Annotated in this window: 87 protein-coding genes and 2 pseudogenes; 46 read left to right on the plus strand and 43 right to left on the minus strand. The window is 72.1% G+C overall.

Annotated features, from left to right (window positions below; translation table 11 throughout):
- The 6 genes from treS to ACIBAF_RS38040 all read left to right on the plus strand — a co-directional run.
- Positions 1 to 1287, plus strand: a 1287-nt coding sequence (treS, locus tag ACIBAF_RS38015) for a maltose alpha-D-glucosyltransferase (RefSeq protein ID WP_399469389.1), incomplete at its 5' end; no start/stop codon positions are given.
- Between the two features lie 28 nt (positions 1288 to 1315).
- The gene (locus ACIBAF_RS38020; RefSeq protein WP_399469391.1) at positions 1316 to 2677 is read left to right on the plus strand and encodes a maltokinase; all 1362 of its coding nucleotides are present in this window, start codon (positions 1316 to 1318) and stop codon (positions 2675 to 2677) included.
- 5 nt (positions 2678 to 2682) lie between these two features.
- The gene (gene glgB / locus ACIBAF_RS38025) at positions 2683 to 4887 is read left to right on the plus strand and encodes a 1,4-alpha-glucan branching enzyme (protein WP_399469393.1); all 2205 of its coding nucleotides are present in this window, start codon (positions 2683 to 2685) and stop codon (positions 4885 to 4887) included.
- 69 nt (positions 4888 to 4956) lie between these two features.
- Positions 4957 to 6051: a glutamate--cysteine ligase gene (locus tag ACIBAF_RS38030; RefSeq protein ID WP_399469395.1), complete on the plus strand. Its 1095-nt coding sequence runs from the start codon at positions 4957 to 4959 to the stop codon at positions 6049 to 6051.
- A 144-nt stretch (positions 6052 to 6195) separates the two neighbouring features.
- The gene (locus ACIBAF_RS38035) at positions 6196 to 8100 is read left to right on the plus strand and encodes an AMP-dependent synthetase/ligase (RefSeq protein ID WP_399469397.1); all 1905 of its coding nucleotides are present in this window, start codon (positions 6196 to 6198) and stop codon (positions 8098 to 8100) included.
- Between the two features lie 168 nt (positions 8101 to 8268).
- Positions 8269 to 8715 carry an ATP-binding protein gene (locus tag ACIBAF_RS38040; RefSeq protein ID WP_399469399.1) on the plus strand — a complete coding sequence of 149 codons (447 nt, stop codon included), beginning with the start codon at positions 8269 to 8271 and terminating at the stop codon, positions 8713 to 8715.
- 47 nt (positions 8716 to 8762) lie between these two features.
- On the opposite strand, the gene ACIBAF_RS38045 is transcribed toward ACIBAF_RS38040, so the two are convergent.
- On the minus strand, positions 8763 to 9212 hold the full coding sequence (locus ACIBAF_RS38045; RefSeq protein WP_399469401.1) for an ATP-binding protein: 450 nt from the start codon (positions 9210 to 9212) through the stop codon (positions 8763 to 8765).
- Positions 9209 to 9581: pseudogene (locus tag ACIBAF_RS38050) on the minus strand (PRC-barrel domain containing protein). The gene ACIBAF_RS38045 and the pseudogene ACIBAF_RS38050 overlap by 4 nt, the downstream one beginning before the upstream one ends.
- Positions 9582 to 9717: 136 nt before the next feature.
- On the opposite strand from ACIBAF_RS38050, the gene ACIBAF_RS38055 reads away from it, so the two are divergent.
- The 4 genes from ACIBAF_RS38055 to ACIBAF_RS38070 all read left to right on the plus strand — a co-directional run bounded on the left by ACIBAF_RS38055 (position 9718) and on the right by ACIBAF_RS38070 (position 15120).
- A complete protein-coding gene (locus tag ACIBAF_RS38055; RefSeq protein ID WP_399469403.1) occupies positions 9718 to 10599 on the plus strand; it encodes an RNA polymerase sigma factor SigF in 882 nt (293 codons plus the stop codon).
- A 66-nt stretch (positions 10600 to 10665) separates the two neighbouring features.
- On the plus strand, positions 10666 to 11055 hold the full coding sequence (locus ACIBAF_RS38060) for an STAS domain-containing protein (protein WP_399469405.1): 390 nt from the start codon (positions 10666 to 10668) through the stop codon (positions 11053 to 11055).
- Between the two features lie 304 nt (positions 11056 to 11359).
- Positions 11360 to 12736, plus strand: coding sequence for an NAD(P)/FAD-dependent oxidoreductase (locus tag ACIBAF_RS38065; RefSeq protein WP_399469407.1), 1377 nt, complete (start codon positions 11360 to 11362; stop codon positions 12734 to 12736).
- A 98-nt stretch (positions 12737 to 12834) separates the two neighbouring features.
- Positions 12835 to 15120: an FUSC family protein gene (locus ACIBAF_RS38070; protein ID WP_399469409.1), complete on the plus strand. Its 2286-nt coding sequence runs from the start codon at positions 12835 to 12837 to the stop codon at positions 15118 to 15120.
- A 64-nt stretch (positions 15121 to 15184) separates the two neighbouring features.
- Here ACIBAF_RS38070 and ACIBAF_RS38075 read toward each other — a convergent pair whose 3' ends face one another.
- From ACIBAF_RS38075 to ACIBAF_RS38095, 5 genes are all read right to left on the minus strand, one after another.
- A complete protein-coding gene (locus ACIBAF_RS38075) occupies positions 15185 to 15616 on the minus strand; it encodes a hypothetical protein (protein WP_399469411.1) in 432 nt (143 codons plus the stop codon).
- Between the two features lie 28 nt (positions 15617 to 15644).
- Positions 15645 to 16550 (minus strand): DUF1206 domain-containing protein, encoded by a 906-nt coding sequence (locus ACIBAF_RS38080; RefSeq protein ID WP_399469413.1) that lies wholly within the window; start codon positions 16548 to 16550, stop codon positions 15645 to 15647.
- Positions 16551 to 16636: 86 nt separating this feature from the next.
- Positions 16637 to 17530: an ANTAR domain-containing protein gene (locus tag ACIBAF_RS38085; RefSeq protein WP_399469415.1), complete on the minus strand. Its 894-nt coding sequence runs from the start codon at positions 17528 to 17530 to the stop codon at positions 16637 to 16639.
- A 60-nt stretch (positions 17531 to 17590) separates the two neighbouring features.
- Complete coding sequence (locus ACIBAF_RS38090; protein ID WP_399469417.1) at positions 17591 to 18511, minus strand: SigB/SigF/SigG family RNA polymerase sigma factor; 921 nt, start codon at positions 18509 to 18511, stop codon at positions 17591 to 17593.
- Positions 18512 to 18738: 227 nt separating this feature from the next.
- Positions 18739 to 19155 carry an ATP-binding protein gene (locus ACIBAF_RS38095; protein WP_399469551.1) on the minus strand — a complete coding sequence of 139 codons (417 nt, stop codon included), beginning with the start codon at positions 19153 to 19155 and terminating at the stop codon, positions 18739 to 18741.
- A 152-nt stretch (positions 19156 to 19307) separates the two neighbouring features.
- Here ACIBAF_RS38095 and ACIBAF_RS38100 point away from each other — a divergent pair, with 152 nt between their 5' ends.
- The gene (locus ACIBAF_RS38100) at positions 19308 to 19517 is read left to right on the plus strand and encodes a hypothetical protein (protein ID WP_399469419.1); all 210 of its coding nucleotides are present in this window, start codon (positions 19308 to 19310) and stop codon (positions 19515 to 19517) included.
- 263 nt (positions 19518 to 19780) lie between these two features.
- Positions 19781 to 20236: a cyclic nucleotide-binding domain-containing protein gene (locus ACIBAF_RS38105; protein WP_399469421.1), complete on the plus strand. Its 456-nt coding sequence runs from the start codon at positions 19781 to 19783 to the stop codon at positions 20234 to 20236.
- 56 nt (positions 20237 to 20292) lie between these two features.
- Here the strand turns inward: ACIBAF_RS38105 and ACIBAF_RS38110 are convergent, their stop codons facing one another.
- Positions 20293 to 21603: an MFS transporter gene (locus ACIBAF_RS38110; protein ID WP_399469423.1), complete on the minus strand. Its 1311-nt coding sequence runs from the start codon at positions 21601 to 21603 to the stop codon at positions 20293 to 20295.
- Between the two features lie 128 nt (positions 21604 to 21731).
- Positions 21732 to 22346: a LysE/ArgO family amino acid transporter gene (locus tag ACIBAF_RS38115; RefSeq protein ID WP_399469425.1), complete on the minus strand. Its 615-nt coding sequence runs from the start codon at positions 22344 to 22346 to the stop codon at positions 21732 to 21734.
- A 77-nt stretch (positions 22347 to 22423) separates the two neighbouring features.
- Between ACIBAF_RS38115 and ACIBAF_RS38120 the strand changes: the two genes are divergently transcribed.
- Positions 22424 to 23326 (plus strand): LysR family transcriptional regulator ArgP, encoded by a 903-nt coding sequence (locus tag ACIBAF_RS38120; RefSeq protein ID WP_399469427.1) that lies wholly within the window; start codon positions 22424 to 22426, stop codon positions 23324 to 23326.
- Here ACIBAF_RS38120 and ACIBAF_RS38125 read toward each other — a convergent pair.
- A complete protein-coding gene (locus ACIBAF_RS38125; protein ID WP_399469429.1) occupies positions 23316 to 24023 on the minus strand; it encodes a TetR/AcrR family transcriptional regulator in 708 nt (235 codons plus the stop codon). The genes ACIBAF_RS38120 and ACIBAF_RS38125 overlap by 11 nt on opposite strands.
- Positions 24024 to 24144: 121 nt before the next feature.
- Here ACIBAF_RS38125 and ACIBAF_RS38130 point away from each other — a divergent pair, with 121 nt between their 5' ends.
- Positions 24145 to 25362, plus strand: coding sequence for a saccharopine dehydrogenase family protein (locus ACIBAF_RS38130; protein ID WP_399469431.1), 1218 nt, complete (start codon positions 24145 to 24147; stop codon positions 25360 to 25362).
- Positions 25363 to 25464: 102 nt separating this feature from the next.
- Positions 25465 to 25716, plus strand: a complete 252-nt coding sequence (locus tag ACIBAF_RS38135; RefSeq protein ID WP_399469433.1) for a WhiB family transcriptional regulator — start codon at positions 25465 to 25467, stop codon at positions 25714 to 25716.
- A 39-nt stretch (positions 25717 to 25755) separates the two neighbouring features.
- Here the strand turns inward: ACIBAF_RS38135 and ACIBAF_RS38140 are convergent, their stop codons facing one another.
- Together ACIBAF_RS38140 and ACIBAF_RS38145 are read right to left on the minus strand one after the other, a co-directional pair.
- A complete protein-coding gene (locus ACIBAF_RS38140; protein ID WP_399469435.1) occupies positions 25756 to 26493 on the minus strand; it encodes a L,D-transpeptidase family protein in 738 nt (245 codons plus the stop codon).
- A gap of 59 nt (positions 26494 to 26552) precedes the next feature.
- Complete coding sequence (locus ACIBAF_RS38145) at positions 26553 to 27956, minus strand: M1 family metallopeptidase (protein ID WP_399469437.1); 1404 nt, start codon at positions 27954 to 27956, stop codon at positions 26553 to 26555.
- A 155-nt stretch (positions 27957 to 28111) separates the two neighbouring features.
- On the opposite strand from ACIBAF_RS38145, the gene ACIBAF_RS38150 reads away from it, so the two are divergent.
- Positions 28112 to 28471 (plus strand): DUF488 domain-containing protein, encoded by a 360-nt coding sequence (locus ACIBAF_RS38150; protein ID WP_399469439.1) that lies wholly within the window; start codon positions 28112 to 28114, stop codon positions 28469 to 28471.
- 4 nt (positions 28472 to 28475) lie between these two features.
- Here the strand turns inward: ACIBAF_RS38150 and ACIBAF_RS38155 are convergent, their stop codons facing one another.
- A complete protein-coding gene (locus ACIBAF_RS38155) occupies positions 28476 to 30149 on the minus strand; it encodes an FAD-binding dehydrogenase (RefSeq protein WP_399469441.1) in 1674 nt (557 codons plus the stop codon).
- A gap of 28 nt (positions 30150 to 30177) precedes the next feature.
- Complete coding sequence (locus tag ACIBAF_RS38160; RefSeq protein ID WP_399469443.1) at positions 30178 to 30813, minus strand: TetR/AcrR family transcriptional regulator; 636 nt, start codon at positions 30811 to 30813, stop codon at positions 30178 to 30180.
- A gap of 156 nt (positions 30814 to 30969) precedes the next feature.
- On the opposite strand from ACIBAF_RS38160, the gene ACIBAF_RS38165 reads away from it, so the two are divergent.
- The 4 genes from ACIBAF_RS38165 (at position 30970) to ACIBAF_RS38180 (ending at position 34374) form a co-directional block, all read left to right on the plus strand.
- Positions 30970 to 31599: an alpha-ketoglutarate-dependent dioxygenase AlkB gene (locus ACIBAF_RS38165; protein ID WP_399469445.1), complete on the plus strand. Its 630-nt coding sequence runs from the start codon at positions 30970 to 30972 to the stop codon at positions 31597 to 31599.
- Between the two features lie 55 nt (positions 31600 to 31654).
- The gene (locus ACIBAF_RS38170) at positions 31655 to 32236 is read left to right on the plus strand and encodes a hypothetical protein (protein ID WP_399469447.1); all 582 of its coding nucleotides are present in this window, start codon (positions 31655 to 31657) and stop codon (positions 32234 to 32236) included.
- 143 nt (positions 32237 to 32379) lie between these two features.
- A complete protein-coding gene (locus ACIBAF_RS38175; protein WP_399469449.1) occupies positions 32380 to 33129 on the plus strand; it encodes an MBL fold metallo-hydrolase in 750 nt (249 codons plus the stop codon).
- A 9-nt stretch (positions 33130 to 33138) separates the two neighbouring features.
- Positions 33139 to 34374, plus strand: a complete 1236-nt coding sequence (locus ACIBAF_RS38180) for a DUF4032 domain-containing protein (protein ID WP_399469451.1) — start codon at positions 33139 to 33141, stop codon at positions 34372 to 34374.
- A gap of 23 nt (positions 34375 to 34397) precedes the next feature.
- On the opposite strand, the gene ACIBAF_RS38185 is transcribed toward ACIBAF_RS38180, so the two are convergent.
- On the minus strand, positions 34398 to 35270 hold the full coding sequence (locus ACIBAF_RS38185) for a universal stress protein (RefSeq protein WP_399469453.1): 873 nt from the start codon (positions 35268 to 35270) through the stop codon (positions 34398 to 34400).
- Positions 35271 to 35492: 222 nt separating this feature from the next.
- Here ACIBAF_RS38185 and ACIBAF_RS38190 point away from each other — a divergent pair, with 222 nt between their 5' ends.
- From ACIBAF_RS38190 to ACIBAF_RS38205, 4 genes are all read left to right on the plus strand, one after another.
- Positions 35493 to 37169 carry an FAD-dependent oxidoreductase gene (locus tag ACIBAF_RS38190; RefSeq protein ID WP_399469455.1) on the plus strand — a complete coding sequence of 559 codons (1677 nt, stop codon included), beginning with the start codon at positions 35493 to 35495 and terminating at the stop codon, positions 37167 to 37169.
- 11 nt (positions 37170 to 37180) lie between these two features.
- Complete coding sequence (locus ACIBAF_RS38195; protein WP_399469553.1) at positions 37181 to 38638, plus strand: ATP-binding protein; 1458 nt, start codon at positions 37181 to 37183, stop codon at positions 38636 to 38638.
- Positions 38635 to 38988 (plus strand): UBP-type zinc finger domain-containing protein, encoded by a 354-nt coding sequence (locus tag ACIBAF_RS38200; protein WP_399469457.1) that lies wholly within the window; start codon positions 38635 to 38637, stop codon positions 38986 to 38988. Before ACIBAF_RS38195 ends, ACIBAF_RS38200 begins: the two co-directional genes overlap by 4 nt.
- Positions 38989 to 39057: 69 nt before the next feature.
- Positions 39058 to 42075, plus strand: a complete 3018-nt coding sequence (locus ACIBAF_RS38205; protein ID WP_399469459.1) for a helix-turn-helix transcriptional regulator — start codon at positions 39058 to 39060, stop codon at positions 42073 to 42075.
- Between the two features lie 63 nt (positions 42076 to 42138).
- On the opposite strand, the gene ACIBAF_RS38210 is transcribed toward ACIBAF_RS38205, so the two are convergent.
- Positions 42139 to 43947 (minus strand): M4 family metallopeptidase, encoded by a 1809-nt coding sequence (locus ACIBAF_RS38210; RefSeq protein ID WP_399469461.1) that lies wholly within the window; start codon positions 43945 to 43947, stop codon positions 42139 to 42141.
- A gap of 351 nt (positions 43948 to 44298) precedes the next feature.
- Here ACIBAF_RS38210 and ACIBAF_RS38215 point away from each other — a divergent pair, with 351 nt between their 5' ends.
- Both ACIBAF_RS38215 and ACIBAF_RS38220 read left to right on the plus strand, forming a co-directional pair.
- Complete coding sequence (locus ACIBAF_RS38215; protein WP_399469463.1) at positions 44299 to 45258, plus strand: threonine/serine dehydratase; 960 nt, start codon at positions 44299 to 44301, stop codon at positions 45256 to 45258.
- A gap of 305 nt (positions 45259 to 45563) precedes the next feature.
- Entirely contained in the window at positions 45564 to 47225 is a 1662-nt protein-coding gene (locus tag ACIBAF_RS38220) for a serine/threonine protein kinase (protein ID WP_399469465.1), read from the plus strand.
- Here the strand turns inward: ACIBAF_RS38220 and ACIBAF_RS38225 are convergent.
- Positions 47214 to 48680 carry a serine hydrolase domain-containing protein gene (locus ACIBAF_RS38225; protein ID WP_399469467.1) on the minus strand — a complete coding sequence of 489 codons (1467 nt, stop codon included), beginning with the start codon at positions 48678 to 48680 and terminating at the stop codon, positions 47214 to 47216. The genes ACIBAF_RS38220 and ACIBAF_RS38225 overlap by 12 nt on opposite strands.
- Positions 48681 to 48775: 95 nt before the next feature.
- Here ACIBAF_RS38225 and ACIBAF_RS38230 point away from each other — a divergent pair, with 95 nt between their 5' ends.
- Both ACIBAF_RS38230 and ACIBAF_RS38235 read left to right on the plus strand, forming a co-directional pair.
- Positions 48776 to 49747: an LLM class F420-dependent oxidoreductase gene (locus ACIBAF_RS38230; protein ID WP_399469469.1), complete on the plus strand. Its 972-nt coding sequence runs from the start codon at positions 48776 to 48778 to the stop codon at positions 49745 to 49747.
- A 119-nt stretch (positions 49748 to 49866) separates the two neighbouring features.
- Positions 49867 to 50958: a hypothetical protein gene (locus tag ACIBAF_RS38235; RefSeq protein ID WP_399469471.1), complete on the plus strand. Its 1092-nt coding sequence runs from the start codon at positions 49867 to 49869 to the stop codon at positions 50956 to 50958.
- Positions 50959 to 51006: 48 nt separating this feature from the next.
- Here ACIBAF_RS38235 and ACIBAF_RS38240 read toward each other — a convergent pair whose 3' ends face one another.
- Entirely contained in the window at positions 51007 to 51432 is a 426-nt protein-coding gene (locus tag ACIBAF_RS38240) for a DUF6328 family protein (protein WP_399469555.1), read from the minus strand.
- A 165-nt stretch (positions 51433 to 51597) separates the two neighbouring features.
- Entirely contained in the window at positions 51598 to 52581 is a 984-nt protein-coding gene (locus ACIBAF_RS38245) for an aldo/keto reductase (protein WP_399469473.1), read from the minus strand.
- A gap of 136 nt (positions 52582 to 52717) precedes the next feature.
- Here ACIBAF_RS38245 and ACIBAF_RS38250 point away from each other — a divergent pair, with 136 nt between their 5' ends.
- A complete protein-coding gene (locus tag ACIBAF_RS38250) occupies positions 52718 to 54442 on the plus strand; it encodes a cholesterol oxidase substrate-binding domain-containing protein (protein ID WP_399469475.1) in 1725 nt (574 codons plus the stop codon).
- A 15-nt stretch (positions 54443 to 54457) separates the two neighbouring features.
- On the opposite strand, the gene ACIBAF_RS38255 is transcribed toward ACIBAF_RS38250, so the two are convergent.
- Entirely contained in the window at positions 54458 to 55669 is a 1212-nt protein-coding gene (locus tag ACIBAF_RS38255; protein WP_399469477.1) for an FAD-dependent monooxygenase, read from the minus strand.
- 356 nt (positions 55670 to 56025) lie between these two features.
- On the opposite strand from ACIBAF_RS38255, the gene ACIBAF_RS38260 reads away from it, so the two are divergent.
- Both ACIBAF_RS38260 and ACIBAF_RS38265 read left to right on the plus strand, forming a co-directional pair.
- A complete protein-coding gene (locus tag ACIBAF_RS38260; RefSeq protein ID WP_399469479.1) occupies positions 56026 to 56406 on the plus strand; it encodes a tyrosinase cofactor in 381 nt (126 codons plus the stop codon).
- 44 nt (positions 56407 to 56450) lie between these two features.
- Positions 56451 to 57272: a tyrosinase family protein gene (locus ACIBAF_RS38265; protein ID WP_399469481.1), complete on the plus strand. Its 822-nt coding sequence runs from the start codon at positions 56451 to 56453 to the stop codon at positions 57270 to 57272.
- On the opposite strand, the gene ACIBAF_RS38270 is transcribed toward ACIBAF_RS38265, so the two are convergent.
- Together ACIBAF_RS38270 and ACIBAF_RS38275 are read right to left on the minus strand one after the other, a co-directional pair.
- The gene (locus tag ACIBAF_RS38270; RefSeq protein WP_399469483.1) at positions 57273 to 57971 is read right to left on the minus strand and encodes a ribonuclease H; all 699 of its coding nucleotides are present in this window, start codon (positions 57969 to 57971) and stop codon (positions 57273 to 57275) included.
- 45 nt (positions 57972 to 58016) lie between these two features.
- On the minus strand, positions 58017 to 58817 hold the full coding sequence (locus tag ACIBAF_RS38275; RefSeq protein WP_399469485.1) for a VOC family protein: 801 nt from the start codon (positions 58815 to 58817) through the stop codon (positions 58017 to 58019).
- Between the two features lie 296 nt (positions 58818 to 59113).
- Here ACIBAF_RS38275 and ACIBAF_RS38280 point away from each other — a divergent pair, with 296 nt between their 5' ends.
- From ACIBAF_RS38280 to ACIBAF_RS38295, 4 genes are all read left to right on the plus strand, one after another.
- Positions 59114 to 60556 carry a family 2B encapsulin nanocompartment shell protein gene (locus tag ACIBAF_RS38280; protein WP_399469487.1) on the plus strand — a complete coding sequence of 481 codons (1443 nt, stop codon included), beginning with the start codon at positions 59114 to 59116 and terminating at the stop codon, positions 60554 to 60556.
- On the plus strand, positions 60553 to 61593 hold the full coding sequence (locus tag ACIBAF_RS38285) for a family 2 encapsulin nanocompartment cargo protein terpene cyclase (RefSeq protein ID WP_399469489.1): 1041 nt from the start codon (positions 60553 to 60555) through the stop codon (positions 61591 to 61593). Before ACIBAF_RS38280 ends, ACIBAF_RS38285 begins: the two co-directional genes overlap by 4 nt.
- An 85-nt stretch (positions 61594 to 61678) precedes the next feature.
- Positions 61679 to 62551: a geranyl diphosphate 2-C-methyltransferase gene (locus tag ACIBAF_RS38290; RefSeq protein ID WP_399469557.1), complete on the plus strand. Its 873-nt coding sequence runs from the start codon at positions 61679 to 61681 to the stop codon at positions 62549 to 62551.
- Positions 62552 to 62595: 44 nt separating this feature from the next.
- Complete coding sequence (locus tag ACIBAF_RS38295; RefSeq protein WP_399469491.1) at positions 62596 to 63525, plus strand: aminoglycoside phosphotransferase family protein; 930 nt, start codon at positions 62596 to 62598, stop codon at positions 63523 to 63525.
- Here the strand turns inward: ACIBAF_RS38295 and ACIBAF_RS38300 are convergent.
- Complete coding sequence (locus ACIBAF_RS38300) at positions 63510 to 63992, minus strand: VOC family protein (protein ID WP_399469493.1); 483 nt, start codon at positions 63990 to 63992, stop codon at positions 63510 to 63512. The genes ACIBAF_RS38295 and ACIBAF_RS38300 overlap by 16 nt on opposite strands.
- Before the next feature lie 241 nt (positions 63993 to 64233).
- On the opposite strand from ACIBAF_RS38300, the gene ACIBAF_RS38305 reads away from it, so the two are divergent.
- Positions 64234 to 64872, plus strand: coding sequence for an ATP-dependent Clp protease proteolytic subunit (locus ACIBAF_RS38305; RefSeq protein ID WP_399469495.1), 639 nt, complete (start codon positions 64234 to 64236; stop codon positions 64870 to 64872).
- Position 64873: 1 nt separating this feature from the next.
- The gene (locus ACIBAF_RS38310; protein WP_399469497.1) at positions 64874 to 65476 is read left to right on the plus strand and encodes a ClpP family protease; all 603 of its coding nucleotides are present in this window, start codon (positions 64874 to 64876) and stop codon (positions 65474 to 65476) included.
- Between the two features lie 21 nt (positions 65477 to 65497).
- Here the strand turns inward: ACIBAF_RS38310 and ACIBAF_RS38315 are convergent, their stop codons facing one another.
- Entirely contained in the window at positions 65498 to 65911 is a 414-nt protein-coding gene (locus ACIBAF_RS38315; protein WP_399469499.1) for a helix-turn-helix domain-containing protein, read from the minus strand.
- A 206-nt stretch (positions 65912 to 66117) separates the two neighbouring features.
- On the opposite strand from ACIBAF_RS38315, the gene ACIBAF_RS38320 reads away from it, so the two are divergent.
- On the plus strand, positions 66118 to 67005 hold the full coding sequence (locus tag ACIBAF_RS38320; RefSeq protein ID WP_399469501.1) for an RNA polymerase sigma factor SigF: 888 nt from the start codon (positions 66118 to 66120) through the stop codon (positions 67003 to 67005).
- A gap of 26 nt (positions 67006 to 67031) precedes the next feature.
- Here the strand turns inward: ACIBAF_RS38320 and ACIBAF_RS38325 are convergent, their stop codons facing one another.
- Both ACIBAF_RS38325 and ACIBAF_RS38330 read right to left on the minus strand, forming a co-directional pair.
- Complete coding sequence (locus ACIBAF_RS38325) at positions 67032 to 67484, minus strand: ATP-binding protein (RefSeq protein WP_399469503.1); 453 nt, start codon at positions 67482 to 67484, stop codon at positions 67032 to 67034.
- A 264-nt stretch (positions 67485 to 67748) separates the two neighbouring features.
- Positions 67749 to 69035, minus strand: a pseudogene (locus ACIBAF_RS38330) (DUF6777 domain-containing protein); the annotation flags it as partial.
- Between the two features lie 193 nt (positions 69036 to 69228).
- Here ACIBAF_RS38330 and ACIBAF_RS38335 point away from each other — a divergent pair.
- Positions 69229 to 70497: a streptophobe family protein gene (locus ACIBAF_RS38335; RefSeq protein WP_399469505.1), complete on the plus strand. Its 1269-nt coding sequence runs from the start codon at positions 69229 to 69231 to the stop codon at positions 70495 to 70497.
- A 29-nt stretch (positions 70498 to 70526) separates the two neighbouring features.
- On the opposite strand, the gene ACIBAF_RS38340 is transcribed toward ACIBAF_RS38335, so the two are convergent.
- The 4 genes from ACIBAF_RS38340 to ACIBAF_RS38355 all read right to left on the minus strand — a co-directional run bounded on the left by ACIBAF_RS38340 (position 70527) and on the right by ACIBAF_RS38355 (position 74956).
- Complete coding sequence (locus tag ACIBAF_RS38340; protein WP_399469507.1) at positions 70527 to 71507, minus strand: serine/threonine-protein kinase; 981 nt, start codon at positions 71505 to 71507, stop codon at positions 70527 to 70529.
- Entirely contained in the window at positions 71507 to 72061 is a 555-nt protein-coding gene (locus tag ACIBAF_RS38345; protein WP_399469509.1) for a hypothetical protein, read from the minus strand. The genes ACIBAF_RS38340 and ACIBAF_RS38345 overlap by 1 nt, the downstream gene beginning before the upstream one ends.
- A 9-nt stretch (positions 72062 to 72070) precedes the next feature.
- Complete coding sequence (locus tag ACIBAF_RS38350; protein ID WP_399469511.1) at positions 72071 to 74410, minus strand: FHA domain-containing protein; 2340 nt, start codon at positions 74408 to 74410, stop codon at positions 72071 to 72073.
- Positions 74411 to 74545: 135 nt separating this feature from the next.
- Complete coding sequence (locus ACIBAF_RS38355) at positions 74546 to 74956, minus strand: hypothetical protein (RefSeq protein ID WP_399469513.1); 411 nt, start codon at positions 74954 to 74956, stop codon at positions 74546 to 74548.
- Between the two features lie 307 nt (positions 74957 to 75263).
- Here ACIBAF_RS38355 and ACIBAF_RS38360 point away from each other — a divergent pair, with 307 nt between their 5' ends.
- Positions 75264 to 75647 (plus strand): nuclear transport factor 2 family protein, encoded by a 384-nt coding sequence (locus ACIBAF_RS38360; protein WP_399469515.1) that lies wholly within the window; start codon positions 75264 to 75266, stop codon positions 75645 to 75647.
- A 194-nt stretch (positions 75648 to 75841) separates the two neighbouring features.
- Here the strand turns inward: ACIBAF_RS38360 and mgrA are convergent, their stop codons facing one another.
- Positions 75842 to 76834: an L-glyceraldehyde 3-phosphate reductase gene (gene mgrA / locus ACIBAF_RS38365; RefSeq protein ID WP_399469517.1), complete on the minus strand. Its 993-nt coding sequence runs from the start codon at positions 76832 to 76834 to the stop codon at positions 75842 to 75844.
- 110 nt (positions 76835 to 76944) lie between these two features.
- On the opposite strand from mgrA, the gene ACIBAF_RS38370 reads away from it, so the two are divergent.
- Both ACIBAF_RS38370 and ACIBAF_RS38375 read left to right on the plus strand, forming a co-directional pair.
- Positions 76945 to 77829: a LysR family transcriptional regulator gene (locus ACIBAF_RS38370; protein ID WP_399469519.1), complete on the plus strand. Its 885-nt coding sequence runs from the start codon at positions 76945 to 76947 to the stop codon at positions 77827 to 77829.
- A gap of 25 nt (positions 77830 to 77854) precedes the next feature.
- On the plus strand, positions 77855 to 78370 hold the full coding sequence (locus ACIBAF_RS38375) for a DinB family protein (protein ID WP_399469521.1): 516 nt from the start codon (positions 77855 to 77857) through the stop codon (positions 78368 to 78370).
- Here ACIBAF_RS38375 and ACIBAF_RS38380 read toward each other — a convergent pair.
- On the minus strand, positions 78352 to 79422 hold the full coding sequence (locus tag ACIBAF_RS38380) for an adenosine deaminase (RefSeq protein ID WP_399469523.1): 1071 nt from the start codon (positions 79420 to 79422) through the stop codon (positions 78352 to 78354). The two genes, ACIBAF_RS38375 and ACIBAF_RS38380, sit on opposite strands and share 19 nt — an antisense overlap.
- Before the next feature lie 25 nt (positions 79423 to 79447).
- Positions 79448 to 79846, minus strand: a complete 399-nt coding sequence (locus ACIBAF_RS38385) for a VOC family protein (RefSeq protein ID WP_399469525.1) — start codon at positions 79844 to 79846, stop codon at positions 79448 to 79450.
- Between the two features lie 236 nt (positions 79847 to 80082).
- Here ACIBAF_RS38385 and ACIBAF_RS38390 point away from each other — a divergent pair, with 236 nt between their 5' ends.
- Positions 80083 to 80541 (plus strand): pyridoxamine 5'-phosphate oxidase family protein, encoded by a 459-nt coding sequence (locus ACIBAF_RS38390; protein WP_399469527.1) that lies wholly within the window; start codon positions 80083 to 80085, stop codon positions 80539 to 80541.
- 98 nt (positions 80542 to 80639) lie between these two features.
- Positions 80640 to 81269: a hypothetical protein gene (locus ACIBAF_RS38395; RefSeq protein ID WP_399469529.1), complete on the plus strand. Its 630-nt coding sequence runs from the start codon at positions 80640 to 80642 to the stop codon at positions 81267 to 81269.
- Here ACIBAF_RS38395 and ACIBAF_RS38400 read toward each other — a convergent pair.
- The 7 genes from ACIBAF_RS38400 to ACIBAF_RS38430 all read right to left on the minus strand — a co-directional run bounded on the left by ACIBAF_RS38400 (position 81217) and on the right by ACIBAF_RS38430 (position 87066).
- On the minus strand, positions 81217 to 82122 hold the full coding sequence (locus ACIBAF_RS38400) for an aldo/keto reductase (RefSeq protein ID WP_399469531.1): 906 nt from the start codon (positions 82120 to 82122) through the stop codon (positions 81217 to 81219). The genes ACIBAF_RS38395 and ACIBAF_RS38400 overlap by 53 nt on opposite strands.
- A gap of 52 nt (positions 82123 to 82174) precedes the next feature.
- Positions 82175 to 83041, minus strand: coding sequence for a hypothetical protein (locus tag ACIBAF_RS38405; protein ID WP_399469533.1), 867 nt, complete (start codon positions 83039 to 83041; stop codon positions 82175 to 82177).
- A complete protein-coding gene (locus tag ACIBAF_RS38410) occupies positions 83038 to 83604 on the minus strand; it encodes an RNA polymerase sigma factor (protein WP_399469535.1) in 567 nt (188 codons plus the stop codon). Before ACIBAF_RS38410 ends, ACIBAF_RS38405 begins: the two co-directional genes overlap by 4 nt.
- Positions 83601 to 83765, minus strand: coding sequence for a hypothetical protein (locus ACIBAF_RS38415; protein WP_399469537.1), 165 nt, complete (start codon positions 83763 to 83765; stop codon positions 83601 to 83603). The genes ACIBAF_RS38410 and ACIBAF_RS38415 overlap by 4 nt, the downstream gene beginning before the upstream one ends.
- A gap of 268 nt (positions 83766 to 84033) precedes the next feature.
- The gene (locus tag ACIBAF_RS38420; RefSeq protein ID WP_399469539.1) at positions 84034 to 85359 is read right to left on the minus strand and encodes an aldehyde dehydrogenase family protein; all 1326 of its coding nucleotides are present in this window, start codon (positions 85357 to 85359) and stop codon (positions 84034 to 84036) included.
- Positions 85360 to 85490: 131 nt separating this feature from the next.
- Positions 85491 to 86699 carry an RNA polymerase sigma factor gene (locus ACIBAF_RS38425; RefSeq protein ID WP_399469541.1) on the minus strand — a complete coding sequence of 403 codons (1209 nt, stop codon included), beginning with the start codon at positions 86697 to 86699 and terminating at the stop codon, positions 85491 to 85493.
- 16 nt (positions 86700 to 86715) lie between these two features.
- Positions 86716 to 87066, minus strand: a complete 351-nt coding sequence (locus ACIBAF_RS38430) for a YciI family protein (protein ID WP_399469543.1) — start codon at positions 87064 to 87066, stop codon at positions 86716 to 86718.
- A gap of 99 nt (positions 87067 to 87165) precedes the next feature.
- Between ACIBAF_RS38430 and ACIBAF_RS38435 the strand changes: the two genes are divergently transcribed.
- A complete protein-coding gene (locus ACIBAF_RS38435; RefSeq protein ID WP_399469545.1) occupies positions 87166 to 88200 on the plus strand; it encodes an acyl-CoA dehydrogenase family protein in 1035 nt (344 codons plus the stop codon).
- Here ACIBAF_RS38435 and ACIBAF_RS38440 read toward each other — a convergent pair.
- From ACIBAF_RS38440 to ACIBAF_RS38450, 3 genes are all read right to left on the minus strand, one after another.
- On the minus strand, positions 88197 to 89303 hold the full coding sequence (locus ACIBAF_RS38440; protein WP_399469547.1) for an LLM class flavin-dependent oxidoreductase: 1107 nt from the start codon (positions 89301 to 89303) through the stop codon (positions 88197 to 88199). The genes ACIBAF_RS38435 and ACIBAF_RS38440 overlap by 4 nt on opposite strands.
- 195 nt (positions 89304 to 89498) lie before the next feature.
- Entirely contained in the window at positions 89499 to 89582 is an 84-nt protein-coding gene (locus tag ACIBAF_RS38445) for a putative leader peptide (protein WP_350710819.1), read from the minus strand.
- A gap of 138 nt (positions 89583 to 89720) precedes the next feature.
- Complete coding sequence (locus ACIBAF_RS38450; RefSeq protein WP_231976239.1) at positions 89721 to 89888, minus strand: hypothetical protein; 168 nt, start codon at positions 89886 to 89888, stop codon at positions 89721 to 89723.
- Between the two features lie 255 nt (positions 89889 to 90143).
- Here ACIBAF_RS38450 and ACIBAF_RS38455 point away from each other — a divergent pair.
- A partial coding sequence (locus ACIBAF_RS38455) for a type 1 glutamine amidotransferase domain-containing protein (protein WP_399469549.1) occupies positions 90144 to 90776 on the plus strand: 633 nt, incomplete at its 3' end.

The raw sequence follows: 90776 nt of genomic DNA on the forward strand, positions 1-90776 counted from the left end.
ATGTGGGCCGACGACGACAAGCAGTACGCCGACGCCCGCATCATCTTCGTCGACACCGAGGTCTCCAACTGGACCTTCGACCCCGTCCGCAAGCAGTACTTCTTCCACCGCTTCTTCTCCCACCAACCGGACCTCAACTACGAGAACCCGGCCGTGCAGGAGGAGATCCTGGCCGCCCTCCGGTTCTGGCTGGACCTGGGCATCGACGGCTTCCGCCTCGACGCCGTGCCCTATCTCTACGCGGCCGAGGGCACCAACTGCGAGAACCTTCCCGCCACGCACGAGTTCCTCAAGCGGGTGCGTCGCGACATCGACACGCATTACCCGGACACGGTGATCCTCGCCGAGGCCAACCAGTGGCCCGAGGACGTCGTCGACTACTTCGGCGACTACTCCTCCGGCGGCGACGAATGCCATATGGCGTTCCACTTCCCCGTCATGCCCCGCATCTTCATGGCGGTGCGCCGGGAATCCCGCTACCCCGTCTCGGAAATCCTCGCCAAGACCCCGGCGATCCCGTCGAGTTGTCAATGGGGCATCTTCCTGCGGAACCACGACGAGCTGACCCTCGAAATGGTCACCGACGAAGAGCGCGACTACATGTACGCGGAATACGCGAAAGACCCGCGGATGCGCGCCAACATCGGCATCCGGCGCCGGCTCGCACCGCTGCTGGACAACGACCGCAACCAGATCGAGCTGTTCACCGCGCTGCTCCTGTCCCTGCCCGGCTCGCCGATCCTCTACTACGGCGACGAGATCGGCATGGGCGACAACATCTGGCTCGGCGACCGCGACGCCGTCCGCACCCCCATGCAGTGGACACCGGATCGCAACGCAGGTTTCTCCTCCTGCGACCCGGGCAGGCTGTCCCTCCCCGCGATCATGGACCCCGTCTACGGGTACCAGGTCACCAACGTCGAGGCGTCGATGTCGTCGCCCTCGTCGCTGCTGCACTGGACCCGGCGGATGATCGAGATCCGGAAGCAGAACCCCGCCTTCGGCCTCGGGACCTACACCGAACTGCAGTCCTCCAATCCGGCCGTCCTCGCCTTCCTGCGCGAATACGAGGACGACCTGGTGCTGTGCGTGCACAACTTCTCGCGCTTCGCACAGCCCACGGAGCTCGACCTGCGCCGCTTCGACGGCCGCCATCCCGTCGAGCTGTTCGGCGGAGTCCGTTTCCCCGCCATCGGTGAACTGCCCTACCTGCTCACCCTCGCGGGGCACGGCTTCTACTGGTTCCGGCTCACCAGAGCCGCGTCCCGGATCGGCCGCCGCCCGTGAGCGTGCGCCGAGGAAAGGATGGGTCACCGTGACGAAGACCGCACCCCTGCGCCCGAACAGCGCGAGCGGCGTCCGCTCCGGCGGGCCGCTCGCCGCGCTGCTGTGCGAGTGGCTGCCGCGCCAGCGCTGGTTCGCCGGCAAGGACCGGCCCCTCACCGACCTGCGCATGCTGTCGATGACCGAGCTGTATCCGGGATGTCTGCATCTGCTCGTGCACGCCGATCAGTCGGGCGTCCCGACGCCCGGCGGCACTCCCCCGGCCGGTGACTGCTATCAGCTGCTCCTCGGCATCCAGGAGCATCTGTCGCCTCGGCTGGGCCGTGCGCTGATCGGCAGGGTGGAGGAGGGGCCGATGGCGGGGCTGACGGTCCATGACGCGTTGCAGGACCCCCGGTCGGCACAACTGCTCCTGGAGCGGATGCGGCATCCCGGCACGCTGGGCCCGCTGTGCTTCGAGTCGGACCCGTTCGTGTCGCTGCCTCCGGGGCTCGCGCCGCGGCTGCTGGAGGCCGAGCAGTCCAACACCTCGCTGGTGTACGGGGACGCGTTCATCCTGAAGATCTTCCGGCGGATCCAGCCCGGGGTGAACCCCGATCTGGAGGTGCCGGTCGCGCTGGCCGGGCAGGGGTGCGGGCGGGTGCCCGCGCCCGTGGCCTGGTTCCGGACGACGCATCCGCAGGAGGCGACGCTCGGCGTGCTCCAGCCGTTCCTGCCCGACGCCTCCGACGGTTGGACGCTCGCGCTGCGAGCCCTCGCCCGCGGGGAGGCCTTCACGGCGGAGGCCGAGGAACTGGGGCGGGCCACGGCGGACGTCCACCTCGCGCTGGCCGCGGCCCTGCCGGCCGGTCCGCACGCGGAGGACGGGCGGACGGCGGCGGCGATGACCGAGCGGCTGGAGGCGGCCGCGCACCATGTGCCGGCGCTGCGCCCGTTCGTCCCGGGCCTGACCACCGCCTTCGGTGCGCTCTCCGTGTGCGATGCGGGTCCGCCCGCTCAGCGCATCCACGGCGACCTGCACCTCGGGCAGGTCCTGCGCGCCGGACGGGACTGGTTCGTCATCGACTTCGAGGGCGAGCCGTCCCGTCCGCTGGCCGAGCGGCGCAGCGCCCACTCCCCGGTCCGGGACATCGCCGGGATGCTGCGCTCGTTCGACTACGCCGCCCGCCAGCGCCGCCCGTGGCGGCCGGAGTGGGCGCGCCGTTGCCGGGAGGCCTACTGCGCGGGCTATGCGGCCCGCGCGGGCTGGGACCCCCGTAAGAAACATGCCCTGTTGCGTGCCTACGAGACGGACCGAGCCGTGTACGAAGTGCTGTACGAGGCCCGTAACCGTCCCGACTGGCTGCCCGTACCCATGGCGGCGATCGAGCGACTCGCCGTCCGAGGAGGCTGACCCCTGTGGCCCTGCGTGACATCTCTCCGCCCGAGTCGGCCGGCCCCCGCCCGCGCACGGCGCCCGCACTCGACGCCGGCGACCGTGGGCGACTGCTCTCGGGCGCCCACCACGATCCGCACGCGCTGCTGGGCGCGCACCCGGTGCCGGGCGGGATCCTCTTCCGGGCCCTGCGGCCCTTCGCGGACGCCGTGAGCGTCGTGATCGACGGCGACCCCACCCCCCTGGCCTCCGAGGGCGACGGTCTGTTCGCCGTCGTCCTGCCGCTCGACGCGGTGCCCGCGTACACGCTGCTGGTGTCGTACGGGGGCGTCGAGCACAAGGTGGACGACCCGTACCGCTTCCTGCCGGCCCTCGGCGATCTCGATCTGCATCTCATCCGTGAAGGGCGGCACGAGGAGTTGTGGAAGGCGCTCGGCGCGGAGCCGATGGCGCACCAGGGGGTGATCGGCACCCGGTTCACGGTGTGGGCGCCGAACGCCCAGGGGGTGCGGGTCGCCGGGGACTTCTGCTGCTGGGACGGGACCGCGTTCCCGATGCGGTCCCTCGGCTCGTCCGGTGTGTGGGAGCTCTTCCTGCCCGGGATCGGCGAGGGCGCCACGTACAAGTTCGAGATCACCTCCCGTTACGGCCACCGCTTCCTCAAGGCCGACCCGATGGCCCGGTGCGCGCAGGCGCCGCCGGACACCGCGTCGATCGTGCACGCCTCGCACTACGAGTGGGCGGACCAGGAGTGGATGGCGCACCGGGGCGACGTGCCCGTGCATGTGGCGCCGTTCTCCGTGTACGAGGTCCATCTCCCCTCCTGGCGACCCGGGCTGACGTATCGTCAACTGGCTGAGGAGCTGCCGTCGTACGTCAACGACCTCGGCTTCACCCACGTGGAGTTCATGCCGGTCGCCCAGCATCCGTTCTCGGGTTCCTGGGGGTACCAGGTCACCGGTTTCTACGCGCCGACCTCGCGGCTCGGCACGCCGGACGACTTCAAGTTCCTGGTGGACGCCCTGCACCGGGCCGGGATCGGCGTGATCGTGGACTGGGTGCCGGCGCACTTCCCCAAGGACGACTGGGCGCTGGCGCGGTTCGACGGGGATCCGCTCTACGAGCCCGGGGACTCGCGGCGGGCCGAGCATCCCGACTGGGGGACGTTCGAGTTCGACTTCGGGCGCATCGAGGTGCGCAACTTCCTCGTGGCGAACGCCAGTTACTGGTGCGAGGAGTTCCATGTCGACGGGCTGCGGGTGGACGCCGTCGCCTCCATGCTCTATCTCGACTACTCGCGGGACTCCGGGCAGTGGTCGCCGAACGTGTTCGGCGGCCGGGAGGACCTGGACGCGATGGCGTTCCTGCAGGAGATGAACGCGACGGTGTACCGGCGCAATCCGGGGGTCGTGACGATCGCGGAGGAGTCCACCGCCTGGGGCGGGGTGACCCGGCCGACCGACAGCGGCGGTCTGGGGTTCGGGCTGAAGTGGAACATGGGCTGGATGCACGACTCGCTGCAGTACATCGCCAAGGAGCCGGTGCACCGCAAGTACCACCACAACGAGATGACCTTCTCGATGGTGTACGCCTACAGCGAGAACTACGTCCTGCCGATCTCGCACGACGAGGTCGTCCACGGCAAGCAGTCGCTGGTGTCGAAGATGCCCGGCGACTGGTGGCAGCGGCGGGCCAACCACCGCGCCTACCTGGGCTTCATGTGGGCCCATCCGGGCAAGCAACTGCTCTTCATGGGACAGGAGTTCGCCCAGGGCGCGGAGTGGTCGCAGGAGCACGGCCCCGAGTGGTGGCTGCTGGATCCGGGGTACGCCTCCGCGGGCGATCACCGGGGGGTGCAGGACCTGGTGCGTGATCTCAACGCGGTCTACCGGGCCACGCCGGCCCTGTGGGAGCGCGACACCGACCCGGCCGGGTTCCGGTGGGTGGTCGGCGACGCCGCGGACGACAACGTGTTCGCGTTCCTGCGCCACGACGCCCAGGGCGCGCCGCTCCTCGCCGTCAGCAACTTCTCCCCCGTGGTACGCCACGACTACCCGCTCGCCGTCCCCGGCGACGTCCCGGCCTGGCGGGAGCTGCTCAACACCGACGCCGAGCGCTACGGCGGCAGCGGTGTCGTCGGCCCCGCCCCGGTCGCACCCGAGCGGGGGGAGCTCCGGCTGACGCTGCCGCCCCTGGCCACGGTGTGGCTGACGCCGTCGTCCGTGTGAACAGGACCGGACGGGGCAGTCGGGTGCGTACCACCCGCCGAAGAAGGCCGCAGAGAAAGGCCGCATCCCGTGCGCACCGTCGGAGTGGAGGAGGAACTCCTCCTGGTCGACCCGGAGACCGGGGAGCCGCAGGCCCTGTCCGCCGCCGTCCTCGCCCGCGCCTCGCGGTGCGAGGAGGCGGAGCAGCCTCCGGTCTTCCAGAAGGAACTGCACAACCAGATGCTCGAGTTCGCCACCCACCCGCAGTCGGGCATGGGCGAACTCGGCGCGGAGATCGTGCGGATCCGCGGAGCGGCGGCGCGCCACGCCCGTGAGACGGGGTGCGCGGTCGCCGCGCTCGCCACGTCGCCGCTGGCGGTGCGCCCCTCCGTCAGCAGAGGGCGGCGCTACCAGTGGATGGCGGACCAATACGGCATCGCGACCCGTGAGCAGATCGTGTGCGGGTGTCACGTCCATGTCTCCGTCGGCTCCGACGAGGAAGGGGTCGCGGTCATCGACCGGATCCGGCCCTGGCTGTCGGTGCTGGCGGCACTGAGTGCCAACTCGCCGTTCTGGCAGGGCAAGGAGACGGACTACAGCAGCTATCGCAGCCGGGTGTGGCAGCGCTGGCCTTCGGCGGGTCCGACCGAGCTGTTCGGTTCGGCGGAGCGCTATCACGGGCGGGTGGCGGACATGGTGGCCACGGGCACGATCCTCGACGAGGCCATGGTCTACTTCGACGCCCGGCTGTCGGCGCGCTATCCGACGGTGGAGGTGCGGGTCTCGGACGTCTGTCTGCACGCGGACACCGCCGTGCTGATCGCCACGCTGGTGCGCGGGCTCGTCGAGACGGCCGCCCGGGAGTGGGAGGCCGGCCTCGATCCGGTGGACCACAGTGTGAGCCTGCTGCGGCTGGCCGGCTGGCGCGCCGCCCGCTCGGGGCTGACCGCGGATCTGCTGCACCCGGCGACCATGCGGCGCACCCGCGCCGAGACGGTCGTACGGGCCCTGCTGGCGCATGTCGAGGATGCGCTGGCGGACAGCGGGGACCTGGAGCGGGCCCGGGCGTCGTGTGCCGAACTGCTGAAGGTCGGCAACGGCTCGCGGATCCAGCGGGAGGTGTGGCAGCGCACGGGGAGTCTGCGCGAGGTCGTCACGACGTGCGTGCGACACACCCAGGCCTGAGGCGATCCGACCCGTCGGGATCGTCAAGGCGGATTACTTATTCGTTCCAGGCCACAACCGGTCTCGCCTGGGCTAGATTCGACCACCGTCGATAACGGTTCCCGTCGGCGGAGTCACAGCCCGTACACGTCACAGGAGCAGCGCATGCGCGACTTCGCCCTCGCTCCCCCCACCGTCTCGCCCCTGACCGGTGGGCTCGCCGACAGCGTTTTCGAGACAGCCGCCCGTACCCCCACCCTCGCGGTGCTCTCCCGTCGTCCGGACGCCGCCTCGGCCGGCTGGGAGGAGGTGACGGCCGTCGAACTGCGGGACGAGGTGGTCGACCTCGCCAAGGGGTTCGTGGCGTCCGGGATCAAGCCCGGTCACCGCGTGGCGATCATGGCCCGCACCCGGTACGAGTGGACGGTGCTGTGCCATGCGCTGTGGGCGGTGGGGGCCGAGGTCGTCCCCGTCTATCCGACGTCCTCGCGCGAGCAGGTCGAGTGGATCCTGCGGGACGCCGCATGTGTGGGCGTGGTCGTCGAGGACGAACAGAGCGTCATGACCGTGGGATCGGTGTGCGCGGCCCTGCCCGCACTGCGGCACGTCTGGCAGTTGGACGCGGGTGCGCTCGAAGAACTCGGGCGGCGCGGCGAGTTGGTGCCGGGGACCACGGTGGACTCGCTGCGCCGGATCGTGCTGCCCGACTCCACCGCGGTGATCGCCTACACCTCCGGCACCTCGGGCCGGCCCCTGGGCTGCGCGCTGAGCCACCGCAGTCTGGCGAGCCCCTGCGACACGCTGCTGGCCGGCTGGGGGCACACGGCCGCCCCCGCGGGAGAGCAGCCGAGCGTCCTCGCCTTCCTGCCGTTCTCCCACGTGTACGGGCTGATGATCCAGGGCCTCTGTCTGCGCGGCGGCATCCTGATGGGTCACGAGCCCGATCTCAGCGCGGACGCGCTCTCGGCGTCGCTGCGCACGTTCCGTCCGACGTATCTGTACGCGGTCCCGTCGGTGTTCGAGAAGATCTACAAGAACTTCCTGCGGGCGGCCCGGGAATCGGGCCGCGGAGCGCTGTTCGAGCGGGCGGCGGAGACGGCCCGGGACTTCGCGGCCGCCGTGGAACGGCAGCGGCTGGGCCGCGGCTCGGGGCCCGGCTTCGACCTGCGGTTCCAGCACGCCCTCTTCGAGAGGACGGTGTACCGCAGACTCCGGGCCGCGCTGGGCGGTCGCGTCCACCGCGCCACGTCGGGCGGCTCCCCGCTCCACCGCGACCTGTCCCTGTTCTACGAGGGCATCGGCATCTATGTGCACGACGGATACGGCCTGACCGAGACCGGCGGCGGGATCACCATGCAGCCGCTGGGCCGGGAGAAGTCTGGCACCGTCGGCCAGGCCCTGCCGGGCACGGACATCCGGGTGGCGGACGACGGGGAGATCCTCGTGCGCGGCCCGTCGGTGTTCCAGGGCTACGTGGGCGACGACACCGCGACGCGGGCGGCGCTGTGGGGCGGCTGGCTGGCCACGGGCGACCTCGGGTTCCTGGACTCCGACGGCTATCTCACGATCACCGGGCGCAAGAAGGACGTCATCATCACCAGCAGCGGCAAGAGCGTGGCGCCGACCGCGCTGGAGCAGCGGCTGCGGATGCATCCGCTCGTGCACCAGGCGGTGGTCGTGGGGGACAACCGGCCCTGCGTGGGCGCGCTGATCACCCTGGACCCCGATTTCCTGGCGCACTGGCGCGGCAGCCTCACGCTGCACGGCGACACGCAGAGCCGGGAGGCCCGTGAGGAGAACGCCCTGCGGGAGGAGATCGGGCGGGCGGTGGCCGCGGCGAACAGCGCGGTGTCCCGGTCGGAGTCGATCCGGGCCTTCCGTATCCTGCCGCAGCCGTTCGACCAGACCAACGGTCTGCTGACGCCCTCGATGAAGCTGCGCCGGGACTCGATCGTGGCGCACTACGCGGCGGAGATCGAGGCGATGTACCAGGCGCGGGCGCGCCTGCCCCGGCTAAGCGCACCGGAGGAGGTGCTGAGCTGGGACGACGCGGACGACGTGTTCCGCTGAGTCACGGCTCGGGGGCGGCGGGCGGCCCCGGGCGGGCCACCGCGCTCGTAGGCCGGCAGGGGGCGGACGCGTAGCCTGTGCGGGCTCGGGAACCCTGAAGGGGGCGAAGCCTGAGAGCCGTACGAGAAAGGACGACGGTCCCGGCAGCAGCGGGGCCGCACTGACGACATGGCAACCGAGCCGCGTGGTAACGACGCATTGTCCTCCTGGGCGATTCCGAGCCGTACGGCACGTTTCGCGGGTGAACCGCAGGATGTGACGGGTGCGCGGCTGGCCGCGGAGGAGTTCCTCCGTGAGCTGGCGCGGGCCTCGCCGCCCATGGCGCCGGAGTGCTGGCACGACATCGTCCTGATCGTCGCGGAGCTGGCCGCCAACGCGGTCCAGTACGCTCCGGGCCCCTTCGAACTGCACCTCCGTCGCACGTTCGACGGCGTGCACGTCACGGTCCACGACACCAACAGCACCCCGCCCGCGCCGCGGCCGTTCCACCCCGACAGCGGGGGCGGCGGCATCGGCTGGTATCTGGTGCACACGCTGTGCAGCCAGGTCAGCGTGGTGCCGAACGAGGCGGGTCAGGCGGAGGGAAAGGACGTCCACGTGTTCCTGCCCTGGTGACGGCAGTGACGGCGGTGACGGCGCGCCCGTCGGTCCGTTCGGTCAGGTCAGTCCCCTCGGCCGGTGGGCCGGATCGGCACGAACACGCTGATCGTCTTGCCTCCCGCAGGCCGTTTCTCGATGGCGACGTCCCGGGCCAGCCGGACGACCAGGGGCCAGCCGTAGCCGCCCGCGCGGTGTCCGGCCGGCGCGAGGTCCGCTCCGCACGCCGCGGCGGGCAGGTCGTCGCTGTGGTCGTGCACGGCCAGCCGGATCCCGTCGCCCACGGGCGTCATCTCGAACCCGGCGAGTCCGCCGCCGTGCCGCAGCGCGTTGGCCACCAGTTCCGAGACGACCAGCAGCAGGTCGATGACGTCCGCCTCCCGGGCCGGCCGCACCGACGGGTCCCAGCGGGCGGCCACCACCGCCCGGGCGTGGGCCCGGGCGGACGCGGCGGTCGTCACCGGCGCCGCCGGACCGGTCGCCGGCCCGGCGGACGCGAGTTCCTCCTCTCTCACGCCGGCGTCGTCCCGCGCGGGGTCAGCCGGCGGTAGTGGTCGCCGACGGCGGCGAGGTACGCCGGATCCGTCGTCTCGCTGTCGGTGCGGAAGCGGGGGTGCTTCCTTGACCTCGTCCCCGGTGCAGGCCAGGGAGACCTTGCGGCCCGCGTGGTCGACGCGCGTCACGACGCCCACCGGGACGACGGCGCTCCTGCCGAACAGCCAGACGCCCGTGTCGACGACCAGGTGCCGCATGCCGTGCGGGCCGGCCTCGCGTTCCACATGTCCGAGGGTGCCGTCGGTGGTCACGACGGCGTAGCCGGTCAGGTCCTGCCCCTCGACAGAGCCGCTGCCCGGCGCGTACGACCAGATTCCGTCGATGGTCACACTGCTCCCTTCTCGCGCCCCACAGCACCAATTACCCTGCCGCGGCAGCCGCATTCGGAATGTGTTCGGCATGAGACGCGGATGCAGGGGCAGACGGACTGCGTCATCGACCGGCTCGACGAACGGAGTGAGCGGCATGGATGCCGTGACGGCACAGGCAACGACGGCCACGGCACAGCAGGCGGGGATAGGGGACCCGCGCGGAGGGGTTCCGCTCATCGAGACACCCACCGAGGTGAGCCCGAAGGACGCGCGGGAGCTGTCGCGCCGCTTCTTCGACCGGCTGGCCGTCGTGGAGGAGGGCACCCACGAGTACCAGTACGTGCGCAACACCCTGATCGAGATGAACCTGTCGCTCGTGCGGTACGCGGCCTCGCGCTTCCGCGGCCGGGGCGACTCGATGGAGGACATCGTCCAGGTCGGCACGATCGGGCTGATCAAGGCCATCGACCGGTTCGAGCTGTCCCGCGAGGTCGAGTTCACCTCGTTCGCCGTGCCGTACATCGTCGGCGAGATCAAGCGTTTCTTCCGGGACACCAGCTGGGCGGTGCACGTGCCGCGCCGGCTTCAGGAGGCGCGGGTCGAACTGGCCCGGGCGAACGAGGAGTTGCAGTCGCGGCTGGGCCGGGCGCCGACGACGCGGGAGCTGTCGCAGCTGATGTCGCTGTCGGAGGAGGAGGTCATCGAGGCGCGCAAGGCGTCCAACTGCTACACCTCCGCCTCCCTCGACGCGGCGCTCACCTCCGACGGCGGCGCGGACGGCGAGTCGGTGCTGGCCGACTTCATCGGCGCGGAGGAGCCGGCGCTGGAACTGGTGGAGGACTTCAACTCGTTGGCGCCGCTCATCGCCGAACTCGACGAGCGGGAGCGGCAGATCATCCATCTGCGGTTCGTCGAGGAGCGCACGCAGGCGGAGATCGGCCAGGAGCTCGGCATCTCCCAGATGCACGTGTCGCGGCTGCTCAGCCGTATGGTGCGGCGTCTGCGGGCCGGCCTGCTGGGGGCCGACCTCGTCTGAGGCCCGTATCGCCGCCGGGCTCGGACCGAGTCCGGCGCCCACGACCGTCTGCTTTCGGAGGTACCCGTGTCCATCGCCCAGAACCCCCTGTCCGTCGAGGTCACCCTGCCCCGTGAGGACGTCGCCCTGGTCACGGTCGAAGGCCATCTCGACCTCGACACCGCGACCGAGTTCCAGGCCCATCTGGCCAACCAGCTCCATCACGGCCGACGGCACTTCCTCATCGACCTCTCGGCGGTCCCGTTCATGGACTCGTCCGGCATGAACATCATTCTTCGGGTGTACCAGGAGGCCCGCGGCCTGCCGGGGAGCGTGCATGTGATCAACCCCAGGCCCGCCGTCCGCCGGGTCCTGGATCTCACCGGGGTCAGCCTCACGGTTCCGGTCTCGGCCGAGGTCGACGAGGCCTTGGCCCTCGTCGACCGGCCGGCCCCTCCGCAGGGCGGCCAGGACTGACGGAGGCGCTCGCCGCACAGCGTGACAGACGCGTCCGAGGGGACGGGGCACGGGCCCGAGTCGGCCCGTGCCCCGTCCGTTCTCCGGACCGGCACTTGCCAGGGACGTCGGCCTGCCCGAAGGGTGGGGGCGTACAGGGGCCGTTCGGCGGGTACGACGGTGGCCTCAGGAGAAACGTTCGTCTGCATGCCTCGCCCGGCTGGCGGAACCGGTCCGGTCGCGGTGGGATCGATGAGGTGCGAGGGGCCCGCGGGCGGGGCACGCGCATGAGGTCGGGGCAGACCGCCTGGAGCCGCAGAAAGGGATGGACATCGTGACACGACCCAGGATCCTGGTGGTGGGCGCGGGCTTCGCGGGAGTGGGGTGCGTTCGGCGTCTGGAACGCAAACTCGCCGCCGCGGAGGCCGACGTCACTTTGGTGACGCCGTTCGCCTACCAGCTCTATCTGCCGCTGCTGCCGCAGGTCGCCTCCGGGGTGCTGACGCCCCAGTCGATCGCCGTGTCGTTGCGCCGCAGCAAGAAGTACCGCACCCGGATCATTCCGGGCGGCGCGATCGGCGTGGACCTCAAGTCGAAGGTCTGCGTCATACGGACCATCACCGACGAGGTCGTCAACGAGCCGTACGACTACATCGTGCTGGCTCCCGGCAGCGTCACCCGCACCTTCGACATCCCGGGGCTGACCGACCACGCCTTCGGCATGAAGTCGCTCGCCGAGGCCGCGTACGTCCGCGATCACGTCATCTCCCAGCTCGACCTCGCCGACGCCAGCCACGACCCCGCCGAACGGGCTTCCCGGCTGCAGTTCGTGGTGGTGGGCGGGGGTTACGCGGGCACCGAGACCGCCGCCTGTCTGCAGATGCTCACGCACAACGCGGTCAAGCGGTACCCGAGGCTGGACCAGAGCCTGATCAAGTGGCATCTGATCGACATCGCCCCGAAGCTGATGCCGGAGCTCGGCGACAAGCTCGGCCGCAGCGCCCAGGACGTCCTGGGCAAGCGGGGCATCGACATCTCGCTGGGGGTGTCCATCGCCAAGGCGGGCCCGCAGGAGGTCACCTTCACCGACGGGCGGGTCGTCCCGACCCGGACCCTCATCTGGACGGCGGGCGTCGTGGCGAGCCCGCTGATCGCGACGCTGGGCGCGGAGACGGTCCGCGGGCGGCTCGCCGTCGAGGCGGAGATGAACCTGCCCGGGAACGACGGGGTGTTCGCCCTCGGCGACGCCGCCGCCGTACCCGACCGGGCCAAGGAGGACGAGAGCGCGATCTGTCCGCCGACCGCTCAGCACGCGATGCGGCAGGGCAAGGTCGTCGCCGACAACGTCATCGCGACGCTGCGGGGTCAGGCGATGCGGCCGTACGTGCACAAGGACCTCGGGCTGGTCGTGGACCTCGGCGGCACGGACGCCGTCTCCAAGCCGCTCGGCATCCCGCTGAAGGGGCTGCCGGCGCAGGCCGTGGCCCGCGGCTACCACTGGGGCGCGCTGCGCACGGGCGTGGCCAAGGCCCGGGTGCTGACGAACTGGACGCTCAACGCGATCGCGGGCGACGATTTCGTGCGCACCGGCTTCCAGGCGCGGCGGGCGGCGAAACTGAAGGACTTCGAGTACACGGACAGCTATCTGACGCCCGAGCAGGTGCGGGCGCACCTTGAGGGCTCCGGCCCCGACCAGGAGTGAGAGCCTGTGCCATATTCCCGGTCGGGTCAGCGCGCGGCGTCATGGGGGTCCCCCCTCTGGGGGAGTGCGGGCCAGGCGTCGCGCGCCCGGCCCGGGATATGACACAGGCTCCGAGGCCGGCGACGGAGCACGGCGGCGTACGGGCGGCGGCCCGGTCGTACGGCGCATGGTTGCGGGACCGGGTCGCGGCGTCCGATCCCGGGCTGCTGCGTCTGGCGGCCGGGCTGCGGACGGTCGGCGCGATCGCCCTGATGCTGGCCGTGCTCTCGCTGCTGGGTGCGGACGTCTCGCATCTGGTGGCGGGGGCCATCGCCGCGATGGTCGCCACGTTCGCCATCCGGGAGCAGCAGCGCGGCCGGCAGGCGGTGACGCTGGCGCTGGGCCTGCCGGTGGCGCTGGCCTCGGTGTCCCTGGCGGCGCTGCTCAGCTCCCGGGTGCTGGCCGGCGACGTCTTCTTCGTCGCCCTGATCTTCTGCGCGGTCTACGGCCGCCGGTTCGGCGACCGGGGCACGGCGCTCGGTCTGATCGGGTTCCAGGTGTACTTCCTGTCGCTGTTCGTCGGCGTCGGGACGTCGAGCCTGCCGGGGTACTACGGGGTGATCGCCGTCGCCTTCGCGTGCAGCGCGGTGGCGCGGTTCGTGCTGGTGCCCCAGACGCCGACCGGGATCCTGCAGCGGCTGCGGCAGGCCTTCCGGGCGCGGCTCGCGCAGCTGCTCGACGTCCAGCTCGAACTCCTCGACGCCGGCCCTGACGACATCGACAAGGCTGTCGCCCGGCTGCGCGAGGGCACCGCCCGGTTGCACGAGACGGCCATGATGATCCAGGGCCGGCTGGAGGAGGGCACCCGGGACGCGGCGGTGGCCCGGCTGGTGCAGCGCCGGATCGCCGACGCCGAGATCGCCGCCGAACGGCTGGGCCTGCTGCTGCTGACGGCCCGCAGCGCCGAGCGGGCCGACACCCTGACCCTGCACCTGCCGGGCGCGCCGCTGCCGCAGGCCGGCCGGCTGCCCGTGGGGGACGAGGCCCTGGACACCCTGCGACGCGATCTGCCGGCCCTGCGACTGCTGGTACGGCACCCCGTCGCGGAGGACTCGGGGACCGCGCTGGCGCTGGTGCGCAACCGGCTGCTCGGGTACCGGGAGGAGGAGAACCTGCCGAAGGCGTCGCCGCCCGTGCAGGACGTCTTCCGGGGCGTCGGCGAGGCGGCCCGCGCGGTGCTGGGGCTGCGCATCGCGCTCGACGGGCCCCCGGACGAGTCCGACGACAGTCCCGAGACGGCCCGCTCCCGCGAGGAGCTGGACGCGGAGGACGCCGCGATCGGCGGGGCCGAGGAGGACGAGGAGGCGGGTCAGGAGGCCAGGGGGCTGCGGCGGCCGACCACCCGGGCCGCCGTGCAGGTCGCCGTCGGGTCGTCCCTGGCCATCGTCGGCGGCGAGCTGCTGTCCTCGAACCGCTGGTACTGGGCGGTGCTGACCTGCTGGATCGTGTTCCTGAACACCGCCTCCACCGGGGAGATCCTGGTCAAGGGCTACCGGCGGCTGCTGGGCACCGTGCTCGGCGTGGTAGCGGGCATCGTGCTGGCGGGGCTGGTCGGGCATCACACGTGGACGGCGTTCGCGGTGGTGCTGCTGTGCGTGTTCGCGATGTTCTACACGGCGCCGCTGTCGTACACGCTGATGTCGTTCTTCGTGACGGCGGCGCTGGGGGTGCTGTACACGCTGCTGCACACCTACAGCCTGTCGGTGCTGGTGCTGCGGGTGGAGGAGACGGCGCTGGGCGCGGCCTGCGGGATCGTCGCGGCGGCGCTGGTGCTGCCGGTGCACACCGACCGACGGACGAACGAGCTGCTGGCGACCGTGCTGGACCGGCTGACGGACGTCACCGAGGCGGCCCTGGAGCAACTGAGCGGCGGTCCCCCGGCCGACCTGCTCGACCGGGCCCGGGACCTGGACCAGGCGCTGGCCGACCTGCGGGCGGCCACGCAGCCCCTGACGCATCCGGTCACCCCGCTGCGGACCCGCCGGGACACCGCTCGCTATGTCGTCGCCCTGCTGGAGACCTGTGCCTATCACGCTCGGTCCCTGGCGGCCACGGCCGAACTGCTGCCGACGCATCCGTCGATCGCGGCGGACCCACGGCTGCGGAGGGCCGGGCAGCGCATCCTGCACAACATCGGGGCGATCGCCGCGCGCGTCGCGCAGGAGCGGAGCACCGCCGAGGTGCTGACCGGTCCGAGCATCGCCGCGCTGCTGAAGCCGGGCGGGCCCAGGACACCGCGCTACGGCCGGGTGACCGACCGCGTGCTGCGGCACCTTCAGCGCCTGGACGAGGCGGTGGTCGGCCTCGCACGCCCGCTCGGGGCGCCGGTGGCGCCGCCGACGTGAGCGCGCGGGCGAGGGCACGCCGGGCCGACCCGTCGGGGAGTCAGTCGGGGAGTCCGTCGGGAGTTCAGAACTCCGTGGACATACCGCTCGCGGCGGCGATGCCCCGCAGCTCGTCGGTGTCCTTCTGGCGCTGGCGGATGCAGCCGGCGATCTCGGCGAGGCGGGTGGGGTCGGACGCGGTGGCCGCGTCGGTGACCACCCGGACCGGGCCGGTTCCGTCGACGTGGATCTCCACCAGCTGGTTGTCCAGCCGGCCGGTGACCGCGGTGGCGATGACCAGCGCGGCCTCGTCACGGACCTCCTGGGGCAGATTCCGGGTGTCGTCCGGGTCGAGGGCGAAGTCGAGACTTCCCGGTGGCTGTTCGTCGAGGGCGCGTAGCGCGGGTGCGACGACCTGCAGCAGGAGCTGGTAGTCCTCGCTGTCCATGCGGACGCGCAACAGGTCGAGGTACATGTCCACGGGCTGTCCGTCGGGCGGGAACTCTGGTTCGTTCATCTGCTCCGTGTTCCCACCCACGCGGACGTCAGACGTTCCGCCAGCGGGCCATCGCGAGGGAGAACAGCCCGAAGAGCACGAGTCCGGCGGCGACGCAGGCCAGCAGGCCGGGGCCGACGGGGGTGCCGGCGAACGAGCGGAGCGTGTCGTCCAGCCCCTTCGCCCTGTTCGGGCGGTAGTCGACGGCGGCCCGTACCGCGAACGCGCCCGCGGCGGCGAACACCAGACCGCGGGCCGCGCCGCCGCCCACGCCGGTGACGTCCACGAGTCGGCGCAGACCCGGCGACATCTGCCACAGCCGCAGGTCCTCCCGGTAGGTCCGCAGGACGGCCCGGGCCGCGATCCACATGCCCGCGACGACGATCCCGGCGCCGGCCGCCCCCACGATCCACTGCCCGGCGGGCAGCTCGAGGACCCGGGCGGTGACGTCCCGGGACTGCTCGTCACTCGAACCGCCCCCGCCGCCCGCAACGCCCCCGCCCGAGCCGGCCCCACCGCCCGAACCGCCTCCACCGCCCGAACCGCCCCCGCCGCCCGATCCGGCGGCGAAGACGAGGACGGAGTAGGCGACGAAGGAGTAGAAGACGCACCGGACGACCGCCAGCAGCCGCTTCCCGGCCTTGCGGCCATCGCGCCCGGCCTCGCCGAAGACGGCTTCGGACAGCCGCCACAGCGCCATCCCGACCAGCCCGATGCCCAGCGCCCACAGCAGTACGGCGCCGAAGGGCTTCTCCGAGATCTCGCCGAGGGCGCCCTGCCGGTCGGCCTGCCGGGTGCCGTCGCCGAAGGCGATCTGCAGGGCCAGCGCTCCGACCAGCAGATAGATCACGCCTCGCGCGGTGAGCCCGGCCTTGGCGGCGCCCGTCGTCATCGACCCCCGCGCCGCCCGCTCCGCCTCGGCGCGGCCGCTGTGCGCCAGAGCGCTCGTGTCCATCCGACCTCCTGGGACGCGTGCCCGAATCCTCGCCGATGTCGAATGCCCCGGCTCGGGCCGGACACACGCGCCCGGCGGGGCGGCCTTCACGCACCCTGCCTGCGAGCGCCCCGGACCCGGCCGAGGGCGTGCAGGTACTCCAGGGCGTCCAGCAGGACCGTGCGTTCGTGCCAGGCGAGCCAGCGGCCTGCTTCGGCGCCGAGGGCGTCCAGGGTCTTCAGCTGGGAAGGGCGCAGCTCCGGCAGGGAGTGGTCGACATGGGCCGAGACCATGCCGACGCACAGGCCGGTCGCCGAGGTCAGGGGCACGCTGTGGCAGGCTTCGCTGCCGGCGGCGAGGATGGCCGCCCGGGCCGGCTCGGTGAACACCGGGTCGCTCGCCACGTCCCGTACGGTGACCTGCGCGAGGTCGCGGGCGGCCTTGGCACAGGAGGTGCCCGCCTCGCCGACGTGCTCGAAGAAGTCGACGAAGTCCTGTGTGAGGCCGGTGTGCCGTTCGATGCGCAGGCCTCCCCGGACCCGGTCGACCGTCTGCACGTTGCCCATGCCGGCGCCGACCACGGCGAGCGTGTGGTCCAGCACAGCGCCGAGCACCGCGCCTCGACTGCGGCCGCCCGCCGGGTCGTCCGGCAGCAGGCCGAGGGCGGGCTCGGGTCTGCGCACCCGGCGGGGGAACCACAGCGCGGTCCGTCCGTCCGGACGGGGAGTCGTCACCAGGACCCCGGCCAGGGTGCGCATCTTGACGTTGAACCGCTGCGAGACCTGCCGCATGAGCGTGAACGCCCCGTCGGCGTCGGGCAGGGCGTAGCGCTCCTGGAGCATGCCCTGCGCCTGGGAGATCAGCGGGCGGGCACGGGACCGGGCGCGCAGGTCGCGCACTTCGGCACGCAAGCGCTCCAGTTCGGCTCGCTCCGGTTCGGCTCGCTCTCGTTCGACGCGCTCCGGGTCCTCGTCCGCCGTTCCGGATGCAGCCGCGGTCATGGGGGTCTCCGTCGGGTCGCCAAGTGGGCATCGCAAGGTGGGAATCTCGGCGCGGGGCGGTCAGCGCAGAGCCTCCTGGCGCACCCGCTCGCAGCTGCGGCTGATGAGCCGGGAGACGTGCATCTGGGAGATGCCCAACCGGTCGGCGATCCTGCTCTGGGTCATGTCCTCGAAGAAGCGCATGTAGAGGATGGCGCGCTCGCGTTCCGGCAGCCGGCGCAGGCTTTCCTTCGCCGACTCGCGGTCGACCACGACGTCGAAGGAGGAGTCGGGGTCGCCGAGGGTGTCGGCGAGGCTGTAGCCGTCGTCGCCGGCCGGGAGTTCGGCGTCCAGCGAGAGGGTGCTGAAGCTCTCCAGGGCCTCCAGGCCGGCGCTCACCTCGTCCTCGGTGAGCCCGGCGTGGGCGGCGATGTCGGCGACCGAGGGCTCGGCCGCACCGGGGTTCTGGGTCAGCTCCCGGCGGGCGAGGCGCACCTTGTTGCGCAGTTCCTGCACCCGGCGCGGCACCCGCAGCGCCCACATGCGGTCCCGGAAGTGCCGCTTGATCTCCCCGGTGATGGTGGGCACGGCGTAGCTCTCGAAGGCCCCGCGGTCGGGGTCGAAGCGGTCGACGGCCTTCACCAGGCCGAGGGCAGCCACCTGCCGCAGGTCCTCGATCGACTCGCCGCGGTCGCGAAAGCGGCCGGCGATCCGGTGCGCCATGGGCAGCCAGGCGGTGACGATCTCGCCGCGCACGGCGTCCCGCTCGGGCCCCTCCTCCAGGGTGACGAGGCGAGCGAACCGGCTCGCGGTGTCGGGGGCGTCGTCGTGCGTGCGTCGTAGCTGTGCGGCGGCTGGAGCGGATGCGGCGGTGGGCGCGGGAGCGGATGCGGTCGTGGGCGCGGGTACAGCGGTGGGCGCGGGAGCGGATGCGGTCGTGGGCGCGGGTACAGCGGTGGGCGCGGATACGTCGGGGCTGCTTGTCGACATGTCGATGGGCATACGTAATCGCTCCTGAACGGTGGTGTCAGGGATTGGCGACGGGAGGGCCTCTGCCGGCCGGGGCGCGTGCAGCGCCCCGGAGCGGACATACCGCTCCCGTCGGCGCGCCTCCGGTCCGAAGCACGAACCTCCGTCTGCCCTGCCCCCGGAGGACCAAACTCCGCCTGGGGAAAGGCGTTTCACGGGGCCCTCGGTCGACGGTCCGGGCCGGCCGGGCGCGGCTGCGGTCAGAAGACGGGGACGACTGCGGTGATGCGCTTGCCCCCGGAGGGCAGGTCGGCCACCCGGACGTCGCGGGCCAGCCGGCACACGATCGGCCAGCCGCGGCCACCGGTGCGCCATCGCCCGTCGCCGTCGGACGGGTCGGCGCTGACCGGCAGCCGGTCACTGCGGTCGCTGACGGAGACGCGCACGGCCCGCCCCTCCACATCGACGTCGAACCCGGTGACGCCGCCGCCGTGGAGGATGGCGTTGGTCGTGAGTTCCGAGGCGACGAGCAGCGCGTCCGCGAGAGCCTCCTCGTCGCACGAGCAGCCGGTGGCGCCGCGCCACCCGCTCACCGCACGACGCACGGCACTGCGAACATCTGCCGGTCGGCACCGCTCGGGTCCTTCGCACCGGAACGGGCCGTCCGGCACGTCCATGCGGTCGGTCGAGTCGTTGGTAGGCATCCCTCGCTCCCCTGACAGTTGCCGACTGGTCGTTGGTCGTCTCCTTTTCGGCTGGCCGTCTCGGCGGCGACCAAACCTCTCTGACAGGGAGCAATCGACCCGCCGGTGCGGGGTACGCGAAGTACATGACCGATGTCGTGGACTCGGATGAACTGTTGCGGCGCATCCAGCGGGCCAGGGCCTGCGCCCGGGAGGAACAGCTGGCCTGGCGGGCCCGGGGCGCTGACCTCGCACAGGCCGATGCGGACGGGGCGCGGGACGCCCGGGTCCGGGCTCTCGCCTACGAGGCCGTGCTCAGGGTGCTGGACGAGATCCTCACGCCCGGCCGACAGTGAAACAGGTCACGCGACCGGCTCTTACGCACGCAGAATCTCCTCGAATGGTTTACGGTTCATTCATACGTGGTGGGCGGAGTCGACGACGCTCCTCCTCCGTGCACCACCCCTGCGCTGCCCTGGCTGGCTTCCCCCGTCCAGCCAGGGCTTTTCCATGCCCTCCTGCGGAAAGTGCGGTCCGCCAAGGTGCCCGGGGCGTCGGCAGCGGCTCAAATGGAAAGGGGAAAGCACCCCCATCGATCGCCGGCGAGGAGCCCCGCGCCATGACCAAAGCGACCAAACTGCTGACCGCCCTCCCCCTCCCCCAGCGACAGCGCCTCATGGAGCTCGCCCGCGAGGTCTCCTTCCCCGAAGACGCCCGGATCTTCGAGGCGGACGGCACGGCCGACCGCTTCTGGGTCATCCGTTCCGGCGCGGTCTCGCTCGTCCAGCAGGTGACGTCGCTGCGCCGGGTCACCGTCGCGAGCCTCGGCGCCGGCGACATGCTGGGCTGGTCGTGGCTGTTCCCGCCGTACCGGTGGGACTTCGGGGCGGAGGCCTTCAGTCCCGTGCGCGCCTACGAGTTCGAGGCGCAGCCCGTGCTCAGGCTGTGCGAGGAGGATCCGGCGCTCGGGTTGTCGCTGGTGCGGATCGTGGCCGAGATCCTCGCCCACCGGCTGGAGATGACCCGCGGCAAGCTGATGGAGCAGTACGGGACGCACCGGCGCGGGGTGCTGTAGATCCCGCCCGTGCAGGAGTGCCGCGAACCCCGCCCGTGCCGGACGCGGCGGCCGCGTCAGATGCGGTACCGGCGCAGCGCGGGCACGGCGGCCGCCAGGCCCAGCATCAGCGCGACCACCAGCAGCCCGCCGCCCGCGACGGCGGCGCGGGGCCCGAAGGCGGCGCCCGCCGTGCCGTGCAGAACGTCGGCGAGGCGTGGGCCGCCCGCCACGACCACCGTGAAGACGCCCTGCATCCGGCCGCGCATCTCGTCGGTGGCGGCGGACAGGAGGATGGCTCCGCGGAAGACCATCGACACCATGTCGGCGACGCCGGCGACGGCCAGGAACACCACCGCGAGCCACAGACTGCCGCTCAGTCCGAACCCGGCGATGGCCGCGCCCCAGGCGACGACCGCGCCGATGACCATCCAGCCGTGCCGGCGCGCCCGCGAGAACGTCCCGGAGAACAGTCCGCCCAGCACCGCGCCGATGGGGATCGCCGCGAACAGCAGGCCGAGGGCGAGCCCTTCGCCGTAGGAGGCGTACGTCTCGGCGGCGAGCTGCGGGAACAGGGCGCGGGGCATGCCGAACACCATGGCGATGACGTCGGCGAGGAAGGACAGCAGCAGGACCTTGTGCCCGGATATGTACCGGAACCCCTCCGCGATCTCGCGCACCCCCGCACGCCGGGCGCTCGCGCCCGCCAGCGGGGGCAGCGCGGGCAGGCGGACCACGGCCCACAGCGTCACGCACAGCGCGACGGCGTCGAGGAGGTACAGCTCGGGCAGGCCGATGACCGGGATCAGTGCGCCGGCGAGCAGCGGGCCCGCGACCAGGCCGGTCTGCATGACCGTCGAGCCGAGGGCGTTGGCGGCGGCCAGTTCGTCCGCGGGGACCAGCCGGGCTATGGAGGCGTTGCGGGCGGGCGAGTTGAGGCCGAAGAACGCCTGCTGGGCGGCGAGCAGCACCATCAGCACGGCCACCGAGTCGAGTCCGGAGACGGCCTGGAGCCAGAACAGCACCGAGGTGACGGCGATGCCGCTGTTGGTGATCAGCAGCAACTTGCGCCGGTCGACGGTGTCGGCGACCGCCCCGCCCCACAGCGCGAACAGCACCATCGGCACGAGTCCGGCGAGGCTCGCGTAGCCGACCCAGGCGGAGGAGCCGGTGATGTCGTAGATCTGCTTGGGCACGGCGACGGCGGTGAGCTGGCTGCCCACGGCCGTGACAGCGGTCGAGGACCACAGCCGGCGGAAGGCCGGCCGGCGCAGGGGGCGGGTGTCCATCGCCCAGCGGCGCCAGCCAGTCCGGGGCCCGTCTTGGGGACTCGGGCCGTCGTCGTCGGCTTCGGTCTCGGGTGCGGTGCTGCCCTCGCTGGTGTCCACACGCTTCCTGGTTGCTCGTTACATCTTTCGGGTTCGGGGGTCACTATCGCAGCAACTCCTGTGGTTTCGCCGCCCTTATGGACAGGCGATCTCATATTCCGGACCCCGACCGCTGGGACTCCCGTCCCTCAGGCCCCGGCGAGGAGCGTCACGCCGAGGGCGACCATCGTGGCGGCGACGAGGGCGTCCAGGACGCGCCAGGCGGCGGGGCGGGCCAGGAAGCGGCTGAGCAGGCGGGCGCCGAAGCCCAGTGCGGCGAACCAGCACACGCTCGCGACCGCGGCGCCGAGACCGAAGGTCCACCGCAGCGGGCCGCGGTCGGCGGCGATGGAACCGAGCAGGAACACGGTGTCGAGGTAGACGTGGGGGTTGAGCCAGGTCATCGCCAGACAGGTGAGCACGGCCCGCCGCCGGGAGCCGGCAGCCTCCCCTTCCGCCGACAGGGCGCCCGCGGGCCGCAGCACCCGCCGGGCCGCCAGGGCCCCGTAGCCGAGCAGGAACAGGCCGCCGATCCAGCCGACCGCGCTCAGCGCCCCGGGCCAGGCCACCACCAGCGCCCCCACTCCGCCGACGCCGAGGGCGATGAGCAGGGCGTCGGAGAGGGCGCAGATCCCCACGACGGCGAGGACGGCGTCGCGGCGGATCCCCTGACGCAGGACGAAGGCGTTCTGGGCGCCGATGGCGACGATGAGCGAGAGGCCGGTGCCGAAACCGGCAGCCGCGGCGGAGAGAGCTTGGGACATGACGTCCACGCTAGGGAAGCGATCAGTGGACGTACAGCTAAAGATTCTTACGTATCATTAGCTTTCGTGATGATCCGATGATGGCGGACCTCCCCCTCGACCAGGTGCGGACGCTTCTCGCCGTGGTGGACGAGGGCACCTTCGACGCGGCCGCCGCGGCCCTGCATGTGACGCCGTCGGCGGTCAGCCAGCGCGTGAAGGCACTGGAGCAGCGCACGGGGCGGGTCCTGCTGCTGCGCACCAAGCCGGTACGGGCGACCGAATCCGGCGAGATCGTCGTGCGGTTCGCCCGCCAGCTGGCCCGGCTGGAACGCGACACGCGGTCCGAGCTGGGCATGAGCGGCGAGGGCGAGCCGACGCGCGTGACGGTCGCGGTGAACGCGGACTCCCTCGCCACCTGGTTCCTGGCGGCTCTGAGCCGGGTACCGCAGGAGCCGCGGATCTGTTTCGAACTGCACCGCGAGGACGAGACGCGCACGGCGGAACTCCTGCGGGAGGGGCTGGTGATGGCCGCGGTGACCTCGTCGCCCGAGGCCGTGACGGGCTGCTCGGTGCGGGCGCTGGGCACGATGCGCTACCTGGCCGCCGCGAGCCCGGACTTCGCGGAGCGCCACCTCGCCGACGGGCCGCTGCACGAGACGCTGGCCCGGGCGCCCGTGATGAGCTTCGACCGCAGCGACGACCTCCAGGACAGGTTCGTGCGCGGCCTCGGGGGCGGCTCCGGCAGCCCGAGCCCGGTACGACACGCCGTGCCGACCTCGGAGGGTTTCGTGACCTCGGTCGCCACGGGCTTCGGCTGGGGCATGGTCCCCGAGGCGCAGGCCGAGCCGCTCCTGCGCTCGGGCAGCCTGCTCCTGCTCGCTCCCGATCGCCCGCTCGACGTCCCCCTGTACTGGCAGCAGTGGAAGCTCGACTCGCCCGCGCTGGCGGCGGTCGCGGACGCCGTGACGGCGACGGCGGCCCGGACCCTCAGGAACTGAGCCGGGTCAGGGCCGTCTGAGCGCTGTCCAGGAGCATCTCCAGCGCCGTCGGATAGGCGCTGGTCACCATGTGGGTCGACAGCAGCGGGGCCGCCTCGGCGATCCGGGGGTGGGTCTCGGCGGGGAGGCGGGCGTAGGTCGAGCGCCACATCGCGTCGTCGGCGTGCCGAGTGGCCCTGGGCAGGGCCAGTGCCGCGGCGTCCAGGGCGGCGAAGGCCAGGGTCTGGTCGATGAAGGCGTGGTAGATGCGGACCGTGTCCGGCAGCGGGAAACCGGCGGTGCGCAGCACGTCCAGGACGGCCTCGTCGGCGGCGAGCTCGTTGGCCCGGCCCGTCACGCGGCTCGCGGTGAGCTGGGCGGCCTGCGGGTGGGCGACGTAGGCGGCGTGGATGCGCAGCCCGATGGCGTGCAGATCCCTCCGCCACTCCCCCGACGCCCGCCAGCCGCGCAGCGCCTCGCCGATGAGCGCGTCACCGATGGCGAGGGTCAGTTCGTCCATGCCCCGGAAGTACCGGTACAGGGTGCTGGGATCGCAGTCGAGGGCGAGGCCGAGGCGGCGGGCGGTCAGCCCCGTGCTGCCGTGCTCGCGCAGCAGGCGCAGCGCGGTCTCGACGATCAGCCGCTCGGACAGCACGGTGCCGCTCCTGGTGGGCCGGCGCCGGCGCCGTTTCTCCTCGGGTACGACCGGTTTGGCCACGGCCCCTCCCCGTCCGTCCCCGCTCTTATGCCAACGCCATTGACCTTACGTGAGGCCACGGCGTTGTATCTCCGGCAGGGCCCCTTCGCACTTCACACCTTCCATCGAAAGAGTTCTCGTCATGCGTGTCCTGCTCGTGGGCGCCGGTGGTGTGGGCACCGCCGTCACCCGTATCGCCGCCCGGCGTCCGTTCTTCGAGGCGATGGTGGTCGCCGACCACGACCCCGCCCGTGCCGTGGCGGCCGTCGCCGCGCTCGACGGCGACGACCGCTTCCACGCCGAGCGTGTCGACGCCGCCGACGAGGCCGCGGTGGCGGAGCTGCTGACCCGTCACCGTTGCGACGTGCTGCTCAACGCCACCGACCCGCGCTTCGTGATGCCCCTGTTCCACGCGGCGCGCTCCGCCGGGGCCACCTATGTCGACATGGCGATGTCGCTGTCGCGGCCGCACCCGGAGCGTCCGTACGAGGAGTGCGGGGTCAGACTCGGCGACGCGCAGTTCGCCGAGGCCGACGACTGGGCCGAGGCGGGCGTCCTGGCCCTGGTCGGCATGGGGGTCGAGCCGGGTCTGTCGGACGTCTTCGCCCGGTACGCCGCCGACGAACTCTTCGACGAGATCGACGAGATCGGCATCCGCGACGGCGCGAACCTCACCGTCGAGGGCCATGACTTCGCGCCCTCCTTCAACATCTGGACCACGATCGAGGAGTGCCTGAACCCTCCGGTCGTCTACGAGGCCGACCGCGGCTGGTTCACCACCGCGCCCTTCAGCGAGCCCGAGGTGTTCGACTTCCCCGAGGGGATCGGCCCGGTCGAGTGCGTGAACGTGGAGCACGAGGAGGTCCTGCTCGTCCCCCGCTGGGTGGACGCGCGCCGGGTCACCTTCAAGTACGGCCTGGGCCGCGAGTTCGTGGAGACGCTCAAGACGCTGCACCGGCTGGAGCTGGACCGCACCGCGCCGGTGACCGTGCCGAGCGCCGCGGGCCCGGTGCCGGTCTCGCCCCGGGACGTCGTCGCCGCCTGTCTGCCCGACCCGGCGTCCCTCGGCGGCCTCATGCACGGCAAGACATGCGCCGGCACCTGGGTGCGGGGCGTGAAGGACGGTGCGCCGCGCGAGGTGTACCTGTACCACGTGGTCGACAACCAGTGGTCGATGGCCGAGTACGGCAGCCAGGCCGTGGTGTGGCAGACCGCCGTCAACCCGGTGGTCGCCCTCGAACTGCTCGCCACGGGCGCGTGGTCCGGCGCGGGTGTCCTCGGCCCCGAGGCGTTCCCGCCCCGCCCCTTCCTCGACCTGCTGACGGCGTACGGCTCCCCGTGGGGCCTGCGGGAGCAGTGAACGTCGTTCCGGCCCGCGCCGTTTCACATCCGCCCCTCCGGTGACCCGACCGGGAGCAACTCATCCGGAAAAGCACATACGACGTGATCGCAGGTGACTTCGATGGACGACTGGCGACAGCACGCCGCGTGCCGCCGCGAGGACCCCGACCTCTTCTTCCCGATCGGCGCCTCGGGGCCGGCGCTGCTGCAGACGGAACAGGCGAAGGCGGTCTGCCGACGCTGCCCGGTACGGGAATCGTGCCTGGAGTGGGCCATGGAGACCGACCAGACGCTCGGGGTCTGGGGCGGCCTGAGCGAGACGGAGCGACGCGCCCTCAAGCGGCGCATCAAGGCAGGCCGGCGCAGTTCGTGAGACGGGGCCCCGCACGGGGCCCCGCTTGCTGCCTCTTCCTCAGCGGACGAGGGAGGCCCGGTCGCCCATGACGACCACGGGATGCAGGGCCGGGTCGAGGGTGAGCAGCAGCTCCTTCATGTGCTGCTCCGCGATGCTGACGCAGCCGTGGGTGGGGCCGCCGTGGTCGACGTGCAGCCAGATGCCGCCGCCGCGCCCGGTGCCGAGGGGGCGGGTCCAGTCGAGGGGTGAAGTGCCGGGCTTGCGGTTGTAGTTGATGGCGATCACGTAGTCGAAGGCGCCGTCCAGCGGCTCTCCCTCGAATCCGGTGCCGGGCGACTGGAAGCCGCTGTCGTGGTCGTAGGGCAGCTTCGTGCCGGGGTCGCGCAACAGCCCGCCGGCGTCGGTGAGTCCGTAGACGCCGATGGGTGAGTGCAGGTCACCGCCCATGTGGTGGTCGCTCCAGCCGCGCAGCGCGTTGTGCGCGGGCCAGCTCTCCCCGGCCCGCCAGCCGGCCTCGGTGCGCCGGTACAGGACGACCGTGGCGAGCGGGGAGTCGATGCCCCGGCCGGTCACCACGACCACCTGGTCCGCGTCGGCGGGCACGGCGGCCCAAGTCCTGGTTCCGAGGCCGGGTATCCGCTGCGGCGCCGACTTGACGGAGTTCGCGGACGATCCCGGCGCTGCCGCCGTGACGGGGGCGGTGGGCCCGTGCTCGGGCCCGGCGGCTGCGCCGCCGCATCCGGTGAGCAGGAAGGACGCGGCGAACAGCGCGACACGGGATCGGTACGTGATCATAGGTCGATCGTGGCCCACAGGTGTGTGGAACTTGTCAGGTTCGGGGCCCGGTTGGGGCGCTACGGCTTGCTGGGCTTGCCTCGACCGTACAGCCAGGTCTGGAACAGCGGGCCGAGGTCCTTCCCGGACTCCCGTTCCGCGAGCTGTTCGAACTGGGCGGTGGTGCCGTGGCCGTAGCGGTGTGCGGCCGCCCAGCAGCGCAGGATACGGAGGAAGGCGCGGTCGCCGACGGCGGTGCGCAGGACGTGCAGGGTCATGGCGCCGCGGGCGTAGACGGGGGTGCCGAAGATGTTCGCGCCGCTGCCGGGGTCGCCGGGCGGGAACTCCCACAGACCGTCGGTCGCGGGCCTCGCGTACAGGGCGTCGAAGGTCTTCTGGGCGCTGTCGCCGCCGTGCTGTTCGGCGTAGAGCCACTCGGCGTAGGTCGCGAAGCCCTCGTTGAGCCAGATGTCCTTCCAGGAGGTGAGGGAGACGGAGTCGCCGAACCACTGGTGGGCGCTCTCGTGGACGAGGGTGCTCAGGGAGGGCGCGCGGTCGTACACGGGCCGCGACTGGGTCTCCAGGGCGTGGTCGACGATGGAGCCGGCGGCGCGGAACGGGTAGGGCCCGAACAGCCCGCTCTCCCACTCCAGTACGGAGGGCAGCTTGTTCAGCACGGGCGTGGCGGCCGTGGCCTCGCGCGGGTCGACGGCGTCGTAGACCTTGAGGCCCGTGCGGGTCGTGTACTGCTTGACCTGGAACTTTCCCACGGTGGCGGTGGCGAGGTAGGCGGCCATGGGTTCCGTCTGGCGCCAGCGGAAGGTGGTCTTGCCGTCGGTGGTGCGCTGTCCGAGAAGGACGCCGTTGGCGACGGCGGCGCGGTCCTTGGGGACGGTGATCGTGAAGTCGTACGAGGACTTGTCGAGGGGGTGGTTGTTGGCCGGGAACCAGGTCATGGCGCCCTGCGGCTCGCCGGCGACGAAGGCCCCGTCGTCGGTGGGGATCCAGCCGTCGAGGGAGCCGTCGGGGTCGGTGACCGGGCCGGGTGTGCCGGTGTAGTCGACGGTGACGCGGAACTGCTCGCCCTTGCGCAGGGCGCGCTTGGGGGTGACGACGAGTTCCTGGCCGTCGCGCCGGTAGTCGGCCTTGACGTGGTCGACGGTCAGGCCGGTGACCTTCAGCCCCTGGAAGTCGAGGTCGAAGCGGGTCAGCCGCTGGGTGGCGCGGGCGGTGAGGACCGCCTTGCCGTCGAGGTGGCGGCCGGCCGGGTCGTAACGGAGGGTCAGGTCGTAGTGGGCCACGTGGTAGCCGCCGTTGCCGGCGAGCGGGAAGTAGGGGTCGCCGACGCCGGACCTGCCCGTCGGGCCGGCCGCGGTGGCGGGTCCGGCCGCGATGAGCAGCGCCGCCACGGCGACGGGCACGGTCGCGGCGACCGCCTCACGGCGCAGGAGGGGGGTGATGGTCCGTCTGCGGGGGTGTGTCACGTGCGCTCCTGGGGGGGGTGGCGTGTGATCAAACGTCCCCAGACTAGGGACTGGGCGTCCCGGTTACCTCCTCATTCAGGTCAAGCCGAGCGGTGCCGGCGGGCGTGTTGGGCCTACGCTCGACACCACCCGCCGAACTTGAGGACGGCCTGCCCATGAGTGTCCGTGTACGTCGCGTCTACGACCCGCCCGAGCCCGACGACGGTGTGCGGGTCCTGGTCGACCGGCTGTGGCCGCGCGGGGTGTCCAAGGACGCCGCCCACGTCGACGAGTGGCCCAAGGGCCTCACTCCGTCCACCGAGCTGCGCCGCTGGTACCACGCGGGCGAGGGGTCGTTCGAGGAGTTCAGGCGCCGCTACGAGGCGGAGCTCACCGACCCGGAGGCGGCCGAACTCCTGGAGCACGTCCGGGAGTTGGCCGCCGAGGGGTCGGTGACGCTGGTGACGGCCGGGAAGGCCTCGGCGCACAGCCACACGGCCGTGCTGCTCCGTCTGCTGGAGACGGACCCGCGCTGACGGGTCAGCCGGTCTGCTGCGCCGCGGCCCGGCCCGCCGCCCGCCCGGAGAAGAGACAGCCGCCGAGGAAGGTGCCTTCGAGGGCGTTGTAGCCGTGGACGCCGCCGCCGCCGAATCCGGCGACCTCGCCCGCCGCGTACAGGCCCTCGATCGGCTGCCCGTCGGCGCCCAGGGCGCGCGAGTCGAGGTCGGTCTGGATGCCGCCGAGGGTCTTGCGGGTGAGGACGTGCAGCTTGACGGCGATCAGCGGACCGGCCTCGGGATCGAGGACGCGGTGCGGGGTCGCCACGCGGCCGAGCCGGTCGCCGATGTAGCGGCGGGCGTTGCGGATGCCCTGGACCTGGGCGTCCTTGCTGTACGGGTTGGCGATCTGGAGGTCGCGGGCCTCGATCTGGCGGCGCAGGCCGTCCGCGTCGAGCAGCGCCTTCCCGGTCAGCCCGTTCATCTTCTCGACGAGCTTCTCGAGGGTGTCGGCGATGACGAAGTCCGCGCCCTTGTCCAGGAACGCCTGCACCGGGGCGGGGGCGCCCTTGCCGAGCAGCCGGTCGCGCAGGACGGCCTTGCGGTCCTTGGCGGTGATGTCGGGGTTCTGCTCGGAGCCCGACAGCGCGAACTCCTTCTCGACGATTTTGCGCGTGAGGACGAACCAGGAGTGGTCGTGGTCGGCGATGTCCGGCGTGGTGCGCAGGTGCTTGAGCGTGTTGAGGGTGTCGTAGCCCGGCAGGCACGGGTCGGGGAGCCGGCGGCCGAGGGCGTCGAACCAGAGGGAGGACGGCCCGGGCAGGATGCGGATGCCGTGGCCGGGCCAGATGGGGTCCCAGTTCTGGATGCCCTCGGTGTAGTGCCACATACGGTCGCGGTTGACCAGCCGGACACCGGCGCCGGCGCTGATGTCGAGCATGCGGCCGTCGACGTAGGCAGGGACGCCGGTGACCATTTCAGCGGGCGGGGTGCCGAGGCGCTCGGGCCAGTACCGCCGCACGATGTCGTGGTTGGCGCCGATGCCGCCGCTGGTGACGACCACGGCCTGCGCACTCAGTTCGAAGTCGCCGACGCGGTCGCGGTTGGAGGCGACGCCGCGTGCGCAGTCGTCGGCGGCGAGGACCGTGCCGCGCACCCCGCGGGCGGCGCCGTCCTCGATGACCAGCTCGTCCACCTGGTGGCGGTGGTAGAAGGTCAGCAGCCCGTCCTTGGCGGCCTGTTTGGCGTAGCGCGCGAACGGCTCGACGACGCCCGTGCCCGTCCCCCAGGCGACGTGGAAGCGGGGTACGGAGTTGCCGTGCCCGTCGGCGCGCAGGTCGCCGCGTTCGGCCCAGCCGACGGTCGGCACGAAGGAGATCCCGTGCCCGGCGAGCCAGGTGCGCTTCTCCCCCGCCGCGAACTCGACGTAGGCGCGCGCCCAGCGCACCGCCCAGGAGTCCTCGTCCTCGGTCCGGTCGAACTGCGCACTGCCCTGCCAGTCGTTCCAGGCGAGGTCGAAGGAGTCCTTGATGCCGAGGCGGCGCTGCTCCGGGGAGTCCACGAGGAACAGCCCGCCGAAGGACCAGAACGCCTGGCCGCCGAGGTTGGCGGCGTTCTCCTGGTCGACCAGGGCGACCCGCCTACCCCTGCTGGTGAGTTCGTGCGCCGCGACCAGGCCGGCGAGACCCGCTCCGACGACGATGACGTCCGCGTCCATGGCGACCGTTGCCTTTCTGCCTGAGGTGCTATGCGTGGTGTCCGCTGCCATCGGTCAGCAGCGCGGTGAGCAGTTGCTTGAGCCAGCCGCGGGCGCCGTCGGCGTCCTTGTCCAGCAGGAGTTGGACGGTGACCCCGTCGTAGGCGGCGACCACCGCGTGGGCGGCGGAGTCGGCGTCGCCGAGGACGGCGGGCAGGGCGGTGTGACCGCGCGCCCGCGCCAGCCGGTCGGCGATCGCGCGGCGCAGCCTGGCCCGGTGTTCGAGGAGGGACTGCGCGACGGCCGGGTCACGGGCGGCGTGCACCAGGAAGTCCGTCTTCACCAGCAGCCAGTCCCGATCGAGGAGGAGCACCTCGGTGACGCGGTCCACGGAGGTCGGCACGTCGAGGTCGGGCCCGTCCCCGGCGAGGGCGTCGGCGACCTGCTCGGCGATCAGGTCGGCGCGCTCCCGGTAGAGCGCGAAGAACAGCTCGTCCAGGCTGTCGAAGTTGGAGTAGAAGGCGCCTCTGCTGTAGCCGGCGGCCTCGCAGACCTCCTCGATGGAGACCCGCCCGAAGCCCTTGGCGGCGAACACGGCGAACGCGGCCTGGAGCAGGTTGGCCCGCGTGCGGACCCGGCGTCGGGTGACACGTCCCGTCGACTGGTGCGTCTGCTGCACGACCATGATCGGACCTCCGTTCGATACGCGAATGTATCGGATACATCGATGTATCGAAAGGGCCGACACACAGGGACACGGGCCGCAGGAACGAAGGGGCACGGGACCCCGGGGCAGGACACGGTAACGAACATATTTTCGATTCAGGCGTACGCTGGAGCCATGACCGCGCACCACCTCCAGGGCTCCCTCTTCGACCAGACCGACGAACTGCGCCTCGGCCCCCTCGACGGGATCCGCCGCACCGCACTCGGCGCGGGCGCCTGGATCGACGTCCTGCCGGGCTGGCTCAGCGGCTCGGACGCCCTGTTCGAACACCTGGCGGCCGAGGTCCCGTGGCGCGCGGAGCGCCGGAAGATGTACGACAACGACGTGGCCGTACCGCGCCTGCTGGCGTTCTACGGCGCGGAGGAGACGCTGCCGCACCCGGTGCTGGAGGAGGCCCGGCGGGCGCTGTCCGCGCACTACGCCGACGAGTTGGGCGAGCCGTTCGTCACCGCCGGGCTGTGCCGCTACCGCGACGGCCGGGACAGCGTCGCCTGGCACGGCGACCGCATCGGCCGGGGCGCCCGGGAGGACACGATGGTCGCGATCCTCTCCGTGGGCTCGCCGCGCGACCTGCTGCTGCGCCCGGTGCGCGGGGGCGAGACGGTACGACGCCCGTTGGGGCACGGCGACCTGATCGTGATGGGCGGCTCCTGCCAGCGGACCTGGGAGCACTGCGTCCCCAAGTCCGCCCGGGCCGCAGGCCCGCGCATCAGCATCCAGTTCCGGCCGCGCGGAGTGCGGTGAAACGGAGCCGACCATACCCGTATCCATACCCCTCAGGGGTATGTACGTTGGTGCCGTGACGAACCCACCTGAGCCCGTGCCGTCGTCCGCGAGCCGGCCGGGAATCCTGCGCCACTGGCCCGCACTGGCGGCGGCCGGAGCGACCGTGCCGATCGCCTTCGACATGGAGGAGGGCGTCGACCTGGCGCCCGCGCTCGCGGCCTCCGCGCTCGTCTACTTCGGCACCGCGGCGCTGCGCAGGGCGTCGACGGCGTGGCCGCTGTTCTTCGCGGCCTGCGTCGTCATCTTCGCGACGGAGGCACTGGGCGGCGGCGACGTCGACCCGACCTGGGTGCTGCTCGCGACGGCCGCCCCGCTCCTCGCCCACTCCTTACGCCCCGGCGCGCTCAACGCGCCCGGCGGCCTGCCCCTCCAGGTGGCCGCGCTGCTCGCCTTCGGCGGCGCGGCCGCCCTCGCCCTGGGGGTGGGTGACGACGCGGCCGCGTACCTGGTGGCCGGCGGGCTGCTCGGCCATGCCCTCTGGGACGCCCGTCACCACCGGATCGACCAGGTGGTGGTGCGCCCGTTCGCAGAGTTCTGCCTCGTCCTGGACACCCTCCTCGCCGCGCTCGTCGTGGCCGTGACGGTGAACGGCTGACGTCCGGATGAGCACACCGGGGTGCGCCGGAGGCGGGTGACACGGTTCCTGTTCGGCATGCATGGAACCCCGCCCTCCGCATCCCCCCGATGATCTGCTTTGCTGTCCCCGTCGAGCACCCCTCTCCAGGACACGGGACGGCCATGCGGGCAGACGTACGGCAAGTGGCGGACGGCACCTACCTGGTGCACGGCAGCAACACCAACTGGGTGATCCTCACCGACGGGGACGCCGTCACCCTGATCGACACCGGCTACCCCGGCGACCGCGAACTGGTCCTGGACTCTCTCGCCTCGGTGGGCGCTTCGCCGGAGGCGGTCACGGCCGTGCTGATCACCCACGCCCACAGCGACCACCTGGGCTCCGCCGAGCACCTGCGCACGGCCTACGGCGCCCCGGTGTATCTGCACGAGGCCGAAGTGCCGCACGCCCGCCGGGACTTCCTCCAGCAGGTGACCGTCGGCGAGGTGCTGAAGAACGCCTGGCGTCCCGGCGTCCTGCCGTGGATGGTGCACGCGCTGCGCTCCGGCGGCACCGAACAGCACCCGGTCACCGCGCCCGAGGCGTTCCCGGCCGCCGACGGGCCGCTCGACCTGCCCGGCCGACCCGTGCCGGTGCACACCCCTGGCCACACCGACGGCCACGCCGTCTTCCACCTCCCGGACACGGGCGTCGTCGTCTCCGGCGACGCGCTGGTCAGCGCCCACCCGACGTCGCGGGTGCGGGGGCCGCAGCTGCTGCCGGACATGTTCCACCACGAGCGTGCCCGGGCCGTCGCGTCGCTGGAGGTCATCGAGGGGCTGACGGGCGACCTGCTGCTGCCCGGACACGGACCGCTGCACCAGGGTTCCGTGAAGGCGGCGGCGCAGCAGGCCCGCGAACGCGCCGTCTAAGGTCAGGCCATGGCTTTGCAGATCAGCGCCACCAACCCGGAGCATCCGGCACTCCTGCTGGAGCTGCCCTGGCACCTGCCCCTGGAGGAGTGGCCCGAGGAGGTCCTCGTCCCGCTGCCGCGCGGCATCTCGCGCCACGTGGTGCGCTACGCCCAGGCCGGCGACGAGGTGATCGCCGTCAAGGAGCTCGCCGAGCGCCCCGCGCTGCGCGAGTACGAGCTGCTGCGCGACCTGGACCGGATCGGCATCCCCGCCGTCGACCCGCTCGCGGTGGTCACCGGCCGCACCGCGGACGACGGCGGGCCACTGGAGTCGGTGCTGATCACCCGGCATCTGGGCGGTTCGATGCCGTACCGCTCGATGTTCGAGACGACGATGCGCCCGGCGACCATGCACCGGCTGATGGACGCCCTCGCCGTGCTCCTGGTGCGACTGCACCTGGCCGGGTTCGCGTGGGGCGACTGCTCGCTGTCCAACACGCTGTTCCGGCGCGACGCGGGCGCCTACGCCGCCTACCTCGTCGACGCCGAGACCGGCGACCTGCACCCCCGGCTCAGCAGCGGGCAGCGGGACTACGACCTCGACCTCGCGCGCGTCAACATCAGCGGCGAGCTGCTCGACCTGGAGGCGTCCGGGGCGCTGCACCCGTCGGTGGACCCCATCGAGTTCGGCATGGAGATCTGCGCCCGCTACGCGGCGCTGTGGGAGGAGCTGACCCGCACCTCCGTGTACCCGGCGGGCAAGTACCACTACATCGAGCGCCGGATCCGCCGGCTCAACGAGCTCGGCTTCGACGTCGCCGAGATGCAGATCGAGCACTCCTCCAACGGCGACACGGTCACCTTCGTGCCGAAGGTCGTCGACGCCGGCCACCACCAGCGCCAGCTGCTGCGCCTGACCGGCCTGGACACCGAGGAGAACCAGGCCCGGCGGCTGCTGAGCGACCTGGAGAGCTGGATGGCCACCCAGGACGACTACGCCCCGGGCGACCCCCTCGCAGCCCGCCCCGAGGTGCTGGCCCACCGGTGGGTGCGGGACGTGTTCCGGCCCACCGTGCGGTCGGTGCCCCTCGAACTGCGCGGCTCCATGGACGCGGCGGAGATCTACCACGAGCTCCTCGAACACCGCTGGTACCTGTCGGAGCGCGCGCAGCACGACATCGGGCTCGACACCGCCGTCGAGGACTACATCAAGAACATCCTGCCCAAGGCGCGGGAGACCCTGGAGCCGACCCTGCCGGAGTGAGACGCGGTGCGTGCCGGTGTGCGTCAGGCGTGGGGCACGACGGCGACCGGGCAGTCCGCGTGGTGCAGCACGCCGTGCGCGACGGAGCCGATCCGGGCGCCCACGGCCGTGCGGTGGGCGCGGCGGCCGACCACCATCAGCTGCGCCCGCCCGGCCACCGACAGCAGCACCTGCCCCGCGCTGCCCATCTCCACGTGCTCCACCACGTGCACGTCCGGGAACCGCTCCCGCCATGGCTTCACGGCCTCGGCCAGCGCCTTCTGCTCGTACTGCTCCAGGCCGCCGGCGTCGTCGAGCAGCTTGAGCGAGCCGGGGCTGTACGCGAACACCGGCGGCAGCGTCCAGGCCCGCACGGCACGCACGCTCGCTCCCCGCGCCGCCGCCGTCTCGAAGGCGAAGCGCAGGGCGGGGGCGCTGTCCTCGGGCTCGCCGTGCTGGCCGACGACGATCGCGTGACCGGCCACCTCGGACGACGGCTGGTCGCCGGCCCGTACCAGCACCACCGGGCACGCGGCCTCGGCGATCGCCTGCTGGCCGACCGAGCCCAGCAGGAACCCGACGACCGCACCGTGCCCGCGCGAGCCGAGCACCAGCAGCTCCGCCTCCGCCGCTGCGGCGACCAGCGTCCCGACCGGTCCGCCCTCCAGGACGTCGGTGGTGACGGCCAGTCCCGGGTGCCGCTGACGGACGGTCGCGACCGCCTGCTCGGCCGCGTCCCGCACCCAGCGCTCCTGTGCGTCGCGGTCCGCCACTTCGGCGGCCGCGTTCGGCTGGAACCGCCAGGCGTGCACCACCCGCAGCGCCAGATCGCGCCGGACGGCCTCCCTGGCCGCCCAGGCGAGCGCCGCGAGGCTCTCGTCCGTCCCGTCGACCCCTGCCGTGATCGGGCCCGTCATCGCGCTGCCTCCCAGTTTGATCAGATCCGTTCGCCGCCAGTCTCCACCACGCAGATCGTCACGGGCCCGCAACGGGGGACGCGTTCGTCTTCCGGCCGGCCGGGAGCGCGCCTGTGCCGATATCCCGGAGCGAACCGGGGCGATCGAACATACGATGGGCGGATCCGGTGCGGGCTTCGCCGTGCCGTCGCAAGGACCGACCGCTCTCGGGGTGGGAGACGTATGGCACAGGCCGCCGATGCAGCGCGGACCGTCATCCTGACCGTGGACGACGACCCGGGGGTCTCCCGTGCCGTCGCCCGTGACCTGCGGCGCCGCTACGGCGCCTCGTACCGGATCGTGCGCGCGGAGTCCGGGGAGTCCGCGCTGGAGGCGTTGCGCGAGCTGAAGCTGCGCGGTGATCTGGTGGCCGTCATCCTGGCCGACTACCGGATGCCGCAGATGAACGGCATCGAGTTCCTCGAACAGGCCCTGGACGTGTACCCGGGCGCCCGGCGCGTGCTGCTGACCGCGTACGCGGACACGAGTGCGGCGATCGACGCGATCAACGTCGTCGACCTCGACCACTATCTGCTCAAGCCCTGGGACCCGCCGGAGGAGAAGCTCTACCCCGTCCTGGACGATCTGCTGGACGCCTGGCGGTCCAGCGACTACCGGCCCGTGCCGGCCACGAAGGTGGTCGGGCACCGCTGGTCGGCGCGCTCCTCGGAGGTGCGGGAGTTCCTCGCGCGCAACCAGGTGCCGTACCGCTGGTACTCCGCCGACGAGCCCGAGGGCCAGCGGCTGCTGGCCGCGGCCGGGGTCGACGGGCAACGGCTGCCGCTGGTGGTCACCGCTCAGGGCACGCCCCTCGTCGAGCCGGACGCCCCCGAGCTGGCCGCCCAGGTGGGGCTGGCGACGACGCCGACGGCCGACTTCTACGACCTCGTGGTGATCGGCGGCGGCCCGGCCGGGCTCGGCGCGGCCGTCTACGGGGCCTCCGAGGGCCTTCGGACAGTGCTGGTGGAGCGGTCGGCGACGGGCGGACAGGCCGGTCAGAGCTCGCGGATCGAGAACTACCTGGGCTTCCCCGACGGCGTGTCGGGAGGGCAGCTCACGGACCGGGCGCGGCGGCAGGCGACGAAGTTCGGCGCCGAGATCCTCACCGCGCGTGAGGTGACGGGGCTGGAGGTCAACGGGTCCGCGCGGGTGGTCCGCTTCTCGGACGGCTCGGCGGTGGCCGCGCACAGCGTCATCCTCGCCACGGGCGTCTCCTACCGGCAGTTGGCGGCGCCGGGCTGTGACGACCTGACCGGCTGCGGGGTGTTCTACGGCTCGGCGCTCACGGAGGCGGCCTCCTGCCAGGGGCACGACGTGTACATCGTGGGCGGCGCCAACTCGGCCGGACAGGCGGCGATGCACCTGGCGCGGGGCGCGAAGTCCGTCACGCTGCTGGTGCGCGGGGAGTCCCTCGCGGCGTCGATGTCGCACTACCTGATCCAGCAGATCGAGGAAGCGCCCAACATCAGCGTGCGCCCCCGCACGGTCGTCGAGAGCGCGCACGGGGAAGGCCACCTGGAGCAGCTGACGCTGCGGGACGTGACGACCGGGGAGAGCGAACTCGTCGACGCCCAGTGGATGTTCGTGTTCATCGGCGCGGCCCCGCTGACCGACTGGCTGGACGACACGGTGCTGCGCGACGAGCGCGGGTTCATCCTGGCGGGACCCGACCTCACGCCGGACGGGCGGCCGCCTGCCGACTGGGAGCTGGACCGGTCGCCGTACCACCTGGAGACCAACATTCCCGGCGTGTTCGTGGCGGGCGACGCACGCGCCGAGTCCGCCAAGCGCGTCGCGTCCGCCGTAGGAGAGGGAGCCATGGCCGTGATGCTCGTCCACCGGTATCTGGAGCAGTCGTGAGCGGGCGGCTGATGCCGTGCAGCCCGGCCGAGATCAGTTCGCTGTTCCTGTTCGAGAAGCTCTCCCCCGAACAGCTCGGACGGCTGTGCAGCGAGGGCCGGGTGGAGAGGTTCGAGCCCGGGCCCGTGTACGCCGAGGGCGATCCGGCGACCTGCTTCTACGTGATGATCGAGGGCACGGTCGTGCTCTCCCGGCGGGTCGGCGGGGACGACGTCGAGGTCAGCCGCACCTCCCAGCGCGGGGTGTACTCCGGGGCCATGCAGGCCTATCTGGGGGACCAGGTGCCGCAGGTCTACACCAACTCGATGCGGGTGACCGAGCCGACGCGGTTCTTCGTGCTGCCGGCGCAGTCGTTCGCGGACGTCATGCGGGAGTGGTTCCCGATGGCGGCCCACCTGCTGGAGGGGTTGTTCTTCGGGTCGAAGAACACGCAGCGGGCCGTCGGCCAGCGGGAACGGCTGCTGGCCCTGGGGTCGTTGTCGGCGGGTCTCACGCACGAGCTCAACAACCCGGCCGCGGCGGCCGTACGGGCCACGGCGACGCTGCGCGAGCGGGTGGCGAAGATGCGCCACAAGCTCGGCCTGATCGCCGAGGGGCCCTTCTCCCGGGACGCGTTGGCGAGCCTCATCGAGGTCCAGGAGCGCACCGCCGAGCGGGTCGCCAAGGCGCCGGCGCTCACTCCGCTGGAGGCCTCGGACCGTGAGGACGCGCTCACCGAGTGGCTCGAGGACCACGGCATGGACCACGGCTGGCAGTACGCGCCGACCTTCGTGCAGGCCGGGCTCGACGTCGACTGGCTGGAGCAGGTCGCGGCAGCCGTGGACACGGAGATCCTGCCCAACGCGGTGGGCTGGCTCAACTACACCGTCGAGACCGAGCTGTTGATGTACGAGATCGAGGACTCCACCACTCGTATCTCGCACCTCGTCGACGCGGCCAAGCAGTACTCGCAGCTGGACCGCGCGCCCTACCGGACCGTCGACGTCCACGAACTCCTCGACAGCACCCTGCTGATGCTGTCGGGCAAGATCGGGGACATCGAGGTCGTCAAGGACTACGACCGGACGCTCCCGGAGATTCCCGCCTACCCGGCGGAGCTCAACCAGGTGTGGACGAACCTCGTCGACAACGCGGTGTTCGCCGTCAACAGCGTCGGCGGCCAGGGCACGTTGACCGTGCGCACCGCGCGGGAGGACGAGCGGGTGCTGGTGGAGTTCCGCGACACCGGCCCCGGTATTCCGCCGGACATCCGCAGCCGCATCTTCGACCCCTTCTTCACCACCAAGCCGGTGGGCGAGGGCACCGGTCTCGGACTGGACATCTCCTGGCGGATCGTCGTCAACAAGCATCACGGCAGCCTCCACGTCGACTCCGCGCCGGGCGACACCCGCTTCCAGGTGCTGTTGCCGCTGACCGGCCCCGCCCCCGAGAACACCGAGGACCCTGAGACCGCGGAGGAGCCCGTATGACCGACGTAGACGCCATCGACCCGAGCGTCCCGCCCAGCGGCGCCGGGTGCGTCGACTGCGACGCGGCGGGCGGCTGGTGGTTCCACCTGCGGCGCTGCGCGACCTGCGGCCACATCGGCTGCTGCGACTCCTCGCCCGCCCAGCACGCCACCGCCCACTACAAGGCGAGCGGGCATCCGATCGTCCGCAGCTTCGAGCCGGGCGAGGAGTGGTTCTGGGACTACTCCACGGACGAGCTGTACGAGTCGGGACCCGAGCTGGCCCCACCGACCAGCCACCCGGCGGACCAGCCCGCGCCGGGCCCGGCGGGGCGCGTACCGGCGGACTGGGCACGGTCGCTGCACGGTTGACGCCTTCCGGGCGGGGTTCCGTTCCTGGTCGCAGGCCGTTGTGTCGGTGCCGCGTGCCAGGATGGAGCCGTGCAACAGACAGTGTTCGCCACTCCGTTCATCGGCCGGGAGGAAGAGCTCGCCCGGCTCTCCGGCGTGCTCGACCGCGCCCGGGGCGGTGAGGCCCGCGCGGTGCTGATCGCCGGGGACGCCGGCGTCGGCAAGACACGCGTGCTGGACGAGGTCGCCGCGCGGGCCGCGCGCACGGGGACGACGGTGCTGACCGGGCACTGCGTCGACCTCGGTGACGTGGGCCTGCCCTACCTGCCGTTCACGGAGATCCTGGGCGGGCTCGCCGCCGACGAGCGGTTCGCCGCCGTCCTCGCCGCGCACCCGGTCGTGGACCGGCTGCTGGGCGCGGGGACGGACGCGGTGCGCGAGGATGCCGCCCCTGCCGCGCGAGCGGGCGGCGAGGGCGGCCGGCTGAGGCTCCTCGAAGGGATGGCGGGACTGCTCGCCGACCTGTCGGAGGTCGCGCCGCTGCTCCTCGTCCTGGAGGACCTGCACTGGGCCGACCAGTCCTCCCGGGACCTGCTGCGCTTCCTGCTCAGCCGGGGCTTCCTGCAGCGCCCTACGGGCAACGGGCCGGGTCACCGGCTGGTAGTGCTGGCCTCGTACCGCGCGGACGACCTGCACCGCAGGCACCCGTTGCGCCCGCTGCTGGCCGAGCTGGTGCGGCTGCCGGCCGTGGACCGGCTGGAGCTGCGGCCGCTGGCGGACGCCGAGGTGGCCCGCCTGGTGCGCGCCCTGGAGGACCGGCCGCTGCCGGAGGCCACGGTGCGCCGGATCGTGGCCCGCGCCGAGGGCAACGCCTTCTACGCGGAGGAGCTGCTCGCGGCGTCGGACACGGAGGCGGGCGGCATGCCCAGCGGGCTGGCGGACCTCCTGCTCATCCGGGTCGAGCAACTCCCCGACACCTCCCAGCAGGTGCTGCGGACCGCCGCCGTCGCCGGTCGCCGCGTGGAGCACGACCTGCTGCGGGACGCGGTGGGGCTGCCCGAGGACGAGCTGGAGTCGGCGCTGCGCGAGGCCGTGGGCCACCAGCTCCTGGTCGCGGCCGACGACGGCACCTACGCGTTCCGGCACGCCCTCGCGCGCGAGGCGGTGTACGCCGACCTGCTCCCGGGCGAACGCTCACGGCTCCACGGCGCGTTCGCCCGCCTGCTGGCGGGTCGGCCCCACCGTGCCGAGACCGCCGCCGAGCGTGCCCACCACCACCGCGAGAGCCACGACCTGGGCGAGGCCCTCGCCGCCTCCCTGGAGGCCGCCGACCACGCCCAGCACGTGGGGGCGCCCGCCGAGGAACTGCACCATCTGGAAACCGTCCTCGACCTGTGGCAGTCGGTGCCCGCCTCGGCCCTGCCATCGGGCGAGGGCGGGGGGACCGACCGGGTCACGCTGATGCTGCGCGCCTCGGCGGCGGCCGCGCACGCCGGCGAGGCGCACCGCGCGGTCTCCCTGACCCGCGCCGCGCTCGCGAGCGTCGGCCAGGACGCCGACTCCGAACTCGCCGCCCGGGTGCGGTACACGCTCGCGGGCACCCTCATGGGCGTCGACAGCCAGTCGGCCGCGTTCGCCTACAGCACCGAGGCGCTCGCGATGATCCCCGCCGAACCGCCGTCGCCGACGTGGGTGTGGGCCGCGGCCACCCATGTGCTGGCCGCGCGCCAGGTCGGCGACACCGGGACCGCTCTGCGCGTCGCCCGCCAGGCGCTGTCCGTCGCCGAGCGGCTGGATCTGACGGACGCACGGGCCGACCTCCTGGTCTCCCTGGCCAACCTGGAAGGGGACGGCCGCCGCTCCGCCGAGGGCCGCGCGCGCCTGAAGGAGGCGCGTGAACTGGCCCGGCTCGGGGGCAACGCCCCGGTGGAGATGCGGGCCCTGTTCACCCTGGCGATCGGCGCCTACGAGGCCGGGAGGCCGGAGGAGTGCCTGCCCTGGCTGGCCGAGGGCCTGGACCGCGCCCGCCGGGCCGGGCTGCTGTCCTCGCCGTATCCGCTGGGGATGCGGCATCTGCACCTGCTGGTGCTCTACACGCTGGGCCGCTGGGACGAGTGTGTGCGGACGGCGGCCACCGACCTGGCGGTGCTGCCGGTCTCGGGCGGGTTCGCGGTGGGGCCGGCCCTGTACGTGGCCCTCGCGCGCGGCGAGAAGAGCGCCGTCGACCGCGCCCGGGCCCTGCTGGAGGGGCCTTTCGACTGGATGGCCGCACTGGCGGCGGGCAACGTGCTGACCGACGCGGCGGCGCAGAGCGGCGATGCCGAGGCGGCGGTGGCGCAGCTGCGGTCCACGGTCGACTCCCTGGTGGCCGAGTCGGGGACGCGCCCGGACGTCCTGGTGCGGCTCACCGCGCTCACCCTCACGGCGGTCGCCGACGCGGCCGCGGGGGCCAGGCTCGCCGGCGACGAGTCGGCGGCCCGCCGCTGGTCGGTCGTGGCCGCCGAGCTCCTGGAGCCGGCCCGGGAGGTGACCCTGCGCGGCGAGAACGGTCTGCCCCAGGGCCCGGAGGGCCACGCCTGGCTGGCCCGCGCCGAGGCCGAGTGCGCGTGGGCCACGACGGGGCCGGACCCGACGGCCTGGGAGAGGGCGGTCGCGGCGTTCGACCACGGCGACGCGTACGAACTCGCCCGGTGCCGACTGCGGTACGCCGAGGCCCTGTTGGCGGCCGACCGGCGCGAGGAAGCGGGCAACGAGGCCCGCGCCGCCCGGGACACGGCCGTACGACTGGGCGCCGTGCCCCTGGTGGCGCGGGTGGACGCCCTGATCCGGCGCGGGCGCCTCACTCACGGCCCGTCCGGCGGCCGGGACCGTTCGCTCACCCTGACGGCCCGCGAGCAGGACGTCCTGCGGCTGCTCGGGCTCGGCCGCAGCAACCGGCAGATCGGCGAGGAGCTGTTCATCAGCGGCAAGACGGCGAGCGTCCACGTCTCCAACATCCTGGCCAAGCTCGGCGCGGCGAGCCGTACGGAGGCCGTGGCGATCGCCTACCGCGATCGGCTCCTCGAACCCGAACCCGAACCCGAACCCGAGCCCGGCGCGTCCGGCTGATCCGCCCGGCCGGCAGGGGCGCGCCCGGACTCCCGGGCGGGCGCACCCCTCACCGGCCGGCCGTCAGCGGGCGGCGGCCGGCGTGTTCGCGGCGGTCACGTTGACGGCTGCCCAGGCCCGGACCACCGTCCGGTACTCGGTGCTGATCGGCCCGTAGAGATCCCGGGCGGCCTTGAGCGTCGCGATGCGGGCGCCGTGGAAGTCGGTCGAGGAGACCATGTAGCGGGTCAGGGCGCGATAGAAGATCGCGGTCGCCTTCGCCCGGCCGATGCCCTTCACCGGGGCCCCGTCGAAGGTCGGCGAGTCGTAGGTGACGGCGCCGATCTGCTTGCGGCCGCTGCCCTCGGCGAGGAGGTAGTAGGCATGCGAGGAGACGCCGGAACCGGCGTGCACCTCGGTGTTGTACACCTGCGGCGACCAGTAGTCGATCGTGCCTTCGAGGACGTCCAGGGACGGCTTGTCGAGGCGGCGCAGGAACTTCTGGTCGAGGCCGAGCTTCTCGCCGATCAGGTAGTTCGGCGGGTTCTTGGGGTTGTCGGCGCTGAACTCGACGTTGGAGCCGAAGATGTCGGCGAGGGACTCGTTGAGGGAGCCCGGCTCTCCGTACTGGTTGCCGTCGCCGTCGACGGACGTGGGCTCCAGCCGGGCCGTCGCGTCGACGACGCCGTGGGTGAGCTCGTGGCCGGTGACGTCGAGGACGACGAGGGGCTTCTTGATGAAGGAGCCGTCGCCGTCGCCGTAGAGCATGCAGCCGCAGGTCGGGTCCCAGAACGCGTTGCCCACCTCTTGGCCGAAGTGGACCATGGCGCGGGCGCCCTTGCCGTCGTTCGCGATGCCCTTGCGGCCGAAGGTCTTCCGGTAGAAGTCCAGGGTCTTGGTGACGCCGTACTGGGCGTCCACGGCGGCGCTGGTGCGGCTGGAGACGGCGCCGTTGCCCCATGTGTTGGTTGCGCTGGTGAACGCCCGGCCGCTCGCGAAGCCCTCCACTTCCTGGTTGCGCGCGTCGCGCGTCTCGGTGTTCCAGTGGGAGGGGTCCTTCAGCAGGTAACTGGTCCGCGCGGTGCGGGTGGTGGTCAGGGAGACCTTCCCGGCGAACAGGGAGGTGCCGGTGCCGACAGCCGTCGACGGGTAGCGTACGGCGGCGCCGGCCGCGGGGGCCGCGCTCAGGGCCGCGGCCCGCGGGGCGGCGCCGGTGGCGGGGTCGAGGGTCTCGCCGCGCTCGCGCAGGGTGTCCAGCAGTTCGGGCGAGAGGAACTCGTCGCTGTCGGGCGTGTTGCTGCGCACCGTGCCGGTGCGGGCGTCGACGACGACCGTGCGGGAGCCGCCGGCCTCGGTGGTGCCGCTGTCGGTCACGCGGATCCGGTAGGCGAGGGCGGAGGCGCCGCGGCGGGCGTCGACCACGAGTTCGGCGCTGTCCGCGTCCCCCTTGGCCACGGCCGCGGCCTTCGCCTCCGCCTGGCGGGCCGTCAGCTCGGCCTTGACGGTGGCCGGGTCGACGGCGTGACCGGCGGCGCGCGTGACGCCCGCGTAGGCGAGCCGCTGGGTGAGGTGGACGACGAGGTCGCCGCCGAGGACCGGCATGCCCTGGTGGGTGCGGACGAAGCGGACGTGTCGTGCGCCCTCCGGGTCGATCAGGACGTCCTGGGCCTGGAGTTCGTCGCCTCGGCCGACGCCGGTGGCCGAGGCGTGGGCGAAGGCGGCGGTACGGGCGGCCTCGACGACGCGGTCGGCCTGCGAGGCGGTCGCGGCCGTGGCGCGGGTCTCCCCCGCGGAGCTCGCGGACGGGGCGGCGAAGGCCGTGCCCGCCAGGCCCGTGGCGGCCGTCGTCACGGCGACGGCGAGCGCCAGGCTGCGTATGTGTGCGCTGCGCACTGGTGAGGGTTCCTTCGTTCGGACGGCCGGAGTCACCGACCGCCGCAAGACGCGGTGTCGTTGGACACCAGGGGGCTGGTCGGGCCCCGGACCTCCACCCTTACGGATCGGTCATGTCCATGTAAACCCTGAAATGGTCGACGCAGACGACTTCGAGCGGCCAACCGCGCTTCGCCTCTGGAGATGCGGTGCGACGGAAGGAGGTTGCCTCGACCGCATGTGACCGATCTCGCACGACCGGTCTACGGGCCCTGGCCATGGCCGAGTTGACCTGCCGCGCGATGCCCGGCCAGGGTGCGACAGGACCAGGCGCGGCGCTTCCTCCTCTCCCGCGCCGGAAGGGTGATTGCCTTGATCGGTATCTCGGACATCGAAGGCGCGGCCGAGCGGATCGCCGGACATCTCGTCCGCACCCCGACCGTGCCGAGCCCGGGCCTGTCGGCGCTGCTCGGCGTTCCCGTCACCATGAAGCTGGAGCTTCTGCAGCGCACCGGTTCGTTCAAGGCGCGCGGGGCGACGGCGAAGCTGCTGTCGTTGAGCGAGGCCGAGCGGGCCGCGGGGGTCGTGGCCGTGAGCGGCGGGAACCACGGGATCGCGCTCGCGGTCATGGCGGCCGCGCTGAACGTCAAGGCCACGGTCGTGATGCCGCGTTCGGCGCCCGCCCGTTCCGTCGAGATCGTGGCGGCGACCGGCGCCTCGGTGCAGCTGACCGACACGATGGGCGGCGCGTTCACACGGGCGGAGCGCCTGCGGGAGGAGGGTCTCACGCTGGTGCACCCGTTCGACGATCCGGTGGTCGTCGCGGCCCAGGGCACGGTCGGCCTGGAGTTCGCGGCGGACGCCGGTGAGCTCACGGACGTGCTGGTCAGCGTCGGGGGCGGCGGCCTGATCGCCGGCGTCGCCGCGGCCCTGCGCGCCCGCCGCCCGGCGTTGCGGGTCTGGGGCGTGGAGACCGAGGGCGCGCAGGCGATGCAGCAGGCGCTGGCGGCGGGCGGCCCGGTGCAGGTGGAGCTGTCGTCGATCGTCTCCACCCTCAGCGCGCCGAGCGTCTCGCAGTTGACGTACGACCATGCCCGCGCCCTGGTGGACGAGGTGCTGGTGGTCCCCGACCGGGAGGCCGTGCGGGGCTGCCTGGAGCTCGCCGAACACGCCAAGGTGTGGAGCGAGCCGGCGGCCGGCTGCCTCGTGCCCGCGGCCCGGCAGGTGGTGGCCCGGGTGGGGGACGGCGCCCGGCTGGGGCTGGTGGTCTGCGGGGGCAACGCGACGGCCGCGGACATGGTGGCCTGGATGGATCGGTTCGGGCTGCGCTGAGACCACTCGGCCGGGATAAGGAAAATCCGTCGGGAGGGCCGCCAAGCAGGAATGGGGCGCGGCCGAGAAGGTCGTTTCCGGGATCCCCGGGAAGTCGCCGACGGCCTGTTTACCGCTGGTTACACCGCTGGACGGATCCCGGACGCGCCCCGGCAATTCCCTTTTCTCGCACATCCCTTCGGCTCATACGGTCGGCCTTTTGAATGAAAGACAGGAAACCCATCGGAGTTGCCTTCCCATTGAACGGACCCCCTCTCGCCGGTCGTACCCATGGGCAAGGGTGAGAACCGGCGGTTCAGCGAGGGATGGCCATGGTCAAGACGCACGTCTCCACGCACGAGTTGGTGGCCGGGAGGTACCGGCTGCTCGACATCGTCCACCAGGAGACGAACCGCGTCAGCTGGTACGGCGAGTACGTCGAGGACACCGGAGCCGCGCGGCCGTGCCTGGTCACCCGGATCGGACTGCCCCCCGATCAGGGCGAGGAGAAGGCACGTCAGGCCGCCGACCGGGTCCTGCGGATGTCGGAGACGGTGGCGCGGCTGTGCCCCGGCCGGATCGCCGCGGTCGTGGACGCCGTGCAGGAGGAGGGTTCGCTGTGGACCGTCACCGAGTGGATCGACGGCCTGCCGCTGGGGCAACTCCTCGCGCAGAAGGGGTCGTTCAGTCCGGCGCGAGCCGCGGCGATCGGGCTGGAGCTGCTCGACGTGCTCGAGACCGCGCACGGTGAGGGCATCACCCACGGCGAGCTGAGCCCCGGTCAGGTCTTCCTGCGGGCCCGCGGCCCGCTCGTCCTCACCGGCTTCGGGCTGGCGGGCGCGACCCTCGCCCCACGGGTCGCGGCGCCGGCGTACGCCTCGCCCGAGCAGGCCCGGGACGAGCGGATCGGTCCGGCGGCCGACCTGTGGGCGCTGGGCGCCATCCTCTACACGATGGTCGAGGGACGGCCGCCGTACCGCGACCGGGACCGGCCGGAGAGCACGCTGAAGGGCGTGGACCGGCTGCCGCTGCGCACCCCGCTGCGCGCGGGCCCGCTCACCGGGACCGTGCAGGGGCTGCTGCGCAAGGACTCCCGGGAGCGGCTGACCCGGACGGTCGTACGCCAGTCCCTCACCCGGGTGCTGGACGAGGACCCGCACGGGGTGATGCCGGCCCCCAAGCTGAAGCGGGCGTGCGCCGCGGCCCGGCACATCGGTCCGCAGTGGAGCGGCCGGGCCATGGCAGCCGGGACGGCCCTGGCCGTGGTCACCGTGGCGGTCGCCGCGCTCGCCGTGACCCACCAACTGCCGGACGGCGACGACACGGCGTCGGGCGGTGCGCAGGCCCGGCCGTCCGCGTCCGCCGGGTCGCCGAGCGAGGACGTCGGCGACAGAGCCCCCGTGACGCCCACTCCGACTCCGCCCCCCACCGCCTCGGGCAGCCCGTCCCCCAGCACCTCCCCCAGCACGTCTCCGGACGCCTCCCCCTCGGCGCCGCCGTCGGCCTCCGCCGACGCCCTCCCGGCCGGCTTCCGCGTCTACCGTGCGCCCGAGGGCTTCTCGGTCGCCCTGCCCGCGGGCTGGAAGCGGCTGGAAACGGTGCGCGGCGCCGATCAGGCGTACCGGATCACCTTCGGGGCGACGGGCGACCCGCGCACCCTCGCGGTGACCTACAGCGAGAGCGCCGGACCGGACCCGGTGGCCATCTGGCGCGACGAGGTCGAGCCCAACCTGAAGAAGGCCGACGGTTTCCGGCGGCTCGGCGACATCGAGGGGACGACGTACCAGGGGTACAAGGCCGCCGACATGGAGTGGCTCCAGGACGTCGACGGCACACAGGTGCGCACGTTCGGCCGGGGCTTCCTCCTGGGCGGGCACCGCAGCTTCTCGCTGCGCTGGACGACGCCCGCCGCGGACTGGGACAAGAGCGCGAACCGGCAGGCCCTGGAGACGTTCCTGCGGACGTTCCGGCCGGGTTCAGCCGCCTGAGCGTCCCGACGGCCGGGGGGCGCGCAGCGAGCGCAGCGCGCCGCCGTGCAGGGGCTCCGTGTCCCAGCCGGCGGTGAAGGTCCGCTCGGAGAGGGAGCACGTCACCCGCAGCCGGTGCGGGGTCTCGAGGAAGGCGATGTGCGCGGTGAGCGAGTCGCCGTCGGTCCACCCGCCGCTCACGGCGATGGGCAGCGGCTCGTCGGTCACCTGCCAGCCGCCGAAGCCCAGGGGCGCCTCCAGGCGCGGGCCGTCCGGATCCTCGACCAGGCTCAGCGTCCAGCCGTCCGGGCCCTTGGCGACTGCGGCGCCGGTCAGCTCCGGCACGGCCTGGCAGGCACCGCCGTGGGGGGTGAATGCGGCGCCCGACCATTCCCCGTCCCGCTCCGGCGGTGCGGGCTTTCCGGGGGCCGGGGGGAGCGCGAGCCTGGCCAGACGCTGTGCGAGGGCCGCGTCGGCGTCCTCGCGGCCGGTCAGCGGCTGCGGCCGGAACGCGGGCAGCAGGTGCTCCCAGACTAGGGTGAGCAGGGCCTGCATGTCGTTCGTCGCCGCGGTCGTGGCGATCACGGCGTCGTACTCGGGCAGGACGAGGCAGAACTGTCCGTAGGCGCCGTCGCCGCGGTAGCCGTGCCGGGAACGCCAGAACTGGAAGCCGTAGCCGCGGTCCCAGTCCAGGCGGTCCGCGTCGGCCGCCGTGCCGGGCGCGGTGGCCACCTGCTCGCGCGTCGCCTCGGCGACCCACTCCCGCGACAGCAGCCGCTCGCCCTCCCACACTCCCTCGTCCAGGTACAGCTGTCCCAGCCGGGCGATCGCGTCGGTGGTGCCGTGCAGACCGCTGAAGCCGAGCTCGCGCCCGGACCGGCCGGTGAGCCAGGCGACCTCGCCGATGCCGAGCGGGTCCAGCAGGCGCGGCCGCAGATAGGCGGTGAGCGACTGCCCCGTGACGCGCTGCAGGATCGCGGCGAGCGTGAAGGTGGCGGGCTGGTTGTACGCGAACACGGTTCCCGGGTCGCGGTCCGGCGGCAGCAGCAGGAAGCCGCGGACCGGGTCGTCGGGGTCGAGCGCGCGCGCCCGCTCGTAGGTCTCCGCCTCGTGCCCGCTGGCCATCGCCGCCACGTGCCGCACCAGCATGGCGCGGCTGCGCGGGTCGGTGATGTCCGCGTCGAACTCCGGGAAGTACGACAGGACCGGATCGTCGAGGTCGACGAGTCCCTCGGCGACGGCGAACCCGGCGGCCGTCGACGTGAAGCTCTTGCTCAGCGAGTACAGCAGGTGGAGCCGGTCGGGGGTGTACGGCTCCCACCAGCCGGCGGCGACGAGCCGGCCGTGGCGCAGGATCATCAGGCTGTGCGGCTCGACGGTCTCGGCCGCCTCCACGGCGTCGAGGAAGGCGAGGACGCCGAGGGCGTCGACGCCCTCGGCGGACGGGGTGCCGGAAGGCAGTGGGCGGGCGCTCATACCTGCATCCTGCCCGGACTGCGGACGATGATCGACGGCTCTTTCAGGTCACCGGTGGCCCGTTTCCTCCCCCGGCGGCCGGGGACTCGGCCCCTATGGTGCGAATCGGATACACGATGATGACCGAACAGGCCGGCCCTCGTGAACTGGTCGACCACGTGGTACGCGCCGAGGAGGTGGGCTTCGACTTCTCGGTGACGTCGGACCACTACTTCCCCTGGCTGCGCGCGCAGGGGCACTCACCGTACGCATGGAGCGTGCTCGGAGCCGCCGCCCATGCCACGTCGCGCATTCCGTTGATGACGTACGTGACGTGCCCGTCCTTCCGCTACCACCCGGCGGTGGCAGCGCAGAAGGCGGCGACGATGCAGCTGCTGTCCGAGGGGCGGTTCCGGCTGGGGCTCGGCGCCGGAGAGAACCTCAACGAGCATGTGGTGGGCGGTGGTTGGCCCACGGTGGACGTGCGGCACGAGATGCTGGAGGAGGCCGTGGAGATCATCCGCGCGCTCTTCGGTGGCGGACACGTGACGCGCCACGGCACCCACTACGACGTGGACTCGGCCCGGCTGTGGGACCTCCCCGACGAGCCGCCGCCGATCGGCATCGCCGTCTCCGGCGAGCAGTCCTGCGAACTGGCGGGCAGGCTGGCCGATCTGGTGATCGCCACCGAGCCCAAGGCCGGTCTGCTGGAGGCGTTCGACCGGCACGGCGGCCAGGGCAAGCCGCGCGTGGGCCAGCTCCCGGTCTGCCACGACGCCGACCGGGACACGGCCGTGAAGCGGGCGCACGCGCAGTTCCGCTGGTTCGGCAACGGCTGGAAGGTGAACTCCGAACTGCCGCACCCGGACTCCTTCGAGTCGGCCACCCAGTTCGTGACACCGGACGACGTCGCCTCGGCGATCCCCTGCGGCGACGATCCGGACGACTTCGTCGAGGCCGTACGCCCGTACACCGAAGCCGGGTTCACGGAGATCGCCCTGGTGCAGATCGGCGGCGACTCGCAGCCCGCGTACCTGGACTGGGCGGAGAAGACCCTGCTGCCCGCACTGCGCGACGCCCTCGGCTGACGGGCTCCACACCCGCACGCGGGTCTGTCAAAGCATCGCCAATGGGCCCATATAGGCTGCCGGTCTGCACTCTCGCAGTGCCGATCCTACGTTCAGCAGCCCGCAGAGGAGAGTCATCCGTGACCCTGGCGATCGACCTGCCCGAGACGTCCGCCCAGAAGTCCGTCGAGGCGCCCGCCGAGACGCCCCCGGCGCCCCTGTCCGACCTCGTGGCGCGCGACGCCCGCGAGTTCGGCGTCTACGCGCGGACCGGCGGGTGGGCCTTCGGCCTGATGGTGGCGCGCAGCGTCCGGCCGGGCGGGCAGAGCGCGGACGAGACGCCGAAGGTGCCGGCGAAGGAGTTCGCGGAGCTGGCGGGCTGCTCCGCCGATCGCGTCATGCGCTACTACAAGGCCTGGGACCGGGCCGCCGACGACGGTCTCGTCCCGCACTTCGAGGAGCTGGCGCCGGGCCAGGAGGTCGAACTGCCGGACGCCGACGTGTGGCTCACCTACTACGTCTCCCGTTCCAGTGCCTCCTCCGAGCGCGGCACCGCGATCGCGGAGGCCGCCGAGGCCGAGGGCATCCGCCCGACGAAGGCGCTGGAGGTCGCGGAGAACCCCACCGCCCTGCGCGCCGCGATCCTCGCCGACCCCTCGACCGCCCGCGCGGCCCGCGCCGCGCTCCTGGACCGCATCAAGGAGGACCCGGACCTCCAGGCCGAGCTGGCCCGTGACGTCGTGCGCACCGACGACCTCAAGAAGGCCGTGGCGAGCGAGAGCCGCTCGGCCGACCGGATCGGCTACGTCCGTCAGATCGCCGAGTCCGGCCAGGTGAAGACTCCCGCCGGGCAGACCATCGACGCACCCGTCGAGCTGCGTCAGGAGGCCGAGCGGCACCTCTCGCTGCTCGACGAGCTGGACGACCACGAGGACGCCGGTGAGTGGGCCACCGAGGCCTACGACACGATGAAGAGCCTCGTCGTGGAGACCGTGGAGGCCGATCCCGAGCTGCGCGTCCAGGAACGGCGCACGAAGTTCTACAGCAGCCTGCAGCGGGCGACGAAGGTTTTCGAGGAGCTCACCTTCGACGACGTCGACGCGCAGGACTTCTACGAGGACGACATGGTGCAGCAGTTGGAGGAGCTCCAGCAGGCGATCGGCAGCTGCATCACCGCGCTGCGCGGCGCCCGCGGCAGCGCCGCCGCAGCCGGGCAGCCGTACGGCGGGTAGAGCCGTACGCCTGCCGCCGGCGGGGGTCGCTGCCGGCGTCACCCGGCGTCACTGTGTCGTATAGCGGCGCCGGGTCCACAGCGGCAGCACGAACCAGCACAGCGCGTACCAGGTGACCACGCCGGAGACCAGCCAGGGCACGTAGTCGTCGTGGGTGGCCACGCGCAGGATCAGCAGCAGCGAGGCGGTCATGGTGGCGAGCAGCAGGATCAGGCCGACGAGGGTCAGCCGGGACGCCCACCGCACCGCCTGCGGCTTCACCCGCCGCCCGGCGACCAGACGGTGCAGGGACACGGGGCCGATGAGCGCGCCGGTCGAGCAGGCGCCCAGGCAGACGGTCACGATGTAGATGACCTGGTCGGTGTGGGCCAGGTCCGCGTAGCGCGGGGTGAACACCACCGTCAGCAGGAAGCCGAAGAGGATCTGCACGCCTGTCTGGGCGACGCGGACCTCCTGGATGAGCTCCCCCCACATGCGGTCGGCTCGCTCCTCTTCGGTCTCGTCGCGCCCCCTGCGCCGCTCGGCTCCCGCCGCGTCCGTCACCTGGCCTCCTCCGCCCGGTTCGAGTACCTCCTCGGTGCTCTCTCCCGGCGAGTACCCCGTGGGCGGCGATCGTCCCCCGATCACCGCCCGGGTGGCCTACCAGCGTCCCTCGACCTGCTCCTTGATGCGCCGGTCGTACAGGTCGCGGACGGCCGCGAGGGTCTGCTCGGACAGCTCCGGGAGCTTGGCGGCGGCCGCGTTGGCGCGGGCCTGCTCGGGCGAGCGGGCGCCCGGGATCACGCTGGTCACACCGGGCTGCTGGATGATCCAGCGCAGCGCCAGCTGGGCCGGGGTGTACCCCTCGGGGGCGAGGGCCGCGAACTCGACGGCGGCCCGGACGCCGGTGGCGTAGTCGACGCCGGAGAAGGTCTCGCCCTGGTCGAAGGCCTCGCCGTGCCGGTTGTAGGTGCGGTGGTCGTTGTCCGGGAAGACGGTGTCCTCGGTGTACTTGCCCGAGAGCAGTCCGGAGGCGAGCGGGACGCGGGCGATGATGCCGACGCCGGCCTCGCGGGCCGCCGGGAGCACCTCGTACAGGGGTTTCAGGCGGAACGGGTTGAGGATGATCTGCACGCTCGCCACGCCCGGCCGGGCGATCGCGGTGAGGGCCTCGGCACAGGTCTCCACGCTGACGCCGTAGTGGGCGATGCGCTCCTCCTCGACGAGGGTGTCGAGGGCGTCGAAGACCTCGTCGCTGGAGTAGACGGGGGTGGGCGGGCAGTGCAGCTGGACGAGGTCGATGCGGTCGATGCCGAGGTTGCGGCGGGAGCGGTCGTTCCAGGCGCGGAAGTTGTCCAGGACGTAGTTCTCGGGGATCTGTTCGACCCGGCGGCCCATCTTGGTGGCGACCAGCACGTGCAGGTCGGGTCGGCCGCTCAGGAAGGCGGCGATGGTCTGCTCGCTGCGTCCGTCGCCGTAGACGTCGGCGGTGTCGAAGAAGGTGACGCCCGACTCGGCGGCCGCCTCCAGAACCGTCAGGGCCTCCTTGTCGTCGACGTCTCCCCAGTCGGCGCCCAGTTGCCAGGTGCCGAGACCGACGACGGATGCGTGCTGACCAGACCTACCGAATTCGCGCTCGTCCATGAGGTCAGTCTGTCATCCGGGGGCACCCGGTGCGGAACGGGCCGCTCCGGGCCGTCACCTGTGAATCCTTCACCCACAAGAGTGACGGTGTTCGACAGAGCGGCCGCATGGGTCGACGGGCCCCTAGCGTGAGCCCGTGACTGATCGTTCAGTGAGCAACCATCAGCCGGGGGACCCGTCTTGGACCCGCCGCGGCCTTCTGCGCACCGCGACCGCGGCCCTGGCCGCCGTCCCCGCCCTGGTGGCCGCCGACCCGGCGGTCGCCGCGCAGGAACTGCCGGACTTCCCCGTGGACGTCCCCCTCTCCCGTACGGCGTACCGCAACTGGGACGGCGAGATCACCGTGACCGGGCTGTGGGCGTGCGCGCCGGCGACCCCGGACCAGGTGGTCGACGTCGTCAACTGGGCCTGGCGGCACGGCTGGACGGCACGGCCCCGGGGCGCGGCGCACGGCTGGTCGCCGCTGACCGTCGAGGAGGGCACGTCGGCGGACGCGCCGGTCCTGCTCGTCGACACCGCCCCGCATCTGACGGATCTGACCCTGGTCGCGTCCGACGAGGTGCGGGCAGGGACGGGTGTCACGCTGGAGGCGCTGCTCACCTTTCTCGAAGGGCACGGCCTCGGCGTCACCGCCTCGCCGGCCCCCGGCGACCTCACCCTGGGCGGCGCGCTCGCCGTGGACGCGCACGGCACCGCCGTGCCGGCGGCGGGCGAGGAGCGGCTGCCCGGGCAGACCTACGGCTCGCTCAGCAACCGGGTGCTGTCCCTGACGGCCGTGGTGTGGGACGCCGACAGCGGGGCGTACGGCCTGCGCACGTACCGCCGTGACGAGGCGGACTGCGCCGCGCTGCTCACGCATCTCGGGCGGTCGCTGGTGACCGAGGCAGTGCTGCGGGTGGGGGCGAACAGCAACCTGCGGTGCGTCAGCCGTACGGACATTGCGGCGAAGGAGCTGTTCGCGGCGCCGGGCACGCCGGGGCGGACACTGGCGAGCTTCCTGGAGGCCGAGGGGCGGGTGGAGGCCATCTGGTTCGCGTTCACCGAGTCTCCGTGGTTCAAGGTGTGGTCCGTCGAACCGACCAAGCCGCTCACCTCGCGCCGCGTGACGTCGCCGTACCCCTACCCGTTCTCCGACAACGTCCCGACGCCGGTGGCGGACCTGGCCGGGCGGATGGTCGCGGACGGGGCCTGGTATCTGGCGCCGGTGCTCGGCAACGCGCAGCTGGACGTCGCGGCGCTCGGGCTCGTGGCGACCCTGTCGGCGGACGTCTGGGGGCCGTCGAAGAACACGCTGCTGTACATCAGGCCGACCACGTTGCGGGTGCACGCCAACGGCTACGCGGTGCTGACGAGCCGGGCTCAAGTGCAGCGTGTCGTCGCCGAGTTCACCTCCTTCTACCGGGAGCGGCTGACCGCGTACGCCGCCCTGGGCCGCTTCCCCGTCAACGGTTCCGTGGAGATCCGGGTGACCGGTCTCGACGACCCGGCCGAAGCCGGACTCACCGGTGCCCGGGCGCCGTCGCTCTCCGCGCTGCGGCCCGACCCGGACCACCCCGAGTGGGACACGGCCGTCTGGCTGGACGTGCTGACGCTGCCGGGAACGCCGTACGCCGACGCCTTCTACCGCGAGCTGGAGCGCTTCCTGCTCGCGACCTACGACGGCGGGCACGCGCTCACCCGGGTGGAGTGGTCCAAGGGCTGGGGATACACGGACGAGGCCGTGTGGAGCGACGGGGAGGTGCTGGGCACGGCGGTGCCGGAGTCCTTCGGCTCCGCGTGGGACGAGGCGGCGGACACGCTCGAACGGCTGGACCCGCACCGGGTGTTCCGCGCCCCGCTGCACGGTCGGCTGTTCCCCTAGGGCGCGGGGCCCCGACTAGTCGCGGGAGGCCGGCGCCCGGGTGTGCGCGCCGCGCGCCAGCTTCGGGCCCAGCCAGCGTTTGAAGCGGCGCAGGGCCTCCAGCCGCCCGGCGGCCCGGTCGAGCCGGTAGTACAGCTGGGGCGGCACATAGGGCAGCAGCGGCGAGTGGCGCTGACCGAGCAGGGCGAACATCTGCTCCGGGGGCAGGCCGATGTAGCGGGTGAGGTTCTCGTACCACTGGGCGCTGTAGCGGGCGGCGCTCTGCGGGGAGAGCAGGGCCGACTTGCGTTCCTGTTCGTAGCGGGCGAGGGCCTGCGGGAGGTCGGTACTCTCGCGCAGGGCGTCGGCGAGGGCGATGGCGTCCTCCAGGGCGAGGGTGGTGCCGGCGCCGATCGAGTAGTGGGTGGTGTGCGCGGCGTCGCCGAGGAGGACGAGGCTGTCGCGGCGCCAGGTGCGGTTGGTGAGGGTGCGGAAGGTCAGCCACTGGGCGCTGCCCGCGGCGGACGCGCGACCGATCAGGGGGTGGCCGTCGAGGATGTGCGCGAAGAGCTTCTCCAGGTCGGCGAGGCCGTCGCCCTCGCTCGCCCGGTCGAGGCCGAGTCCGGCCAGGGTCTCGGGGGTGCATTCGATCACGCAGGTGCTCTGCTCGGAGCTGAAGGGGTAGCCGTAGCACCAGATCCAGCCGTGCTCGGTCTCCACGAAGGCGAAGGTGAAGGAGTCGAAGACCTTGGTGGTGCCGAGCCAGACGTAGGAGTTGCGACCAGGTGCGAGTTCGGCGCCGAACTCGTCCGCATGGCGGGTGCGCAGGGCGCTGTGGACGCCGTCGCAGGCCACGACGAGGTCGGCGTCCGGCAGGTCCTCGGCGGTGATCTCGCTCTCGTACTCGATCCGTACGCCGAGGGCGCGGGCTCGGGCGGCGAGGATCTCCAGCAGCTTGTGCCGGCCGATGCCGTGCCCCTCGTCACCCGGCTGACGGGTCGCCAGATCCCTTACGTGTGCCACCCCTTCGTTCCAGCGGACGGAGCTCTCGTCGATCGCGTCCGCCGACTCGGGGTCACAGGCGCGGAGTCTGTCGAGGAGTCCCTGCCAGTAGGTGACGCCCCACCCGTAGGTCGAGCCCTCCGGGTCGCGCTCGTGGACGGTGATGTCGTGGGACGGGTCCTGCCGCTTGAGCAGGATCGAGAGATACAGGCCGGCGGGCCCGCCGCCGACACAGGCGACCTTCACGCGCACCCCTAGGAATTAACCGGACGTGGTGGATTGACGACGCAGGGTAGCAGTGCGGGGCATCGGCCGACGGACGCCCCGCCTGCCCGATCGCGCCAGTTTTCCCACGTGAGCCACACCACGAGCGAGGCGCCGGTGCGCGAAAATCCACCGGAAGTGGTGCTCACGCGGAAAGGAATTACCCCTTCCGCCTCCCGCGGGTCCCGCGAACGGCAAGATCATCTTCGTTCAATACTGCACTACTTGTCATTGATTGTCCGGATCGCAGCCAACCCGCCGCTGCCGATTTCTCCCGTTCTCCTCCCGGCCGATAGGCATGCGGGGCCGTCAATCGAACGCACCCCAGGAGGTCCCGCATGCCGGAACTCAGCCGTCGTCGCGCACTCACCGCGACGGCCGTCGTCGCCGGTGTCCAGTTGGCCGCCGTCCCCGCCGCCCGGGCCGGCGAGCACGATTCCCACGACACTCACGGCTCTCACGGCTCCCCCGACTCGTTCGACGAGGTCTACAAGGGCCGCCGCATCCAGGGCCGGCCTGCCGCCGGGAGCGGTCATCACCACGGCGGCGGCTACGCCGTGCTCATTGACGGAGTCGAGCTGCATGTGATGCGCAACGCCGACGGCTCCTGGATCAGCGTGGTCCGTCACTACGACCCGGCGCCCACCCCCCGGGCCGCCGCCCGTGCCGCGGTCGACGAGTTGCAGGGCGCCCGGCTCGAACCCTTCCCCGCCGGCTGACCGGCCGACCGCCCTGTCCTCACGCACACTGGGAGCACCGCACCATGACCGTCCGCAAGAACCAGGCGTCTCTGACCGCCGACGAGAAGCGGCGCTTCGTCGCCGCCGTCCTCGAACTCAAGCGCAGCGGCCGCTACGACGCCTTCGTCACCACGCACAACGCCTTCATACTCGGCGACACCGACAACGGCGAGCGCACCGGCCACCGTTCGCCGTCGTTCCTGCCGTGGCACCGCAGATTCCTGCTGGAGTTCGAGCGGGCGCTGCAGTCGGTGGACGCGTCGGTGGCGCTGCCGTACTGGGACTGGTCGACCGACCGGTCGACGCGCGCCTCGCTGTGGGCGCCGGACTTCCTCGGCGGCAGCGGGCGCAGCCGGGACGGCCGGGTGATGGACGGCCCGTTCGCCGCGACGGCGGGCGGCTGGCCGATCAACGTCCGGGTGGACGGCCGCACCTATCTCCGGCGCGCGCTGGGGGCGAACGTGCGCGAGCTGCCGACCCGGGCCGAGGTCGAGTCGGTGCTGGCGATGCAGACGTACGACATGGCGCCCTGGAACAGCGGCTCCGACGGGTTCCGCAATCACCTGGAGGGCTGGCGCGGGGTCAACCTGCACAACCGGGTCCATGTGTGGGTCGGCGGGCAGATGGCGACGGGGGTCTCACCCAACGACCCGGTGTTCTGGCTGCACCACGCCTACGTCGACAAGCTGTGGGCCGAGTGGCAGCGCCGTCATCCGGGGTCGACGTACGTCCCGGGCGGTGGGACGCCGGACGTCGTCGACCTCGACGAGACGATGAAGCCGTGGAACGACACGACCCCGGCGGCCCTGCTCGACCACACGGCCCACTACACCTTCGACGCCTGATCAGGCCTCGGCGGCGCGGCACTCCGGGTGTCCCCAGCCCTGCGCGTTCTTGGCGATCTGCTCACCGGCCGCGTAGCCGCGGCCGCACACGCAGCGGCCGGGGAACTTGGCCTTGAGTGTGCGGGAGGACGAACTCCCCCCGCGCCGGGGGGACTTGCTTCCTGTGGCGCGGGCGGACTTCGGCTTGGGGGTGTCCGGCGAGGCCGGCGGCGCCGGGGAGCCCTGGTCGCTGCCCGCCGGCTGCTGGACGCTCGCCGCCTGGCTGGCGGCACGGTCGGCGAAGTCGTTGAGCGGGTCGCCGTCGACCTGGTGGGCGGGCACGTAGCGGAAGTCGACCGAGCGGCCGTCGAGCAGTTCGTCGATGCGGACGACGAGCTCCTGGTTGGCGACCGGCTTGCCGGCGGACGTCTTCCAGCCGTTGCGCTTCCAGCCGGGCAGCCAGGTGGTGACGGCCTTCATGGCGTACTGCGAGTCCATCCGGATCTCGAGCGGCACAGCCGGGTCGGTCGACGCCAACAGACGCTCCAGCGCGGTGAGTTCGGCGACATTGTTGGTGGCCTTGCCGAGCGGGCCCGCCTCCCAGCGGGCGGGGGTCTCCGCGTCGTCCGCCACCACCCACGCCCAGCCCGCCGGTCCCGGGTTTCCCTTCGAAGCCCCGTCGCACGCGGCCACCACTCGTTCACGCATGCGCACGATCATGCCATGAGCGGACCGGGCGCCCGGCCCCCGCCTACGGGACAGCCCTTAGGACACGTCCTCGGTCTGCGGCATGTCGCCCACGGTGGTGGTGACGTCGATCACCGAGAAGTTCGCGCCCTGCGGGTCGCTGATCGCGGCGAACCGTCCGAACGGGGTGTCCATCGGGCCGAAGCGCAGCACGCCGCCCAGCTTGGCGGCCCTGGCCACGGCGTCGTCGCAGTTGTCGACGGTGAAATAGACGTTGACGTACGACGGCACCTCGGGCGGGAACTCCTCCGTCATCTTCATCCGGCCGAGGACCATGTCGCCGCCGATCTCGAACAGCCGGAAGTCGACCGAGTCGTCCTGGAGCTGCTTGGCCGTGTACGAGAACACGGCCGGGAGGAACGTGTCCGTCTTGTGCGGTTCTCGGGTGAAGAACTCGGCCCAGCAGAAGGCGCCGGGCTGCTCGGGCGGCGCCTCGAAGCCCTCGTGGACGCCCGCCTGCCACACGCCGAAGAGGGCGCCGCTGGGCTCGCGGCCCAGGCACATCGTGCCGAAGTCGCCGACCTTCATCGGCTCCATCAGCACCTCGCCGCCGTTGTCGCGGATCTTGCGGGCGGTCGCGGCGGCGTCCGGGGAGGCGAGGTACAGGCACCACTGCGACGGGCCCTCCTGGCCGGGCATCGGCGGGACGACGGCGGCGACCGCCTTGCCGTCGGCGTAGGCCTGTGTGTAGTTCCCGTACTCCGACGACGCCTCGCCGAAGGTCCAGCCCAGGACCTCGCCGTAGAAGCGCTTGGCGCCCTCCAGGTCACTGAACATCGCGTCGGCCCAGCAAGGGGCTCCCTCTGGTCGTACGGCCATGACCGCGGCCCTCCCGATGAGATGGATTGTCCGGTTCCTCACGCTAGTCACCCGGCCGTCGACGCGCGCGCCGAGCCCGTTGCTCCGTCCCGGTGAACAGCGCCTCCCAATCCCCTTGATCACCGGCGTGCGGGGGCACGCACCCGGACACAGGACGGCACGGAATGCGCCTTCTGCATCATCCACACGGTTTGCACCTTCAGGCGCACGCATCCGCCCCTTACACGCCGTTCCCGCCCGTCACGGAGGGTGCTTGGCTGGTGCCCGCGTCACGACCCGATCTTCCTGGAGGGAATGTGTCCACACCGGACAGTGCCACCGGTTCCACCCTCGACGAGCCCGACCCCGAGCCCTCCGCCGCCGGACAGCTCACCAGCCTCAGCACCCAGGCGGCCCGCCAGCTCGCCACCACCCACAAGTCAGAGCCCCAGATGCAGGCGATCAGCTCGCGCTGGCTGCTGCGCAGGCTGCCGTGGGTGGACGTCAAGGGCGGAACGTACCGCGTCAACCGGCGCCTGCAGCTCAAGGTCGGCCGGGGACGGGTGCACTTCGAGCAGAACGGCGGGGACGACGTCCGGGTGATTCCGGAGACCCTGACCGAGCTGCCCGTGCTGCGCGGCTACTCCGACAACGGGACGCTGAGGGAACTGTCGTCGCGCTTCCAGGCCCGGGAGGTCCGGGCCGGCCAGGTGATCTTCGAGGCCGGTCAGCCCGTGACCGAGGCGTATCTCGTCGTGCACGGCCGGTTCACCCGCTACGCCTCCGGCAAGTACGGCGAGGAGGAGATCGTCGGGGTGGTGTCCGGCGGCGACCAGCTCGGTGACGAGGCCGTCGGCCAGGACGACCCGCTGTGGCTGACCTCGGTGCGCGCGGACACCTCGGGCGTGCTCCTCGCGCTGCCCTGGGACGTGCTGCGGGAGTTCGTGGACCGGGTGCCGTCGCTCGCGGCGCATCTGTCGGCGTACGCGGAGCGGCAACGGCGGCCGATGAACCGCAAGGGCGAGGCCGAGCTGCCGATCCAGGCCGGCCATGTGGGCGAGCCGACGCTGGGGGCGGGCTTCGTCGACTACGAACTCTCGCCGCGCGAGTACGAGTTGTCGCTGACCCAGACCGTGCTGAAGGTGCACACCAGGGTCGCCGACCTCTACAACCACCCGATGGACCAGACCCAGCAGCAGCTCCGGCTCACCGTCGAGGAGATCCGGGAGCGCCAGGAGTGGGAGCTGGTGAACAACCGGCAGTTCGGGCTGCTGCACAACATCGACTACGGGCAGCGGGTGAGTGCCTTCACCGGGCCGCCCACCCCGGACGACATGGACGAGCTGCTGTCGATGCGGCGCAAGACCAAGCTCTTCCTCGCCCATCCGAAGGCGATCGCGGCGTTCTTCCGGCAGTGCAACCGGCGGGGTCTGGTGCCCGGCACGGCCACCGTCGACGGACACGAGATCCCGGCCTGGCGCGGGGTGCCCATCTTCCCGTGCAACAAGATCCCGATCTCCGAGCAGCACACCAGCAGCATCATCGCGCTGCGCACCGGCGAGGCCGACCAGGGCGTCGTGGGCCTGTACCAGACGGGCATCCCGGAGGAGTTCCAGCCCGGCCTGAACGCACGGTTCATGGGGATCGACGGCAACTCGATCATCCGCTACCTGGTCACCGCCTACTACTCGATGGCGCTGCTCGTCCCCGACGCGGCCGGGGTCCTGGAGAACGTCCAGATCGGCCGGACGGCCGAGTGAGCACGGGGTACACGCTGCCCGGGCCGCCGAGCCTCGCCGCGGGCATCCGGGCCCGCCGCCAGGGCGCCGTTCCCGGGCTGCGATACCGGGAGGTCGCCCCCGCCGACCCGGTGAAGGCGGCGGAGGTCGACCGCCGGCTGGAGGAGTGGGCGCGCGGTCTCGATCTGTTCCCGCCGGCCTGGGACGGCGACTTCGCGGGGTTCCAGGTCGGACGCGCCGTCGTGCTCCAGCACCCGGGCGCGTTCGACCTGGACCGGTTGACGGCGGCCGGGAAGCTGCTGCTGGCGGAGAACGTGGTCGACAGCTGCTACTGCGAGGAAGACGAGGGGCGCGGCGCGTCCCGCAGCGGACTCGGCGGGCGGCTGGTTCTCGCGCAGTCGGCGCTGGACCCCTTCCACGGCCCGCCCGGCTTCCAGGAGGAATGGGAGCGGGGCATGCAGGCCGACGGTCCGCTGCGCTCCTACTACTGGGCGCTCAAGGACTACGCGGCCTTCGCCACTCCCAGCCAGACCGACCGGTTCGTGCACGACATGGCGCGGCTGCACCTGGGCTACCTCGCCGAGGCCGCCTGGAGCGAGACCCGGTACCGGCCACAGGTCTGGGAGTACCTGGTGATGCGGCAGTTCAACAACTTCCGGCCCTGTCTGTCCCTCGTGGACGCGGTCGACGGCTACGAACTGCCCGAGCAGCTGTACGCCCGCCCGGAGATCCAGCGGGTCACGGCACTGGCCTGCAACGCCACCACCATCGTCAACGACCTGTACTCCTTCACCAAGGAACTGGCCTCCGATCCCACCCACCTCAACCTGCCGCAGGTCGTGGCCGCCCATGGCCGCTGTGGTCTGAAGGCCGGCTACCTGCGCGCGGTCGAGATCCACAACGAGGTCATGGAGGCGTTCGAGGAGGAGTCGACCGCCCTGGCGGCTCTGTCGCCGCTCGTCGGGCGCTATCTCCAGGGGCTGTCGGACTGGGTGGCCGGCAACCACGAGTGGCACGCCACCAACACCCACCGCTATCACCTGCCCGACTACTGGTGACCAGCGCTTTCTTGACAGATCGTCACATTCCACATCCTGAGGAGCCACGTTGACCACGACCCCTGACGCCATGACCCCTGACGCGATGACCCCTGACGCGATGACCGCGACCGTCCAGCTGCCGACCCAGTCGGTCTACCAGAACCGCGTCGCGGACTACTGGAACGCCGAGGAGAACCCGGTCAACCTCGAACTCGGCAGGATCGACGACCTCTACCACCATCACTACGGCATCGGCGCGGCCGACCGGACCGTGCTCGACGAGCCCGACCCCGATCTGCGCCGGGAGCGGGTGACCGCCGAACTGCACCGGCTGGAGCACGCCCAGGCGGAACTGCTGGCCGCCCGGCTCGGCCGGCTGACTCCCGCCGACCGTGTCTTCGACGCCGGCTGCGGTCGCGGCGGCGGCAGCGTCGTGGCGAACCTGCGGCACGGCTGCTACGCGGACGGCGTCACCATCTCCGCGAAACAGGCCGAGTTCGCCAACGAACAGGCCCGCAAGCGGGGCATCGACGACAAGGTGCAGTACCACCACCGCAACATGCTGGACACCGGCCTGGAGTCCGGCGCGTACGCGGCGTCCTGGAACAACGAGTCGACCATGTACGTCGAGCTGGACCTGCTGTTCGCCGAGCACGCCCGACTGCTGCGCCGGGGCGGCCGCTACGTCGTCATCACCGGCTGCTACAACGACGCCTACGGGCAGGCCTCGCGCGAGGTGTCGCTCATCAACGCCCACTACATCTGCGACATCCACCCGCGCTCGGCCTACTTCCGGGCGCTGGCCCGCAACCGGCTGGTGCCGGTCCATGTGGAGGACCTCACCGAGGCGACCATCCCCTACTGGGAGCTGCGCAGTCAGGCCGACCATCTGGTCACCGGCATCGAGGAGACGTTCCTCACCGCCTACCGCAACGGCAGCTTCCAGTATCTGCTGATCGCGGCCGACCGGGTCTGAATTCCGTTGGACAGCACGGGGGTCGACGCCTTGCAATGGGGCGCATGTGTGCTGCGAAGATGCGTCCGGACGAGGTCGACCTCGATGCCCCGCTGGTGAGCCGGCTCGTCGCCGCCCAGTTCCCGCAGTGGGCCGGACTGCCCGTACGGCGGCTGGCCTCCTCCGGGACGGAGAACGCGATGTTCCGGCTCGGCGCCGACAAGGTGGTGCGGCTGCCCCGGCATCCCGACGCCGTCGAGAGCGTGGCGCACGAGCAGCACTGGCTGGCCCGGCTGGGGCCGAGGCTGTCCGTCGCCACGCCCGTGCCGCTGGAGCAGGGCGGGCCGGGTGAGGGGTTCGCCTGGCCCTGGTCGGTCTACGGCTGGCTGGACGGCCGTAATCCGGTCGCCGGAGCCGTCGAGCAGCCTGAGGCGCTGGCGGCGGACCTGGCGGCGTTCGTCACCGCCCTGCGCGGGATCGAGGCGCAGGGCGGTCCGCCGAACGACCGGGGTGTGCCGCTGGCCGAGCGGGACGCCCCGACGCGCGACGCCCTCGCTCAACTGGACGGGCGGATCGACACCGCCGCGGTCACCGCCCTGTGGGAGGAGGCGCTGCGGGCGCCGGGGCGCACGGAACCGCCCGTGTGGGCCCACGGGGATCTCTCGCCCGGGAACGTGCTGGTCGAGGGCGGACGACTGTCGGCTGTGATCGACTTCGGCGGCGTCGGGGTGGGCGACCCGGCCGTCGACCTCATCGTCGCCTGGAACCTGCTGCCCGCGTCGGCGCGCGGCGTCTTCCGCGATGCCGTGGGAGCGGACGACGCCGAGTGGGCGCGCGGGCGGGGCTGGGCTCTGTCCATCTCGCTGATCCAGCTGCCGTACTACTGGGAGACCAATCCGCCGCTGGCGGAGAACTCCCGGCATGTGATCAAGGAGATCCTGGCCGAGACCAGGGCCGCCGGTGCGCCCGTGGCCGGTTCCTACGCTCCGTCGTAGACCTTCTTCAGGGCGGCGATGTCGAGCTTGCTCATGGCGTACATGGCCTTGGTGGTGCGGACGGCCTTCTCGGCGTCGGGGTCGCCGATCATCTCGATCAGCCCGTCGGGGATGACCTGCCAGGACAGGCCGTACTTGTCCTTGAGCCACCCGCACGGGCCGGCCTCGCCGCCGTTCTCGGTGAGCTTGTTCCAGTAGTAGTCGACCTCCTCCTGGTCCGCGCAGAAGATCTGGAAGGAGATCGCCTCGCTGAAGGTGAACTCCGGGCCGCCGTTGATTCCGACGAACTTCTGCCCGTTGGCAGTGAACTCCACGGCCAGCACGGACCCGGCCGGACCGGGGCCGGCCTCGTTGTAGCGGCCGATCTTGCCGATGCTGGAGTTCTTGAAGATCGACACGTAGTAGTGGGCGGCCTCCTCGGCCTGGCCGTCGAACCAGAGACACGTGGTGAAACCGTCGGTGGTCATGAGTACCTCCTGGGCGTGGAGCGCGGTCATCAGTGTCGACTGCGGTTCGCGCCGGAACTCATCGCTCGGGCCGTGCATTCATCCGACCGGCCGCGGCAGATCTCCCCGTCGTCGTGCCGCGCGGTCGCCCGGATCGTGCTCTGCCCTGGGCGAATCTGCCGCGGGCAGAGAAATCGCGTACGGGCGTCGCCCGAGGTCAAGAGTGGAGTCGACGGCAGTCACGCCACGACGAGGAGAACCGATGACTCCACTGACCACGCTCGCTCCCCGAGCCCAGGAGAGCGACACCCTGCCCACCCGCTTCGACGACCACCTCGCCGCCCAACTGCTCGCCCAGCGCATCGTGTTCCTCGGCACGCAGGTCGACGAGGTCTCCGCGAACCGCGTCTGTGCGCAGCTGCTGATCCTGTCGGCGGAGGACCCGCGCACCGACATCGCGCTGTGCATCAACAGCCCGGGCGGGTCGGTGCACGCGGGGCTCGCCATCTACGACACGATGCGGCTGATCCCCAACGACGTCTCGACGCTCGCCATGGGCTTCGCGGCCAGCATGGGCCAGTTCCTGCTCAGCGTCGGCACGCCCGGCAAGCGCTACGCGCTGCCCAACGCGCGGATCATGATGCACCAGCCGTCGGCGGGCATCGGCGGCACCACCGCGGACATCGAGATCCAGGCGGAGAACCTGGAGCAGTTGAAGCGGACCATGGAGCGGCTCACCGCCGAGCACACCGGCCAGACGCCGGAGACCATCTCCCGGGACGGCGACCGCGACCGCTGGTTCACGGCCGAGCAGGCCAGGGAGTACGGCATGGTGGACCGGGTCGTGGAGTCCCTCGCGGACGTCCGCCCGGCCGCCTCCAAGCGACGGATGGGGCTGTGACATGGGGAGCTACACGATTCCGAACGTCGTCGAGCGCACCCCGCAGGGCGAGCGGTCCTACGACGTGTTCAGCCGGCTGCTGTCCGAGCGGATCATCTTCCTCGGCACCGAGATCGACGACGGGGTCGCCAACGTCGTCATCGCGCAACTCCTCCATCTGGAGTCGGCCGCCCCGGAGAGCGAAATCTCGATCTACCTCAACTCCCCCGGCGGATCGTTCACTTCGCTGATGGCGATCTACGACACGATGACGTACGTGCAGTCGCCGATCTCGACGTTCTGCGTCGGGCAGGCGGCCTCCACGGCGGCCGTGCTGCTGGCCGGCGGCGACCCGGGACGGCGGTTCGTGCTGGAGCACGCGCGCGTGCTGCTCGGGCAGCCGGCCAGCGGCGGCCGACAGGGCACGGTGTCCGACCTCGCGCTGCAGGCCAAGGAGATGGTCCGCATCCGCGGCCAGGTCGAGGAGGTGCTGGCCCGCCACACCCACCACGACCTCGCGACCCTGCGTGCGGACATGGACCGCGACAAGGTGTTCACCGCGCCGGAGGCGGTGGCGTACGGGCTGGCCGACGAGGTGGTGAGCCGGCGTCTCGTGACGGTGTGAGACGCCGGCCCGCGCGGCTCGTCAGGCGGCCAGGCAGAGCCCGTTGTGCGACGAGCTCGTCGTCGCGCGGCTCCTGCCGGAGTGCCGGCTGCTGAGCCGCACCAGCTCTCCCTGGGCCCGGGCCAGCAGGTCGCCCAGGCTCAGGCCGAGGGCGTGGGCAGCGGCCGCGAGGACCTCCGAGGAGGCCTCCTTGCGGCCGCGCTCCACCTCCGACAGGTACGGCATGGAGATGCGGGCCGAGTCGGCGACGTCCTTGAGCGTGCGCTCCTGGGCCTGGCGTTCGCGACGCAGGACGTCTCCGACCAGGTCGCGCCACAGGGGCTCGCGCGGCACGGACCGGGGAGTCGAGGCGGGGACGGGGGCAACGGTGTCCGGGCGCGCGGCGGGCGGGCGCAGCGGGATCACGCGGGCTTGGTTCGGCGCTTGGTTGCTCACCTGACCAGCCTAGGAGCGCGGGCGGCCGCGGGGAGGGGCCCGGCGTTGCGCCCTCGGTGGAATCGGTGCGCGCGATCGGGCTCCGATCCCGCACGCATGGGTCGCCGCGGACCGGGTACCCGCCTCCTGAGCGGGTTTCGCATGTGCGTGGCCGCTCACGGACCGAGAACAGCAGACGCCGAACCGTGACGTTCGAGGGAGAGGCCATGCAGACCGCCGTGATCCGGTCAGAGGCCAAGGTCGTCGACGACACCGCCGGGAACAGCACGGACGGCGCACCGCTGCCGGGAATCGAGGCGCCGCGGAGCGTGGCGCCGCGCGACGCCCGCGAACTGTCCCGCCAGTTCTTCCAGCGGCTGGCCGTGCTCGAAGAAGGCACGCACGACTACCAGTACGCCCGCAACACGCTCATCGAGATGAACATGTCCCTGGTGCGGTTCGCGGCCGGCCGGTTCCGCGGTCGCGGGGACGACATGGAGGACATCGTCCAGACCGGGATGATCGGCCTGATCAAGGCCATCGACCGGTTCGAGGTCTCGCGCGAGGTGGAGTTCACGTCGTTCGCGCTGCCGTACATCGTCGGTGAGATCAAGCGCTTCTTCCGGGACACGACCTGGGCGGTGCATGTGCCGCGGCGGCTGCAGGAACTGCGCGTGGAGTTGGCCAAGGCGCGGGACGAGCTCGCCGGGCGGCTGGACCGGGAGCCGACGGTGGCGGAGCTGGCCACGCTGATGAACCTCTCGGAGAGCCAGGTGGTCGAGGCGCAGATCGCCGCCAACGGCTACAACTCCTCCTCGCTGGACGCGGCGCTCACCGGCGACGGTCCGGAGCACGGCGAGGCGGTCCTCGCGGACTTCATCGGCGTCGAGGAGGACGGACTGCGGCTCGTCGAGGACTTCCACTCGCTCGCGCCGCTCATGGCCGAACTCAGCGAACGCGACCGGCAGATCATCCACCTGCGGTTCGTGGAGGAGGCCACCCAGGCGGAGATCGGCGAACGGCTCGGCTGCTCCCAGATGCATGTGTCCCGGCTGATCAAGCGGATCATCGTGCGCCTGCGGCGCGGGATGCTGGGCGAGCTGGGCTGCGCCTGACGGCGTCCCGGAGGACGTCGGGAGGCTCAGCCGCCGAAGCTCAGCAGAGCACGGACCCGCTTGCCGACCGGCACGCGCTCGGCGGTGACCTCCGCCGCCAGCGCGTGCACGATCTCCAGACCGTGACGGCCGATCCGCTCGGGGTCCTTGGGGAACCGCAGGGGCAGCGCGTCGCTGCTGTCGTACACGCACACCGTGACCGAGGCGTCCGTGCCTTCGAGTTCCAGGATGTAGGGCCCGTTGCTGTGCCGGTCGGCGTTGGTGACCAGTTCGCTCACCACCAGGAGCACCTCGCCGCCCGCGCGGTCGCCGATCGTGGCGCACCACTCCGTCCTGAGCTGGTCGACGAAATGGGCGGCGAAGGACCGGGCCTCGGCTATGCAGCCGGGTTCCCCCGTGTAGTGCGCCGCCCGCCGTAGCGGTTCCACGGGTACGTCGAAACCAGTCGGTATCACTGCCCCGCCCAGGTGCTCGAACATGCGTTTCTCTCTCGGAAGCCGGACTGGCCGGACGCTGCTGTGCACCTGTGCTCGTACCCCGTGTCGCGCCGCACAGTCCCCGTCTGTCGTCACCCCTGTGCGCCTGACGACAGACGGGGCGCCTCACACGGCGGGCGAGGAGGGGCCGGCCGAGACGGGCGCCGACTGGCTGGTGACGTCCGCCGACGGCGGGGACTGCGGGAGCGAGGAGAGGGAGCTCTCCGGCTCGCTCGTGAGCTCGGAGAGCGTGCTCGGCGGCTCGACGGACCCCGGCTTCGAGGAACCGGACCCCGAGGACGGGGGCTCGGACGACGAGGAACCGGAGCTCGGGGGCTCGGACGAGGAGGACTCGGAGCTCGGGGGCTCGGAGGAGGACTTGGAGCTCGGGGGCTCGGAGCTCTTCGACGACGAGGACGACGAGGACGACGAGGACGGGGGCTTCGAGGACGACCCGGACGGCGGCAGCACGCAGCCGGGCGGCCTACCGGTCGCCGCACCGGTGGGCGGGGAGACGCACGACGGGGGCGTGCGCGAGCCGGGGATCGTCGGCGTGGTGATGACTATGGACGGCGTCAGTCTCGGCGGCGGACGGGTGGGCCGGTCCTGGTGGACGTTGCCGCCCGGCCGGCGGGCGATCCAGTGGTGGTCGGAGTGGGGGTCGTAGAGCACGAAGACGTTGACCACCGTCACGGAGGCGTTGACCACGACCGTGGTCGAGGGGCTGTACGTGGGCCAGGTGGTGCCGGTCCGCTTGTAGCCGGACTGCTGGGCGACGGGCGGGGTCAGCGGGTTGCCGCAGGCGCAGCGCACCCGGGGGACGCCGTATTTGTCGACCATGACCGCCGTGCCGGCCTGCAGGACGGCCTGGTAGCTGGTGGCGGCCCCGTCACGGTATCCGTGGTTGGTGACGCGGGTGTCCAGGCGCAGTTGTACGGGGGTGAGGGAGCGCAGATAGCCGGGGACCTGGGAGGGGTCGATGCCGACGACGGAGGCGAACGCCCTGTTCTTGGCGGGAACCTCCTGGAGGTACTTGATCTGCAGCTCCACATCGCAGCTGGCGACGTTGAGGGTGCCGCCGTACAGCCCCTCCTGCCCGCCCCTGACGCCGGGGACGGTGTTCTCGGGCGGGGCGGAGGAGGACGGGGCGACGGTCGCCGGCGGGACGGAACCGGTACCGGGGTTGTTGGTCTTCGGGGTGAAGCTGTTCGGCCCCTCTTCGCCGGCCGGCTGCATGAAGAGCTCGCCCGCCTGGTTCGAGCCGCCGCTGTTGGGCAGGGTGAGGACCAGGGCGAGGGCCGTCGCGGCCACGACCGCGGTGGTGATCAGTGCGACCCGTGGCGCGGATCTCCACCAGGGCCGACGCGGTTCCCAGCCGCCGCCTCCCGAGGAGTCGCCGCCGGGCGGCTCGGAAGGCGGGGGCGGGCCGGAGGGCGGCCGGGGAGAGCCGGACAGGGGTCCGGAGGGCGGGCCGGTCGGTCGCCCAGTGGCCTGCCCCGTGGGTTCCGTGGGCGGTTCCGAGGGGCGGCCGGAAGACGGAGGTTCGACACTCACGAGCACTCCCGACGTGGGTTTCCCGCGGCGCTTCGTCCGGTGCGACCGGTGCGATCCCAACGATCGATGGGATATGCGCCGTTTTCTTCCACAACGGACCTATTGTGTGCTCCGATCGGGCGCCGCTCGCAAGCCGGACGCGGACGGCCCTCTCGACAGGCGCGCTCTCCCGGTGCTGCTTAGCGTGGGCAGGGTGAGCTCGTACGCCCCGTATGACCAGGCAGTCTCCCGCCACGGATGGGTGCAGGCGGTCGCCGCGGCACTGGCCGGGCTGCTCGCCATGGCACTGGTGGCCGGGCTGGGACTGTGGGCGGCCGGGGCCTCGGACCTGCCGCAGGGCGCCTTCCCCCGGGTCGTCGCGGCGACCGTCGTCACAGCGGTCGGCGGCACGGTCGAGCTCACCGGGAAGGCCGGCGAACTCGCCGACACCCAGGCCGGTCTGACGGTGATTCCGCTGTCGGTCACCCTCGTGGGGGCGCTCGTCGTCGGCGCCGGATTCCTGCGGCCGCTGCGGCACCGGGCGGTGGCCGGCGCCGCCGAGCTGACCGGCTGGGCGGTCCGGATCGCCGTCGTGTGGCTGCTCGGCCTGCTCGGGCTGGCCCTCGCCGCGCGTCAGACCTTCAAGCTCTCCCTCGGTGACGACACACTGAGCGACCTGGGTGAACTGTTCGACGCCAGCCCCGAGGTCGGCTTCACCGCCGACGTGCCGCCGACGCTCGCGATCGGGCTGCTGTGGCTGGCCGGTGTGCTGGTGCTGGCGCTGCTGGTCTCGCCCGGGGCTCCGCTGCCGGCCCGGCTGCTGCGCGTCCAGGAGTCGGTGCGGCCTGCCGCGCACGCGATGGTCGTGCTGCTGCTCGCCTGGGTGGCCCTGGGCGTCGTCATCGCGCTGGTCGTCGCGGCGACCCGCGGGCACGCGGCCGAGACCCTCGCGGTGGTGTTGCTCGGCATGCCCAATCTGATGTGGCTGACCTTCACGATCGGGCTGGGCGCCACCTGGAACGGCCGGGTGGAGGGCCCGTTCGGGCTGCCGATGCCGCATGTGCTGGACGAGGTGCTGCGCGGCCGGGACACCGCCGCACTGAATTTGAACACGCTCGCCGAGTACGACGGCCGCGTGTGGTGGCTGGTCGTCGTCGACGGGCTCCTGCTGCTCGCGGCCGCGTTCGGGATGGCCGCCCGCTCACCGGCCCGGATGCGTGCCTGGCAGCACGCCGTGCACATGGCGGTCGCACTGGTGCTGACGGTGCTGACGGTCTGTCTGGTCGGCCGGATCTCCGCCCACTACGGCCTCTCGGTGCTCGGCGTCGGCGATCTGGGCGGCAACCTGTCCGGGAAGCTGTTCCTGCACGCCGAGGTGTGGTCGGCTCTCGCGCTCGCCGCGCTGTGGGGGCTGGTCACCGGGTTCCTGGGCGGGCTGTTGGCGGGCCTGCTCCGCCACCGGGGCGTGCTGACACTCCGTTGACCCGGTGGTTCAGGACTGACGACGGTGGTTCAGGACTGACGGCCGGGCAGGACCGGCCGTGCCCAGCGCGGGGGTTGCCGCGTCGGCTCCGGTGTGGCGGCGTGGGCCGTCGGCGGGTGGACCGGCCGGTGCGCGCCGTCGCCGTGCTCCCTCAGCTCGGCGACGAAGGCTCCGCAGGTGGGATGGCGAGCCTCGGGATTCTTGGCGAGGGCCCGGGCGAACACCGCGTCGAGGTACGGCGGGAGCTGGGGCCGGGCCTCCGTCAGCGGGGTCGGGTCGGCGTTCTGGTGGGCCCAGAGCAGGGCCATGTCGTCGTCGCGGAGGAACGGCGGGCGGGCCGCGAGGCATTCGTAGAGCACACAGGCCAGGCCGTAGACGTCGCAGCGGCCGTCGACGGGGCGGCCGGAGATCTGCTCGGGGGCGACGTAGTCGAGTGTGCCGACGAACTGTCCGACCGTCGTGAACCCGGTCAGGGACAGCGACTTCTTCGTCAGGCCGAAGTCGGTGAGGTAGACGTGCTCGGGATGGTCGCTGTCGGTTCCCCGGGAGACCAGGATGTTGCCGGGCTTGACGTCCCGGTGGACCAGTCCGTGGTCATGGGCGGCGTCCAGCGCGGAGGCGACCTGCGCGGCGATGCGGACCACCGTCGGCAGGGGCAGGGGGCCCTCGCGGTCCAGGAGATGACGCAGGTCGCTCCCGTCGACGTACCGCATGGCGATGTAGAGGACCCCGTCGGTCTCGTCCGCCTCGAAGACGGGCACGATGTGCGGGTGGTCGATCGCCGCCGCCACCCGCGATTCATGGGTGAAGCGCTTACGGAAGGTGTCGTTGCGGGCCAGCTCCGGGGCGAGCAGTTTGAGCGCGACGGTCCGGTCCAGGCGCAGGTCATGGGCGCGGTAGACGACGGCCATGCCGCCGCGTCCGATCTCGCGCTCGATGCGGTAGCCGGCGAGCTGGCGGCCGATCAGGTCGGAGGACCGGCCGGAGAACGGGCTCGTCCCGGGCTCCATCAGGGGCCCCCGTCGAGGTCCACGATCCGGGTGGCGGTGTAGTCCCGGTCCTCGGCCGGCTCGGGCAGCTCGGGCGCCTCGTCCGTCGCGTACGTGCTCAGGCGGGCGCCGTCGCCGTACACCCAGCGTCTGCGCGCCGCGTCGTACAGCCACATGTTCTCCCCGTCGATGACCACGCCGATCCGCAGGCCGTGGGTACGGCGGCGGAAGGACTCGCCGTCGAGGCCGCCGTCGGCCAGTTCCTCCACCGCCGCCCGGTAGCGGGTGATGGCCTGTTCGGTGCGGCCGAGCAGGGGGCGCGGGTCGGCGGCGCTCGCGAGGGGGCCGTCGGAGCGGGGCGGGTCCTGCGGGACGGCGACCAGGCGGCGGCTGTCCACCCAGGCCGACCAGCCGTTGGAGCACAGCACTCGCCCCCAGTCGCCGCGCCGCTCCGTGAGCCGGACGGGCAGCAGCGGGTCGAGGGACGCCGTGGGGCGGTCCGGATCCGGGGCCTCCCAGGCGGGCATGCCGTGCTGCGGGACCACATGCGTCGGTCGGAATCCGGGAGTCGTCATCGGCCGCCCCTACTTCCGCATCACGGCGGGCTCGTGCCGGCGCAGCAGCCGGGAGACGACGAACCCGCAGGCCAGCGAGAGCACGACGAGCATCCCGATGTCCAGCAGCCAGACTCCCGCCGAGTGCTCGAACAGCGGATCGCTCGTCTTGTCCCCGGGCACGATCCGGGACAGCTCGAGGGTCGCGGCCATCGCGCCGAACGCCCAGCGCGAGGGCACGAGCCAGGACAGCTGGTCCAGAACGGCCACGTCGTGCAGTTTCAGCAGCGCGCCGCAGAACACCACTTGGACGATGGCGAGCAGCACGAGCAGCGGCATCGTCACCTCCTCCTTGCGTACCAGCGCGGAGACCAGCAGCCCGAGCATCATCGCCGTGAAGGCCAACAGGGCCACGGCGACGGTGATCTCGATCAGCGGTGGCATCAACACGCCCTTGCCGCCCGGCGCGTCGAGGTCGACGCCGAGCAGGGCGACGAGGGTCAGCACCACCGCCTGTACGACGGTGATCGTGCCGAGGACGACGACCTTGGACAGCAGGTACGCCGATCTGGACAGGCCGACGGCCCGCTCCCGCTGGTAGATCACGCGCTCCTTGACGAGTTCGCGCACGGCGTTGGCCGCGCCGGTCAGGACGCCGCCCACGCACAGGATCAGCAGCGCGTCCATCACATGCTCCTGGTCGAGCCTGCCGCCGGCCAGGGCGCGGGCCATCGCTCCCATCACGAACGGCAGGGCGATCATGATCGCGAGGAAGGTGCGGTCGGCGGCGAGCGCGGCCGTGTAGCGGCGCACCAGGGTGCCGAGCTGGGCGCCCCTGCTGCGGGGCCGCGGCGGCGGCAGCATGATCACCGGGCCGGAGCGGGGCAGTCGGGGCTGCTCGCTGGAGTTGACGACGTACTGCCGGCGGAACGGCGAGTCGTCGTACTCCCCCGCCCAGTCCCGGTCCTGGTCGCGTTCGAAGGCCTCGAAGGCCTCGGGCCACTGCTCGAAGCCGAAGAAGGCGAGGGCGTCCTCGGGCGGCCCGTAGTAGGCGACCTTGCCGCCCGGCGCGAGCACCAGCAGCCGGTCGCAGACGTCGAGGCTGAGGACGCTGTGGGTGACGACGATGACGGTGCGGCCGTCGTCGGCGAGTCCGCGCAGCATGTGCATCACCGAGCGGTCCATGCCGGGGTCGAGGCCGGAGGTCGGCTCGTCCAGGAAGAGCAGCGAAGGCTTGGTCAGCAGCTCCAGGGCCACGCTGACCCGTTTGCGCTGGCCGCCGGAGAGGCTGTGCACGGGCTGGCCGGCGCGCTGCTCGAGGCCCAGTTCGCGGATGACCTCCTCGACCCGTTCGCGGCGCTCGGCCCTGGCGGTGTCCTGCGGGAAGCGCAGTTCGGCGGCGTAGGAGAGTGCGCTGCGCACGGTCAGCTGCGCGTGCAGGATGTCGTCCTGCGGGACCAGTCCGATGCGCTGGCGCAGTTCGGCGTAGTCGCGGTAGAGGTCGCGGCCGTCGTAGACGACCGTGCCGTGGCCGGCGGGTCGCTGGCCGGTGAGGGCGCCGAGCAGGGTGGACTTGCCCGCGCCGCTGGGGCCGACGACCGCCAGCAGGCACTTCTCCCCCACCGGGAAGGAGACGTGGTCGAGGAGGACCTTGCGGCCGCGGTCGACGGCGACCGTCAGGTCCTGTACGTCGAGGGAGACCTCGCCGGTGTCGACGTACTCCTGGAGCTCGTCGCCGACCAGGCAGAACGCCGAGTGGCCGATGCCGACGATGTCGCCGGGGCCGATCGGGGCGCGGCTGACGGGCAGGCCGTTGAGGTAGGTGCCGTTGTGGCTGCCGAGGTCGACGATCTCGTGGCCGCCGTCGGGCAGCCCCCGCAGCTCGGCGTGCCGACGCGAGACGATCAGGTCGTCGACGATCAGGTCGTTGTCGGCGGCGCGGCCGATGCGGACGGTGCGCGAGGACAGCGGCCGTACGGAGGTCGGCTGGCGGAAGGCGCCGGTCAGGGCGGGCACGGAGACGGACGAGGGGCGCTCGGCCGGGGTCCTGGGACGGCCGTACAGGACGACGTACGGTCCGTCGGCCGGGCTGCCGAAGCGGATGACGGTGCCGGGGCCGACGTCCCACTCGTGGACGCGGCGGCCGTCGGCGTAGGTGCCGTTGGTGCTGTGTTCGTCCGCGATGGTCCAGTGGCCGCCGTCGGGCCGCAGCACCGCGTGGTGCCAGGAGACGCGGGTGTCGTCGATGACGATGTCGCTGCGCGGGTCCCGGCCGACGTGGTAGTCGTGGCCCGGGATCAGCACGGTGGTGCCCGTCTCGGTCTCCAGCACGAGTTCGGGCGCAGTCGAGGAGACCGGCCGCTCAACCATGACCGAATTCTATCGATTCGCACCCCTGTGTGCCCGACGGGCGGGGCGTGACGGTGACGTGAGCGTGACGGTGCCGAGCTGTGCGCGCTGACGGTGGGCGGTGGGCGGTGCGCGGTGGGCGGTGCGCGGTGGGCGTCAGCCGACGGGGACGACGAGGGCCGGGAGGGTCCGCTGCATGCGCAGCGCGTCGACGGACTCGGCGAGCAGCTCGTACTCGGTGGTCTCGTCGCTCACCGCGATCCGTACCAGCCGGCCGCCCGCCAACTCGTCGGCCACCAGCTCCTGCCGGTCCATGTCGGCGCACCAGGCCCGCAGCAGTGCGGGCACGTCCGGCACGTTGTCGGCGACGGGGACCAGGGCGCCCGGCGGGATGTGTTCGTCCTCGGGCCGGGGATCCAGCCGTTCGGCCATCCAGGAGGCCCGGTCCCGCAGCCACCACAGGGCCAGCGCCAGCGTCGGCGCACGGTAGGTGCCGAGCGGTACGCCGATGCGCCGGCCGGCGCAGACGCCGTACGCGGTGACATGGCACAGGAATTCGTCGTGCACGTCCCTCTCCCCCGGTGCTCGCGTGCCGGCCGTGCCTCGCTTTCCGTGCGGCTCCTGTGAGTGAACTGCTCCTGACGTTCGAGTATGTTCACTACTGAAACACTGTCACCATGACTTTTTGGCCAGTCTCTTGGCATATTCAAGGCCGTTCATGGCCGAAATGCGGCAGACCTCGGGGGGCGCCGTCATTACCCGGCGGGTAATCGACCCGGGCGGCAGGGGCGGGCAAGGTGGTCACACCGGATCGGCGAAGACCTGGATCCGGGTTCTGACCAGTATCGATGACCTCATTGGGGGCTGATTTCCCATGTCCGCGAACACCGACCGTTACGAGAACGCCGTCGCCCGCTACTTCGAGGCCTGGAACGCACGGGAGCCCAAGGCCTTGGCCAAGGCTGTTGACGCAGCGTGGGCAGTGGGCGGCGGGTACACCGACCCCCTCGCCGACGTCGCCGGCCACGAGCAGATCGCGGCCGTGGTCACGGCGGCACACGCGCAGTTCCCGGGCTTCTTCTTCCGGCTCACCGGCACGGTCGACGGGCACCACGACACGGCCCACTTCTCCTGGGAGCTGGTGAGCGAGGCCGACGGTTCGGCGCCGGTGGCCGGATCCGACGTCATCACCCTGGACGCACAGAACCGGATCACGTCCGTCCTCGGATTCCTCGACCGGGTGCCCGCCGGAGCCTGAGGACCGCGCCCACGATGAATTCCTCCGCTCACGGCGGTCCACCCGTAAAGGGATCACCGCGAGCGGAGGAACATCACGAACGGGACCGCAAACGGAATACTCGATGCCGAATTCCGTCGAATTCTTTCGGCACCCGCATACCGGAATCGGAAGGCAGGAGGGCGACTCCGTGAGCGTCCGCCTGACGGAGCGGCTCAGCCGTTGATCACCGCGTCGATCCGGGCCAGCTCCTCGGCGTCGAAGTCCAGGTTGTCCAGGGCGCCGACGCTGTCCTCGATCTGCCGGGCGCTGCTCGCGCCGACCAGCGCGGAGGTCACCCGGCCGCCGCGCAGCACCCAGGCCAGCGCGAGCTGGGCCAGTGACTGGCCGCGGGACCTGGCGAGCTCGTCGAGGGCGCGCAGCTTGCCGACGAGTTCCTCGGTCAGCGCGTCGGAGTTCAGGAACGGGCTGTCGCTCGCCGCGCGGGAGTCCTCCGGGATGCCGTCGAGGTAGCGGCCGGTCAGCAGGCCCTGCTCCAGCGGCGAGAACACGATCGAGCCGACCTGGAGCTCGTCCAGGGCGTCGAGCAGGCCCTCGCTCTCCGGGCGCCGGTCGAGCATCGAGTAGCGCGGCTGGTGGATGAGCAGCGGGGTGCCCAGCTCCCCGAGGATGCGGGCGGCCTCGCGGGTCTGCTCGGCGGAGTAGTTGGAGACGCCGGCGTAGAGCGCCTTGCCCTGCTGGACCGCGGTGTGCAGGGCGCCCATCGTCTCCTCCAGGGGAGTCTCCGGGTCGGGGCGGTGCGAGTAGAAGACGTCGACGTAGTCCAGGCCCATCCGGGTCAGGCTCTGGTCGAGCGAGGACAGCAGGTACTTGCGCGAGCCCCACTCGCCGTACGGTCCGGGCCACATCAGGTAGCCGGCCTTGGTGGAGATGACCAGCTCGTCGCGGTAGGGCGCGAAGTCGGCCTTGAGGAACCGGCCCAGCGCGGACTCGGCGGCGCCGGGCGGCGGGCCGTAGTTGTTGGCCAGGTCGAAGTGGGTGATGCCGAGGTCGAAGGCGCGGCGCAGGATCGCCCGCTGGGTCTCCACCGGGCGGTCCGGGCCGAAGTTGTGCCACAGCCCGAGCGACAGCGCGGGGAGCTTCAGACCGCTGCGTCCGGTGCGCCGGTAGGGCATGTCCGCGTAACGGTCGGGGTGTGCGGTGTACAACGCGACTCCAAGAAGATCGGTTTCAGGAACCGCTACCCACTCTGGCCCGACCTGCGGGTAGTGGTCCAACAGAAGAATCCGATGGAATTGTGCGGCTAGGCTTCTCAATCATGGAACTGCGTCACCTCCAGCACTTCGTCGCCGTCGCCGAGGACCAGCACTTCACCCGGGCCGCCGAACGCCTGATGGTCTCCCAGTCGGGTCTGTCGGCGTCGATCCGGGCCCTGGAGCGGGAGCTGCGCGCCCCGCTGTTCGTACGGACCACACGGCGGGTGACGCTGACGGAGGCGGGCCGGGCGCTGCTGGCCGAGGCGGAGCGCATCCTGGCGCAGGTGCGGGCGGCCCACGAGGCCGTGGCCGCCGTGCAGGGCGTGGTCCGCGGCACCCTCTCCGTGGGCACCGAGCAGTGCATCGCCGGGGTGCACGTGGCGGGGCTGCTGGCGGCGTTCCGGCGGCGGCACCCGGATGTGGAGATCCGGCTGCGGCAGAGCGGTTCGGGCGCGCTCGGCGAGGAGGTGGCGGCCGGCCGGCTCGACCTGGCCTTCGCCTACCGCACCCAGACGGACACCGACCAACTGCGCTGCGTGCCGCTGGCGACCGAGCCGATGTATGTGCTGTGCCATCCCGACCACCGTTTCGCCGGGGCGTCGGCGGCGCTGCTGCCACAGGACGTCGCCGGCGAGGTCTTCGTCGACTTCCATCCGGACTGGGGCCCGCGGCGCGCCACCGACGCCGCGTTCGCCGAGGCGGGAGTGCGGCGCACGGTCGCCCTGGAGGTCAACGACGTGCACAGTCTGCTGGACCTGGTGGACGAGAACCTCGGCGTCGCCGTCGTACCGCGCCATTTCCGGCACAAGCGCGAGGCGCTCACCGCGCTGCCCCTCAAGGGCACGGGCGAGGCGGTGTACGAGACGGTCGCGCTGTTGCCGCCCCGGCAGGCGACCAGTCCGGCGGCCCGGGCGCTCATGGCACTGCTGGAAACGGGGGGCGGTTGAGCGTGGGCTGCGCGATGGTGGATGCATGCATGCCAAGGACATCCTCATCGACGGGTTCAACCGCATCCAGGAAGAGGTCCATGCCGTCGTGGACGACCTGGACCCCGACGTCCTCAACACCCGGCCCTCCCCCGACGCCAACTCGATCGCCTGGCTGGTCTGGCACCTCACGCGGGTCCAGGACGACCATGTGGCCGACGCCTTCGGGCTCGACCAGGTGTGGCTGACCCAGGACTGGGAGAAACGGTTCGGCCTTGACCTGCCGCGCCAGGACACCGGGTACGGGCACAGCGCGGCGAAGGTCGCGAAGGTGCGGGTCTCCGACGGCGACCTGCTGACGGGGTACTACGACGCCGTGCACGAGCAGGCCCTGACGGCGCTGCGCGCGCTGACCGCGGCGGACCTGGAGCGCATCGTGGACGAGCGCTGGGATCCGCCGGTGACGATGGGCGTCCGGCTGGTCAGCGTCCTGGCCGACGATCTGGAGCACGTCGGCCAGGCCGCCTACCTGCGCGGGCTGCTTCAGAGCGCGGACGCGTAGCCCGGAAGGACGACGTCCTCGATGAGGGCCCTGCGCTCGTCGAACGGGATGAACGCGCTCTTGAGGGCGTTCACCGTCACCGTGCGCAGGTCCTCGACGCCCCAGCCCGCCTCCTCGACGAGCAGCGCCATCTCACGGGTCATCGTGGTGCCGGACACCAGACGGTTGTCGGTGTTGAGGGTGACGCGGAAACCGAGGTCCTTCAGCGCGGTGATCGGGTGCTCGGCGATGGAGGTCGCGGCCCCGGTCTGCAGGTTGGACGTCGGGCACATCTCCAGGGCGACCCGGCGGTCCCGCACCCATCCGGCGAGGCGGCCGAGCTTGCCGTCGACGATGTCGTCGGTGATGCGCACCCCGTGCCCGATGCGCTGGGCGCCGCACACCTGGAGGGCCTGGTGGATGCTGGGCAGGCCGTGGGCCTCACCGGCGTGGATGGTGAAGGGGACGCTCTCGCGGCGCAGGTGCTCGAAGGCGGCGAGGTGGTCGGCGGGCGGGAAGCCGTCCTCGGCGCCGGCGATGTCGAAGCCGACGACGCCCGCGTCCCGGAAGGCGACGGCGAGGTCGGCGGCCTCGCGCACGCGGTCGAACATCCGCATGCCGCACAGCAGCGTGCCGACCCGGACCGGCGTGCCCGCGGCGGCGGCCTTCGCCATGCCGGCGGCGAGGCCCTCCTGGACGGTCTCCACGACCTCGGCGAGCGTCAGCCCGCCGTTGACGTTCAGCTCGGGGGCGTACCGCACCTCGCCGTAGACGACACCGTCGGCGGCCAGGTCGAGGACGTACTCCTCGGCGGTGCGCAGCAGGCCCTCGCGGGTCTGCATGACGGCGAGGGTGTGCTCGAAGGTGGCTATGTAGCGCACCAGGTCACCTGAGTTGGCGGCCTCGAAGTACCAGGCGGCGAGCTCGTCGGGGTCGGTGGTGGGCAGCGTGTGGCCGACCTCCTGCGCGAGTTCGACGACGGTGGCGGGGCGCAGGCCGCCGTCGAGGTGGTCGTGCAGTACGGCCTTGGGGAGCCGGCGCAGCGTGTCGGTGTCGATGTGGGGCGCGGTCATGAACGTGTTCCTCGGCAGGTGGTTCTCAGGCGGTGGTGGCGGGCTGGAGCAGGTCCCAGCGGTTTCCGTACAGGTCCTGGAAGACGGCGACGGAGCCGTACGGCTCGTGGCGGGGCTCCTCCAGGAAGGTCACGCCGGCGGCGAGCATCCGGGCATGGTCGCCGGCGAAGTCGTCGGTGTGCAGGAAGAACCCGACGCGGCCGCCGGTCTGGTCGCCGATCCGGGCGCGCTGGGCGTCGCCCTTGGCCCGGGCCAGCAGCAGCCCGGTGCCGTCCTGGCCTGCGCCCGGGCTTACGACGACCCAACGCGAGCCGTCGGGGCGCGGCTCGTCCTCGACGAGCCGGAAGCCGAGCGCCTCGGTGTAGAAGCGGATCGCCTCGTCGTAGTCGTCGACGACGAGGGTGACCAGGGCGATACGACTCATCGGGGCCTTTCGGGGAGGTACGGGAGGCTTACGGAAGGGACGATTGACGGGAGAGGTTATACGTAAAACTTACTACGCGCCAGTCGCCTCCGAAGCCCAGGTTCCGGCCGGGCTCGACCTGTCCCGTCCCCTGCCCCGTCCCCTGCCCCGCCGGCCGGCCCTAGGTCGCGAGTCCGAGCGCGGGCGGGACCGTGGCCCGAGGTGGACGGCCCGCTGCCCTCGTTACCGTCCGGGTCATGAAGATCGCAGAGCCACCCCGCAGCCCCGAGCGGCGCAAGCAGGACCTGCTGGACCGGTTGGAGCGCGAGACCGACATCTGGATCGCCACCGCGGACCACGAGGGGCTGCCCTGTCTCGTCGCCCTGTGGTTCGTGTGGGACGGCCGGTGCCTGTGGCTGTCGACCCGCCTCACCAACCCCACCGGCCGCAACCTCCGGGACGGCGGCCGGGCCCGGCTCGCCCTCGCGGACACCCGGGATGTGGTGCTCATCGACGGCGAGGTCGAGACGTACGCGTCGGACGAGGTACCGACAGCGGCCGCCGAGGCGTTCGTGGCGAGGACGGGCTGGGATCCGCGCAAGGACAGCGCGTCGTACGGCTACTTCCGGGTGCGGCCGCTGGCGGTGCAGGCGTGGCGCGAGGCGCACGAGCTGCCTGGGCGGCATCTGATGCGGGCCGGGGTGTGGGTGGCCTGACGTTCCCCGATGCCAGGGGTTTCTCCGGGGAGGCTGTCAGGGATCGGTGCGGGTGATTCCTGATGGGCGGGCGGCTGGTGCGGTGGGAACGTGGCGGCATGATCTTGTTACCTCGGCGCGTCCGCGTTCCCGCCGTCGCCGCACCTGCCCTGCTCTTCCTCTACGGTGTGCTCCGGCTCGTCGACGGTCTGGAGGGGGAGCACGGTCCGGGGGTCGCCTGGAACGTCGGCCACTCCCTGTTCCTCGTCGGGTTCGTGATGTTCGGCGTCCTGCTGGTCGGGGTGCGTCGACTGGTGTCCGCCGACCCGCCGTGGGCACGGAGCGTGGCGGATTTCTCGGTGGGCGCGGGCCTGTTCGGGGTGGCCTGCTTCCTGTGGGTGACACTCTGCGACCTGTTCACGAGGCTGGACGAGACGGCGCCGCCGCCCCGAGCACTGGAGACCTTCGGCCCCCTCGCGTTCCCCCTCGGTCTGCTGACGCTGCTGGCCGTGCTCGCGACCGTCCGGCCCCGTTTGCTGCGCTGGGACAGACCGTTGCTGGCACTGGCCGGATTCCTGGTGTTCATGACCGATCTCGATCTGTTCCCGATCGGCGCGCTGTTCCTGATGGCCGGACTGGCTCCGCTGGTGCGGCCCGCGCTCTTCACGAGATGGGCTGCCGCCGGTGATCCGCGGGTCAACCGGCCTGCCGGTGCACCGCGTTCAGGCGATCCTTCTCCTCGTCCGTGAGCCGCAGCGCCCCCGCCGCCACGTTCTCCACGAGGTGGTCGGGGTTTCCGGTGCCGGGGATGGCCAGGACGTGCGGGCCCCGGCCGAGGGTCCAGGCGAGCCGGATCTTGGCGGGGGTCGTGCCGTGGGCGCGGGCGACGGTGAGGACCTCGTCGTCGTGGGCGGCCGTCGCGCCCTGGGGGCCCGCGTCGCCGGCGATGGCGAAGAACGGGACGAAGGCGATGCCCTGTTCACCGCAGAGGCGCAGGACCTCCTCGGTCGCCGGGGCGTGGTCGCCGAGCCCGTAACGGTTCTGCACGCTCACCACCGGGGCGATGGCCTGCGCCTCGGCGAGGTGGCGGGGCTCGACGTCGGAGAGGCCGAGGTGACGGATCAGGCCCTCCTCGCGCAGGGCGGCCAGTGCGCCGAAGTGCTCGGCGATCGACTCCTGGCGCATCCGGCGCAGGTAGACGAGGTCGAGGTGGTCGCGGCCGAGCTGGCGCAGGTTCTCCTCGACGTGGCCGCGGAGGTCCTCGGGACGGGCCGAGGCGCCCCACTCCCCCCGGTAGTCGCGAAAGGGGCCGACCTTGGTGGCGATGAGCAGGTCGTCCGGGTACGGGGACAGCGCGCTGTTGATGAGTTCGTTGGCGGAGCGCAGGGCGGAGAAGTAGAAGGCGGCGGTGTCGATGTGGTTGACGCCCAGCTCGATCGCCCTGCGCAGCACGGCGATCGAGCGGCCGCGTTCGCTGGGCGCACCGAGGTGGAAGGCGGCGCTGCCCGTCAGCCGCATGGCTCCGAAGCCGACGCGGTTGACGGACAGGTCGCCGATGTGCCAGGTGCCCGCGGCGTCCGCGGTGATCGGTGCGGTGGTCATCCCCGCAGTCTGGCACGCGTCGCGGACACCGCCGCGAACGTGCCCCGGACTCTCAACAGGCCACGGTCTCCTCGCACTTGCGCAGCGCCTCCTGGACGTCACGGCTCCAGTGCCGGGACGTGCGGGGGGTGGCGGAGGACACGGTGTGCACGGCCGGCTCGCGACGTTCGGGCAGTGCGCCCGACCTGGCGCGCCGGCGCTCTTTGGCGGGCGGCGCGCCATGAGCGACGGCCTCCTCCACCATCTCGGCCAGATCGCCGTCGGGGAGGGGGAGTTCGAGGTCGTCGTCGACGAAGCCGACCACGGCCGGCACGTACTCCACCAGGGCACGCAGCGCCTTGGGCAGCCCGCGACGGCCGCGCCGCAGGCCGCTGAGCACATGCAGCGCCGTGGCGATCTCCCGTTCCGTGGCCTCCCTGCTCAGCGTGGCGGGGGTGATCTCCGTGTGCCGCATCCACCAGTCCGCCTCCTCGTCCTCCCCCATCGACCGGTGGTGGAGGTAGAGGCAGTACGAGGAGACGGTGTCGGAGGCCCCGGCGCCGTACTGCCACCAGAAGCGGGCGCTGTCCTCGCAGCCGGCCAGGTACAGGAGGCCGCCGAGGATGCGCGCGCCAGAGGGTTCGGGGAGGGAGCTGCCGAGGAAGTTGCCGAGGCCGTGCAGGGCGCCGGGGCGGGTGAGCAGCGCCTCACACAGCGCTTCGAGGTCCCGGGCCGCGGGATGGACCCGCTGGGGGCGCCGGCCCGCCGCGGGGCGCTGCGGACAGGCCCCCGTCCCGGGTCCTTCGGCGTCCCCGGCCGCGACCCGGGCGGCTATGCGGGCCTCGGCGGCCTCGATGTCCGCGGGGCTGTAGGGCGCCGTGGGCACGAGGCGCGCTCTGGACAGCAGGGTGTCGATGTCGCTCGCGGTGTCGAAGGTCATGACCGCTCCGCCTCCTCCTCGGCGCACGATGTGTAGATCTCCCGAAGACGGCGTCTGGCATACCGTTCGCTGGAACGCACCCCGGCCTCGGTGATGCCCAGGTGGAAGGCGACGTCGGCGGTGCTGTAGCCCTCGCAGTAGCGCAGCCGGATGACGTCCCGCTGGCGCTCGGGGAGGGTGGAGATCGCGTGGAACATCCGCAGGTTCTGCTCGATCACCTCGAAGGCGTCCTCGGCGCCCTGCAGGGTGACCGTCTCGAAGACGGCGGTGTCCATGAGCGTGGCGCGCCGGCCACGGGCCCGGGCGTGGTCGATGACGCGGTTCTTCATCACCCGCCAGGCGTAGGCGGCGGGGTTCGCGGCGCGCAGTATCTGCGGCCACTCCCGGGCGAGTTGGACGAACGCCTCGTCCACGGCCTCCTCGGCGTCGGCGCGGCAGCGCAGACAGCGCTCTGCCTCGCGGACGTAGACCGGGCGGTGCATCTGGTGGAAGGCGGTGAAGTCCAACGGCAGCTTCTCCGGCGCCCGTGGGTTTCCAGCGGGACGCAGCTCCTCCTGCGTCACCGATCTCCCCCCGGGAGCCGGTGGTCCATCTCACGGACGCCGACCCGCACGAGAGCGGCGACGAACCGGCGGGCGAGGGTGACGGCTGCGGGTCCGAAGACCCGGAGGGCGAGCAGGGACAACGCCACGTCGCGGGCGAGCTGTTCGAACTGGTCGTTCACGGACCCTTCGGTCCTTCCGCTGGCTGTACGGGGCTCAGGAGCCCCGGAAGGCGACGGTTACACCTTCTGCCTCCACGGCGTCCGGCGAGGGCGTTTCGTGCATGCCGGCTTCGAAAGTCCGCTGGAATTGGCCGTTTCGAACTACGGACCGTGCCCTTCCGGGCTAATACCCGTTCCCCAGCTGCCACTTGGCGGGCTACTTCAGCCCGCTCCTGTCCGCTCCTGTCCGCTTCCGCCTTCCGCCCGCCGCCGGCCGTCCTGGGCCTGCTCAGCCCAGCGGCTTCTCCAGCACCGCCTTGCGGTGGCTGAACGTCTCGATGGAGTAGCGCCCGTGGTAGCTGCCCATCCCGCTCTCGCCGACGCCGCCGAACGGCAGGTCGGAGACGGTGAGATGGGCGAGGGGCAGCCCGTAGCCGAGGCCGCCGGAGGAGGTCTCGGCGGCGATGCGGCCGCGGGTGTCGTCGGAGCCGGTGAAGACGTACAGGGCGAGGGGCTTGTCGCGGTCGTTGATGAAGGCGATCGCCTCGTCCAGACCGTCGACGGTCACGATCGGCAGGATCGGGCCGAAGATCTCCTCGCGCATGACGGGCGACGTGGGGTCGACATCGGCGAGGACCGTCGGCGCGATGTACTTGTCCGTACGGTCGTTGCCGCCGCCGACCACGATCCGGCCGGAGCCGAGCAGCCCGGCGAGCCGGTCGAAGTGGCGTTCGTTGATGATGCGGCCGTACTCGGCGGAGGCCTGCGGGTCCGTCCCGTAGGCCGCCTCGACCGCGCGCGTCAGCAGGGGTTCGAGGGCAGCCGCCGTCTCCGGGTCGGTGAGGACGTAGTCGGGCGCCACGCAGGTCTGCCCCGCGTTGAGGAACTTGCCGCGGGCCAACCGGTCGGCGACGACGGCGAGATCGGCGTCCCGGTCGACGAACGCCGGGGACTTGCCGCCGAGTTCGAGGGTGACCGGGGTGAGGTGCTCGGCGGCGGCGCGCAGGACGATACGGCCGACGGCGCCGTTGCCGGTGTAGAAGATGTGGTCGAAGCGCTCGGCCAGCAGGGCGGTGGTCTCCGGCACCCCGCCCTCGACGACGGCGACCGCCTCGGTGTCGAGGTGGGCAGGCAGCAGGCGGGCCAGGGCGGCGGAGGTGGCGGGCGCGAGCTCGCTGGGCTTCACGACCACCGCGTTGCCGGCGGCGAGGGCGCCGACCAGCGGGGCGAGCAGCAGCTGGGCGGGATAGTTCCAGGGCGCGATGACGAGGACGACGCCGAGCGGGTCGTACTGCGTCCAGGCGGTGGCGTCGGCTCCGAGGTGGGCCGGTACGGGCGCGGACTCGGGGCGCAGCCACTCCTGAAGGTGATCGAGGGTGTGGTCGATCTCCCGGACCGTGAAGTCGATCTCGGTGCGGTAGGCCTCGGTGGAGCTCTTGCCCAGGTCGGCGTGGAGGGCGGCGGCCAGGTCGGCGCCCTGCTCCGTGAGCATCGCGCGCAGGCGGCGCAGCTGGTCCGTGCGCCAGGCGAGGGACTTGGTGCGGCCGGTGCGGAACGTGCGGCGCAGTCGGGCGACGACGTCGGCGGGCTGTGCGGGGGTGGCGGCGGTGGTCACGGTGCCTCGCTGGGGTGCGCGGGCCTTGCGGCCCTGGGTTCTCGGGGCGAGCGGTCAGCTCGGTGTATATGCCAACCATTCATGGACCAAAATACATTCCCGAGCCGGCGGCCCCTCTCACCCGGTCCCTCTCACCCGGCCCGTCCGCCGGCCCCGAGTTCGTGTCCGCGCCGGTCGAGGAAGGCGCGTTCCGCCGGGCTCTCGCTCAGCGCGCGGGCCGCCTCGTAGGCCTGGGCGGCCTCGGCACGGCGGTCGAGGCGGCGCAGCAGGTCGGCGCGGACGGCGTGCCAGACGTGGTAGCCGTCGAGGTCCAGCGCGTCGACGAGATCGAGGGCCCGGCGCGGTCCCTCCGTCTCGGCCACGGCGACCGTCCGGTTCAGGGCCACGACCGGGCTCGGGGCGAGTTCCATGAGCTGGTCGTACAGGCGCAGGATCTGTCGCCAGTCGGTGGCGGCGCCGGTCGGCGCGTCGCTGTGGACGGCCTGGACCGCGGCCTGGATCTGATACGGCCCGGGCCGGTTGCGGCGCAGGCAGCGGCGGACGAGCGACTGCCCCTCGGCGATCAGCTCCCGGTCCCACCGCCCGCGGTCCTGCTCGGGCAGCGGTACGAGCGTGCCGTCGGCGTCCTCGCGTGCCGTCCGGCGGGACTCGACGAGCAGCATCAACGCCAGCAGGCCGAGGGCCTCGGGCTCGTCCGGCATCAGCTCGACGAGGAGCCGCCCGAGGCGTACGGCTTCCGCACACAGGCCGTCGTCGCCCTCGTACCCCTGGTTGAAGATCAGGTAGACGACGGCGAGCACCCCCTTGAGCCGGTCGGGCAGATCGGCGTCGCGCGGCACGCGGTACGGGATGCGCGCGTCCCGGATCTTCGCCTTGGCGCGGACCAGGCGCTGGGCCATGGTCGGCTCAGGGACGAGGAAGGCGCGGGCGATCTGCGCGGTGCTGAGTCCGCCGAGGAGGCGCAGGGTGAGGGCGACCTGCGCCTGCGCGGCGAGCGCGGGGTGGCAGCAGGTGAAGATCAGACGGAGCCGGTCGTCGCGCACGGGGCCCTCCTCCACGGGCGGGTCGGCGGCGTACAGGAGGGCGGCCTCGGCGTGCCGGGCGTCCCGGGTGGACTCGCGGCGCAGCCGGTCGACGGCCCGGTTGCGGGCGGTGGTGATGATCCAGCCGGCCGGGCTCGGCGGCACACCGGTCTGCGGCCAGCGCACCACGGCCGTGGTGAACGCGTCCTGGACCGCTTCCTCGGCGAGGTCGATGTCGCCGAGGGAGCGGACGAGGACGGCGACGGCCCGGCCGTACTCCGCTCTGAAGACGGCCTCGACGTCGACGGGATCGCTCATCACGGCGCGTCCGGTTTCAGTGCGTGTCCACGAACGGGCGCACCTCGACGGGGAGGGTGATGGCGAGGGCGGCCTTCCTGCCCCATTCCAGGGCCTCGTCCAGGTCGGCGGCCCGGATCACGGACAGGCCTCCCAGGTACTCCTTGCCCTCGGCGTACGGCCCGTCGGTGACGAGCACGTCGCCGTCCTTGGGGCGCAGCAGGGTGGCCGTCTCCGGTCCGTGCAGACCGCCGGCGAAGACCCAGGCCCCGGCGGCTCGCAGTTCGTCGTTGTGGGCCTCCACCCGGCGCACGATCTCGGCCATCTCGTCGGCGGCGGGCGGCTCACCGCCGGTCGGCTGGACCACGCTGAGCAGGTAGTACTTCATGACGTCCTCCTTGGCTTCGTGCCGTTGTGTCACCTCCTACACGAACAGCGGTCCCCCGGATCGACACCCCACACCGCGAAACGGGAAAGAATCTTCCCCATGACCGCACCGCACCCCCTCGTCGCCCGCGCCCGCAGTCTCGCCGACGGCCTCCTCGCGCCGCACGCGGAACAGGTCGACCAGGGGACGGTACCGGTCGGCCATCTGACGGAGATCAGGCGCTCGGGTCTGCTCGGGCTGAACGCGCCGACGGAGTACGGCGGGGCCGCGGCTCCCGGCGCGGTCGTGCGCGAGACGGCGGAGATCCTGTCCGGGGCGTGCTGCTCGACCTGGTTCGTGCAGACGCAGCACCACACTCCGGTGCTCACCCTGGCCAGGAGCGAGGGCCCGGTGCGTGAGCGTCTGCTGGGCCGGCTGGCGACCGGTGAGCTGCTGTCCGGGGTGGCGTACGCGCACCTGCGGGCGTACCCGCGCGTCCCCGTCCGGGTCACCCGGGAGCGGGGCGGCTGGCGATTCGACGGCACCGTCCCCTGGTACACGGGGTGGGGTCTGAACGACGTGATGCTCCTCGCCGGGGTCACCGACGCCGACGAGGCCCTGTTCGCCTTCGCGCAGGCGCGGGAACAGCCGGGTCTGCGGGCGTCGGCCCCGATGCGCCTGGCCGCCCTCACCGCGGCCCGCACGGTCTCCCTGGAGCTGGACGGCCTCTGGCTCCCGGAGGAGGCGGTCGCCCTGCGCACCCCGCACGACCGCTGGACGTCGACGGACCGACTCAAGACGGTGAACGCCAACCCGGCCGTCTTCGGCATCGCGGAGGCGGCCCTGACCCTCCTGGACGAGGACACGGCGCCCCCGCTGCGCGCCCGCCTCACGGACGTGCGCCGCCGCGCCTACGCCGTGGCCGACGACGCGGCGCCCCACGAGCACCTGGCAGAACGTCTGGCGCTCAGGACCCAGGCCTACGAGGTGATGCAGGCGGCGACCACCGCGGCGGTGGTGGCGGGCGGCGGCCGCTCGATGCTCCTGACGCACAAGGCCCAACGCCTGGCGAGGGAATCGCTGTTCCTCCTGGTCCAGGCCCAGACCCAGGAGTCACGCCGGGCGCATCTGAACGCCCTGGCCGTCGGCCTCTAGGGTCGGGACGGGTGCCGCCACAAGCCCAGTGCAGCGAGCCGCGGCAGCACTCCCTCCCCGAACCAGTAGGCCTCCTCGAGATGCGGATACCCGGACAGCACGAACTCCGAAATCCCCAGCGCCGCATACTCCTTGATCCGCTCGGCCACCTCCTCGTGACTCCCCACCAGCGCGGTCCCCGCACCACCGCGCACCAGCCCGATCCCGGCCCACAGGTTGGGATGGATCTCCAGCTCGTCCCGGCTCCCGGCGTGCAGCGCGAGCATCCGCTGCTGTCCCTCGGACTCGCTGCGCGCCAACCCGGCCTGGACGGACCGCACGGTCTCCGCGTCGAACCCGGCGAGCAGCCGGTCCGCCTCCGCCCACGCTTCCTGGGAGGTGTCCCGGGTGATGACGTGCAGTCTGATCCCGAACCGCAGGGTCCGCCCCTGCTTCGCCGCGAGCTCCCGGATCCAGGCGATCTTCTCGGCGACCTGCGCCGGCGGCTCGCCCCAGGTGAGGTAGACGTCGACGTGCTGCGCGGCGACCTCACCGGCGATCGGCGAAGACCCCCCGAAGTACACCTCGGGCACCGGATCCGGCACCCGGGCCAGCTTCGCGTCCTCCACCCGGAGGTGCTCGCCCTTCAGGTCGACGGTCTTGCCCTCCCACAACTCCCTTACGATCTCCAGGAATTCACCGGTACGGCGATAGCGTTCGTCCTTGTCCAGGAAGTCGCCGTAGGCCCGCTGCTCGTGGCTCTCGCCGCCGGTGACCACATTGAGCAGGAGCCGTCCGCCGGTCTGCCGCTGGAAGGTGGACGCCATCTGCGCGGCGAGCGTCGGTGAGACGAAGCCGGGCCGGAACGCGACCAGGAACTTCAGCCGCTCGGTGTGCTGGCTGACCATCGCGGTCGTCAGCCACGCGTCCTCGCACCAGGCTCCGGTCGGGGTGAGCGCGCCCACGAAACCGAGGTCCTCCGCGGCGCGGGCGATCTGGCTCAGGTAGGCGACCGTCGGCGGCCGGTCCCGTCCGGAGGCGGTGGCGGGGGTGCCGTGGCCGCCGCCGACGACATGGCGGCTGTCGCCGTTGGTGGGGAGGAACCAGTGGAAGACGAGGGACATGCGGGGGTCTCCGATCGAAGATCCTGGAGCAGGCGAAGGCGCGGCGGCGATCTTGCGGGTGCCGGTGCGGATCGTTTTCGGGCACGCCGGGTTCAAGGGGTGCGCAAGGCCGGGGGACGTAGCACCGCCGCGGTGCGCTGGCGCGATGAATTCAGGCGGGGAAAGCGAAAAGCGCGGCGGATCGCGTGGAGGGGATCAGGCCGCGGCGCGACAGGAGGCGCTGGAGACACGCGCGAGGTCGACATGGCGTCGCCGCGTGAGGTCCAGTCGCATCGTCATGCCGTCGATCGTGGCAGCCGTCGGCGACGGCAGTCAAGGCGGGCCCCCGAGGAACTGCGCCCTTCACAGCCCGCGTTGCGCGAGACCGTCCGAGACCTGGAGCACGAACGCGGGACCAAGGCCTGATCCCCGGCCCGGTCAGTCCTCGTCGGATGCCGGGACCACGACGAGGAACGCGTCCGACTTCAGGTCCATGACCACGGTGGCGGGCTCCCCCTCCGCCCTCCGGCGCGCCGCGTACTCCTCCGCCGGCCACGATCCGCGCGGAGCTCCCGCAGGAAACCGCTCCAACACCTTCGCGCGCATAGCGGCAGACACCTCCATCGATGTGGACACCTGTCGTCGGAAGTGCGTCTGCCCCGGATCGGCGCGATCATGTTCGGGGCCCCGGGGCCCCGAAAGTGCGCCCATGACCGTCTCGCGGATCTCCGTACATCCGGTCCGCGCCGGTGAAGAGGCGCGACCCCGTGCATCTCGCGGGCTTCGGAGGGCTTAGGTTCAAAGACGCAGGGCTTCGTACACCCCCGTACACCCCACCCCTCACACACCAGGAGCATCCCCATGGCCAAGATCCTCTTCGTGATGACCGGCGCCGACCACTGGACGCTCGCCGACGGCACCCAGCACCCCACCGGCTTCTGGGCCGAGGAGGCCGTCGCACCCTACGAGGCGTTCCGGGCGGCCGGTCACGAGATCGTCGTCGCCACGCCCGGCGGCGTCGTCCCCACGGTGGACAAGGGCAGCCTCGCCGCCGAGGTCAACGGCGGGCAGGAGGGCGCCGACCGGGTCGCCGCCACACTCGCCGCCATGACCGAGCTGCGGCAGCCGATCCGCCTGGAGGACGTGGACCTCGGCGACTACGCGGCCGTCTTCTACCCCGGCGGGCACGGCCCGATGGAGGATTTGGCCGTCGACGCGGTCTCCGGCCGTCTTCTGATCGACGCGCTCGCGTCGGGCAGGCCGCTGGGCGTCGTCTGCCACGCCCCGGCCGCGCTCCTGGCCGCCGTGCGGGAGGACGGCGCGAACGCCTTCGCGGGCTACCGGATCGCCGCCTTCACCAACGCCGAGGAGATCCAGGCCGGTTTCGGCGAGAAGGCCAAGCTTGTTCTTTATCTACCAAGATCTTCCGGGCTTTCCGATGGCCTTGAGGGTCTCGGGGCGTTTGACGGTTTTACCGACGTCGTAGCGGGGTGC

Source organism: Streptomyces sp. NPDC051677 (assembly GCF_044453465.1).
Taxonomy (GTDB): domain Bacteria; phylum Actinomycetota; class Actinomycetes; order Streptomycetales; family Streptomycetaceae; genus Streptomyces.

Coding starts and splice junctions, on each gene's coding strand:
- ACIBAF_RS38035 (WP_399469397.1), top strand. CDS start 6,196: ATGCGCGACTTCGCCCTCGCTCCCCCCACCGTCTCGCCCCTGACCGGT.
- ACIBAF_RS38040 (WP_399469399.1), top strand. CDS start 8,269: ATGGCAACCGAGCCGCGTGGTAACGACGCATTGTCCTCCTGGGCGATT.
- ACIBAF_RS38055 (WP_399469403.1), top strand. CDS start 9,718: ATGGATGCCGTGACGGCACAGGCAACGACGGCCACGGCACAGCAGGCG.
- ACIBAF_RS38065 (WP_399469407.1), top strand. CDS start 11,360: ATGGACATCGTGACACGACCCAGGATCCTGGTGGTGGGCGCGGGCTTC.
- ACIBAF_RS38070 (WP_399469409.1), top strand. CDS start 12,835: ATGACACAGGCTCCGAGGCCGGCGACGGAGCACGGCGGCGTACGGGCG.
- ACIBAF_RS38075 (WP_399469411.1), bottom strand. CDS start 15,616: ATGAACGAACCAGAGTTCCCGCCCGACGGACAGCCCGTGGACATGTAC.
- ACIBAF_RS38080 (WP_399469413.1), bottom strand. CDS start 16,550: ATGGACACGAGCGCTCTGGCGCACAGCGGCCGCGCCGAGGCGGAGCGG.
- ACIBAF_RS38085 (WP_399469415.1), bottom strand. CDS start 17,530: ATGACCGCGGCTGCATCCGGAACGGCGGACGAGGACCCGGAGCGCGTC.
- ACIBAF_RS38090 (WP_399469417.1), bottom strand. CDS start 18,511: ATGCCCATCGACATGTCGACAAGCAGCCCCGACGTATCCGCGCCCACC.
- ACIBAF_RS38095 (WP_399469551.1), bottom strand. CDS start 19,155: ATGGACGTGCCGGACGGCCCGTTCCGGTGCGAAGGACCCGAGCGGTGC.
- ACIBAF_RS38100 (WP_399469419.1), top strand. CDS start 19,308: ATGACCGATGTCGTGGACTCGGATGAACTGTTGCGGCGCATCCAGCGG.
- ACIBAF_RS38105 (WP_399469421.1), top strand. CDS start 19,781: ATGACCAAAGCGACCAAACTGCTGACCGCCCTCCCCCTCCCCCAGCGA.
- ACIBAF_RS38115 (WP_399469425.1), bottom strand. CDS start 22,346: ATGTCCCAAGCTCTCTCCGCCGCGGCTGCCGGTTTCGGCACCGGCCTC.
- ACIBAF_RS38120 (WP_399469427.1), top strand. CDS start 22,424: ATGATGGCGGACCTCCCCCTCGACCAGGTGCGGACGCTTCTCGCCGTG.
- ACIBAF_RS38130 (WP_399469431.1), top strand. CDS start 24,145: ATGCGTGTCCTGCTCGTGGGCGCCGGTGGTGTGGGCACCGCCGTCACC.
- ACIBAF_RS38135 (WP_399469433.1), top strand. CDS start 25,465: ATGGACGACTGGCGACAGCACGCCGCGTGCCGCCGCGAGGACCCCGAC.
- ACIBAF_RS38140 (WP_399469435.1), bottom strand. CDS start 26,493: ATGATCACGTACCGATCCCGTGTCGCGCTGTTCGCCGCGTCCTTCCTG.
- ACIBAF_RS38150 (WP_399469439.1), top strand. CDS start 28,112: ATGAGTGTCCGTGTACGTCGCGTCTACGACCCGCCCGAGCCCGACGAC.
- ACIBAF_RS38155 (WP_399469441.1), bottom strand. CDS start 30,149: ATGGACGCGGACGTCATCGTCGTCGGAGCGGGTCTCGCCGGCCTGGTC.
- ACIBAF_RS38160 (WP_399469443.1), bottom strand. CDS start 30,813: ATGGTCGTGCAGCAGACGCACCAGTCGACGGGACGTGTCACCCGACGC.
- ACIBAF_RS38165 (WP_399469445.1), top strand. CDS start 30,970: ATGACCGCGCACCACCTCCAGGGCTCCCTCTTCGACCAGACCGACGAA.
- ACIBAF_RS38175 (WP_399469449.1), top strand. CDS start 32,380: ATGCGGGCAGACGTACGGCAAGTGGCGGACGGCACCTACCTGGTGCAC.
- ACIBAF_RS38180 (WP_399469451.1), top strand. CDS start 33,139: ATGGCTTTGCAGATCAGCGCCACCAACCCGGAGCATCCGGCACTCCTG.
- ACIBAF_RS38185 (WP_399469453.1), bottom strand. CDS start 35,270: ATGACGGGCCCGATCACGGCAGGGGTCGACGGGACGGACGAGAGCCTC.
- ACIBAF_RS38190 (WP_399469455.1), top strand. CDS start 35,493: ATGGCACAGGCCGCCGATGCAGCGCGGACCGTCATCCTGACCGTGGAC.
- ACIBAF_RS38195 (WP_399469553.1), top strand. CDS start 37,181: ATGCCGTGCAGCCCGGCCGAGATCAGTTCGCTGTTCCTGTTCGAGAAG.
- ACIBAF_RS38200 (WP_399469457.1), top strand. CDS start 38,635: ATGACCGACGTAGACGCCATCGACCCGAGCGTCCCGCCCAGCGGCGCC.
- ACIBAF_RS38220 (WP_399469465.1), top strand. CDS start 45,564: ATGGCCATGGTCAAGACGCACGTCTCCACGCACGAGTTGGTGGCCGGG.
- ACIBAF_RS38225 (WP_399469467.1), bottom strand. CDS start 48,680: ATGAGCGCCCGCCCACTGCCTTCCGGCACCCCGTCCGCCGAGGGCGTC.
- ACIBAF_RS38230 (WP_399469469.1), top strand. CDS start 48,776: ATGGTGCGAATCGGATACACGATGATGACCGAACAGGCCGGCCCTCGT.
- ACIBAF_RS38240 (WP_399469555.1), bottom strand. CDS start 51,432: ATGTGGGGGGAGCTCATCCAGGAGGTCCGCGTCGCCCAGACAGGCGTG.
- ACIBAF_RS38245 (WP_399469473.1), bottom strand. CDS start 52,581: ATGGACGAGCGCGAATTCGGTAGGTCTGGTCAGCACGCATCCGTCGTC.
- ACIBAF_RS38260 (WP_399469479.1), top strand. CDS start 56,026: ATGCCGGAACTCAGCCGTCGTCGCGCACTCACCGCGACGGCCGTCGTC.
- ACIBAF_RS38265 (WP_399469481.1), top strand. CDS start 56,451: ATGACCGTCCGCAAGAACCAGGCGTCTCTGACCGCCGACGAGAAGCGG.
- ACIBAF_RS38270 (WP_399469483.1), bottom strand. CDS start 57,971: ATGATCGTGCGCATGCGTGAACGAGTGGTGGCCGCGTGCGACGGGGCT.
- ACIBAF_RS38275 (WP_399469485.1), bottom strand. CDS start 58,817: ATGGCCGTACGACCAGAGGGAGCCCCTTGCTGGGCCGACGCGATGTTC.
- ACIBAF_RS38290 (WP_399469557.1), top strand. CDS start 61,679: ATGACCCCTGACGCGATGACCGCGACCGTCCAGCTGCCGACCCAGTCG.
- ACIBAF_RS38295 (WP_399469491.1), top strand. CDS start 62,596: ATGTGTGCTGCGAAGATGCGTCCGGACGAGGTCGACCTCGATGCCCCG.
- ACIBAF_RS38300 (WP_399469493.1), bottom strand. CDS start 63,992: ATGACCACCGACGGTTTCACCACGTGTCTCTGGTTCGACGGCCAGGCC.
- ACIBAF_RS38305 (WP_399469495.1), top strand. CDS start 64,234: ATGACTCCACTGACCACGCTCGCTCCCCGAGCCCAGGAGAGCGACACC.
- ACIBAF_RS38310 (WP_399469497.1), top strand. CDS start 64,874: ATGGGGAGCTACACGATTCCGAACGTCGTCGAGCGCACCCCGCAGGGC.
- ACIBAF_RS38320 (WP_399469501.1), top strand. CDS start 66,118: ATGCAGACCGCCGTGATCCGGTCAGAGGCCAAGGTCGTCGACGACACC.
- ACIBAF_RS38325 (WP_399469503.1), bottom strand. CDS start 67,484: ATGTTCGAGCACCTGGGCGGGGCAGTGATACCGACTGGTTTCGACGTA.
- ACIBAF_RS38340 (WP_399469507.1), bottom strand. CDS start 71,507: ATGGAGCCCGGGACGAGCCCGTTCTCCGGCCGGTCCTCCGACCTGATC.
- ACIBAF_RS38345 (WP_399469509.1), bottom strand. CDS start 72,061: ATGACGACTCCCGGATTCCGACCGACGCATGTGGTCCCGCAGCACGGC.
- ACIBAF_RS38350 (WP_399469511.1), bottom strand. CDS start 74,410: ATGGTTGAGCGGCCGGTCTCCTCGACTGCGCCCGAACTCGTGCTGGAG.
- ACIBAF_RS38360 (WP_399469515.1), top strand. CDS start 75,264: ATGTCCGCGAACACCGACCGTTACGAGAACGCCGTCGCCCGCTACTTC.
- ACIBAF_RS38370 (WP_399469519.1), top strand. CDS start 76,945: ATGGAACTGCGTCACCTCCAGCACTTCGTCGCCGTCGCCGAGGACCAG.
- ACIBAF_RS38375 (WP_399469521.1), top strand. CDS start 77,855: ATGCATGCCAAGGACATCCTCATCGACGGGTTCAACCGCATCCAGGAA.
- ACIBAF_RS38380 (WP_399469523.1), bottom strand. CDS start 79,422: ATGACCGCGCCCCACATCGACACCGACACGCTGCGCCGGCTCCCCAAG.
- ACIBAF_RS38385 (WP_399469525.1), bottom strand. CDS start 79,846: ATGAGTCGTATCGCCCTGGTCACCCTCGTCGTCGACGACTACGACGAG.
- ACIBAF_RS38390 (WP_399469527.1), top strand. CDS start 80,083: ATGAAGATCGCAGAGCCACCCCGCAGCCCCGAGCGGCGCAAGCAGGAC.
- ACIBAF_RS38395 (WP_399469529.1), top strand. CDS start 80,640: ATGATCTTGTTACCTCGGCGCGTCCGCGTTCCCGCCGTCGCCGCACCT.
- ACIBAF_RS38400 (WP_399469531.1), bottom strand. CDS start 82,122: ATGACCACCGCACCGATCACCGCGGACGCCGCGGGCACCTGGCACATC.
- ACIBAF_RS38405 (WP_399469533.1), bottom strand. CDS start 83,041: ATGACCTTCGACACCGCGAGCGACATCGACACCCTGCTGTCCAGAGCG.
- ACIBAF_RS38425 (WP_399469541.1), bottom strand. CDS start 86,699: ATGAGCGATCCCGTCGACGTCGAGGCCGTCTTCAGAGCGGAGTACGGC.
- ACIBAF_RS38430 (WP_399469543.1), bottom strand. CDS start 87,066: ATGAAGTACTACCTGCTCAGCGTGGTCCAGCCGACCGGCGGTGAGCCG.
- ACIBAF_RS38435 (WP_399469545.1), top strand. CDS start 87,166: ATGACCGCACCGCACCCCCTCGTCGCCCGCGCCCGCAGTCTCGCCGAC.
- ACIBAF_RS38440 (WP_399469547.1), bottom strand. CDS start 89,303: ATGTCCCTCGTCTTCCACTGGTTCCTCCCCACCAACGGCGACAGCCGC.
- ACIBAF_RS38445 (WP_350710819.1), bottom strand. CDS start 89,582: ATGACGATGCGACTGGACCTCACGCGGCGACGCCATGTCGACCTCGCG.
- ACIBAF_RS38450 (WP_231976239.1), bottom strand. CDS start 89,888: ATGCGCGCGAAGGTGTTGGAGCGGTTTCCTGCGGGAGCTCCGCGCGGA.